Source organism: Pseudomonas sp. 14P_8.1_Bac3 (assembly GCF_025466085.1).
Taxonomy (GTDB): domain Bacteria; phylum Pseudomonadota; class Gammaproteobacteria; order Pseudomonadales; family Pseudomonadaceae; genus Aquipseudomonas.
The window spans coordinates 1-94,758 of record NZ_JANLOD010000052.1; the positions used below are offsets into that span (position 1 = coordinate 1).

The 94,758-nt window shown below is 61.8% G+C and carries 70 protein-coding genes; 35 read left to right on the forward strand and 35 right to left on the reverse strand.

Going from position 1 to position 94,758, the window contains the following annotated elements; all coding sequences use genetic code 11:
- Window positions 1-158: 158 nt before the first annotated feature.
- The 6 genes from NTD84_RS16895 to NTD84_RS16920 all read left to right on the forward strand — a co-directional run bounded on the left by NTD84_RS16895 (window position 159) and on the right by NTD84_RS16920 (window position 2,868).
- Window positions 159-452, forward strand: coding sequence for a DUF5629 family protein (locus NTD84_RS16895; RefSeq protein ID WP_262167581.1), 294 nt, complete (start codon window positions 159-161; stop codon window positions 450-452).
- A complete protein-coding gene (locus NTD84_RS16900; RefSeq protein ID WP_262167715.1) occupies window positions 445-1,614 on the forward strand; it encodes a lactonase family protein in 1,170 nt (389 codons plus the stop codon). The genes NTD84_RS16895 and NTD84_RS16900 overlap by 8 nt, the downstream gene beginning before the upstream one ends.
- A gap of 155 nt (window positions 1,615-1,769) precedes the next feature.
- A complete protein-coding gene (locus NTD84_RS16905; protein ID WP_262167583.1) occupies window positions 1,770-1,949 on the forward strand; it encodes a hypothetical protein in 180 nt (59 codons plus the stop codon).
- Between the two features lie 211 nt (window positions 1,950-2,160).
- Window positions 2,161-2,286: a hypothetical protein gene (locus tag NTD84_RS16910; RefSeq protein ID WP_262167585.1), complete on the forward strand. Its 126-nt coding sequence runs from the start codon at window positions 2,161-2,163 to the stop codon at window positions 2,284-2,286.
- 115 nt (window positions 2,287-2,401) lie between these two features.
- On the forward strand, window positions 2,402-2,614 hold the full coding sequence (locus NTD84_RS16915; protein WP_262167587.1) for a hypothetical protein: 213 nt from the start codon (window positions 2,402-2,404) through the stop codon (window positions 2,612-2,614).
- Complete coding sequence (locus tag NTD84_RS16920) at window positions 2,611-2,868, forward strand: hypothetical protein (RefSeq protein WP_262167716.1); 258 nt, start codon at window positions 2,611-2,613, stop codon at window positions 2,866-2,868. The genes NTD84_RS16915 and NTD84_RS16920 overlap by 4 nt, the downstream gene beginning before the upstream one ends.
- Window positions 2,869-2,881: 13 nt before the next feature.
- Here the strand turns inward: NTD84_RS16920 and NTD84_RS16925 are convergent, their stop codons facing one another.
- The 10 genes from NTD84_RS16925 to NTD84_RS16970 form a co-directional block, all read right to left on the reverse strand.
- Window positions 2,882-3,478, reverse strand: coding sequence for a glutathione S-transferase (locus NTD84_RS16925; RefSeq protein WP_262167589.1), 597 nt, complete (start codon window positions 3,476-3,478; stop codon window positions 2,882-2,884).
- Complete coding sequence (locus NTD84_RS16930) at window positions 3,475-7,116, reverse strand: AAA family ATPase (protein ID WP_262167591.1); 3,642 nt, start codon at window positions 7,114-7,116, stop codon at window positions 3,475-3,477. The genes NTD84_RS16925 and NTD84_RS16930 overlap by 4 nt, the downstream gene beginning before the upstream one ends.
- The gene (locus NTD84_RS16935; RefSeq protein ID WP_262167593.1) at window positions 7,113-8,357 is read right to left on the reverse strand and encodes an exonuclease SbcCD subunit D C-terminal domain-containing protein; all 1,245 of its coding nucleotides are present in this window, start codon (window positions 8,355-8,357) and stop codon (window positions 7,113-7,115) included. The genes NTD84_RS16930 and NTD84_RS16935 overlap by 4 nt, the downstream gene beginning before the upstream one ends.
- 240 nt (window positions 8,358-8,597) lie before the next feature.
- Window positions 8,598-10,238 carry a BatD family protein gene (locus tag NTD84_RS16940; RefSeq protein WP_262167595.1) on the reverse strand — a complete coding sequence of 547 codons (1,641 nt, stop codon included), beginning with the start codon at window positions 10,236-10,238 and terminating at the stop codon, window positions 8,598-8,600.
- Complete coding sequence (locus NTD84_RS16945) at window positions 10,235-11,971, reverse strand: tetratricopeptide repeat protein (protein ID WP_262167597.1); 1,737 nt, start codon at window positions 11,969-11,971, stop codon at window positions 10,235-10,237. Before NTD84_RS16945 ends, NTD84_RS16940 begins: the two co-directional genes overlap by 4 nt.
- Window positions 11,968-13,047 carry a vWA domain-containing protein gene (locus NTD84_RS16950; protein ID WP_262167600.1) on the reverse strand — a complete coding sequence of 360 codons (1,080 nt, stop codon included), beginning with the start codon at window positions 13,045-13,047 and terminating at the stop codon, window positions 11,968-11,970. The genes NTD84_RS16945 and NTD84_RS16950 overlap by 4 nt, the downstream gene beginning before the upstream one ends.
- Window positions 13,040-13,534 carry a DUF4381 domain-containing protein gene (locus NTD84_RS16955; protein WP_262167602.1) on the reverse strand — a complete coding sequence of 165 codons (495 nt, stop codon included), beginning with the start codon at window positions 13,532-13,534 and terminating at the stop codon, window positions 13,040-13,042. Before NTD84_RS16955 ends, NTD84_RS16950 begins: the two co-directional genes overlap by 8 nt.
- The gene (locus NTD84_RS16960; protein WP_262167604.1) at window positions 13,531-14,475 is read right to left on the reverse strand and encodes a DUF58 domain-containing protein; all 945 of its coding nucleotides are present in this window, start codon (window positions 14,473-14,475) and stop codon (window positions 13,531-13,533) included. Before NTD84_RS16960 ends, NTD84_RS16955 begins: the two co-directional genes overlap by 4 nt.
- Before the next feature lie 5 nt (window positions 14,476-14,480).
- The gene (locus tag NTD84_RS16965; protein ID WP_003218556.1) at window positions 14,481-15,440 is read right to left on the reverse strand and encodes an AAA family ATPase; all 960 of its coding nucleotides are present in this window, start codon (window positions 15,438-15,440) and stop codon (window positions 14,481-14,483) included.
- Between the two features lie 286 nt (window positions 15,441-15,726).
- Window positions 15,727-16,080 carry a hypothetical protein gene (locus NTD84_RS16970; protein WP_262167606.1) on the reverse strand — a complete coding sequence of 118 codons (354 nt, stop codon included), beginning with the start codon at window positions 16,078-16,080 and terminating at the stop codon, window positions 15,727-15,729.
- 517 nt (window positions 16,081-16,597) lie between these two features.
- On the opposite strand from NTD84_RS16970, the gene NTD84_RS16975 reads away from it, so the two are divergent.
- Window positions 16,598-21,502 carry an NAD-glutamate dehydrogenase gene (locus tag NTD84_RS16975; RefSeq protein ID WP_262167608.1) on the forward strand — a complete coding sequence of 1,635 codons (4,905 nt, stop codon included), beginning with the start codon at window positions 16,598-16,600 and terminating at the stop codon, window positions 21,500-21,502.
- A gap of 99 nt (window positions 21,503-21,601) precedes the next feature.
- Here the strand turns inward: NTD84_RS16975 and NTD84_RS16980 are convergent, their stop codons facing one another.
- The 4 genes from NTD84_RS16980 to NTD84_RS16995 form a co-directional block, all read right to left on the reverse strand.
- Window positions 21,602-22,312, reverse strand: coding sequence for an ATPase (locus NTD84_RS16980; protein ID WP_262167610.1), 711 nt, complete (start codon window positions 22,310-22,312; stop codon window positions 21,602-21,604).
- A 226-nt stretch (window positions 22,313-22,538) separates the two neighbouring features.
- On the reverse strand, window positions 22,539-22,949 hold the full coding sequence (locus NTD84_RS16985; protein WP_262167612.1) for a cupin domain-containing protein: 411 nt from the start codon (window positions 22,947-22,949) through the stop codon (window positions 22,539-22,541).
- Between the two features lie 213 nt (window positions 22,950-23,162).
- Window positions 23,163-23,456, reverse strand: a complete 294-nt coding sequence (locus tag NTD84_RS16990) for a putative quinol monooxygenase (RefSeq protein WP_262167614.1) — start codon at window positions 23,454-23,456, stop codon at window positions 23,163-23,165.
- Between the two features lie 122 nt (window positions 23,457-23,578).
- On the reverse strand, window positions 23,579-25,012 hold the full coding sequence (locus NTD84_RS16995; protein ID WP_262167616.1) for a PLP-dependent aminotransferase family protein: 1,434 nt from the start codon (window positions 25,010-25,012) through the stop codon (window positions 23,579-23,581).
- 205 nt (window positions 25,013-25,217) lie between these two features.
- Between NTD84_RS16995 and NTD84_RS17000 the strand changes: the two genes are divergently transcribed.
- Window positions 25,218-25,658, forward strand: a complete 441-nt coding sequence (locus NTD84_RS17000; RefSeq protein ID WP_262167618.1) for a carboxymuconolactone decarboxylase family protein — start codon at window positions 25,218-25,220, stop codon at window positions 25,656-25,658.
- Window positions 25,659-25,672: 14 nt separating this feature from the next.
- Here the strand turns inward: NTD84_RS17000 and NTD84_RS17005 are convergent, their stop codons facing one another.
- Window positions 25,673-26,020: a hypothetical protein gene (locus tag NTD84_RS17005; protein ID WP_410017365.1), complete on the reverse strand. Its 348-nt coding sequence runs from the start codon at window positions 26,018-26,020 to the stop codon at window positions 25,673-25,675.
- A 224-nt stretch (window positions 26,021-26,244) separates the two neighbouring features.
- Here NTD84_RS17005 and NTD84_RS17010 point away from each other — a divergent pair, with 224 nt between their 5' ends.
- The 14 genes from NTD84_RS17010 to NTD84_RS17075 all read left to right on the forward strand — a co-directional run bounded on the left by NTD84_RS17010 (window position 26,245) and on the right by NTD84_RS17075 (window position 51,762).
- Window positions 26,245-26,895, forward strand: coding sequence for an STN domain-containing protein (locus tag NTD84_RS17010; protein WP_262167718.1), 651 nt, complete (start codon window positions 26,245-26,247; stop codon window positions 26,893-26,895).
- Complete coding sequence (locus tag NTD84_RS17015; RefSeq protein WP_262167621.1) at window positions 26,892-27,440, forward strand: RNA polymerase sigma factor; 549 nt, start codon at window positions 26,892-26,894, stop codon at window positions 27,438-27,440. The genes NTD84_RS17010 and NTD84_RS17015 overlap by 4 nt, the downstream gene beginning before the upstream one ends.
- 34 nt (window positions 27,441-27,474) lie before the next feature.
- Window positions 27,475-28,416, forward strand: coding sequence for a FecR family protein (locus NTD84_RS17020; protein ID WP_262167623.1), 942 nt, complete (start codon window positions 27,475-27,477; stop codon window positions 28,414-28,416).
- Between the two features lie 349 nt (window positions 28,417-28,765).
- A complete protein-coding gene (locus NTD84_RS17025) occupies window positions 28,766-41,245 on the forward strand; it encodes a filamentous haemagglutinin family protein (protein WP_262167625.1) in 12,480 nt (4,159 codons plus the stop codon).
- A gap of 324 nt (window positions 41,246-41,569) precedes the next feature.
- Window positions 41,570-43,147 carry a ShlB/FhaC/HecB family hemolysin secretion/activation protein gene (locus tag NTD84_RS17030; RefSeq protein WP_262167627.1) on the forward strand — a complete coding sequence of 526 codons (1,578 nt, stop codon included), beginning with the start codon at window positions 41,570-41,572 and terminating at the stop codon, window positions 43,145-43,147.
- Between the two features lie 20 nt (window positions 43,148-43,167).
- Complete coding sequence (locus NTD84_RS17035; RefSeq protein ID WP_262167629.1) at window positions 43,168-44,985, forward strand: DUF2341 domain-containing protein; 1,818 nt, start codon at window positions 43,168-43,170, stop codon at window positions 44,983-44,985.
- Between the two features lie 11 nt (window positions 44,986-44,996).
- Entirely contained in the window at window positions 44,997-45,422 is a 426-nt protein-coding gene (locus NTD84_RS17040) for an ExbD/TolR family protein (protein WP_262167631.1), read from the forward strand.
- A 2-nt stretch (window positions 45,423-45,424) separates the two neighbouring features.
- Entirely contained in the window at window positions 45,425-46,129 is a 705-nt protein-coding gene (locus NTD84_RS17045; RefSeq protein ID WP_262167633.1) for an energy transducer TonB, read from the forward strand.
- Between the two features lie 39 nt (window positions 46,130-46,168).
- The gene (locus NTD84_RS17050) at window positions 46,169-47,875 is read left to right on the forward strand and encodes a putative porin (protein ID WP_262167635.1); all 1,707 of its coding nucleotides are present in this window, start codon (window positions 46,169-46,171) and stop codon (window positions 47,873-47,875) included.
- Between the two features lie 15 nt (window positions 47,876-47,890).
- A complete protein-coding gene (locus tag NTD84_RS17055; protein ID WP_262167636.1) occupies window positions 47,891-48,523 on the forward strand; it encodes a DNA repair protein in 633 nt (210 codons plus the stop codon).
- 20 nt (window positions 48,524-48,543) lie between these two features.
- Window positions 48,544-49,023, forward strand: a complete 480-nt coding sequence (locus NTD84_RS17060) for a YbjN domain-containing protein (protein WP_262167638.1) — start codon at window positions 48,544-48,546, stop codon at window positions 49,021-49,023.
- On the forward strand, window positions 49,020-49,994 hold the full coding sequence (locus NTD84_RS17065; protein WP_262167640.1) for a peptidylprolyl isomerase: 975 nt from the start codon (window positions 49,020-49,022) through the stop codon (window positions 49,992-49,994). Before NTD84_RS17060 ends, NTD84_RS17065 begins: the two co-directional genes overlap by 4 nt.
- Before the next feature lie 51 nt (window positions 49,995-50,045).
- On the forward strand, window positions 50,046-51,026 hold the full coding sequence (locus NTD84_RS17070) for a LysR family transcriptional regulator (RefSeq protein ID WP_262167644.1): 981 nt from the start codon (window positions 50,046-50,048) through the stop codon (window positions 51,024-51,026).
- A gap of 241 nt (window positions 51,027-51,267) precedes the next feature.
- On the forward strand, window positions 51,268-51,762 hold the full coding sequence (locus NTD84_RS17075; RefSeq protein WP_262167646.1) for a hypothetical protein: 495 nt from the start codon (window positions 51,268-51,270) through the stop codon (window positions 51,760-51,762).
- 199 nt (window positions 51,763-51,961) lie between these two features.
- Here the strand turns inward: NTD84_RS17075 and NTD84_RS17080 are convergent, their stop codons facing one another.
- On the reverse strand, window positions 51,962-54,328 hold the full coding sequence (locus NTD84_RS17080; RefSeq protein ID WP_262167647.1) for a tetratricopeptide repeat protein: 2,367 nt from the start codon (window positions 54,326-54,328) through the stop codon (window positions 51,962-51,964).
- Window positions 54,329-54,542: 214 nt separating this feature from the next.
- Between NTD84_RS17080 and NTD84_RS17085 the strand changes: the two genes are divergently transcribed.
- Window positions 54,543-55,214: a DUF3313 domain-containing protein gene (locus tag NTD84_RS17085; RefSeq protein ID WP_262167649.1), complete on the forward strand. Its 672-nt coding sequence runs from the start codon at window positions 54,543-54,545 to the stop codon at window positions 55,212-55,214.
- 133 nt (window positions 55,215-55,347) lie between these two features.
- Here the strand turns inward: NTD84_RS17085 and NTD84_RS17090 are convergent, their stop codons facing one another.
- The 14 genes from NTD84_RS17090 to NTD84_RS17155 all read right to left on the reverse strand — a co-directional run bounded on the left by NTD84_RS17090 (window position 55,348) and on the right by NTD84_RS17155 (window position 72,932).
- A complete protein-coding gene (locus tag NTD84_RS17090; protein WP_262167651.1) occupies window positions 55,348-57,864 on the reverse strand; it encodes a fused MFS/spermidine synthase in 2,517 nt (838 codons plus the stop codon).
- Between the two features lie 200 nt (window positions 57,865-58,064).
- Complete coding sequence (locus tag NTD84_RS17095) at window positions 58,065-59,654, reverse strand: arylsulfatase (protein ID WP_262167653.1); 1,590 nt, start codon at window positions 59,652-59,654, stop codon at window positions 58,065-58,067.
- 76 nt (window positions 59,655-59,730) lie between these two features.
- Window positions 59,731-60,753, reverse strand: a complete 1,023-nt coding sequence (locus NTD84_RS17100) for an HAD family hydrolase (protein ID WP_262167654.1) — start codon at window positions 60,751-60,753, stop codon at window positions 59,731-59,733.
- A complete protein-coding gene (locus NTD84_RS17105; protein WP_262167655.1) occupies window positions 60,750-62,177 on the reverse strand; it encodes a hypothetical protein in 1,428 nt (475 codons plus the stop codon). Before NTD84_RS17105 ends, NTD84_RS17100 begins: the two co-directional genes overlap by 4 nt.
- A complete protein-coding gene (locus NTD84_RS17110; RefSeq protein WP_262167656.1) occupies window positions 62,174-63,754 on the reverse strand; it encodes a VWA domain-containing protein in 1,581 nt (526 codons plus the stop codon). The genes NTD84_RS17105 and NTD84_RS17110 overlap by 4 nt, the downstream gene beginning before the upstream one ends.
- A gap of 1 nt (window position 63,755) precedes the next feature.
- Window positions 63,756-64,748, reverse strand: a complete 993-nt coding sequence (locus tag NTD84_RS17115; protein WP_262167657.1) for a vWA domain-containing protein — start codon at window positions 64,746-64,748, stop codon at window positions 63,756-63,758.
- Entirely contained in the window at window positions 64,735-65,316 is a 582-nt protein-coding gene (locus tag NTD84_RS17120) for a DUF4381 domain-containing protein (protein WP_262167660.1), read from the reverse strand. The genes NTD84_RS17115 and NTD84_RS17120 overlap by 14 nt, the downstream gene beginning before the upstream one ends.
- Entirely contained in the window at window positions 65,313-66,239 is a 927-nt protein-coding gene (locus NTD84_RS17125) for a DUF58 domain-containing protein (protein ID WP_262167661.1), read from the reverse strand. The genes NTD84_RS17120 and NTD84_RS17125 overlap by 4 nt, the downstream gene beginning before the upstream one ends.
- Window positions 66,236-67,216: an AAA family ATPase gene (locus NTD84_RS17130; RefSeq protein WP_262167663.1), complete on the reverse strand. Its 981-nt coding sequence runs from the start codon at window positions 67,214-67,216 to the stop codon at window positions 66,236-66,238. Before NTD84_RS17130 ends, NTD84_RS17125 begins: the two co-directional genes overlap by 4 nt.
- Before the next feature lie 13 nt (window positions 67,217-67,229).
- Window positions 67,230-68,270 carry a hypothetical protein gene (locus NTD84_RS17135; protein ID WP_262167665.1) on the reverse strand — a complete coding sequence of 347 codons (1,041 nt, stop codon included), beginning with the start codon at window positions 68,268-68,270 and terminating at the stop codon, window positions 67,230-67,232.
- A 13-nt stretch (window positions 68,271-68,283) separates the two neighbouring features.
- A complete protein-coding gene (locus NTD84_RS17140) occupies window positions 68,284-69,237 on the reverse strand; it encodes a transporter (RefSeq protein WP_262167668.1) in 954 nt (317 codons plus the stop codon).
- A gap of 12 nt (window positions 69,238-69,249) precedes the next feature.
- Window positions 69,250-70,653, reverse strand: coding sequence for a DUF1254 domain-containing protein (locus tag NTD84_RS17145; RefSeq protein ID WP_262167670.1), 1,404 nt, complete (start codon window positions 70,651-70,653; stop codon window positions 69,250-69,252).
- A gap of 26 nt (window positions 70,654-70,679) precedes the next feature.
- A complete protein-coding gene (locus tag NTD84_RS17150) occupies window positions 70,680-72,131 on the reverse strand; it encodes a DUF1254 domain-containing protein (protein ID WP_262167672.1) in 1,452 nt (483 codons plus the stop codon).
- Between the two features lie 9 nt (window positions 72,132-72,140).
- Complete coding sequence (locus tag NTD84_RS17155; protein ID WP_262167674.1) at window positions 72,141-72,932, reverse strand: hypothetical protein; 792 nt, start codon at window positions 72,930-72,932, stop codon at window positions 72,141-72,143.
- 681 nt (window positions 72,933-73,613) lie between these two features.
- On the opposite strand from NTD84_RS17155, the gene NTD84_RS17165 reads away from it, so the two are divergent.
- Together NTD84_RS17165 and NTD84_RS17170 are read left to right on the forward strand one after the other, a co-directional pair.
- Window positions 73,614-73,889, forward strand: coding sequence for a bacteriocin immunity protein (locus NTD84_RS17165; RefSeq protein ID WP_262167677.1), 276 nt, complete (start codon window positions 73,614-73,616; stop codon window positions 73,887-73,889).
- Window positions 73,890-73,982: 93 nt separating this feature from the next.
- Entirely contained in the window at window positions 73,983-74,207 is a 225-nt protein-coding gene (locus NTD84_RS17170; RefSeq protein ID WP_262167680.1) for an S-type pyocin domain-containing protein, read from the forward strand.
- Window positions 74,208-74,278: 71 nt separating this feature from the next.
- On the opposite strand, the gene NTD84_RS17175 is transcribed toward NTD84_RS17170, so the two are convergent.
- Complete coding sequence (locus NTD84_RS17175) at window positions 74,279-74,698, reverse strand: YciI family protein (RefSeq protein ID WP_262167682.1); 420 nt, start codon at window positions 74,696-74,698, stop codon at window positions 74,279-74,281.
- 204 nt (window positions 74,699-74,902) lie between these two features.
- Here NTD84_RS17175 and tpx point away from each other — a divergent pair, with 204 nt between their 5' ends.
- From tpx to NTD84_RS17210, 7 genes are all read left to right on the forward strand, one after another.
- A complete protein-coding gene (gene tpx, locus NTD84_RS17180) occupies window positions 74,903-75,403 on the forward strand; it encodes a thiol peroxidase (RefSeq protein ID WP_262167685.1) in 501 nt (166 codons plus the stop codon).
- Between the two features lie 176 nt (window positions 75,404-75,579).
- Window positions 75,580-76,896 (forward strand): MdtA/MuxA family multidrug efflux RND transporter periplasmic adaptor subunit, encoded by a 1,317-nt coding sequence (locus NTD84_RS17185; protein WP_262167687.1) that lies wholly within the window; start codon window positions 75,580-75,582, stop codon window positions 76,894-76,896.
- Complete coding sequence (locus tag NTD84_RS17190) at window positions 76,893-79,997, forward strand: MdtB/MuxB family multidrug efflux RND transporter permease subunit (protein WP_262167690.1); 3,105 nt, start codon at window positions 76,893-76,895, stop codon at window positions 79,995-79,997. The genes NTD84_RS17185 and NTD84_RS17190 overlap by 4 nt, the downstream gene beginning before the upstream one ends.
- A complete protein-coding gene (locus NTD84_RS17195; RefSeq protein ID WP_262167692.1) occupies window positions 79,994-83,101 on the forward strand; it encodes an efflux RND transporter permease subunit in 3,108 nt (1,035 codons plus the stop codon). Before NTD84_RS17190 ends, NTD84_RS17195 begins: the two co-directional genes overlap by 4 nt.
- Window positions 83,098-84,573, forward strand: coding sequence for an efflux transporter outer membrane subunit (locus NTD84_RS17200; RefSeq protein ID WP_262167695.1), 1,476 nt, complete (start codon window positions 83,098-83,100; stop codon window positions 84,571-84,573). The genes NTD84_RS17195 and NTD84_RS17200 overlap by 4 nt, the downstream gene beginning before the upstream one ends.
- A 169-nt stretch (window positions 84,574-84,742) precedes the next feature.
- Window positions 84,743-86,824, forward strand: coding sequence for a putative bifunctional diguanylate cyclase/phosphodiesterase (locus tag NTD84_RS17205; protein ID WP_262167698.1), 2,082 nt, complete (start codon window positions 84,743-84,745; stop codon window positions 86,822-86,824).
- Window positions 86,825-86,922: 98 nt separating this feature from the next.
- Complete coding sequence (locus tag NTD84_RS17210) at window positions 86,923-87,669, forward strand: SDR family oxidoreductase (RefSeq protein ID WP_262167701.1); 747 nt, start codon at window positions 86,923-86,925, stop codon at window positions 87,667-87,669.
- A 113-nt stretch (window positions 87,670-87,782) separates the two neighbouring features.
- On the opposite strand, the gene mapR is transcribed toward NTD84_RS17210, so the two are convergent.
- The 3 genes from mapR to NTD84_RS17225 form a co-directional block, all read right to left on the reverse strand.
- On the reverse strand, window positions 87,783-89,192 hold the full coding sequence (gene mapR, locus NTD84_RS17215) for a GntR family transcriptional regulator MpaR (RefSeq protein ID WP_262167702.1): 1,410 nt from the start codon (window positions 89,190-89,192) through the stop codon (window positions 87,783-87,785).
- A gap of 75 nt (window positions 89,193-89,267) precedes the next feature.
- Window positions 89,268-90,683 carry a cytochrome c oxidase accessory protein CcoG gene (gene ccoG / locus NTD84_RS17220; RefSeq protein ID WP_262167703.1) on the reverse strand — a complete coding sequence of 472 codons (1,416 nt, stop codon included), beginning with the start codon at window positions 90,681-90,683 and terminating at the stop codon, window positions 89,268-89,270.
- Window positions 90,684-90,878: 195 nt separating this feature from the next.
- On the reverse strand, window positions 90,879-91,112 hold the full coding sequence (locus tag NTD84_RS17225) for a DUF3203 family protein (RefSeq protein WP_262167705.1): 234 nt from the start codon (window positions 91,110-91,112) through the stop codon (window positions 90,879-90,881).
- A 122-nt stretch (window positions 91,113-91,234) separates the two neighbouring features.
- On the opposite strand from NTD84_RS17225, the gene NTD84_RS17230 reads away from it, so the two are divergent.
- Window positions 91,235-91,738 carry an MgtC/SapB family protein gene (locus tag NTD84_RS17230; protein ID WP_262167707.1) on the forward strand — a complete coding sequence of 168 codons (504 nt, stop codon included), beginning with the start codon at window positions 91,235-91,237 and terminating at the stop codon, window positions 91,736-91,738.
- A gap of 8 nt (window positions 91,739-91,746) precedes the next feature.
- Complete coding sequence (locus NTD84_RS17235) at window positions 91,747-91,932, forward strand: hypothetical protein (protein WP_262167709.1); 186 nt, start codon at window positions 91,747-91,749, stop codon at window positions 91,930-91,932.
- A 454-nt stretch (window positions 91,933-92,386) separates the two neighbouring features.
- On the opposite strand, the gene NTD84_RS17240 is transcribed toward NTD84_RS17235, so the two are convergent.
- On the reverse strand, window positions 92,387-92,554 hold the full coding sequence (locus NTD84_RS17240; RefSeq protein ID WP_262167711.1) for a hypothetical protein: 168 nt from the start codon (window positions 92,552-92,554) through the stop codon (window positions 92,387-92,389).
- Between the two features lie 218 nt (window positions 92,555-92,772).
- Here NTD84_RS17240 and NTD84_RS17245 point away from each other — a divergent pair.
- Window positions 92,773-94,758, forward strand: a 1,986-nt coding sequence (locus NTD84_RS17245) for an alpha-1,4-glucan--maltose-1-phosphate maltosyltransferase (RefSeq protein WP_262167713.1), incomplete at its 3' end; no start/stop codon positions are given.

Sequence of the window (94,758 nt, forward strand, 5' to 3'; positions counted from 1 at the left end):
CCCCCCCCCCCCCCCCGCCCCCCCCCCCCCCCCCCCCCCCCCCCCCCCCCCCCCCGCTCCCACATTTGTTTTGTGGTGTTAGCGGGTTTTGTGCCTGGCACAGGGCCGCCCCCACATTGAGCTATCATTGCGTCTTTCCCCTTCAAAGATTGCCTGCCATGACTGCCGTAACCGATACCTTGCTCAACGCCCTCGAACACGCCGATATGCTGGAAATCGACGGGCTGCACGCCTTCGATTTTTCCCTCGATGAAGACGACCACCTGCATATCGAATGCATGGACGGCCGGGCGCTCAAGCGTTGGACGTTCAGCATGGCGCAGATCGAAGCGGCGACGTTTGATCCCACCCTGCAAAGCTGGTTGATCACCGGTGAGTCCGGCGAGCACCGGTTGGTGTGTCTGGACGCCATTGGTGGCGACAATGAGGAAGACGAGCATGTGGATGCGTAATTTCTGGCCACTGTTGATGGCCGGCAGCGTCGGCGCCATGGGCGTTCAGGCGGCACCCGCCGATCACTACCCGTTGCTGGTAGGGTCGTACACCGCGGGTCAGAGCCAGGGGATTTATCGCCTGGACTTCGACAGCGCCAGCGGGCAGATCGACGCCAAACCGCTGCAAGTGGTCAAGAGCGAAAACCCGTCCTGGCTGACCCTGTCCAAGGATCAGCGCCTGCTGTTCGTGGTCAACGAAAACGGCCCCGGACAGAAAGATCCGGTCGGTCGCGTCAGCAGCTATGCAATCGATCCCAAGACCCATGAACTGCGCCTGATCAATCAAGTGCAAAGCCTGGGCAACGAGCCGACCCATTCGAGCCTGAGCGCCGATGCCAGCCACCTGTTCGTCAGCAATTACTCGGTGGTTGAAGACCCGGGCGGCACCCTGGCAGTGCTGCCGGTGGGCGCCGATGGCAAGCTGAAAAACGTGGTGCAGATGAGCAGCCATCCGGCGAGCCGGGTCAATCCCGAGCGGCAGATGTCGGCGCATGTGCATTCGACAGTGTCCTCGCCGGATGGCCGGTTCGTGTTCTCCAACGACCTGGGGGCGGACAGGGTCTTTGTCTATCGCTTCGATCCGAAGGCCAATCCGGATTTGCCGCTGGTGCCCGCCGATCCGGCGTTTGTCCAGTTACCCGCCGGCAGCGGGCCGCGGCATTTGCTGTTCAGTGCCGATGGCAAGCATGCCTGGTTGACCATGGAAATGAGTGCGCAGGTCGCGGTATTCGATTACCAGAATGGCAAGCTTGAGCAGACGCAAATGGTCGATCTCGCCGCCGGGCAGCCGACGTCGGACAAGGCGGGGGCCGCGTTGCATGCGTCGGCCGATGGCAAGTTCCTCTACGTCAGCAACCGCGGCACCGCCAATCAGTTGCTGGTGTTTGCCATCGATCCGGCCACCGGCCACCTCAAGGAACTGCAACGCCGCTCCGTGGAAGGCGATCATCCGCGGGAGTTCAGCCTCGACCCGAGTGGCAGGTTCCTGTTGATCGCCAACCAGAAGAGCAATCAGATTGTCGTGGTCGAACGCGATGCCAAGAGCGGCCTGCTGGGTAAAACCGTGCAGAAATTGCCGATGGATGCGCCGAGTGATCTGAAATTCCTGGTGCGTCAATAGGCCGCAGGCCCCGGTTGATGGGGCCTGCAACCTTCTATTAATGATGGTGATAACTGCTACTGCTACAAAAGATTTCAAGGTGCCAACCTCGAAGGTTAAGTTTGCTCCACGGCCCAACCGGGCATGCAAGCCAACTGACTTCGAGGAATACCGCCATGAACTTCAATCTTTTCTCAGTAATCGCTGCTTCCGCCATTTCCGCCACCGTTGCTCTGCCCGCCAGCGCCAGTGTTGAAATCAGCGACAAGAAAACCAGCACCCAGAGCTACACCCAGAAATACCTGCAACAAAGCGCCAATTTCTACGCCGCGCTGGATCACAAAACCCAAGCCTGAACGCTGAGCCCTGCACCCTTTATGCAGGAGCGAAGTCACTTGAGTGGATCGGGCTGAATGGCCTCGAGAAAACCTGAGTGATGTCGCTCCTGCATAACGCGTTTACGACAGCATCATCTTGCCATCACCTCCGTGCTTGATATCACTTGGCCATACGTTTAGATTTGACGCCGATTGATTGACTCCGTCCCTGATAAAAAGGATCGACAACATGGCGATGCGTCTGGCTGTGGTACTGCTGTTCCTCTATTCGACTCCTATTCTATCCGCCGCAACGCCCGTCCCAGGCGAGCCTGACGCTGCCCGTGAACGCCTGATGAGTTTTATCGAAGGCTGAAATAGACTGGCTTAATGATCAACGAAGCTGATGCGTACTATGGATAACACTGAGTGGTTATCACGGCTTTTTTGATCGATCCTGTGGGCACTGAAACATGCCCACGGAGAACACCATGGCCAGCGCAATTCTTACTTCTGCCAAACGCGGCGCCTACCTGGCCATCGGTCTTTATGTCGTGCTGGTGTCGGTCGTCAGCCTTTCGGCGCAATCGCAACACACCCTCGAACCGCCCATTCAAGTGGCACACCCTGGCATCCAGTTTGAGCACCGCGCGCAACAGGCGCGGGTCGATCAGGCTGACCTCGCAGGAGTGGGCGGAGCCTGAATCGTCGCAAATTTTTGGTCATCGCCTTCCTGGCCTTCATCACCAATGGATTTTCCTTGCTGGGGATCGGGCAAGGCTCGATAGGCGGGGTGGCCCGAGCCCTCGAAGCCAATCAAAACATCGCCCACAACATCGAGACCGCCAAGGCCATGGGCCTGTTGGCCGGCAATCCGCCGCTCAAGTCCGAGAGCGGATTTTTCGGACCGTTCCAACTCGATTGCTCGGTGATCGGGATGTGTGAAGTCCTGGCCTGAGACACCGGCCCGGTTATTTTTTCATGATCGAGGTGAACAGGTCGGACTCTAAAAAGCGCTGTAGCCACCCCTGCAACCGCACATAAGGCGTCTGCGCGAACCACTCGCGGTCAACATGGGCAAACTGGCGTATGAACGGCATCAATGCCACGTCGGCGAGGCTCGGATGGTTGCCCAGCAGATAGTCGCGCTCGGCCAGCAACTCATCGAGCTTGCGCAAAAACACTTCGCCCTCCGAGCGATAAGCCTCCATCGGTTGTTCGGGGTAACGCTCGGCGTACTTGTAGCGATTCAAATGCACCTTGAACACCTGGTCGTTCTCTTCGATCAGCGCAGCGATGTGCGCTTGCCCGACGGGATCATCCTTGAGCAACCAGTCCTGCGGATCGTTCTGCGCCAGCGCCCAGCGCATGATCGCCTGGCTTTCGTCGATCACCCGAGCGTCGACGCTCAGCACCGGCACCGTGCCTTTGCTCGACAGCGCGAGCATTTCGGCAGGCTTGGCTTTCAGGCTGACTTCGACAATGTTCAGCTCCACTCCTGAATAGCGCAGGGCCATGCGCGCCCGCATGGCGTATGGGCAGCGGCGGAAGGAATACAGCGTAATCATTTCACCTCCAGGGTACTCAGGCCGTTGCCCTGGCGGTGGACCTGGATCTGCACCGGGATCCGTTCATGCATTTCCTGCACGTGGGAGATCACCGCGACCTTGCGGCCCTGGGCCTGCAAGCCGTCGAGGGCATCCATGGCCAGCTGCAGGGATTCCGGATCGAGGCTACCGAAACCTTCGTCGATGAACAGCGATTCGATCTTCAACGTGCTCGAAGCCATCGACGCCAGGCCCAAGGCCAGCGCCAGCGACACGAGGAAGGTTTCGCCGCCGGATAACGAATGCACCGAACGCAGTTCGTCGCCCATCTCGGTGTCCATCACCAGTAGACCGAGCATGCTGCCGCCGCGTTTCAAGCGATAGCGTCGCACCAGTTGGCGCAACTGCACGTTGGCGTGATGAACCAGCAGGTCGAGGTTGTAGGCCTGGGCGATCTTGCGGAAGGTGTCGCCGGTGGCGGAGCCGATCAGCGCATTCAGACGCGCCCAGCGCTGGTATTCGGCGTACGCCTCGGCAATCTGTTGCGCCAGGGCCTGATTGGCGTTTTGTCGACGCTGATCTTCGGCCTGTTCGGCCCGCAGTTCAGCGCAGCGGTGTTCGCTGGCGGCCAACTGGTGTTGCAGGTCGGTCAGCGCGGTGGCCAATTGCTCGCTGTCGAGATTGCCGTTGTGCTGCGCCTGGTGAGTGGCCAGCCGCTTATCGCGTTCCTGCACCAGCACCTTGGCCTGCTCGATGGCTTTCTCGTTGTGCTGCAAGCGCTGGCGTAATTCGCTGACCTGCTGGTCGTCAACACTCAGCAGTTGTTCAAGGCCACCGTCATCCAGTTCCGGATGCAAGGCGCGCCATTCAACGATCTTCGCACTCAGTTCGCGTTCTTCGGCTTCCAGGGCGGCCAGCCGTTCCTGCTGCGCGTTGAGTTCCGCCGCCAGTTGCACCAGGCGCGTGCGCACCGATTGCAGCTCCTGATTGGCCGTTGTCTCGGCATTGCGAGCCTGTTCGACGGCTTGATCCAGTTGCTGCTGCCAGTGTTCGGCGCTGCTGTGGGCGCCGAGCAAATGCGTCAGTTGTTGCTGGCAAGCCTGCTGCTGCTCGGCGAGGGCGTTGAATTGCTGCTGCGCCGCTTCCAGTTGCTGGAGGCGGGTCAGTTGCCGATCCTGTTCTTTCTCCAGCGTCTGCTGGCGTTGCTGCTGCTCGCTGAGTTCGTCGCGCTGCTGATCGAGTTGTTGCAGGCGCTGGGCGATCTGCTGGTCGAGCTGCATGAAGGTAGCGGCCGGTTCGTTGCGCAAAGCCGCCAGCGTGTCAGCCGGGAGCAGGCTGCTGAACGCGGTCAGCTCTTCGTCCAGGCGCTGGCGATCCGTGCTTAGCTCGCGCTGCTGGTTCGTCAGATGCTGGGCGGCCTGCTGGTTCGCGGTCTCGGCGTTGCGCAGTTGCTGCTGCAGGCGCGCGGCGTCCTGTTGCAGGGTGAGCAGGGCGGTTTGCCGCTGTTCGTCCTGGCTGATGCTCTGGTTCAGCTGGCTGTTTTGCTGGGCCAGCCAGGTATCACGCTTGGCTGCGTCCTGATTGAATAGCTGCGCCGACAACGGGTGCGCTTCGAGGCTCGGTGCCAGGCTTTGTTGCTGCGCAGCCAGTTGCTCCTGCTGTTGCAGCAATTCCTTTTGCTGGGCAATCACGCCACCGACTTCGGTGCGCAGGTCAGTGAGTTTTTCCTTGAGCGCATCCACTGCTTTCTGCGCGTTGGCCTGTTCGCTTTCATCGTGGCGACCGAGACTCTGCAACAGCGCTTCCGGCTGATGATACGGATGGTCCGGGCTGCCGCAGACCGGACAGGGCTGATCATCCTGCAATTGCTCGCGCAGTTCTTCGACGCTGGCGCTGCGGGCCAGACGCTGCCGCTCGAGCAATTCGCGGGTGACCGTCAGGGTTTGCTCGGCGACGGTCAATTCATTTTTGGTTTTCACCCCGTCCTGGGTCAGACGGTCGCGTTGCTGCTGAGCAACGGTCTGGCGCTGTTGAAGTTCGGCGATGCGCTTGTCCAGCTCCTGCTGGCTGGCCCACAGTCGCGTCAATTCTTCAAAGGCCCGCAGTTGCTTGCGGTTGTCCTGCAGCAGGGTGCCAAGCAACTGAATCTGTTCCGCTACCGCTTCGGGCTCGGCGCCGGCTTCCTTGTAGAGCACTTCCAGGTGTTGTTTCTGCGCGGCCCACGCTTCGGCGGCACGGCTGGCGTTTTGTTCAAGAGCGGTCAGCTCGGCCTGGCCTTTGTTCAGGCGGTTGCCGATCAGCATCAGTTGCTGCAAGCGATCGCGGTAGGCGTTCCAGGCATCGCTCAGGGGTGCCAGGTACGTGCTTTGCTCAAGCTCGACGGCGATCCGCTGCAGACGTTCGGCCACGCGTTGCTGCTGATCGAGCAAACCTTGAAGGGTGTTTTGCCCGTCGGTGCACGCCCGTTCCGCTTGCTCTCTAGTTTCGGCACTGAGGCCGGTGTCTTTGCTCAGGCGGGCGAGGGTGCTTTGTGCCTCAAAGGCCTGGCGCAGCAGTGGCGCACTTGACGTGTATTGGGTCTGAGCCTCGACCAACGCGGTTTGAGCGGCGCTCAGGCTCTGTTCGAGTTGCGCCTGGCGCGCCTGTAGATCCTGTTGTTGCTGAGTGTGCTGCTGAATCTGCGTCGCCAGCGGGGTGAGCCGGGCGGTGAGTTCGGTCTGGCGGGCGAATTGGTGCCGTTGCGGCGCCAGTTGCTCCAGGCGCGTCAGCTTCAGGCGCTCGCCGCTCAGGTGCTCCCAGTCCTGCCGGGCGCTGGTCAGTTGTTCAGTGGCGCTGAGCTGCTCGTCCTGCAATTGGCGCAGCTCTTTCAGCCAGGTGTGTTGCAGCTCCAGCTGTTTGAGCTGCGCCTGCTGAGTCTTGAGCTGTTGCTGCGCTGCGTTGAAGCGTTCATCCAGTTCGGCACGCGCATCCGGCGGCAGTGGGGTGACGCCGGTAGCCTGATCCTGCAACAGCCGGTGGGCTTCGCGGGCGTCTTTGGTCTTGTCGAAGGCGCGACGACCGAGGCGCGTGTAGAGCGCGGTGTCGGTAAGTTTTTCCAGCAGCTCGCTGCGCTCGTTGTCGTTGGCCTTGAGGAAGGCACTGAACTCACTTTGCGCCAGCAGTACGGCGCGGGTGAATTGCTCGAAATTCAGGCCGAGGACGGCTTCGAGCTGGGTCTTGAATTCGGATTTCTGACTGGCGAGCAGTTGGTCCAGATCAATGTCGCGCAAGCTCTGACGGCTGGCTTGCAGCTTGCCGCCGGCCTTTTCCCGGGCGCGGTTGGCTTCCCAGCGCGCGCGGTAGCGGCGGCCATCGATGCCAACGAAATCGACTTCGGCATAACCTTCGCCAGTTCCGCGGCGCAGCAGGGTGCGAGGGTCGCCGGTGCTGATCTCGCCGTCGGCGTCCGGCGCTTTGGCCGACACTTGCGCATTGCTGAGCCGGGGCACGGCACCGAACAGCGCCAGGCACAACGCATCGAGCAAGGTGCTTTTACCGGCGCCGGTGGGCCCGGTAATGGCGAACAGGCCGGCGCTGGCCAGCGGTTCGGCGGTGAAGTCGATTTCAAACGGCCCGGCCAGCGAGGCAAGGTTCTTGAGGCGGATCGCGAGAATTTTCATGGCTGTTCGCTCTCCATCTGCACGTCTTGCAACAGCTCGGCAAAGTCTTTCAGCGTTTGCTCATCGACCTCGCTGCCGTAGTTGTCCTGCCAGGCACGGCTGAACAACTCCTGAGGCGTGAGCTGGTCGAGTTCGACCAACGTGCTGCCGTCATCGACGCCGTCTCGGCTGCCGTTGCCGGCGTATTCCGCCGCGATGCGCACCAGGCGCACGGCTTTGCCTTGCAGCGTGGTTTCGACCTGCTGGCGCAGGTCAGGTTGCGGCTCGTCGAGGCGCACCCGGACTTCCAGCCACGGCTGACGCTGGATATCGTCCAGCAGATCGATGTTCGGCAGGTCGGTCAATTGCAGCAGGATGTCGGCCAGAGGGGCAGGGCCGATGCGTTGCAGGTTGACGGCGCGGGGAATCAGTTTCGGTTTGACGCTGACCAGGGTTTCGCCGTCGAGCGTGACGTCGAGGACCTGGTGTTGATAGCCGATCTCGGAAAACGACAACGGAATCGGCGAGCCGCAGTAGCGAATGCGTTCTTCGCCGTTGACCTTTTGTGGTTTGTGCAGATGACCGAGGGCGACGTAGCTGATGCTCGGGCCGAACAGGCTGGCGGGCAGTGCTTCGGCGTTGCCGATGATCAGGCTGCGTTCGGAATCTTCCGAGACCGAGCCACCGGCCATGTGCGCATGACTGATGGCAATCAGCGCCTGGCCCTTCTTGCGCTTGGCGTTGGCGGCTTCGATCAGCCATTCGTGAACCTGGCCGATACCACGAAGGTAGTTGTCACCCAGGTGTGCGCCGGTGACTTCGGCTGGGCGCAGGAACGGCAGCGCCAGGCACCAGGCGACGGTTTTGCCCTTGGCGTCCGGCAACGGCAACAGCAGGCGCTCGGCGTCGAGTTGGCCGTCGTCGAGCCACAGCACGCGACCGAGGGCGTGAGTGCGCAAGCGGCGCATCAGCGGCGCGGGCAGTTCGATGCGTGAACCGGAATCGTGGTTGCCGGCGATCATCACGATGGTCAGCTTCGGTTGTTGCTCATGGGCGCTGACGATGAAGTCGTACAGGCGTTCCTGGGATTTTACCGGCGGATTGACTGTGTCGAAGATATCGCCGGCGATCAGCAGTGCATCAGGCTGGTCCAGCTTCAGCTGGCGCAACAGCCATTCAAGAAAACAGGCGTGCTCGAAATCGCGGTCCTGGCCGTGCAGGTTCTGCCCAAGGTGCCAGTCGGAGGTGTGAAACAGACGCAAGGCGAACTCCGTAGGAAATAAGGTAATGGCCGCGAGGAAATTGACAGCGGCGAAAGGAGAGAGAGTTTACGGGTAAAGCGGCGACGGTACATACGCGAACGCTGCAAATCCTTGCGCCACCCGGAACATTGTTGGGCCGGGCTTGCTCGCGAATGCGGTGGGTCAGTCGCTGGTGATGGTGGCTGGTAGGGCCTCATCGCGAGCAGGCTCGCTCCCACAGTGGGTGTGGGAGCGGGCGTGTCACTTTGGGTACAACGGCGGCAGGCCGCTGTCGCCCACCGGGTCCTGGACCCGCTCGGCGATCGGGATGGCCTTGATCGCGCGCCACAGCTCTTCGCCTTGCCAGTGCTGGCCGGTTTCGCTGTAGAGCGCACCGTTCAGACCATCCAGTGCGTCGGACAGTGGCACGAACCGTGCGGCCATGTCGGCCAGGGTTTCCGGTTGTTGCCGCGCCCAGGCATCGAGGGCCTGGCGGGTGGCTTGGGGATCGTTGGCCTGGCAGGCGCGCTTGAGGTCGTCGAGCACGGTGCGCGGGCTCGGGCCGGTCTGCGTGGCACGCAGGATCGCCGGTTGCCAGCGGGCACGCCACCAGAGGCCGAAGCCGAGCAGGGTGGTGCAGGCCAGGACCAGGGTACTGAGCTTCCACCACCAGAGTGCTTCGTTGTCGGCAGCAGAAACAACCGGCGGCGTGCTGGCCGGAGCATCGACCATCAAACCAGGATTATTCGCCACCTGCAGGGTCCGGGCCGGCAGGCTGCTGTGCTCCAGATGGTCCTCGAAGGTATTCCACCAGACCACCTCCACCGCGGGTAACTCGACCTCACCACTGCGAACCGGCACGAGCGCCTCGCGGTCCTCGCGGCTACCGATCAGGCCTCGCTCGCTGTTCTGATTGACCAGCACCGGCTGATCCGGGTAACGCCGCAAGCCGTTGATCTCGGTGGCCGGCAACGGCGGCAATTGTGAACTGGCCAGGCCTTCGGCCTTCAGCGTCAAGTTGCGGGTCAGCGAATCGCCCACCTGCGCGTGATCCGGCTCCGGGTTCCAGCTCTCGCTCAAGCTCAGGCTCCGGGCCGGCAGCCAAGGCACATCGGCCGGGTAGGTGGCGGGTTTTGCCTTGACCGTCAGCGGCAGTTCGGCCGAGCTGACGCGCATCAGTTTGCCGGATTTTGGTACCTGGGATTCGGCGTCCTGGGCTGGCTGGGCGTCCACCAGCGTGGCGCTGAAGATCTGCGCCGGAATGGTCAACTGGCCGCTATGTTGCGGATAGATCGCGTAGCGCAGTTCGATCACGCCGTGGCGCAGGCCGTTGATGTCTTTTTCGTAGGTGCGGGATTCACCCAGCTGCTCGATGCGCGCGTCGGGAATCTGCAGCGGGGTCAGGCTGCTGTCGTCATACAGCGAGACGGAATGGTAGATGCGCAGGGTCAGGATCGCCTGGGCCTGCACGTAGACGCTGTTCTGATCAAGGCTGGCCTCAATGAACACCGGGGCCCGTTTGTGAGTGCTGTCCTGGGTTTCGCTTTCCACCACTTGCAACGTGATCGGCTGGCTCTGCACATCACCCAGTTGCAACGGCGGAATCACCACGCTGCCGTTCTGGCGCGGCAACAGGGTGATGATCCAGCGAGTGGTGGCGCCTTTGTCGCCATTAAGGGTCGTCAACTGGTTGACCTGACGGGTGCCGCGCACCTCGAACAGCGGCTCCAGCGCCGTCAGGTCGGGCTTGCCGAACTGCGTCACGTCGTTGGATTCCAGGGTCAGCTCGACCGTCTCGCCAGAGTTCAGGCGACTGCGGTCAACGCTGGCGACCAGCTCCGCAGCCTGGGCCTGTACAGTCCAGATAAGCATGGCAAGCAAGAAAGCGGTGAAGCGGGTCATCGAGTGTTTTCCTGATCCTGATGTTGCTGCTGTTCGTACCAGAATTTGCGCCGGAGCAATTCGCCCGGATCATCCGGGATCTTGCGCAGCCATTGCTCCAGGGCCTGGCGCTGTTCGCCATCGATGGCGTCGTTGGCCGGGCGCAAGGGTGGGGTGGTGCTTTGTTCGTCGCCCAACTCGCTGCCGGGCACCTCATTGGTGCCAGGCAGCGGCGGCGTTGTGCCGGGTTCTTCCGCGTCCGGCGTGGTCACCTGCGCGTCGGCGGTCGGTTCGCCACTGTTCGACGGCTGGGTGGCTGCGCCGGGCGGTGGCTCCTGCGGGGTAGCGGTTTCGTCGCCTTCGGTTTTCTCCGGCTCCACTGGCGTCGGCGTGTTTTTCTGCTTGAGCAGATTTTCCACCAGGGCCTTGTTGGTCAACGCCGGACGTAGATCCGGCTGACGTTCCAGCGCCTGTTCGTAGGCATCCAGCGCGGCATCCAGCTCACCGCTCTTGGCCAGGGCATTGCCACGATTGTAGTGGGCCCGGGCGTCATTGCCCTTGGCGAACCGCTGGGCGGCGCCACTGTAATCGCCGGCTTCATAGAGGGCCACGCCTTGCCACTGCGGATCCTCAAAATGTTGTGCCGCCTCCGCTGGACGTTTCTTCTTCAGCAGGTGCAACCCTTGCTGGTCGGGGCGCAACCACAAGTCGTTGAAGTCGAAGGCGTAGCTCGGTTGCGGCAGCAAAAACAGCAGCGGCAGGCAGAACAACCAGCCGCGACGACCGGCGCAGGCCGCCAGCAACAACAACGGCAACAGGAGCCAGTAACCTTGATCGGCCCAGGTATCGAGCCGCAGGGTCTGGCCGTCGTTGCGCAGATGGCGAGGACCGTCGAGCAGCCCGAGGGCGCGGAGGTCGGCATCATCCAGGCGCGCGTGACGATAGCGCCCGTCGAGGCCGTTGACGAAGGCTTTCAGGCTCGGTTCGTCCAGGTGCGGCACCAGAATCGCACCCTGATCATCCTTGAGGAAACTGCCGTCTTCCTGAGTGATTGGTGCGCCTTCCGCGGTGCCGATACCGAGCATCAGAAATTGCGTCGACTTGCCGTCCAGCGCCTGCAGAATGCCTTCGCGCTCCAGATCGGTCAGTGCCGAGCCGATCAACAGGATCCGGCCGTCACCCAGCGCCCCCTGACTCAGCAACGCCAGCGCCTTGGTCACCGCCAGATCGGCGCGATGTCCGGCCTGCGGCATCAGCGACGGCTTGAGCGCATCCAGCAGGTTGCGACTGGTGGCGAGGTCGTCCGACAGCGGCACCAGCGTGTGCGCGCTGCCGGCGTAGACCACGATGGCGGTTTGCGCGTCGCTGCGATTTTGCAGCAGATCGAACAGCTTGCGTCGGGCCTGTTCCAGCCGGTTCGGCGTGACGTCGGTGGCGAGCATTTCCGGGGTCAGTTCCAGAATCACCACCAGCGGATCGGCCGGTTTCTGGCTGGCTTGTTCGACGCGCTCCCAGCTCGGCCCCAGCAGGGCCAGGATCGTCAGCACCCACGCCACGCCGAGCGCCACCCACGGCAATTTGCTGTCGCGACCGTTGCCACCGCTGAGCAACGCGGCGTGGAAGGCCGGCGGCAGAATCATTTGCCAGCGTCCGGCGCGTTTCTGCCGGTGCCAGAGTTGCCAGAGCAACCAGCCGAGCAGCGGCAACAGCAACAGCCACCAAGGACGGAACCAGTACGGCCACAGCGCACTCATCGGCGCCTCCGCAGGCGGAGGCGTTTCAGCCGTTGGCGCCAGTCAGGCAGCGGCGTCTGCAAGAACAGATCCTTGGTGAACAGCCGCTGCAGCGGGTTATCCGGCCAGCGCTCGCGTACCACCAGCAACATGCTCAACAGCAGCGCCATCGCCAGTGGCCAGTGATACAACGCCTGGGCCGGGCGGGCCTGGGTCGGTTGTTGCGTTACCGGTTCCAGCTGATCGAGGGTTTCTTTGATCGCTTGCAATTCCTTACCGTCGCGAGCGCGGAAATATTGACCGCCGGTGGCGTCGGCGATGGCTTTCAGCGCAGGCTCGTCGAGATCGAGGCTCGGATTGACGCCGAGAAATCCCGCGGTGCCGGATTGCTCCGGGTCAGCGCCGATGCCGATCGGGTAGATTTTCACCCCTTCCTTGGCCGCCAGACGCGCTGCGGTCAACGGGTCGATTTCGCCGCCGTTATTGGCGCCGTCGGTGACCAGAATCAGCACACGGCTTTGCGCTGGCCGCATGCGCAGACGCTTGAGCGCAAGGCCGATGGCGTCGCCGATCGCCGTGTTCTTGCCGGCGATGCCGATCCGCGCTTCGTCGAGCCAGATACGCACGGTGCGCCGGTCGAATGTCAGCGGCGCTTGCAGGTAAGCCTTGCTGCCGAACAGAATCAGGCCGACCCGGTCGCCTTCGCGGCTCTCGAGAAAATCCCCGAGCAAATGTTGCACCAGCGTCAGGCGGCTGACCTCATCGTCCCGCCACTGCATGTCGGGGAAATCCATCGAGCCGGACACGTCCACCGCCACCAGCAAATCACGGCCACTGGCGGCAATTGGCAGTGGTTCGCCGAGCCACTGCGGGCGTGCCGCGGCGATCAGCAGACACAGCCACAGCAGCATGAACGGCGCTTGCTGGCGCCAGGCCGGAAGATTGGCCCTGGCGCGGCGACGAGCCAGGCCTTCAAGGTCGCTGAGAAAGCTGACCTTGAGCGCTGGTTCGCCGCTGTCGGCCACGGGCAATAGGACGCGCATCAACCAGGGCAGCGGCAGCAGGGCGAAGATCCACGGCCAGGCGAACTCAAACATGTTTGCGAATCCACGTGTCGACGGCTTGGGTCAGGCCGGCGATGGCCTTGTCGTCGAGCTTGCATTCGGGTTTGTAGGCGCCTTCGACCAGCACCATCCAGCGCGTCAGGCCGGCAGCCGGGCAGCGGTTATCGAGAAACGCCAGCCATTTGCGCCCGTTGAGGGTGTGGCTCTGGCTGTAGGGATAATGATTGCGGCACAGGCGTTTGAGCAGGCCGTTGAGTTGCTGCAGCCAGGCGCCGGCGGGTGCGCCGTCGTAGGGTTTGGGCATGAGTGCCAGTTCGGCGAGTGCCGCGAGGCGCACCGGGTCAAGGGGCTGTTCGGCGCGGACGACCGGACGCTTGTTCGGCATGAAGCGCCGGGCTTTCCACAGGCCAAAGCCGATCACCGGCAGCAACAAGAGCAACAGCCACCATCCCGGAGCTGGCGGCCAGAAGCCTATCGGCGGCGGGGAAATCAGCGGTTGCAACTGATCCAGGCTGTTCATCGACCTTTCCCCGGTTTCTCTGGGTTCAGGTACTCGCGCAGTTGCTCGACCATTTCGCTCTGGGTGCTCAGCGGCATCAGCAACACCCGCAGCTTCTGCGCCAGCAGTTCCCAACGGGCGATCCGTGTTTCAGCCTGGGCGCGGTAGGTCTGGCGCAAATCGAAATTCAAGGTGTCGAGTTCCAGCTGCGCGCCCCGTTCGGCGAAGCGCAACAGCCCGGCGGCGGGCAGGGCGTGGTCCAGTGGGTCGGACACGGGTAACAGCAGCAGGTCGCAATGTCGCGACAGCAGGCTCAATTGTTGTTCGGAGCCTTCGGTCAGCGCGCGCTCATCGCAGATCACGATCACCAGGCTGCCGGGGCGTAGCACTTCACGGGCGCGGCGCAGGGCAAGGTTGAGGGCGTCGCGGTTCTGTTCGTTTTCAGTGTGCAGCGATTGGTTGACCCGCACCAGGCGGTTCAGCAGTTGCAGCAGGCTTTGCTTGCTGCGCCGGGGCTTGATCTCGTAGTGCTCGCTGTCGCCGAACACCAGCCCGCCGACCCGGTCGTTGTGCCCCAGTGCGGCCCAGCCGATCAGGCTCGCCGCCTGAGCGGCGAGCACCGACTTGAACATCAGCCCGGAGCCAAAAAACAGCCGACGACTCTGCTCGACCATGATGAAAATCGGTCGCTCGCGCTCTTCGTGGAACAGCTTGGTGTGCGGCTCCTGCGTGCGGGCGGTGACGCGCCAGTCGATGGTGCGCACGTCGTCGCCGGCCTGATAGACCCGCACCTGATCGAAATCCACACCGCGACCACGCAGCTTGGAATGGTGCAGGCCGATCAGCGGACTGCGCTGGCTCGGCGTGGAAAACAGCTGCACTTCGCGCACGCGATGACGCATCTCGATCAGCTCGGCGAGGCTGACGCGGATGCCCGGTTCGGGTGGCAGGATGGCGTTCATCGGGGTCAAGCGACAGCTACGACGTCGAGAATCCGCTGGACCACCCGGTCCTGGTCGATGCCAGCGGCTTCGGCTTCAAAAGAAAGAATGATGCGGTGGCGCAACACGTCGAACAGCACGGCCTGAATGTCTTCCGGGCTGACAAAGTCGCGACCGGCCAGCCAGGCGTGGGCCCGGGCACAGCGGTCGAGGGCAATCGAACCGCGCGGGCTGGCGCCGTAGGCGATCCATTCGGCCATCTCCGGGTCGAACTTGGCCGGCGTGCGCGTGGCCATGACCAGTTGCACCAGGTATTCCTCCACGGCGTCGGCCATGTACAGGCCAAGGATTTCCTTGCGGGCGGCGAAGATCGCCTGCTGGCTGACCCGGCGTTCCGGTTTGGTTTCGCCGTTGAGGGCTTCGCCGCGGGCCTGCTGCAGGATGCGGCGTTCGACAGCTGCGTCCGGAAAACCGATTTTCACGTGCATCAGGAACCGGTCGAGCTGGGCTTCAGGCAGCGGATAGGTGCCTTCCTGCTCGATCGGGTTTTGCGTGGCCATCACCAGGAACAGCGGCGACAGCTCATACGTGCTGCGTCCGACACTGACCTGGCGCTCGGCCATGGCTTCGAGCAACGCCGATTGCACCTTGGCCGGGGCGCGGTTGATTTCGTCGGCGAGCACCAGGTTATGGAAAATCGGGCCTTGCTGGAACACGAAACTGCCGGTTTCCGGGCGATAGATTTCCGTTCCGGTGATGTCGGCAGGCAACAGGTCGGGGGTGAACTGGATACGATGGAACTGGGCTTCGATGCCTTCGGCGAGTTCTTTGATGGCCTTGGTCTTGGCCAAGCCTGGCGCGCCCTCGACCAGCATGTGGCCGTCGGCAAGCAAAGCGATGAGCAAGCGCTCGATGAGTTTTTCCTGGCCGAGAATCTGCGTTGAAAGAAAGGTTCGCAGCGCGAGCAGCGCTTCACGATGTTCCATCGATGACTGTTCCTGGAAAGGGTGACCGAAGACGTTCGTATAACGCCAGGGCTGGGGGCGTTACTTTAATCCATCGCGGGGGGCGGCGACTAACGGCATTTTGTGCAAAGTGCGGGAAATGATTGGGGAAATTGTCAGAAGTGTGCAGGCAGGGAGAGAGGGGGCCGCTCTGTGGCCTCTTCGCGTGCAGGCTCGCTCCCACAGGGTCCGGGTCGTACAGCACGTCTATGTACACCGCGGACCCTGTGGGAGCGGGCTTGCCCGCGAAGAGGCCCGCCAATTCAATTTAAAGCTCGCTGACGTAAGTCCCGGTCCCCTTGAGAATGTTCTGCAACGTTTGCTCAACCTCCGCCAGATCACTCGCATCCGTGCCGTGAATAATTTCCAGCGAATCATCACCATCCAGCGCATCCGCATCCGCCGCGGCGATTTCGATCAGCAGGCGGGTAGGGCTGAGGGTGACTTTCACGCCATCGAGGGTTGAAGGCTCGCCATCGAGGGTGATTTCCAGCTCGTCCTCGTCCGGATAGCGACTCATCAGGAACATTTCACCCTGATCGCTGTGGCAGGCGAGCATGGCCATGTTGTCTTCTTCCTCGTCACACGGATTGACGATCAAGAGGGAGGTGGTCATTTGCATGGGGAATTCCTGGCTCGGCGAGCGTTGTGGACGCGACAAAGGGCAATTCTGCCAGCCCCCGGGAATTTCTGCTCGGCTGACTGTCAGAGAACGTGTCGTGAACATCCAGTATGTTGCCGGTCATTTCTGGCACGGACGTGCCGTCAATCCGGGTATAAAGTCCCCAATTTCCCGCCCGACTGCTAGTGTTATCCGATGCCCCGGCATCCAGCTGCATACCGATGACCGAATATGTCGCAGCACCGCAAGCACGGGCCTTGCCGCACTGGGTAAGCTGCGCATCGAATGGATACCTGTAAAGACCTGCTTGTAAAGATAGTGTGCAATTGATCGCACGGAGGTTTTTGCAGATGCCCATTCACGGAAGGTGAATGTGACCTGAGTGTCTCGTCCAGCTTCACCCACCTGTCACCCTGTTTCCTCTGCCCGAGAATCAGGAACAGGGTGACGGATCGCCCCGTGAGGGGTTTTGCACGCGACGCTTCCATCAATAACAAGCCCAAGCGGAGTACCACAGATGGCGTTCTTCACCGCAGCCAGCAAAGCCGACTTCCAGCACCAACTGCAAGCGGCACTGGCGCAGCACATCAGTGAACAGGCACTGCCACAAGTGGCGCTGTTCGCTGAACAATTCTTCGGCATCATTTCTCTGGACGAACTGACTCAACGTCGGTTGTCCGACCTCGCTGGCTGTACCCTTTCTGCGTGGCGCCTGCTTGAGCGCTTCGATCACGCGCAACCGCAAGTGCGCGTCTACAACCCCGATTACGAACGCCACGGCTGGCAGTCGACGCACACTGCGGTCGAAGTGCTGCACCACGACCTGCCATTCCTGGTGGACTCGGTGCGTACCGAGCTGAACCGTCGCGGCTACAGCATTCATACCCTGCAAACCACCGTGCTGAGCGTGCGTCGCGGCAGCAAGGGTGAATTGCTGGAAATTCTGCCGAAAGGCACCCAGGGCGAAGGGATCCTGCATGAATCCTTGATGTACCTGGAAATCGACCGCTGCGCCAACGCCGCCGAACTGAACGTGCTGAGCAAAGAGCTGGAGCAGGTTCTCGCGGAAGTCCGCGTTGCGGTCGCCGATTTCGAGCCGATGAAAGCCAAGGTCCAGGAACTCCTGACCGGCCTGGACAACAGCCGGTTCCAGGTTGACCCGGAAGAAAAAGCTGAAATCAAAAGCTTCCTGGAGTGGCTGGTGGGCAACCACTTCACGTTCCTGGGCTACGAAGAATTCGTGGTGCGCGATGAGGCCGACGGCGGCCACATCGTCTACGACCAGGATTCGTTCCTCGGCCTGACCAAACTGCTGCGCACCGGCCTGACCTACGACGACCTGCGCATCGAAGACTACGCGGTGAACTACCTGCGCGAACCGACCCTGCTGTCGTTCGCCAAGGCTGCGCACCCAAGCCGTGTGCACCGTCCGGCGTACCCGGATTATGTGTCGATCCGTGAGATCGATGTCGACGGCAACGTGATCAAGGAATGCCGTTTCATGGGCCTGTACACCTCGTCGGTGTACGGCGAGAGCGTGCGGGTCATTCCGTACATCCGCCGCAAGGTCGAGGAAATCGAGCGCCGTTCCGGCTTCCAGGCCAAGGCTCACCTGGGCAAGGAACTGGCGCAGGTGGTCGAAGTGCTGCCGCGTGACGATCTGTTCCAGACGCCGGTCGACGAACTGTTCAATACCGTGATGTCGATCGTGCAGATCCAGGAACGCAACAAGATCCGCGTGTTCCTGCGCAAAGACCCGTACGGCCGTTTCTGCTACTGCCTGGCTTACGTGCCGCGTGACATCTACTCCACCGAAGTGCGCCAGAAAATCCAACAAGTGCTGATGGATCGCCTGAAAGCCTCGGACTGCGAATTCTGGACCTTCTTCTCCGAATCCGTGCTGGCTCGCGTGCAACTGATCCTGCGCGTCGATCCGAAGAACCGTCTGGACATCGATCCGGTTCTGCTGGAAAAAGAAGTGGTTCAAGCCTGCCGCAGCTGGCAGGACGACTACGCCAGCCTGGTGGTCGAGAGCTTCGGCGAAGCCCACGGCACCAATGTGCTGGCCGACTTCCCGAAAGGCTTCCCGGCCGGCTACCGCGAGCGTTTCGCCGCGCATTCGGCCGTGGTCGACATGCAGCACCTGCTGAGCCTTAACGAAAAAAATCCGCTGGTGATGAGTTTCTATCAGCCTTTGGGTCAGGTCTCCGGTCAACGCGAGCTGCACTGCAAGCTGTATCACGCCGATACTCCGCTGGCCCTGTCCGACGTCTTGCCGATTCTGGAAAACCTCGGCCTGCGTGTGCTGGGTGAATTCCCGTATCGCCTGCGCCACACCAATGGCCGCGAGTTCTGGATTCATGACTTTGCGTTCACCGCTGCCGAAGGCCTGGACCTCGACATCCAGCAACTCAACGACACCCTGCAGGACGCGTTCGTCCACATCGTGCGTGGCGATGCCGAGAACGATGCGTTCAACCGCCTGGTGCTGACCGCCGGCCTGCCATGGCGCGACGTGGCACTGCTGCGTGCCTATGCCCGTTACATGAAACAGATTCGTCTGGGCTTCGACCTGGGCTACATCGCCAGCACCCTGAACAACCACACCGACATCGCTCGCGAGCTGACCCGGTTGTTCAAGACCCGCTTCTACCTGGCGCGAAAGCTGGCCAGCGATGATCTGGAAGACAAGCAGCAACGTCTGGAACAAGCCATCGTCACCGCACTGGACGACGTCCAGGTGCTCAACGAAGACCGCATCCTGCGTCGCTACCTGGACCTGATCAAAGCCACGCTGCGCACCAACTTCTACCAGGCCGATGCGCAGGGTCATAACAAGTCCTACTTCAGCTTCAAGTTCAATCCGCACCTGATTCCTGAGCTGCCGAAGCCGGTACCGAAATTCGAAATCTTCGTCTACTCGCCGCGTGTTGAAGGTGTGCACCTGCGCTTCGGCAACGTCGCTCGTGGTGGCCTGCGCTGGTCCGACCGTGAAGAAGACTACCGCACCGAAGTCCTGGGCCTGGTAAAAGCCCAGCAAGTGAAGAACTCGGTCATCGTGCCAGTGGGCGCGAAGGGCGGCTTCCTGCCGCGTCGCCTGCCATTGGGCGGCGGTCGGGACGAGATCGCGGCTGAGGGCATCGCCTGCTACCGCATCTTCATTTCGGGCCTGTTGGACATCACCGACAACCTGAAGGACGGCGCGCTGGTTCCGCCGGCCAACGTCGTGCGTCATGACGACGATGACCCGTACCTGGTGGTGGCGGCGGACAAGGGCACTGCGACCTTCTCCGACATCGCTAACGGCATCGCCATCGACTACGGCTTCTGGCTCGGTGACGCCTTTGCATCGGGCGGCTCTGCCGGTTACGACCACAAGAAAATGGGCATCACCGCCAAGGGCGCGTGGGTTGGCGTACAACGCCACTTCCGCGAACGCGGCATCAATGTCCAGGAAGACAGCATCACTGTGGTCGGTGTCGGCGACATGGCCGGTGACGTGTTCGGTAACGGTTTGTTGATGTCTGACAAGCTGCAACTGGTCGCTGCGTTCAACCACCTGCACATCTTCATCGATCCAAACCCTGAGCCGGCGAACAGCTTCGCCGAGCGTCAGCGCCTGTTCGACCTGCCGCGTTCGGCCTGGTCGGATTACGACACCAGCATCATGTCCGAAGGCGGCGGGATCTTCTCCCGTAGCGCGAAAAGCATCGCGATTTCCCCGCAGATGAAAGAGCGCTTCGACATTCAGGCCGACAAGCTGACCCCGACCGAACTGTTGAATGCCTTGCTCAAGGCACCGGTCGACCTGTTGTGGAACGGCGGCATCGGCACTTACGTCAAGGCCAGCAGCGAAAGCCACGCCGACGTCGGCGACAAGGCCAACGATGCACTGCGCGTGAACGGCAACGAACTGCGCTGCAAGGTCGTGGGCGAGGGCGGTAACCTCGGCATGACCCAACTGGGTCGCGTCGAGTTCGGCCTCAATGGCGGCGGTTCCAACACCGACTTCATCGACAACGCCGGTGGTGTGGACTGTTCCGACCACGAAGTGAACATCAAGATCCTGCTGAACGAAGTGGTTCAGGCCGGTGACATGACCGACAAGCAACGTAACCAGTTGCTGGCGAGCATGACCGACGAAGTCGGCAACCTGGTGCTGGGCAACAACTACAAGCAGACTCAGGCCCTGTCCCTGGCGGCTCGTCGTGCCTACGCGCGGATTGCCGAATACAAACGCCTGATGAACGATCTGGAAGGCCGTGGCAAGCTGGATCGCGCCATCGAGTTCCTGCCATCGGAAGAGGCCATCAACGAGCGCGTCGCGGAAGGCCACGGCCTGACCCGTGCCGAGCTGTCGGTGCTGATTTCCTACAGCAAGATCGACCTCAAGGAGGCGCTGCTCAACTCCCTGGTGCCGGACGACGACTACCTGACCCGCGACATGGAAACCGCTTTCCCGCCGTCGCTGGTGAGCAAGTTCTCCCAAGCGATGCGCCGTCACCGTCTGAAGCGCGAGATCGTCAGCACCCAGATCGCCAACGATCTGGTGAACCACATGGGCATCACCTTCGTGCAACGACTCAAAGAGTCGACCGGCATGAGCCCGGCGAACGTGGCCGGTGCCTACGTGATCGTGCGTGACATCTTCCATCTTCCGCACTGGTTCCGTCAGATCGAAGCCCTGGACTACCAGGTGTCCGCCGACGTGCAACTGGAGCTGATGGATGAGCTGATGCGCCTGGGCCGTCGCGCCACGCGCTGGTTCCTGCGTGCCCGCCGCAACGAGCAGAACGCTGCCCGTGACGTCGCGCACTTCGGTCCGCATCTGAAGGAGCTGGGTCTCAAGCTCGACGAACTGCTGAGTGGCGAAATCCACGAAAACTGGCAGGCGCGCTACGAGGCGTACGTCGAAGCCGGCGTGCCAGAGTTGCTCGCACGCATGGTGGCTGGCACTTCGCACCTGTACACGCTGTTGCCGATCATCGAGGCTTCCGACGTGACCGGCCAGAACCCTGCGGACGTCGCGAAGGCTTACTTCGCCGTCGGCAGCGCGCTGGACATCACCTGGTACCTGCAACAGATCAGCGCACTGCCGGTTGAAAACAACTGGCAAGCGCTGGCCCGTGAAGCGTTCCGTGATGACGTCGACTGGCAGCAACGCGCGATCACCATCTCGGTCCTGCAACAGGGCGATGGCACTCAGGACGTGGAAACGCGTCTGGCGCTGTGGATGGAAGAGCACGCCAGCATGATCGAACGCTGGCGCGCGATGCTGGTGGAAATCCGTGCCGCCAGCGGTACGGACTACGCCATGTACGCGGTGGCCAATCGTGAGCTGCTGGACTTGGCGTTGAGCGGGCAGGCAGTCGTGCCTGCCGCTGTCGCTGCCACCAGCGCGGAGCTGGAACCCGCGGCCTGATCTGCCGTTGAATGAAAAAACCGCCTGGAGACAGGCGGTTTTTTTTGCCTCGGATCTGGTGGTGCCAGGTCGGGCCTTATCGCGAGCAAGCCGTCAGTCTTAATACAACTTCCGATCCGTTTTACTATCAATCATCGACACTTTATCTGTCGGGCCGGTCAGTAAATTACTGAGCGACTGGTCAAACTTCTGCAGTGCGCGAACTTGAACATTTTGTTGTTCGTTAATCTCCGCCACGATCTCTTCACTGCGTTTATAGTCCGCCCACACCGGGCTCAGCGCTTTGGCATCATGTCCTTTGGCGGTTCCGATGTAATTGAAGTGGGAGTCGTAGAAGTCAGTACTGACATCCGCCTCGACCTCCGAACTGCGCGAGGTGATCAACTGGCTGCGGGTGTCGACGATGGCCACCACGTCCGGTTTCGCGGCCCGCAGGCTTTGCATGTCCGGGTACACCGTCACCGAGCCGAACTGGCGTTGCAGCGATGCCTTGACCCAGTCCACCGCCAGGTCCGGTTTGGACGTGGCGACGTAGGCATCATGTATCGGGTGCACCAGGAGACTCTGACCAAAACCGGTGCCGGCGTTTGCCTGATACTCCTGAAGGTAAGCGCGGTTGGTCTGGGTGTTTCGGCTGTAGACGATGCCCAGCGATACATGTTCGCCACGGGGCACGCGAGTCGCAGCGCTTCGCCCGACCGGCGCGCTGAACTGGCCATCCACTGAAGAGACAGCCGTCGGAGCGGTAGGAACTGAACATCCCGTTAAAACAGCTGATATCGCCAGGGTACTGACAAGCGCAAGTTTCATGGGTGATTCTCCAGTGAAACAACTTCAATCATTAGTTAGTCGCCGAACGTATCGGCCGTGGTATCAGACTAAACCTGTCCACGCTTAATGAAATAACCAATTGCCGCACTTATCAGGTCGCCAATAGTTTTGTTTGCTTTAACCTCGAGCGGTTAATGACGCGCGGAAATAAAAAAGCCCGAACTAGCAATTCGGGCCTGTTTATTTATGGCTAGGCTTTCAGCTATCAGTTTTTCAGGGGGATCAACACTTTCTCGTCCGGGGACAACACCATGAATACCAGAAGTTTGGCGGGCTTGTTCGCACTGGCGTTTTTCGAGACCAAATGTTCCGAGCCCGCGGGTTCGTACCAGTATTCACCGGCCTTGTAGGTTTTCGCCGGCTCGCCTTTAACCTGGGACACGATCGCTCCCGAAATCACGTAGGCCATGGCGGTGCCTTCGTGTTTGTGGGCGATGGAGGACTGACCTGGCTTGTAGTCGACCTCGATCATCATGGCTTTTTTACCCGGCACATTTTTCAGCGCCTCGTCCTGCAGGACCGTGACCTTTTCCGAAGGGTCGTGGGCAAACGCCGAGGCGGAAACGGTCAGGGCGAGGACGGCAAGCGGGGCGGCCAGTAAACGCAAAGCTTTCATGATTTATCACCTGCAATGGTTGGTTGTCAGGGACAACGTTAGTCTGCGGGTGACGGCAATCAAACAGCCAATATTCGGGAAGGTGAGGGGACCAATCAGCCCATGAATCCCGCACAGAACTGTAGAAGCCGGCTTGCTGACGATCCCGTTAACGCGGTGTATCAAGTACAGCGCGGTGAAGGGAGCGCCAGCCAGCCGGCTTCTACAGGGGCATTAGCGGATCGGGAAGCTGTTGAAATCCACGGCGTTTGCCAGTTGATTGTCAATCAGGCCGATAAAGCCTTGTACTTCAGGGCAGTTGAAATGCATTTGCATGGCCGCTTCCGATTGCCAGCGGGCGCTGACGTTCCAGCGGTTGCTGTCCTCGGGGCAGCGGTCAACCATATAGGAGTCACAGCCCGGTAATTCGCGCAGGGTCTCGACAATCTTTTGCAGTTGCTTACCCAGTTCTTCCGAGCGGCCGGCGGCGGCCTGCACCTTTACGGTATTGATCACTTCGTTGGACATTACTCACACTCCTGAATCAGGCCGGACGAATCCTGCTCATTGAGGGATAACGCCTATGCAGCATAGGCCTGCACCCCCGGACCGCCAATAGCCAATCGCCGGATAAAATCCAGACCAATCGCTCAGGCGATCTGCTGCAGAATGTCGCGCAAACGGTCCAGGGCGGTGTCGATGTCCAGGGTTTCGATAGCGCCAAACCCCATGAGAAGCCCGGCCCGCGGCGCTTGCTGGTGAAAGAACGGCTCGATGGAATACAGCCCGACTTCGACCTTTTTCGCCAGTTCGATCAGCAAGGGCATATCGATAGGGACTTTGCACATCAGCGTCATGTGGAAACCGGCGGTGCTCGGGATAGTGTCGAACCAGGGCGACAGGTCGCCCGCGATGCGCGTGAGGATGCGCTCCCGGCGCCCGGCATAGATCGTATGGCAGCGGCGGATGTGCTTGAGCAGGCAGCCTTCGGCGATGAACTTGGCCAGCGCCCATTGGGGCATGGTGGAGGTGTGCAGGTCGGTGAGCTGCTTGGCGCGAATCACCGCTTCGAGGATCGCCGGCGGCAAGACCGCGTAGCCGAGGCGCAATTCCGGCAGCAGGGTTTTCGAAAAGGTCCCGACGTAGGCGACGATTCCGCGCTCATCCATGCTTTGCAGTGAGTCAGTAGGCCGGCCCTCATAGCGGAATTCGCTGTCGTAATCGTCCTCGATGATAATCGCGCCCAGTTCGTAGGCGCGCTCCAGCAAAGCCACCCGACGCGCCTGGCTCATCGGCATGCCCAGCGGAAACTGGTGCGAAGGCGTGACATAAATCAGCCGGGTGCCGAGCGGAATCTGGTCGACCTGGATGCCTTCGGCGTCGACCGGCACGCCGATCACCGTGGCGCCATGGCTGCCGAACAGCAGGCGCGCGGGCGGGTAACCGGGGTCTTCCATGGCGACGATGCTGCCGGGGCGAGTCATCACGCGGGAGATCAGGTCCAGCGCCTGCTGCGCGCCGTTGCACACCACCACGTCTTCGTCCTGACAATTCACCCCGCGGGAAAATGCGATGTGCCGGGCGATCGCATTGCGCAGCGCCGGCAGGCCTTCGGGGAGACTGTAGAAGCCCTTGGACCCGGACATCTGGCGCAACGCGTGGGAGGTGCAGCGCCGCCAATCGTCCTGGGGAAACTGCCCCTTGCTGGTCGCGCCACCGATGAAGTCGTAGCGCAACGAGCCTTCCAGGGTTGGGTGACGCAAAAACACCGGCAGGTTGCGCCAGGACTCGATGACCTCGGCACTCGCCAATTGTGAATGGCTCTGTTTGGGCAGCGCTTTCGCGGCCCGTGCGTTGACATAAGTGCCTTTGCCGATGACGCCGGTCAGAAAGTTTTCATACGTCAGTTGCGCGTAGGTATCGGAAATGGTCTTGCGCGAGATTCCCAACTGTTCGGCCAGCAAACGGCTGGGCGGAAGCTGCGTCCCGGCCGCCAGGCGACCGGATTCGATGGCGCTGCGCAATTGGTTGTACAACTGGCCCGCCAGGTCCTTGCGGCCGTTGATGACAACATGAAGTTCCATACCGACGGGGCTCCCGGGGGCGATTGAGGCGCATGTGCGTCGCGCCAGATTACCCGCAAGTGCCGTTGCGCAGAAGTTGCGCAGCGGAAAAACCGCAGATTGGCCTGCTGCGCGATGGTCCCGCGGTATTTCGCCGAATTGGCTCTGTAACGCCGGTGCATCAACGCCTACCGTAAAACACATCTACCGAGCCCCGAGGCACGTCATGACTTCCCGCCTGGATTACTACAGCGCGTCGCCCAAAGCGATGAAAGCGATGATTGCCATGGAGGCGTTGACCAGCAATCTGAGCATTGAGCCGGCGTTGCTGCACCTGATCAAGATCCGTGCTTCGCAACTCAATGGCTGCGCGTTTTGCACTGACATGCATTCGGTGGACGCCCGACGCCTCGGCGAGAGCGACCGGCGCCTGTATTCGATCGTGGTCTGGCGCGACAGCGGTTTCTTCAATTCCCGTGAACGTGCGGCGCTGGCGTGGACTGAAGCGGTCACTTTGCTCTCTGAAAGTCATGTGCCGGACGACGTCTACGACCAGGCTCGCGCACAGTTCAGTGAAAGCGAAATGGTCGACCTGACCATCGCCGTCACCACGATTAACAGCTGGAATCGCCTGGCGGTGAGTTTTCGCCAGGCTCCCAGCACCTGATCTGGCCGATCCGGCTATTGCCCGATCAACAAGGGTGACGTACCGCTGACGACGGCGGGCCGCTGAGGCTTGACCGAGGTGCCGAAGGTATTCCCCATACGCGTACTGGTGGCGGCGGGAGTCGCCAAGCCGATCTGGTTTGGCGGACGCTTGTTGACCGGCAGGTTGATGCCTTGCCGGTTTTTCTGCGCGGCAGCAGCCCCGGCCGGATTGTTGCCCATCTGCTGGCTCAGGCAGTTGTAGTCCGGCGCCTTGTAGCCACCGACCGAGACTTCGACGCAACCCGTCGGTTCTTCGGCCTGGACCAGCGACAGTCCGGTCATCAGCAGCGCGCCCGCTGCAATGCTCATCAAGTGTTTCATTCAAGGCCTCCTGGCCGACCCGGTTCAGGTCAAGCATGAACCTGAGTCTAGTGCACGACGGTTTAACGTCTCGTGATGGTTTTTTTGCACCGCCCGTCACATCAGATTCATATACAGCTATCAGGATGACGGTTTTCAGGGATACCTCAGCCGTGCAGCGAGGCAGAGCAAGGGACGCGCGTCATTTTCCATCGCATCGAGTTCGCCAGGTTTGCCTGACGTGGCTGCTTGTGTTGATAGCGCCCTGGGTGGTTGCCGGTGCCGTCGATCCGCTGACGCCGCTGGACCTGAACATCCCGGCCCAGGAACTGGCCAGCGCACTGGAACAATTCAGCCGTTCCACGGGGATGGCTGTGCTGGTGGACCGGCAGTTGACCCGCGGTCGGCGTTCGACAGCCGTCAAGGGCCGCTTGAGCGCGACCGATGCGTTGAGCCGTTTGCTCGACGGCAGTGGCCTGATGGCCCGCTATGCCCGGGGGGATGCGTTCACGTTGCAAGCGGCCAAAGTGGCCGAGCTGCCAACCGGTTCGGTGTCGGTGACACAGAGTTCTTCTCTGGCCGGCAACAGCTATGCAACGGCGATTCAAGTGGCGCTCGAACGCAGTTTGTGCCGCTTGCCAGCCATCCGGCCAGGCAGTTTTCGCGCGCTGCTGCAAGTGTGGATCGGTCGTGATGGTGTGGTGCAGCACAGCCGCCTGGTCAGTTCCACGGGCGATGCCGAGCGCGACGCGGCGCTGGTGGAGAGTTTGCGTAACCTGAACATCGAACGCCCGGCGCCAAGTTCGCTCAGCCAGCCGGTCACATTGCTTTTGCTACCGGAGTCATCAGGTAAACGCATGGAATGCTCAAATGGGAAGGGAGTTTCCGGGGGATGAAAGACACCGGGAAAAGTTCGATGGTCACGCTGTTCCTGACCTCGTATGACGACTTCAAGGCGCGTTTGCGTCGACGCCTGGGTTCGGAGGATCTGGCCAGCGACGTCCTGCATGAAACCTATCTGCGGGTCGACCGCATGGAAGAACCGCCGAATATCACTCAACCCAATGCTTATCTGTACCGCATGGCCCTGAACATTGCCGCGGACCGGCGCCAGTCGGACGGCCGATTGCTGACCGGCAGTGAGATAGAGGAATTGTTGCAAGTGTCCGATGAAGCACTCGACCCGGCGCGAGTGGTGGGCGGGCAGAAAGATATCCAGTTGCTGCTCGACGCGCTGTACGAATTACCCGCCCGTCGGCGCAAGATTTTTGTCGCTGCGCGTCTGGAAGAGGCGCCGCACCTGGAAATTTCCCAGCGTTTCGGGATATCGACCCGCATGGTCGAGAAGGAGGTCAAAGCCGCTTTGAGCCATTGTGCCGGCCGCCTGGAAAGAAAAGTGTTTCAGCGGTTCGGTCCCGGGGCGGGAAAACCGTCTCAGTAGAAGAGCCCAGATTAATCCGTGAGTATCCCCGCGCTTGAACATCTTTCGTTTTCCATCGCCTGAATCGACACCTCAGGACCGGCTCACCCTGGAGGCCCGCGACTGGCTGGTACTGCTGACCTCCGGCCGGGCAACCGTGGCTGACGCCCGCGCACTGCGCGAGTGGTGCGCGCAAAGCGCTGAGCACGCCCAAGCCTTCGAGCAGGCCAAGGTGTTGTGGCAGCAATTGGGCCGTGCGCTCGAACAGCCACGGGTGCCACGGCATCTGGGCCGTCGGGCATTCCTCGGGGGCGCCATTGCCGCGTCCGCCGCGTTCTTCCTGATTCGCGGGACTGTGCCCGGCGGTTTCTCAGGCCTCGGGGCGGACTACATCACTGAGGTCGGCGAGCAACGGCGCGTCGATCTGGAGGACGGCGTAAGCCTGGAACTCAATACCCAGACCCGGATCAATCGCCGGGAAAGTGCCGGGGGCACTCGGGATTTGGTACTGCTCAGCGGTGAGGTTGAGGTGCAGACACGGGCCAGTGTCGTATTGAAGATGCAGGCCGGGACCGGTTGGCTCAGCGCCAGCCAGGCCAGGTTCAATCTGCGCAATACCGACCAGAATGTTTGCGTGACTTGCCTGGACGGCGCTCTGCAGGTGGATGTCCTCGGCCGCAGCATTCGCTTGGAGAGTGGCCAGCAACTGACGTATGGCGCCCGCCAGGCTGGCACCCCGCAAGCAGTCGATACGTCGTTGGTCATCGCCTGGCGTCAGCAGATTCTGGTGTTCAAAGACGCGACACTGGCGACGGTGATCGATGAAATCAACCGTTATCGTCCCGGTATGTTGCTGTTGCTCAACAGCGAACTGGGCAAACGCAAGGTCCAGGCGCGGTTCAGCCTGGATCAACTGGCCGGGGTCGCGTTAATGATTCGCGATGCCTATGGCGTCAAATGCACCGAGTTGCCGGGCGGGGTGGTGGTGCTGAGCTAGGACGACGGCCACTCTGAATCACTGCAACGTCCCAGTCATCTGCCGATACACGCCTGCCCGCAGGCCACCCTGTAGGCGCGAGCATGCTCGCGATGGTCGTTAACAATGGCGCGGGCTGCCTGAATGAACGCGGCGCACCGGCGTTCATCGCCAGCAGGCTGGCTCCTACAGGTTTCGGGGTATCTGCGTTTCCAGGGGATTCCGTGAGGAATATTTTTTGGTTACTCCTCCATCATGAAGTTTGTGTGACATCCGTTCGGTCCAGCGCTGCGCCAACTGCCTATGTCGTAACAGCAGGTTTTACTCAACCTGCGGCCTCTTGCGCCATTTGAAAAAGGACCTGGTAGTGATGCTCGTTCGCCAAGCTCGTCGCAAAACCCATTCTCTGTCGGTACGCCGTGACGCTGCGCGTTCGGTTGACCCGGCGCTGTGGTTGCTTAAACCATTGGCCCAGGCGATTGCACTGTGCCTGGTGGCCGGCAGTGCCGAGGCGGCCACGGCGTTCAGTTCGAACTGGTTCGCCGCCAAGGGGGCAGCGCAGCAGGCGGCAGCAGCGCGGCCGGCGAATGGCTTGCCGGGCATGACCCCGCCGCTGGCGCAGCAGCAACGCGCCCGGCAACAACTGGCGCGTTCGGTGCAGACGCTCAATAACACCGTGGCGGCGATTGCCGCGCAACAGGCTGCGCAAGCGGCGGGGCGCGCAGCGGCGTTCGGCACTGTGCAGTTTGTGCCGAATGGCTTGGGCGAGGGCGGTTTGAAGGTCGATACCGGTCTGACCCAAGGGTGGGAGAACGCCAAGGGGCCGCAGCAGACCCAGTCCGGCGGCAAGACCACGGTGAAGATCGAGCAGACCGCCGACAAGGCGATTCTCAACTGGGAAACCTTCAACGTCGGCCGCGACACCACGGTGGAATTCGCCCAGCAATCGAACTGGGCGGTGCTCAACCGCGTCAACGATCCAAACGCGCGGGCCAGTCAGATCCAGGGCCAGATCAAGGGCGACGGCACGGTGATGCTGATCAACCGCAATGGCATCGTGTTCAGTGGCACCAGCCAGGTCAACGTGCGAAACCTGGTGGCGGCGGCGACCGACATCAGCGACGTGCAGTTCCGCGAACGTGGCCTGTACTACGACAGCACCGGCAGCCAGCCAACCTTCACCGACGCCGCCGGCAAGGTGCTGGTGGAGCGCGGCGCACGCATCGCAACCCACACACCGAAGCTGTCCACCGATTCCGGCGGTTACGTCTTGCTGCTGGGCAACGAAGTGGAAAACGCCGGGACGATCAGCACCGCCAAGGGCCAAACCGTACTCGGCGCCGGTGACCGTTTCTACATTCGCAAAGGGTCGGGCACGGAAGGCAACGGGTTCTCCACCACCTTTGGCAGCGAAGTCGTCCCGGGCTTCAAATCCGGCGGTTCGGGCAAGGTCAGCAATACAGGGTTGATCCAGGCCTCGACCGGCGACATCACCCTGACCGGTCATGAGGTGGTGCAAAACGGTGTGTTGCTGGCCAGCACCTCGGTGAACACACGCGGCACCCTTCATTTACTCAACCCCACTTCCGACACCACCGGCAGCGTGACCCTCGGACAAGGCAGTGTCAGCGCGATCATGCTCGACAGCAGTGACCTGACGGCGCTGAACAGCCAACACGACGCGGCCTTGACTGCCGTGACGCTCAACAATCGTATCCGCACCGATCAGTCGCGTATCGACATCGGCAGCGGCGGCACCGTCGAGTTTCAGGACGGTTCGATTACCCTGGCCACGGGCGGCCAGGTGGCGGTCGCGGCAGGGCGTCGCAGCCTGGTGCGCAATGGCGCGTTGATCGATGTGTCCGGAGCACTGGGCGTCAAGGTGGCGATGGAAGCCAACAACATCAAGATCAACGTGCAGGGCAACGAGCAACGCGATTCATCGGTCAATCGCAACGAAGGCAAACTCAACAACAACGACGTGTGGGTCGATGTTCGCGATCTGATTTTCGTCCCCGCCGGCACCAATGGCTACGCCACCGATCGCTGGTACACCGCCGGCGGCCTGCTGGAAGTGGGCGGCTACCTCGGCACCCAGGGCCACACCATCGGCGAATGGATGGCCCAGGGCGGTACGGTGACTTTTACCGGCAATGACGTGGTGACCGAGAAGGGCTCGGTCATCAACCTGTCCGGCGGCACCCTCGATGTGCAGAGCGGTTTCATCCGCCAGAGCTGGCTGCGTGGCGCCGACGGGCGTTTGTATGAAGTGTCCCGGGCGCCGGGGGACATCCTCTACACCGGGCTCTACAAGGGTTATGAAGACAGCAGCGAACGTTGGGGCCAGACCAGCTATTACTTCAACCCGCTGATCGCACCAACGCAGCGCGCCGAATCCGGTTACACCGTGGGCCGCGATGCCGGGCAATTGGTAATCGGCACCAGCAATGCAGTGCTGGACGGCCAACTGGTGAGCGAGGTGTTCCAGGGTGAACGCCAGATCCAGGCGCCTCGCGCCGGCCTCGACGGCTATGCCCAGGCCCAGACCGCACAGGCGCGCCGGGCACAGTTGATCATCGGCAATTACCTGCCCAGTTGGTCAGCCACCGCCAACGGTTTGATCTACACCCATGAAGCGGTGATGGATGAGGTGCAGATCGGCGGTGAGCGTCCCGCCGATGGCGGCGACCAGGACTTGACCGGTGCCGTGCCCGATGCCCGCCAAGGCAAGTTGTTCCTGGACACCGACTGGGTCAATGGTTTTGCCCTCGGGGCGCTGAAGGTCGCGGCCAAGGGCAGCGTCGCAGTCAACGAAGCCGTGACTGTCGCTACCGGTGGTGACATTTCCCTGTTCGGCCAGGATGTGCAGGTCCAGGCCGACCTGACCGCACGCGCCGGCAGCGTGAATCTGGGCAGGGGAACAGCGGCCGCCAGCCTGCCACCGTCGCGGGTGACCGTGGCTGAAGGCGTCCGCCTCGATGCTCGCGGGGTGTGGGCGAACTTGCGTACCGACCTGACCGACGCCAACCGCCTGGCCTACCTCAACGGTGGTCAGGTGTCGATCCGCAGCACCGGCGACATCAACCTGGCCAGCGGCAGCGTCATCGACGTGTCGTCCGGCGGCGCGGTGCTGGCCAACGGCAAGACCCGTGGAGGCAAGGGCGGAGACGTTTCCCTTGAGTCCAGCGCGGACCGCGCCCCGGCGCAGTCGCAATTAATCATGGACGGGGAGGTGCGGGGTTACGGCGTCACCGGCGGAGGCACACTGAAAGTCCAGGCCGGCAAGGTGCTGATCGGTGAATCCGGCGACCCCGTCGCCGACCACAACCTGCATTTGACTGCCAATCTGTTCAACACGGGCTTCTCCGCCTACAACGTCATAGGCCTGAACACCCTGCAAGTGGCAGACAACGCGGTGCTCGACGTGTCGATGCCGGTGTATCGTTTTTCCGATTCGGCCGTGGACCAGCCGGGCGGCGCCGACTCCATGGCAGGCCTGGAGTTGTGGGCGCCGACGCTGTTCCAGGAGAACCCGGCCAAAGGCGTGTTGACTCAGCGCGGCGGCGCGAGCCTGTCATTGCAGGCGGGCAGTAACGACGTCAACCTGATGGACCCTGCGAACAACGCCTTGACCATCGGACAGGGTTCACGCATCAGCGTCGATCCCGGTCAACGCATCAACCTGCGCAGTGCAGGTCAGATCACCATTGACGGTGAACTCAATGCCTGGGGCGGCACCCTCGACATTCGCCAGCAGCAGTTTGGCTTGATCAACGTTGAAACCTCACCGCAGGAGGCCGACCCGACGGCCCATCAACGTTCGATCTGGATCGGCGACCACGCGGTACTGGATGTCGCAGGGCGTGCGACCACGGCGGTGGATACGTTGGGCCGTGTCTACGGCCAGGTGGGCAAGGGTGGCAACATCATCATCGGCGGCGAGATCGACGACAAGAAGGCCACCGCGACCTCGGCGGACGCTTATGTGATCGTCCGCCCGGGTGCACGCCTGGAGGCGTCCGGTGCCGAGGCGCTGCTGGATATTCCGGGGGGCGGACCGACCCGGGTAGCCACCGACGGCGGTCGAATTGCCTTGAGTTCCTACAACGGCCTGTTTATCGAGGGTGGCCTGCATGCCGCTGCCGGCGGGGTTGGCGCCGCCGGGGGGCGCCTGGAGATCGTCCTGGATACGCCGATCTACCGCGATAACCAGGGCGACAACCTGGTGCGGGCGCCGAGGGAGATGATTATCGGCCAGGGTCCGGATGACGATCTGTTGCCCACGGACTTGCGTCCGGGTGAAGCCTCCGCATTGCTGCGCTATGGCCATGCCCGACTGAGCGCCGATGACGTGATGTCTGGCGGCTTCGACAGCCTGAGCCTGCTGAGCAATGGCCTGTTGACGTTCGATGGCGATGTCGACTTGCACATGAACCAGAGTTTAAGCCTGTACGCGGGCTCATTTTCCCTGGCAGAGCGCTCCAGGGAAACGGCGCGCATCAACCTGACCGCGCCTTACGTACGGCTCTCGGGATTAGGTGACTACTATGCCCCCGTGTCCGGGTTGAACCGGCCGAGGGTACTGAACACGCCCACCAGCCGGTTATCCGCCGCGCAGTTCACCGCCACCGCAGACTTGATTGACCTGGGCAACGCGTTCTCATTCGGTAGCGAAGGGCTGATCAAACAGGTCAACGGGTCAAACAGTGCGATCAGTCGCCGCAGTTTCGACCTCGTCACCCTCGACAGCAGTGGCGACATACGCCTGCTCGCCAAGCCCGATTTACAAACAGGCTCCAGGGTATGGACCGCAGGCGACCTGCATTTGCGCGGCGCCCAGATCTATCCCGGCACCCGGGTCTGGTCCGATGTGCGCGTCGGTTACCAGAGCGAATCCAGTATCGATCCGCAACGTACGCTGCGCATCAGCAGTCACGGATCGGCGCCGGCAGCGCCACCGTATTCGGTGTTCGGCCGGCTAAAACTGTACGGCGGGATTATCCAGCAGGGTGGGGTCGTCCGTGCGCCCCTGGGTTTGATCACCTTGGGCAACGACGCCTTTGGCGACACCCGTGCGATTCACTTGTTACCGGGTAGCGTGACGTCGGTCAGTGGCGCGGGGTTGATCATGCCGTATGGCGGCACTACCGATGGCACCGACTACCGGTACAACGGCCAGTCCGTCATCCTGCAAGGGATTGCCAACGAAAACACCGGTGTGGTCCTCAGCGCCCAGCACGTCGATGCGCAAACGGGTTCGCTGATCGACCTGTCTGGCGGCGGTGACTTGCGCGGTGCCGGTTTTGTCTCGGGCCGGGGCGGTTCCACCGATGCACGTTTCAATCCGCTGGTGCGCAACGCGGCCGATGGCACGTTCAGCCTGCCGGGCCTGAGCAGCAACCCCGTGTACGCTATCGTCCCGGGTAACCAGAACCTCTATGCGCCGATGCTGGGCGAAGCCGGCGCCAGTGATCCGCGCATTGGTCAACAGATCACCCTCGGCGGCGGTGTGCCAGGCCTGCCGGCCGGTACTTACACGCTGTTGCCCTCGACCTTTGCCTTGCTGCCCGGTGCCTTCCGCGTAGAAGTCAACGGTCAGGCAACGGCCAGCGCAGACAGTGGCGCATTGAGAATGCGAAACGGCTCATGGACCCGATCGGGGCAGATGTCGATTGCCAACACCGGGCTGCGTGACAGCCTCGCCAGCCAGGTCATCCTGACCTCGGCGGATGTGCTGCGGCGCTATTCCCAGTACAACGAAACCAGCTACAACTCATTTGTCCAGAGCGACGCGGCGCGCCGTGGTGTGCCGCGTGGGCAGACTTCCATGGACGGCAAGTCACTCACGCTGTTGTTGAAGAAAAGTGAGCGCGACGTGGCCCTGGATTTCAACGGCAAGGTCCTGTTCGACGCGGCCAAGGGCGGTGTGCTGGGCACTGCCGTGGTGAAGGGCGCGAGTTCGATTGAAATTCTCGCGGCGGGGGCCTCCGGTACGCAAGGCTTTGACGGAATCTCACTGTATGCCGATGCCCTCAACAACCTCGGGGCCGCACGCCTGACCATTGGCGCGACGCCGTTCGTGCAGTACGACACAGCGGGCAATTTCATTCAGTTCAGAGGCGACACCCGTCGCATTACCTTGCGTGAAGGGGCAACGCTCTCGGCGCCGGAAGTCGTGCTGTGGACTTCCGGCCTTGACGGCGGCATCACCCTGGAAGCGGGCGCGGGCATTAATACCCTGGGTCGCGGTGATGTGCCGTACGACTCCTCGGCGGGCTTCATCTATCAGCCAGGCCGAGCCAGCCTGTTGATGGTGTCGAACGGCTGGACCAACGTGCTGGCGCCAGAGGCGCCAAACGATCGGGAAGGTGCCGGCAGTATTCGCATCGGCACGTGCCCGGCGACAGGTTGCACCCACCCTTCATTGCTGTATTCGAACGGCAGCATCAGCGCGGCCACCGACAACCAGTTTGAACTCGGTGAGTCGGTGCGTTTCGGGACCCGTCACCTGGCCCTGGCTGTCGGCGCAGTAAACGCGGGCAGCGCCGAGGCGCTCGCAGCGGCCGGCGGTCTTTTGCCGGCCGGCCTGACCCTGAACCAGAACGTCCTGGATCGTTTGCTGCGCGGCGACACTCAATTCGGTGCGCCAGCCCTGGAAACCCTTAGCCTGACCACACGTGACTCATTCAATTTCATTGGCAGCGTCACCCTCGATACCCTGGACCCGCAAACTGGCAAGAGTCGCCTGGACAACCTGATCATGGTCACGCCCGCCATCTATGGCCTGGGCGATGCCAACGATGTGGCGACGATCCGCACGGGCAACCTGATCTGGAACGGCGCGACCCAGGCACCCGGCACCGTGGTCAACGGTGGCGCGGGCACCGGCCATGGCACCCTGGACATCCAGGCACAACGCGTCGAGTTCGGCTACGGCCCGAATCCGCAACCCAATGGTCTGGACCAGAACAACCGTCTGGCGCTGGGTTTTGCCAACGTCAACCTGACGGCCAGCGAACGCATCACCGCCAACCACAAGGGCAGCCTCGCGGTTTACGAACAGCAGGGCGCCTACGACCCGGTCAAGGGTTACGCCTACAGCGGCGGCAACCTCAACCTGCGCACGCCGTTGCTCACTGGCGAAGCCGGGTCTGTCAACCTGCTGAAGGCCGGCAATAACCTGACCCTGACATCAGCGGGTGACGACCCTACGGCCGTCGCCGCCAACGCCCTGGGCGCGGAGTTGACCCTCGACGCGCGCAACGTGCTGCTGGACAGCCGCATCGCACTGGCCAGCGGCAAACTGGTGGTCAAGGCCGAAGATGACGTGACACTGACCCGCCACGCTGACCTGGATCTGGCCGGCCGCACGCTGCCGTTCAACGACGTGAATAAATACAGCTGGGGCGGCGACGTGGCGCTGTACAGCAGCAACGGCAACATTCGTCAGGCCGCCGGTTCGCGCATTGACCTGACGGCGGTCAACAACCAGGCCGGTAACCTGAGCGCCGTAGCGCTGGCGACCGGCGCGGGGATGGTCGACCTACAGGGTGAAATACTCGGCGGCAGTAGCGGCTTCTACGACGCCGGTGGCACCTGGGTGCCCTACAAAGCGGGCGGTGTGGACATCCGTGCGCAGCAACTGGGCAGCAGCGCAGACCTGAACGGCGAATTTGCCGCACTCAACCAACGCCTGAACGCCGGGCAGGTGGTCGGCAGCCGCAGCTTCCAGCTCAAGCAAGGCAGCCTGGTGATCGGCGACGAGCTCAAGGCCGGTGATATCAATGTCTCGGTGGATAACGGCAGTCTCACCGTCGTGGGCCTGATCGACGCGAGTGGCGAGCGGGTTGGCAGCATACGCTTGTCGGGCAAAAACGGCCTGACCGTGGCCGGCAGCGCGGTGCTCGATGCCCATGGGCGCAGGCTGCGAGTCGACAGCTACGGCAAGATCATCGACGCACCGAACCGCGCGATGGTCGAACTGAGCTCCGGCGATGGCGTGCTGACGCTGGCCACCGGGGCACGGATCGACCTGCGTCATGGCACCGACGTCGCCATCGGCAATCTGCCGGGGCAACATGACGGTCGCCTGCGCGGCACGCTGGAACTGAACGCACCGCGCATGGGTGCAAGTGACATCGCCATCGACGCCAGCGGTGCGCTGGACATCCAGGGCGCACGTTCAATCGGGCTCAACGCCACGCGCCGCTATACCGACGCCGCCGACGGCACAGACCCGGCGGCCAGCGGGCGTCCGTATCAGATCATCGACCAGGCTTATCTGAATCGCATTCACGTCGACAGCACTGCGTTCATTGACGCCGCCCTGGGCAACGCCGATTTGCTGCAACGCAAACTGGCCGGCCTGAACAACCCAACCTACGCCGACGCATTTCACCTGCGACCCGGCGTGGAAATCGCCAGCAAGACCGCCGATGGCGATCTGGTGGTGCAAGGCGACCTGGACCTGTCCGGCTACCGCTATGCCAGCCTCAACCCGCACACCCGCAAGACCTCGGTGTACGGTTCGGGTGAAGCCGGCAGCCTGTTGATTCGCGCCGGTGGCAACCTGGACATCCACGGCAGCATCAACGACGGTTTCGCTCCGCCACCGGCAACGGTGGACGACAACGGCTGGAAGCTGATACCGGGCATGCTGCCGTTTGGCGGCGATGTGGTCGTCCCCGGCGCGGGGGTGGAACTTGCCGAAGGCACGCAATTCCCGATCGGAGCGGTACTCAATTATGACCTGCCCATCCAGGCGGGCAGCCTGGCCAGTGGCACTGTGTTGCCCACCCAGGGGATTCTGGCCGAGTCGTATACCTTCAGCGCCGGCACCGTATTGGCAGGCGCGGTACATGACGCAGCGGGAAACCTGCTTTACCCCGCAGGCACTTTACTGAACGACAGCCTGACCCTGCCGGCCGGCAGCCGTTTGGGGGCCGGCACCCGGTTAAACCAGATCACTGCATTGCAAGGCCTGCTCTGGCCCAAGGGCGTAGCGTTGCCTGGACGTTACAACCCCGACGATCAGACAACCGTTGGCGTGCGCCTTGCGGGTTCGCTGGGCTTGCTTCGCGGATCGTTGATCCCGTCCATGACCAATGTTGTGTTGGCCGAAGGCACCGACATGATCGAACTGCGCCCGTTGGGTGCTCAACAAGGCCAGAACTGGGCCCTGGCGAGCATGCTGCCGTCCGGCAGCGCCTCATGGTCGATGCGTGTGGTAGCGGGCGCCGACATGGACGCCGCCGACAGCCGGGCGATTAAACCGCTGGGTACGGATGGCAACCTGCGACTCGCCGATACCCATTACGGTATGCAGGTGAAAAACGGTGCACCTCTGGTCTGGACTGTCGGCAACTCGTTTGGCATGCCGGCCTATGAACCGGTGCCGGACGACCTGCTGGCAAAATGCGCGGATGACCCGGCCGCTTGCGCGCCGATCGCGCAGTGGACCTGGGCGCCTGGTAACTGGCTGGGGATGCCGGATTACGAGCCGGTCACCGACGACATGCTGGAATACTGCGTCGCGATCCCGGAACTCTGTGTCGAAAGTAAGCCGGGTAAAGTCGCCAAGGTGCACACCCAGATGTTCAGCGTCCTGCGCACCGGCACCGGTGACCTCGATGTGTTGGCCTCGGGGAGCTTGAGCATGAATTCACTCTTCGGCGTATACACCGCCGGCACGCAATCGGCCGATGTTGATGCCCGTTACAACCAGCTCCGTGGGCGTTTGTCGGATGATGATTCGGTGTTGGGCAGCGCCGGCAAGGATTATGAAAAGTGGGTCGATGGTGGCAGTGACAGTGTCTATCAGGCCTGGTTTCCGCAGATGGGCGGCAACCTGACCATCAGTGCCGGGGGCGATGTGTCGGGCGACGTGGTCGGACGCGCCACGGGGATCAGTCCTGGAACGCGCAAACAGAACGCAAGCGTTGCCGTGGGGAACTGGCTGTGGCGCCAAGGCACTGGCAACGATGAAGTCCCGACCGCGTGGTGGATCAACTTCGGTAGTTATGCCAGCCAGCCGCTGCCTGATTCCGGCGCGGATCCGGCACCGTACCTGGTCGGGTTTACTGGTTTTGGCACGTTGGGCGGCGGCAACCTCAGCCTGCGCGTGGGCGGCGATGGCGGCATGCTCCGGTCGGCGGGGGACGTGCATACCAAGGACCAATACCCGCGAAGCCAGGGCCTTGTCGTGGCGGTGGGCAGCACTGGCCGGGTGGCCGGCGATGGCAGTCTGCAACTGACCGGTGGCGGTGACATGGACATCCGCATCGGTGGCAGGCTCAATCCGTCGCTGCAAGCCAGGGCGGGGGAGTCCGGTCTGGCGCCACCGCATCATGATTTGCAGGGTGCGCTGATCAACCTGCGCGGTGCGGTGCAATTGACGGCGTCTGCAGCCGGTGGCGTCAGGTTGCAGTACGGCTCGTTTGCCGGGAACCAGGACCAGCGCGAAAGTCGCGGCTACGATCCGTTTACCGCCACCACCAGCAGCGCCACGGGCGGCCTGGTGCTGATTCCGGGGGATTCGGCGATGCGCCTCGGCACCCGCGGTGATCTGGTTGTCGGTGGCACAGCAGACGCCGGCCGGGTGGTGTTGCAGAACTCCAGCGCGTTCACGACTCCTGATGGCGTGACGCATGCGGGCGGAGGTTTGACCGGCTTCTCGTTGTGGACCGATCACACGGCCATCGACCTGTTCTCGGCCGGGGGTAACCTTGCACCGAGCACATCGATGGCGGAAACGCTCAACAATTCGATCATTCCTGGCGGCAGCAACGCTTCACCGACGGACAATCGCTTCGTGATGCCCTCGATCCTGCGTGCGGTCGCCGGGCAGGGCTCTATCTACTTCGGCTCATCGGCCGGCTACTTTGGTGGGAACAGCAACTTTCCGGGTGCATCCTACTCAGTGCTGCTGGCACCCTCGAATGCGGGGCAGCTTGAAATGCTGGCCGGTAATTCCATCTACGCGGGCGGCTACGCAATCAATCAGTCGGGTGCGAGCCCGACATCGATTGCCACGCCATTTGCGCCAGCCTTCAATGGCTACCTGGGCGGCCCGTACCCCAAGCTGATCATGACCAATGCCGGGGCGGACGGCGTAGTGGCTGACGCCAACCGACGCTATCCGTTGTTTGCCTTCGGACCTGACAGCTATTCGGGCAGGAGCGGCGTTCAAGCGCCTGCACGGTTTTATGCGTTGACCGGGGATCTGGTGGGCATTCGCAGTGGTGAAACCCTGAGCTTCAGTGATTCGAAACACACATGGTACGAAGCGGCGGGCCCGGTCTGGATGTTGGCCGGCCGCGATATCGTCGCATCGGGTACGGTGGTAGGCCAACCTGCCGTGGTGACTCGGGATGCCTTCGGCACTAGTCGGGATACCATTACGTCCACCGGCAACCTGTTCATCCATAACGATGCACGGGATGTCTCGCGGGTTTCCGCCGGTCGCGACATTCTCTACAGCAGCTTCGACATCGGCGGCCCCGGCACGCTGGAAATCACCGCCGGGCGCAATATTCTGATGGAAGATCGCGGCCGGGTGACCAGCATCGGGCCGGTGATCGCGGGCGATCAACGTCCGGGCGCGAGCCTGGTGCTGCAAGCCGGCGTGGGGGCGCAGGGGGTGGATTATTCACGCTTCATCGCACGTTACCTGGATCCGGAAAACCTCGCCGTCAGTGGCACGCCACTGGCTGCGCAACCGGGCAAGGTGGTCAAGACCTACGGCGAGGAACTGCTGACCTGGCTGACCCTGGGTTACGGGTTCAGTGGCAGCGAGGAGCAGGCGCGTGCGTTCTACGCCACGTTGCCGAGCGTCGAGCAGGCCGTGTTCGCGCGTCAGGTGTACTTCGCTGAACTGCGTGCCGGCGGCCTGGAATACGCTGACCAGGGCGGCCCCCGCCAGGGCAGTTACCTGCGTGGTCGCAACGCGATTGCCGCGTTGTTCCCAACCACCGACGTGGCCGGTAATCCGATCCGTTACGACGGCGACATCACCCTCTACGGTGGTGCGGGAGTCAAGACGCTCTTCGGTGGAGACATCCAGATGCTCACCCCCGGCGGTGGCCAGGTGTTCGGTGTCGAAGGTGCGGCACCGCCGTCGACGTCGGGTGTCGTGACCCAGGGCACCGGTAACATCCAGCTGTATGCCCAGGGCAGCATTTTGCTCGGGCAGAGCCGGATCATGACCACGTTTGGCGGCGGGATTATCGGCTGGTCGGCCGAAGGCGACATCAACGCCGGCCGGGGTTCGAAAACCACAGTGGTGTTCACGCCGCCACGACGTGTCTACGACACTTGGGGCAACGTGACACTGGCGCCGGTCGTGCCAAGCACCGGTGCCGGTATCGCCACGCTCAATCCGATTGCCGAAGTACCACCGGGCGACATCGACCTGATTGCGCCGCTGGGTACGATCGATGCCGGTGAGGCGGGGATTCGGGTGTCGGGCAACATCAACATCATTGCTTTGCGAGTGGTCAACGCGGCGAACATCCAGGTACAGGGCAAGTCGTCGGGGATTCCGGTGACGGCGTCGGTAAATACCGGCGCGATCACGTCCGCGAGTTCGGCGGCGACGTCGGCCACGCAAGCCGCCGAGGACATGTCCCGTCAGCAACAGGCGGCGGCACGCAAAAACCAGGCCTCGGTGTTTAGCGTGCAGGTGCTCAGCTTCGGCAACGAACAACTGGCACCGAACCGCGATGGCGCCAGCCACGCGCCAACCCCGATGTATAACCCCGACAGCCCGGTGCAGGTGATCGGCGCTGGCACGCTGGACGAGCGGGCGCGAGGACAGTTGACGGAAGAGGAGCGGGGCAAGTTGATGTTGTAAGCATTCAGTGAAATAGCAGAGGCGGCCTTCGGGCCGCCTTTTTTCGTTTCAGTAACACTCACAAAACCCCGTAGGAGCGGACTTGTCCGCGATGGTCGTCAACGATGACGTTGGCCGCCTGACACCCAGCGGTGCCCTTGAGTCCATCGCGAGTGTGCTCGCTCCTGCAGGAATCATGGGTCCTTGAATGAAGCTTTCATGACAATAGTTCGGTAGCACTTCGCCAGCCCGGTCATGCCTGTGTGACGTGTTTGGAGGGGGCCGGTATTCGAGTCCTCTGCCGCAGCGCAGACGGTTATCGGTCATTCGAATTCAGGGGGTGATGTGGATCATTTTTGCAAGTCACGGCTGGCGCTGTGTGGCTGGCTGCTGGTGACGGCGGGTGCGCAGCCGGCATTGGCTGAGGAGCCCAAGCCGGTGGACGTCAACGAATACTTCGTGCGCGGCAACACCGTGCTCGACGCCCGCGCCATCGAAGAAGCGGTGTACCCGTTTCTGGGGCCGGACAAACACCTGAAGGACATTGAAGCCGCCCGCGACGCCTTGCAGAAGGCCTATCAGGATCGCGGCTATCAATCGGTGTTCGTCGAGTTGCCCGAGCAGAAAGTCGAGGACGGCATCGTCTACCTGCAGATCAGCGAAACCAAGGTCGGCCGCGTGCGGGTGGTCGGTGCCAGGCATTATTCGCCCGTGGAGATCCGCGAAGAAGTGCCGGCGTTGCAGGAAGGCCAGGTGCCGGACTTCGCCAAGGTGCAGACCGAGCTTGCGCAGATCAACAAAAATCCCGGGCGCCAGGTCATGCCCCTGGTGCGCGAGGGCCAACGTCCCGGCACCATGGACGTGGACCTGCAGGTCGAAGACCAGGACCCGTGGCAAGCCACCCTTGGCCTGAACAACGACTACAGCGCCGACACCGAGAAACTGCGCAGCGTCGCCAGCTTGGGCTACAACAACCTCTGGCAACTGGGCCACAGCGTCTCGTTGACCTTTTTCACGGCGCCCCAGGACACCGAAAACGCCAAGGTCTGGTCGGGCTCCTACAGCGCGCCACTGAGCGAGCGCTGGAGCGTGCAGTTCTCCGGTTATCAGTCCGACAGCAACGTTGCCACCCTCGGCGGCAGCAACGTGTTGGGCAAGGGGCATTCCTATGGCGTGTCGGCGATCTACACGCTGCCGTCCACCGGCAACTGGTCCAATTCGCTGTCGGCGGGCATCGACTTCAAGGACTTCGACGAGCAGCTGAACTTCGGCGGCGACAGCGACAAGGTCCCGCTCAAGTACGCACCGTTCACCTTCGCCTACAACGGCTTTCGCTACACCGAAAGCTCGCAGTTGAGCCTGAGCCTGAGCCTGGTGGCCGGCACCCGCAGCTTCCTGGGTTACGGCAGCGATGACGAAGATTTCGACTACAAGCGTTATCGCGCGAGCCCCAGTTTTGCCGTGCTCAAGGGCGATACCAGTTTCACCTACACCTTCGAGAACGACTGGCAGAGCGCAAGCAAGGCGTCGTTCCAGGTCGCCTCCGGGCCGCTGGTGTCCAACGAGCAATTTTCTGCCGGTGGCGCCACCTCGGTGCGCGGTTACCTGGCGGCCGAGCGCACCGGTGACGACGGCTACCTGTTGAGTCAGGAACTGCGCACGCCGTCACTGGCCAAGTACCTCGGCAGTTATGTCCAGGAGTGGCGCTTCTACGCCTTCGCCGAAGGCGCCCAGTTGTATTTGCGCGACGAGCTTCCCGATCAAGACGCGGATTACGCCGTGGCCAGCGTTGGCCTGGGCACCCGCGCGAGCTTGAGCAAATGGTTATCCGGCAGCCTGGACTGGGGCTATCCGCTGCTCGATGGACCGAACACCTTGAAACAGGATTCGCGTCTGCATTTCAACCTGCAAGCGACGTTCTGACCCTTACGGAGTAATTTTTCATGCAGCGCATATTTCTCGCTTTCCTGATGTGCCTGAGCGTTGTGCTTCCGGCCACTGCCCAGGCGTGGTGGCAGGACGATTGGCACTACCGCAAACAGATGTCGGTGGACACCACGCCTCAGGGCGCGGCCATCAATGAGGCCCTGGGCCGCACCGCGCTGCTGGTGCGCTTGCACACCGGCAACTTCACCTTCGACGGCGTCAAGGAAGACGGCTCGGACCTGCGCTTCGTCGCCGCCGATGACAAGACCGTGCTCAACCACCAGGTCGAAAGCTTCGATGCGCTGATGGGCATGGCACTGGTGTGGGTTGATGTGCCAAGAGTCGAGGGCGGCCAGCGTCAGGACATCTGGATGTACTACGGCAATCCGAAAGCGCCGTCGACCAGCAACGGCCAGTTGACCTTCGAGCCGAACTACACCGCGCTCTACCATTTTGACGGTGCTACCGGCACCCCGGCCAAGGACACCACCGCCTACGGCAACACCGCACAAAGCGCCACCGGCGCGAGCATTGACGGCGTGATCGGTCGTGCCTTGCAGTTCAGCGGCCAGCCGTTGCTGTTGCCGGCCAGCCCGTCGTTGCAGCACAACGCCGGCAGTGCTTTCACCTTCAGCGCCTGGTTGCGTCTGGATCAGGCCAATGGCGAACAATTGGTGCTGGCCCGCCGTGAGGGTACGCAGAATCTGCTGGTCGGTTTGAGCCAGGGCCTGCCGTTCGTGGAAATCGACGGTCAGCGCGCGCTCTCGACCCAGGCGTTGAACCCGGGCCAATGGCAGCACCTGGCGTTGACCGCCGAGGGCAACAAGGTCTCGCTGTACGTCAACGGTCGCGAAACCACGAGCCTGGCGGTGGCCATGCCAGCGTTCAACTCGGTCATGGCGATCGGTGCCGACCTGCCGCTGGCTGCCGATATGCCAGCGAGTGCGTACCAGCCGTTTGCCGGCGCCATCGATGAGCTGCGCCTGTCCAAGGTCGCCCGTCCGGCGGCCCAGTTGCTGGCGGATGCCAACGCCCAGGGCGCCGAGTCAAAGCTGCTGGCGTACGGCGTCGATGAGGAGCAATCAGGTTACGGTTTTGGCAGCCTCGGTTTCCTGCTGAATGCGGTGCCGCTCGACGCCTGGGTGATCATCGCGGTGCTTGTGCTGATGATGTTCCAGTCGTGGTTCATCATGCTGCGCAAGAACCGCATGGTCAGCCGGGTCACCTCCGCCAACGAAGCCTTCCGCGAGCAGTTCGCCAAGGTTGGCACGCGTCTGGAAATGTTCGCCGACGACCAGGACCTTGCCCGTCGCTTGCAGGACTCCTCCCTGTGGCGCCTGTACCTGGTGGCGGTGAAGGAAATTCGCACCCGTCGCGAGCAGGGCGCCGATACCTCGTCGGTGTCGGCGGCCACCATTGAAGCCATCCGCTGCTCGATGGACGGTGTACGCACCCGGGAAAACCAGGCGCTGAGTTCGAAGCTTTCGACCCTGTCCAACGCCATCGCCGGCGGCCCTTACATCGGTCTGCTTGGCACGGTGCTGGGGATCATGGTGGTGTTCCTCGGCACGGCCATGGCCGGCGACGTCAACATCAACGCCATCGCCCCGGGCATGGCCGCCGCCTTGCTGGCCACCGCCATGGGCCTGTTCGTCGCGATTCCGGCGCTGTTTGGCTACAACCGCCTGATCACCCGCAACAAGGAAGTCAGCGCCGACATGCGCGTGTTCGTCGACGAGTTCATCACGCGCCTGGCGGAGATGCACGGCGAAAGCCAGTTCAGTGAGTCGGCGCACCGCCGTGGCAATCACACCAATGCCCACGTACCGGCCTGAGGAGCATTGCCATGGCTAGCGTAAATGCCTCCCACGACGATGACGATGACGCAGCGGTGGACAGCATCAACATCACGCCCCTGGTGGACGTGCTGATGGTGGTGCTGGTGATGTTCATCCTCACCGCCACCGCGCAGGTGTCGGGCATCCAGATCAACCTGCCCAAGGCCAGTGCCTCGGTGTCGCTGTCCGAAGCCAAGACCAAGGCGATCTCGGTCAACGACGGCGGCCAGGTGTTCCTCGATGCCTACCCGGTGACGCTGGCCGAGCTGGAGGATCGCTTGCGTATCGAAAAGGCCCAGAGCCCGGACTTCCCGGTCATCGTGCGCGGCGACGCCATGGTGCAGTACCAGAAAGTCATCGAGGTGCTGGACCTGCTGCGCCGTCTTGAACTGTCCCAGGTCGGTCTGGTGACCGGCAAACCGACACAGGGCTGACCATGACTGCTCAACTTCCGATCAACCCGTCACCCGTGAAGAAGTCACCGATGCGCTTTGTAAAGTGGGGCGCGGGGTTACTGATCGCCGGGCTGGCCGCGTGGCTCCTGTGGCAGTGGGCCAACGACATGAGTGGCATCCGCCGGGAAGCGCCGAAGGTGCCGACCATCATTCCGTTGCCGCCACCGCCACCACCGCCGCCGGAAAACCCCCCGGAGCCGGAGCCCCCCGTGGAAGAAAAAATGGTCGAGCCCGAACCGACACCGGAGCCGGAAGAAGTGAAACCCGTAGAAGAAGCACCGCCGTCACCGGCGGACGACCTGGCCAACCCGATGCAAATGGACGGCGACGCCCAGGCCGGCAGCGATGCCTACAACATCGGCGCGGGCAAGGGCGGCGGCATGGCCGGGGCGGGTGGCGGGCGCCTGGGCAATGGCACCTACAGCCAGTTCCTGGCGTTCACCTTCCAGCGCCTGCTGCGCGAGAACCCGGACGTGCGCAACCTGGCCTTTTCACTGCAGGCCGACGTGTGGCTGAGCAGCGTGGGTGAGATCACCCGCGTCGAGCTGGCCAAGTCCAGCGGCAACGCCGAGGTCGACAGCCTGGTGCTCGCTGCGCTGCGGGGTGCCAAAGCCCTGGCCGAGCGACCACCGGCCTCCATCACGCTACCCGTGCGCCTGTCCCTGCAAGGGCGGCGTCCGGGTTAACCGAACATTTGAAGTTTTGCGATAAGGAGTTGTCTGCAAATGATTTCCAACGTGAATCGCTTATCCCTGGCTGTCGGCATGGTCATTGCCGCCCTGGTCGGTCAGGCCTCGGCAGCGCCTGCGCCCTCGGAAAACGCCACGATCAACCTGATCCGCCTGTTGGTGGAGCAGGGCGTGCTGAAACAGGATAAAGCCGACAAGCTGATCGCCCAGGCCCAGAACGAAGCGGATCAGGCGAAAAAAACCGCCGCTGCCGCACCTGCGGCGGTGGTGGCTACCGGTCCTGCGGCCGCCCCCGGCGATGTGCGGGTGCAATACGTTCCGGCGGCGGTGCGCGACCAGATCCGCGATCAGGTCAAGGCGGAAGTCATGGCCACCGCCAAACAGGAAAACTGGGCCCAACCCAACACCTTCCCGGACTGGGTATCGCGTATCAGCTTCGACGGCGACATGCGCCTGCGGGACGAGTCGCGCTACTACTCGAGCAGCAACAGCAACGAAATCGTCGATTTCGCCAAGCTCAACAACAACGGTCCGTACGACGTAAACCCCAACAGCAGCACATCGCTGCCACCCTTGCTCAATACCCGGGAAGACCGCGAGAACCTGTTTCGGGTACGCGCGCGCCTGGGCATGAAGGCCGAGATCGCGCCCGAGTGGACCGCCGGCGTGCGCATCGCTACCGGCTCGGACAACAACCCGGTGTCGACCACGCAAACCCTGGGTGGCGGCTTCGGCAAGAAAGACATCTGGCTCGACCAGGGTTACGTGACCTGGAAACCGTCCAGCCAGTTGACCGTGACGGGCGGGCGGATCGCCAACCCGTTCTATTCCACCGACATGCTCTATTCCAACGACCTGAACTTCGATGGCGTGGCGGCGATCTTCGACCGCAAGCTCAGTCGCGAGTGGGACCTGTTCGGCACCGTGGGCGCGTTCCCGGTGGATTACACCAACGACAGCAGCACCAGCAACGGTTTCGACAAGGAAGAGAGCGACAACAAATGGCTGTACGGCGCGCAGATCGGCGCCAAATGGGTCATCAACTCCAGCAACCGCCTCAAGGGCGCCTTGGCCTACTACCGCTTTGACGACATCGAAGGCCAGCGCTCCAGCGCGTGTGAACCGTGGGCGGGCGCACCCGGTTGCGACAGTGATGGCACGCGCGCGGCGTTCATGCAGAAGGGCAACACCGTGTTCCTGCTGCGGGACATCACGCCGAACCCGCTCAGCCCGGCCACCACGCCGCAGCCGCAGTTCGTCGGCCTGGCCTCGGAGTTCAACCTGCTGGACCTGAACTTCACCTGGGACGCCGACCTGCCGGAAGACTTCAAACTGCGCAGCCAGGCCAACTACGTGCACAACCTGGGCTACGACGAAGGCGACATGCGCAAACGTTCGGCGGGGCAGATCGTCAACAACCTGGACAACGATGGCGATATCCAGAGTGGCGCCAATGCCTGGATGGTCCAGTTCACCTTGGGTAACGCGCTGGAACTGCGCAAGCAGGGCGACTGGAACCTGTTTGCCGGCTACAAGTACATCCAGCCGGATGCCTTGCCGGACGGCTTCAACGATTCGTCGTTCCATTTGGGCGGGACCAACGCCAAGGGTTATTTCCTCGGCGCCAACTACGGCCTGGCCAAGAACGTCTATGCCACCGGTCGCTGGTTGAGCTCCGAAGCGGTCTATGGCGCGCCCTTCGACATCGATGTCTTGCAGCTTGAAATCAACACGCGCTTCTAAGCGCAGGAGAGCGTCATGAACTTACGAATCCCGGCCCTGTTGGCAGTGGGGCTGATGTTCGCCCACGGGGCGAGCGCCGAGGGCATGGAGGAGCGACTGCGCACGCAACTGCGCAGCACCACCCAGCAACTGCAGGCCTTGCAAAGCCAGCAAGCCCAGGCCAGTGCCGCGCAGGTGGCGGCACAGGCGGAGGCCAAGGCGGCCCAGGCGCAAATCAAGGCATTGACGGTGGAACTGGCCAGGTACAAAGGGGCGGCCGAGCAACTGGCGAGTCAGCAGGACAGCCTGCACAGCCAGGCTCAGGCCCAGATGGCGGCGAGCAACGAGCAGATCGGCAAGTTCAAGAAGGCCTACGAAGATCTGCTGGTGATGGCGCGCGGCAAAGAAACCGAACGTGCGCGGCTGGCGGCGCAATTGGCGGAACGTGACACACAAATGCAGCAATGTTCAGTCAAGAATCAACAGATGTATGGCGTTGCCAAAGAGATCCTCACGGCTTACGAAAAAATCGACGTCGCCGAAGTGATGAAAATCCGCCAGCCGTTCGCCGGCAGCGCCCGGGTCAAGTTCGAGGAGCTGGCTCAGGGCTTTGGCGATGAGTTGTACAAGACCCAATTCGACGCGCCCCAGGCTGCGATCACTCACTGAAAAACAGGGAAGGACTTCACATGACTCAATTGATCGCTCACGTATCGGCACAATCGCTCACCGACCTGCTGCAAGCGGCAGGCTACCGGGTCAACCAGACCGAACATAACGGCATCGTGCAACTGCTCAGCGCCAGCCAGGGCATCGGCTACGCCGTTCGCTTCGGCAACCCGGCCGCCGAGCAGGGCAGCTACGTCGACTTCACGTTCAGTTGCGCGTTGCGGGTCCAGGGCGAATTGCCGGCCGGGCTGGCGGAGCTGTGGAACGCATCTCGCCGTTTTGCCCGGTTATCGGTGCAGGGCGAGTTTCTGGTCATGGAAATGGACGTGGTGGTTGCCGCGGGTGTCAGCGCCGATTACTTGCGAGGCAACCTGGAATTGTGGGACCGGCTGTTGCAGGAGTTCATCACCTATTTGCGTGACTACAGCCAGAACGCCGCGCATTTGCAGGCTGATTCCGAACCCTCTGAAACCGCCGAGCAAGAGGTGGCCGCCCTGTGAAAAAGCGTACGGTAGTGGCCAGCGCGGGCGCGTTGGCTGTGTTGGTGGTGGCCGTCGCGCTGGGTCTGCGACCGGGGAATGACCCGGTCGCTGCGCCGCAACCGGTCAAATCCGTGGCGGCGACCAACGAACCAGCAGTGGCGCGGCTGGGCAATCAATACGTGGCCAGCGACGAACTCAAGGCGCTGCTGGCGACCCTGGCACCGGAGTCTCGTGAACAACTGCGCGGCAATCGCGCCACCCTGGAAAGCTGGATCCGTTCACGCCTGGCCGAGAAAGCCGTGCTCGAACAGGCCGATGCGCAAGGCTGGCGGCAGCGTCCTGAGGTCGAGCAACAAACCCGGGTCGCCACCGAGCAGATCGTGTTTCGCAACTATCTGCAGTCAGTCAGCCAGGTCCCCGCGGATTACCCCAACGCCACCGAATTGCAGCAGGCCTATGAGGCCGGCAAGTCGGAGTGGATGACCCCGGCCTTGTACCGGATCAGTCAGATTTTCCTCGCCGTGAATGAGCCGCAGAACCTTGAGGCGGTGCGCAAACAGGCAGTGGAAGTGGGCCGCAAGGCCCAGGCGGCGCCGGCGGAATTTGCCACGCTGGCCGGTCAGTATTCCCAGGACCGGGCCAGCGCCGAGCGGGGTGGCGATGCTGGCTTGCAGCCCCTGCAGCAGCTAGTGCCTGAGGTGCGCGGTGCCGTGTCGCGGTTGAAAGTAGGTGGGGTGTCCGATCCGGTGCAAAGCCCGGCGGGCTTTCATGTGATCAAACTTACCGAGCTGCAACCAGCGCGGACCGCAACCCTCGACGAACTGCGCGAGCGCCTGACCCAGGCCTTGCGTGCCCAGCGTCAGGAACAGATCGCCAAGGCCTATCTGGACGGCATGCTCAATACCGCAACGCTGAGTATCGACGGGGCTGAACTCAATAAAGTGCTGGAGGAAAAGCGTTACCAGGCTGCCTCCACCGGGTGGAAGTGAGCATCCGTAACACCGTGCCAACCGACAACAAAGATCGACAGGGAGTCATCGATGTCATTTTCAGAGCCGGCAGGACCGCTTGAGATTGCCGATTATCGTTCCATGGGTGGGAAGGACGAATCCTGGCTGGCGCAAGCGACGCGAATCGATGCCCAGGTCGCGCAATATTTTCTGGTGAGTGCGCGCTGTGGCTGTTTCATGCAAGCCGCTCGGAGCCTCAACGTCAAGCCGGTGCTGATGCGCAAGCATCTGGCGCAATTGGAAGAACAACTGCAGCGGTCGCTGTTCAGGTTCAAGGACAGTACATTGACCCTTAGCCGCGACGGACAGCAGCTTCAAGCACAATTGACGGCGCTGGCCCATGATCGCGAGCTGCCAGTGATCGAGAGGCCCCTGATCCGGTTGGCCGTGGCTGAAACAATCCTGCATGACATCCTTGGGCGAGATCTGATTTCGCTGCTGCGACGCAACGCCAGCATGCGTCTGGATATCATCACCCTTGACAGCGAGTTGTCGGTGCAAGCCGTCAGCGCCGATGTCGTGGTCTGGCTGGCCGGCACGGACTCCTGGCTGCCGGGCCCAAGCTTTGCCGCCAGCGAAACCTGGCCGCTGGCGCGGCTCGACTACCTGCCCCACATCGCCAAGCGTTATTCACGCGTCACCTCGCGCCCCGACAGCGTCGAAGACCTCGCGGATTTCCTGTTGGTGCAATGGCAGCATGACCGGCAAATCGAGGGTTTTCAGCCATGGAATGACCTGGTGGAACAGCGTCTGGCCGGGGTCGTGCAGTTGTATTCCTATGAACTGATGCTGGAGATGATCCGCTGCAGTGCCTGCATCGGCCTGTTGCCCGGCTACATCCGCCACTTCGACCGCGGGCTGACCGGTTTACCCAAATTGTTCAACCAGTCGATGCAGCGTCAGGTGTGGATGGCGGTGAATGCGCAGTCCGCGGATGACGGGCAGGTGCAGATGATCGTGGAACTGATCCGCAATACGTTCACTGAGCGGCATGACTGGTTCGAGAGCTGACCGCCGTGCAAATGTGAGAGCAAGCCCGCTCCCACAATTTGGTTATCTCCGACAACATTGGCCGGGAGCAGTTTTCCGCGCATCCGTCGCAGCCACGCCGGCAGTCTGGACAGGGCGCGTCTGCGTCGCCCGTCCAGCGCTGGCTGAATTCAGCGCCGTTCACGCGATTGGTCGTACGCCCGAGGCGCGCATCTGCCATGCTCGACGTCCGTAGCACTGCTTCAATCAAAGGAACACCGCAATGGACGACGTACAGCAATTGGGCGAGATGCTTCGCCACTATGCAGACAGCGAAGCGCATAAAAAACAACTGTTCGAGTCGCAATCGGCCGTGTGGGCGACGCGCATCGGCGAGCTGTTCGATCAGATCCAGCAATGGCTGGCACCGGTCCAGGCACCGAACCTGCTGGAAGTGAGCCGTGAGGCCTATGTCGCCTCGGGTCCGAGCATTCCGCTGGAAACCTCGACGTTCAAGACCGAGAAGCTGGGGATTGTGATCGCCGGCAAACCTGTTGAGTTCGTGCCGGATGTGATGGGCACGGGCGGGCAGATTTCCCTGGCTGTGATGGGCCTGACCGCGGCGCGGTACGGCAGCATTTCGCTGGTGTGCCTGCCGCCGTCAACCTCCTGGCAATGGCGCAAGACCAACGGCCTGAAAGACCCGGACACCTTTGCCTTCGATGCGAACTTCCTCGCGCAGCAGTTGCAGAGCCTGATTCCGCGGGATCGCGGCTGAACCTCTGACTCAACGCAACCCTCTTGTGGGAGCGAGCCTGCTCGCGAAGGGGCCGGCACATCCAGCATCCGTTGCGCCTGATACTGCGCCTTAGCGAGCAGCCTCGCTTCCACAGATGCCGTGTCATTCACTTAATGGTGAAAGGCGGGAATCGGTGGGAGCGGGCTTGCCCGCGAAGAGGCCCGTGGATCTGCCCCAATCACTTCAACGCCGGATCCGCCATGTTCATCTTCTTCCAGCCCTGCAACAGCACCTGGGCCTTGGGCTCCTGTCCGTTCTCCAGGTAGTACTGGATCAACGACAGCCGCGCATTGCGATTGGCCGGTTGGACTTTCAGCAGGCGTTCCAGCTCCGCGCAGGCCTCTTCGACCTTGCCGCTATCATGCAGCGCCACCGCCAGCACGTAACCGTATTGTGGGTTTTGCGGTTCCAGCGTGGCGGCCTTGCGCAGCACCGGCATGGCCTCGGCGGTTTTGCCGGCGCGTATCAGCGCCAGGCCCTGGGTGTGTTGCAACAGCGCCGCATCCGGGTGCGCTTTCAGGCTCTGCGTCAACAGGGCCTGCGCCTCCTGGGCTCGACCACTCGCTTCCAGCCACTGCACCAGTGTCACCAGTGCGGGATGGAAATCCGGATCACGCTTTAGCGCAGTGCGCAGCAAGCCTTCGACTTCAGCGCTGCGACCATTGGCCTGATACAGCATGGCCAGGTTGAGGTTGGCTTCGGCGCGTTCGGCGAGGCTTTTTTGCACCGCTTCGTACTCGGCGATGGCAGCCTCCCAGTTGGCCTGGGCATTGCCCAGACCATTACGGGCGACGCTGAGCAAATCCCGTGCGGCAGCGATGCGCACGGCCTTCACCGGATCATTGAGCAGTGGCGTCAGCAGCGGCGCGCGCTCCGGAGGCGGCAGGAACGCACTGATCGCCCGCACGCCGCTCTCACGGACCTGCGGCGCCGAATGGCTCAAGGCCTGGGTCGCCAGTTTCAACGCCTGGTCGCTCGGGTATTGCGGCAATTCGGCCAGCAACGTCGCGCGCTGGATCGCCGGCAGGTCGCTGCGCTGCAATTGCTCATACAAGGCTGGCGCCGCGCCGGGCTGACCGTTGCGGATCAGCCACAGGCTTTCGTCGTAGCGCGGCGACTGGGCGGTGGCGGTGCTGTTCCACAGCTTGAACTGCTCGGTGATGTTGTCGCCGGCCTTGCCCTGGTGACAGCTCAGGCAGGCGTCCGGCGTGCCGAGCTTTTGCGCTCGCTCGGGGTTGGGAATGCTGAAGCTGTGGTCGTGGCGGAAGTCGTTGCCCATGTAGAACTTGCCAGGCATGTGGCAATCCACGCATTGCGAACCGGGTTGGCCCATGGTGTGGCGGGTGTGTTCGATGGAGTCGTAGTTCTTCGCTTGCAGACCCTTGCCATCGACGCCCGCCACTGCGGTTTTGCCGGCGGTGTTGTGGCATTGCAGGCACACGCCATTGCCCGGCGCCTTGAGCTCGGTGCTATGCGGATTGTGGCAATTGCTGCAACGAACGCCCTTGTCGAACATCTTGCTCTGGGCAAAGGAGCCGTGTTCGAACACTTCATCCTTGATCTTGCCGTCCAGCGCGTACAACTCGCGGGTCAGGGTGCTCGGCAGGTAGTCATCCATCAGCCGTTTGCCGACGGTGAAGCCATCGCCCAGCGGTGCGCGACGGGCGTGACAGCGGGCGCAGGTTTCGATCTCGACCGTGGCGTCCTTGTCCTTGAGGTCGACGGCAAAACCGGCATGGATCAGGTCACCTTTTTTCGCGGTCCACTCCAAGTGACTGGACGCGGGACCGTGGCACGCCTGGCAACCCACGCCGAGGCTGTTCCAGTGGCTGTCGAAGGTGTTTTTCGCCGCGTCGAAGTTGCGTTTGTAGCCGGTGGTGTGGCACTCGACGCACATGAAATTGGCGTTCTGGCTCGGCTTGCTCCAGTGCAGCGGATTCTTGAAGTTCACGCCCTGGCCCGGATAGAGGTGAAACCAGCGATGCCTCTCGGTATCCCAGGCCACGCCCAACGCTTGCAAGCGACCTTCGCCGACCTCGATCAGATATTGCTGCAACGGCGCGATGCCAAAGGTGTAGGCCACCTTGAAGTCGGCATTCTTGCCATCGATGCCCGGCGTATTGACCCAGAATTCATCGTTTTTGCGCGAGAACCGCGTGGTTTCGTTTTCCGCCTTGAAGGTGACGTTGTTGAAATCGCCGAGCATCGTTTCGGCGGTGGCTTCCTGCATCGCCAATTGATGATGCGAGCCTTGCCAGTCCTTGACCTGTGCGCTGTGGCAGCCCTGGCACTGTTGCTCGTCGACCATCTGCGCCGGTGCGACGGCTGCTGCGGCTGCCACGGCTTGCGGTTTGCTCGGGGTGGCCACCGGGGGAGCGGGCGGCGCATAGGTCAGCGGCGCCGGTTGACTGCTGAACAGAAACCAGCCGATGCCGACGATGGCCAGGAGCAACACGCCGATGAGCGCAGGAAACAGGTAGCGAGAGACCGAGGTCGATGGCGAATCGGGAGTTGGTTGAGCCACTTTATTTTTATGTTTCGGCATTGCGACTTCCATGGTCCGGGTGCTTTTGCCGTCAGGCGCGCCTTCAGGCTCGGTGCAGCTTTGCCGGCTGGCCGGCATCTGTCAAATGACCGTTTTGATCCTCAGCGTGGCGTTGGATGAATATTCGGTTTTTTCCGAACAAAAGGCGCGGCATTGGCTATACCTGTTACACCCGTTTTCAAACCGCTGTCGACCGACTTACAGGAGTTACCGCATGAAGTTTGCATTAATGATGAGCACGCTGTGCATTGCCTCGATCGGCGTGGTGGGTTGCGCCAGCAAGACCGTCGAACCTGACCAGTATTCCGGGTTTCTCAAGGATTACAGCCAACTCAAGGAAGCCAAGTCACCGTCAGGCGCGGTGGTGATGCGCTGGGTCGATCCGAAGCTCGATGTCAGCAAATACACCAGCGTGTACGTGGAGCCGACCCAGCTCTATCCCAAGCCGCAACCGACCGTGAAAATCCCCCAATCCACTCTGAACGGGATCACCGGTTACTACGATCAGGCACTCAAGCGTGAGATCGGTAAATCCCTGCCGCTGGCTTCTGGCCCCGGCCCTGGCGTGATCGTGGTGCGTGCGGCGATCACAGCCGTCAGCAGCAAGACCGAGGGTTTGAAACCTTATGAAGTGATTCCGATTGCCTTGGTAGCGGCGGCGGTGAGTACCGCCAGCGGCATTCGCGATCAGGAGACTGACCTGGCTACCGAAGCGGTATTCCTCGATGGCGGCAACAACCATGTGCTGGCGCAGGTAGTGCGCAAGGGGACCGGCAAGCCACTGGAAAACGATTCGCAAGTGATGAAGGCTGATGATGTGAAAAGCGTGATCGACGGTTGGGCTTCGGATATGCATCAGTCGTATTTGAAACTGAAATCCAAATGATGCGTTGCGGCTGATGGCCTCTTCGCGAGCAAGCCCGCTCCCACAGTGGATCTGCAGTGCACACAAAAACGTGTACGGCAGCGATCACTGTGGGAGCGGGCTTGCTCGCGAATACGGACTGCCGGGCGCCGGATCAATCCCCGACAAACCACCGATAATACGGATTCCCGCCATCCCCGCGCATCACCTCACGAATATCCCTGGCCCATGCATCACGGTCGCCGTCATAGGCATGCAGGCTCGCCCGATAGAACTGCATCAGGCGCTGCTGGTGGGTGTTCATCCGTTCGACAAAGCCTGCATCGGCATTTACCAGCAGCGGTGGCTGACGTAGATCGAGCAGCGCCGGCAGGACGCGACTGATCTCCTTGGCACGTACCCACGGTGCATATTCGATACGCGGTTGATCGTCAGTTACCGGCGGCGCGTCGGCGGCGAAACGCTCGAGCCCGGCGCGATCGGTGACCCACGTCGCCAGTAACGCTGCCGCCGAGCCGATGCCCACGTCCTGCAAAGTGCTGCGAACGCTGTCCTGCTGGAAGCGCTGGCTGATTTTCGCCGCGTCCAGCTCAATCGGCTGCAGCGAGCCCACCAGCAGCATTTCGTGGAACTCGCTGGTCCACAATGTGGCGTACGGGAAGACGTCGAGAAAGCTGCGCACCAGCGAACGCGAGTCGTCGATGTTCTGTGTCGGCAACGGCAGCCACTGGGCCACCAGGCCTTGTTTCTCGAGGCGACTGGCGGCCAGTTGGTAGAAGTCCCGGGAGTAAAGGTTAACCACCCCGGCGGCGGAGGGCGGTGGCGGTTCGAGGGTGATCAGATCGTAGCGTTGCGGGTTGCGCAGCAGTTCCTGGCGTCCGTCGCGCAGACGCACATCGACGCCGGGATCAGCGGCTGCATTGAAGTTGCCTTTGAACAACGGCGCGGCTTTGACCACCGAAGGCAGCAATTCGGCCACCACCCGATGTTCCAGGCCCGGATAGCGGGTCAGGGCGCCTGCGGTGATGCCGGTGCCGAAACCGATCACCAGCGTTGAGCGCGGCTCGCCGTTATGGATCAGCAGCGGCAACAGCGCCTGAATGCGCATGTAGCGCAGGGACGGCATGGCGTCGCCGGTGTTCGACACACCCTGGATATACAAGCGCTGGAACGTCTTCTCGCCCTTGCCTTGGGTGACCACGGCCACGGTGCCGCCGCGGCCTTCTTCGTAGAACGCCAACGTCGCGTTGCGAGCGCCGGGCAGCAGGCCGGCGAGCTTGTTCACCGGAGTCAACACCGCCACCGCCACAGACAGCAGACCGATCGCCACAACCGCCTGACGCCGGCCTTTCTTCACGTGGTGACCCTTGCGCACAGCAAAGTAGCCGATCCCGGCGGCGACCACTGCCAACAGCCCCAAGGTTCGCACCAGCCCTAACAATGGAATCAGCACAAACCCGCAGAGCATCACCCCGATAATCCCGCCGAGGGTGTTGAACGCGACCACGGCGCCGACATCCTGACCGACGTGCTCTCGTCCAACGCTAAGGCGCAAGGCCAGGGGGAACGCCGCACCGAGCAGTAAGGTCGGCACGAACACGATGCTCATGGCCGCGACGGCAAATCGGGCACTCATGCCCAGCAATTCACTCGCGCCCAACGACAGGACCCAGGCTTCGGCCAGGCTTTGCCCGAGCACCAGCCAGCGGCCGAGCAGGGCGATTTCCAGTAATGCGACCAACCCGGCACCGGCGATCAGCAAACCGAACACGCCCCACGGATCACGAATCCGCTCCACGCGACGGGCCAGCAGGATGCTGCCGAGAAACAACCCGGTGAGGTAGGTCGCCAGCACCACGGCAAACGCGTAGGTGCGGGTACTCATGAATTGCACGATGGATTGCGACCAGACCACTTCGTAACCCAGGGCTACGCCACCGGCGATCGAATACAGCCACAAGGCGAGACGGTGCGGCGCCTTGGCGGACGGGTGCTTTGCCGCCGCGACGATCGGCGCCGAACGCTGGCGTTGAAACCACAGGGCACCGACGGCGGCCAGCAGGTTGAGCATCGCTGCGGCCAACGCACTGCCGCGCACGCCCAGGGTGGCAATCAGCACGAACGCCGCGAGCAGGGTGCCGGCGATGGCCCCTGCGGTGTTCGCCGCATAGAGTTGGCCACCCGCCTTGCCCAGTTGCTGCGGATCGGCGGCCAACGAGCGAACCAGCACTGGCAAGGTGCCGCCCATCAGCAATGCCGGGACGCCCACCAGCGCGAAGGGCAACAGCCAGGCCACCACGCCGATCTGTTGCTCCAGCCAGGCAAACGGGCTGGCGGCGAGGCTCAGGGCGAAGGTCGCGCCGACACCCAGCACGGCCACCGCCACTTCCAGTCCCGCATAAAGCAGCGCCGGTTGCTGCACGCGATCGGCCCAGCGTCCGAACAACAAGCCTCCCAAAGCCAGGCCGGCAAAAAAAGCGCTGATGCCGGTGGTGATCGCGTACACCTCGACGCCGACCACCAACGACAGTTGCTTGATCCACAGCACCTGATACACCAGCGCCGCGGCACCGGAGACGAACAGCAGCAAGGCCGGGATCAACAACGCCGGTGACGTTGCGGTTTGTGGAGCAGGTATAGCCGACGACTTGCTGGCGACACGTGAGGACATAAGTCTGTTGCCTTGACCAAAAAATTAGAAATGACCACAAGCCCCTGTAGGAGCCAGCTTGCTGGCGATCGAGGTTTGCCAGTCGATAAATCAGTGACCTGACCCACCGCCATCGCCAGCAAGCCGGCTCCTACAGAGGGTACGTAACACGTGGGAAACAGGGCCGCTCGCCGGTGAGGGCGAGCGGCGGTCTCGCGGTCTTACTGTGCAGCGGGTGCCGCTTTCATTTTTTCGGCGATTTTGGCATCTACCGCAGCACGGATCTGGTCGATGCTGAAGCTGGCCGGTTTCTGACTTGGCGGATATTCGATGAAGGTTTGCAGGAACTCTGCCGATTTGGTTACCGCGACACCGGCGAGGTAAACGTTCTTGGTATTCCAGTCGTAGAACTGATCCGAAACCACGTCGGCCCGTTCGTACGGATCCATCCTCAGGTTGAGGATTTTCGGCACCCGCAGGCACACGAACGGTTCGCTCCACACCCTGAAACCACCCGGCTGGCGCTGTTCGCAGAACACCACTTTCCAATTGTCGAAGCGCATCGACACCAGCACGCCGTCGTCGTTGAAGTAGTAGAACTCCTTGCGCTCGCCTTTAGGTTGTTGGCCGGTCAGGTAAGGCAGCTGGTTATAGCCGTCCAGGTGCACCTTGAAGTTGGTGCCACCGGATGTCGGCGCCCAGCCTTTGAGCAGCTTGTCTTTCACGTCGGCATCGCCTGCAGCGGCGAGCAGCGTCGGGAACCAGTCCATGCCCGAGAACAGCTCGTTGGACACTTCACCGGCCTTGATCTTGCCCGGCCAGCGCACGATCGCCGGCACGCGATACGCGCCTTCCCAGTTGGAGTTCTTCTCGTTGCGGAACGGCGTGGTCGCCGCGTCCGGCCAGGAGAACTGGTTCGGGCCGTTGTCGGTGGTGTAGACGACGATGGTGTTGTCGGCGATTTTCAGGTCGTCGAGCGTCTTGAGCAGTTTGCCGACGTCAGCATCATGCTCCAGCATCCCGTCCGCATACTCGTTACCGGGCATGCCGCTCTGGCCCTTCATCGAATCGCGCACGTGGGTGAACAGGTGCATGCGTGTGGTGTTCATCCAGACGAAGAACGGTTTGTCCGCCTTGGCCTGTTTCTCGATGAACGCTTGCGCCGCGGCGGTGGTTTCGTCGTCGATGGTTTCCATGCGTTTGGTGGTCAGCGCGCCGGTGTCCTCGATCTTGCCGTCGGCGAAGCTGTGGATCACGCCACGCGGGGTGTTGGCCTTGGTGAAAGCCTGGTCGTCCTTGGGCCAGTACGGACGCTCGGGCTCTTCCTCGGCATTGAGGTGATAGAGGTTGCCGAAGAACTCGTCGAAGCCATGGTTGGTCGGCAGGTATTCATCGCGGTCGCCGAGGTGGTTCTTGCCGAACTGGCCTGTCGCGTAGCCCTGCGACTTCAGCGCCTGGGCGATGGTGATGTCACGTTTTTGCAAGCCCACCGGCGCGCCCGGTATGCCGACTTTCGACAGGCCGGTGCGCAATGGCGTCTGGCCGGTGATGAAGGAGGAACGTCCTGCGGTGCAGCTGTTCTCCGCGTAATAGTCGGTGAACATCATGCCTTCCTTGGCAATCCGGTCGATGTTGGGAGTCTTGTACCCGACCACGCCCATGGAATAAGCGCTGATGTTGGTCTGGCCGATGTCATCGCCGAAGATCACGAGAATATTGGGTTTTTCGGCGGCCCCGGCAGTCGCCGAAATCGCCATGACCGAAACCGCCACCAGGGCGAGTTTCGGTAGCCACTTGCGTATGCGAGTCATCTGACTTGCTCCTTTTAAGCGGGTGTCGCGTGGTGCGACAAACGTTGATTTGCTGTCCTGCGTAACGCGCTGTTGCTTATTGCACTTGCTCGGGTGTGGCGGCGTCGAACGGATAGATCCGGCGCCACTCGGACGCCATGTCCACGACAGTCCAGCCACGGCTGTTGGCTTCGTCCAGGGCCTTGTCCAGACGACCGATATCGGACTTGCGGTCATAGGCCCACTCGCGTTTGGCGTCGGTGTGATGCACCAGCCCCATGAAGCGCTTGCCCGGCCCGGCGGCGGTCCATTGCAGCATTTGCAGGTCACCGTCAGAGTTGCCAAAGGCGAGGATCGGCCGACGCCCGATCACTGCATCGATGCTTTCCGGTTTGCCCGGGCCGTCGTCGTTATGCGCGAGTTTTGGCGTGCGCACGATCGAAGCCTTGCCGTCCTTGAACTGGAACGCCGTGACGAAGGTGGTGCCGATCACCTGTTCCGGAGGGATGCCGTAGACCTTCTCGGCAAACGCGCGCATGAACGCGGTGTCGCCGCCCGAGACGATGTAGGTCTTGAAGTCCTGGCTGCGCAGGTAATCGAGCATTTCCAGCATCGGCTGGAAGATCATTTCGGTGTACGGCCTGCCGGTCTTCGGGTGTTTGGCCTGGCTCAGCCAGGTCTTGGCGTAGTCGTCGAAGGCGTCGGTGGTCATGCCCGTGTGGGTGGCACCAAAGATTTTCAGGATGCCATCCATGCCGCTGGCGGCCAGCGCCTGGTGATCGTTTTCCAACACGGCCTTGAACGGCTGGGTGGTTTTCCATTCCGGGTGCTGCGGGGCGTTGCGCTTGACTTCGTCGAGGGCAAACAGCAACTCGAAGTACATCGGCTGCTCGCTCCACAACGTGCCGTCGTTATCGAACACGGCGATGCGGTCAGCGGGTTTGACGAAATCTTTGCTGGATTGATCAGTGACCGTCTGCACGAATTCGATGATGTGCTTTTTCGCCGGCCCATCGTTCCACGAGGCCAGGGGTTCGTTAGCCTGCGCCAGCAGCGGCAAGGCCAGGGCGAAAAGCAGGGTCAGGCCGAAGCGGTGACTGAACGATAGCGGGTTCGTCATGGGAAATCCTTCTCGTGGACGGGGTTCAAGGGTCGCAGTGCTGAACGGGGTGCGGTGTTGTGACGAACGGCCTGACTATGCAGCGTAGCCAAGGATTGCCGAAGTTGACGCAACGCCTGATCTTCGGTCGGTTCGCGGCCGTAACAGGCGCGTAACAGCCCTTGCAGGCGCGGGCTGAGATCGCTCAGTTTCAGGCCCAGGCGGCTGCGTCTGAGCCACAGGTACAGGGCGCTGAGTTGCGCAGGTCTTGCCTCGATTTGTTGCGGAATCTGCCGCCAGGCGTAGTCGGCGGATTGCAGGTACGCGGTTTGCCGGGTTCGGCGTCGGGCCTGCACGGCAAGGTATGCGCGATGCACGAAAGGCTTCGCCACGCCGATGGCTAACCCTGCAAGCCCCAACAGCGCCACCCAAAGCAACCAATGTTCCGACAGATGTACGCGGCCTTGCTGGCCGAGTTGCTTCAGGTCTTCGGTGACGGAGAACACCGGCTTGTATGCGCTGTTGGCTACGGCGTCGAACGTCACTGCCGGGACCTGGGCGGTGCGCGCCTGTTGCGTACTGACATCCCACCATTTCAGTTCGATCGCCGGCAAGGTGTAGCGACCTTCGGTGTCGATCCGGTAGGTCACGGCGTCGATGCGTTGCCCGCCGGTGAAATGCCCTCGGCCATCATCGAGGGTGGTGATTTGCGGTGCTTGCGGATAACGGCTCAGTCCCGCGACCTCCGCAAGCGGCGGTACGGGCAGCGCCATGGCCATGGCGTTGTCGGCCTGCAGGGTCAGTTGCCGGGTGAGGCTGTCGCCCACCTTCAGTGGCGTCGCTGAACGGCTGACGGTTTGGCTGAAGCGCAGCCCCTGGGCCACCAGCACAGCCTCTCCGGGTTTGAAACCGGGCGGTTGCGTGGCGCTGAAGTGCAGCGGCTGGCTCTGCGCACTCAGCGGTGTGTTGGCCTGGCCGGGGGTGGCCTGCACCGTCAGGGCCGGAATGTCGAAGCCACGGGCCAGATTCGGCGTGATGCGGTAGCTGTAGCGCATGCCGTTGAAGGACTTGCCGTCGAGCGTCTGGTTAATGTGCTCGGCGTGACCGTCGGGCGGCAACACCAGGGCGCCTGGGAGTTTCAGGTCGGGCAGGGTGGGGGCGTCGGTGAACCAGGTGTCGGTGAGGACGTCGAGTTGCAGTTCGAGGATGCCGCCGACCCTGACGGATTCTGCGGGTTGCAGGGTGGCCTGTACTCGCAGGTCGGGTTCGGCGGCCAGTGTGGCTGTGGTGATCAGGCAGCAGAGCAGGGCCCAGAGTATTTTGCTGGCTGGGCTGGCCTCTTCGCGGGCAAGCCCGCTCCCACATGGGGGATGTGTGCGCCGCCAATCCCCTGTGGGAGCGGGCTTGCTCGCGAAGGTCGCCACTCGCGCTATCAGACGGATCATGGCTTCATGCCCGTCTGATCCTGCAAGCTGAACTTCTGCTTGAGGAACTTCGCTGGCGATGTCGTCAGGTTCTGCAACCACAACGCATCCGACGCCGCCTGTTCGGTCGCCACCGTCTTGCTCTGGCCCTTGCCCGGTGCCTTGTCCATTTTGATTTCGTCGGGCTTGACCTCCGGGGCGTTCTGTTCGGCGCTGTCGGTGTCTTTCTGCAAGGCGATCGCCAGCGCCAGGTTGGCGGTGGCCTCCGGGAACTGCGGCTGCAACTTCAGCGCCTGGGTGTACGCCGCGATGGCCTGATCGAACTTGAAGCGCCGCACATAAATGTTGCCCAGATAGAAATACGCCTGGGGCGTTTCCAACCGCGCGAAACTCGCCAGCGCCAGGTCGAAATCCGCGGCGTTGTAAGCGGCGATGCCTTTCCAGTACGGGTCGCTGAAGAGGGCGGCGGCCTGCGGAAAATGCTCATGCTCGAAGGCCCAGCGACCTTGCTGGTCGGGGGTGAAAAAAGCATCGGTCAAGGCATTGGCTTCAGCGTTGGTCGGTTGCCAGCCGATCCCCAGCGCCAACAACACAGCGGGCGTCCAGTTCAGGCTCCAACCTTTGCGCACACTGAAGAACGCGATCAGCAACAGCGGCCAGGACAACCAGTAACCGGCGTCTTTCCAGTGCAACTCGCGCTGCTCGTCACTGGCGGCCTGAAAATGCTGTTGGGCGTGCAGTTCAACCCAATCCAGATCGTCGTCATTCAGTGTGAGGCTGCCGAGCGGCGCATCCACGGCGGAAGCCAGTTGCTTGAGCGCGGCCTGATCGAAACTGCCGAGCGCAGGGCGGCCGTTACTGTCGGTGCGTGGCTGGCCACTGGCGTCTCGGACGATGCCGCCGTCCTCGTTGCCCACGGCGAGGATCAGCACTTGCAGCGCGCTGTCATTCAATTGCTTGCGCAGGCCGCCGAGCTGCGCGGTGTCGGCCCCATCGGTGATCAACAGCAAGGTGCCCGGGTTTTTTTCAGCGGTCAGCAGGCGCTTGGCTTCGTCGATCACCGCGCTGACGTTCTTCCCCGGCTTACCGATCAGATCAGTGCTCAGGGCCTGGATGAAGGTGTCGAGCAACGCCGGGTCGTCGGTCGGCGGCAACACCAGGTGCGCGCTGCCCGCGTAGGCGATCAGCGCGTTGTGGGCCCCGGCGCGACGCTGGATCAGCTCGTGCAGCTTGTGTTTGGCCGCTTCCAGGCGACTCGGTGGTACGTCGCTGGCGTCCATCGACGGCGACAGGTCGATGGCAATGATCAGCGGCGCGCGATTCTCTAGGAAGTCCGGGCGGTCTTGTTCCCAGGTCGGCCCCGCCGCGGCGATAGCCCCCAGGATCAGCACTGCACACACCAGATGCACCGGCCGCAAGCGCTGCTGATCCTGAGGCGTAATCAGCAAGTGCGGCAGCAAGTGCTCGGCGATGTTGCTGCGCAAGCGCCGCTGCACATCCCGGCTGCGCCGCCAGAGCCACGGCAGCGCGGCACCGAGCGGCAGCAGCAACAGCCAGAGCGGGCGCAGGAAATGCAGGTCGCTGAGGTTGATTTCCATCTCAGGCCTCCTGCCGCTGACGCGTGAGTGTCAGGTGTGGGCGGAGCAAGGCACCGACGTGGTAGAGCGCGAGCAAGGCGATGGCTGCGCCCAATGGCCACCAGAACAGGTCCCGTTTTGGCTGGTGGCTGAGGGTTTTCACTTGGTGCGGGGTCAGTTTGTCGAGGGTGCTGTAGACCTGATCCAGTGCCGTGCGGTCTTCGGCGCGGAAGAACTTGCCGCCGGTGGTCTGGGCGATCTGCTGCAAGCCTTGCAGGTTGACCTTGGCTTCACCCTCGGCGGTCGGGTCGCCGATGCCGATGGTGTGAATCACCACGCCTTTGGCGGCGGCCATGGACGCCGCGTGATCCGGGGTGATGGCGCTGCTGGTGTCGTTGCCGTCGGTGAGCAGGATCAGCACTTTTTCCTGTTCATGGGCCTGATCCAGCAACTTCAGGCTCAGGCCGATCGCGTCGCCGATGGCCGTGTTGGGTCCGGCCATGCCGATGCCGGTGTCGTCGAGCAACAGCGACAGGCTGGCGTGATCCAGTGTCAGCGGTGCCTGCGGATAGGCGCCACTGCCGAACACGATCAGGCCCAAACGATCGTCCTTACGCTTGTCGATGAAGCCGTGAACCACTGCCTTGACCGCAGCCAGACGGTTGATTTTCTGGCCGTTGGCGTCGGTGAAATCGGTGGTTTCCATCGACTGGGAAATGTCGATGGCCAGCATCAGGTCGCGCACCGGTTGCTGGCGCTCGATGGGCTTTTCCACGTACACCGGACGTGCCGCCGCCAGCAGAACCAGGGCCCACACCAGCACATTCAGCAGCAACTGCCAGCGGTTGCTGCGTGTGCCGGCGGCGCTCGGCGCCTGGCCGACGGCGCGGCTCATCGCGCTGAAGAACGGCACGCGCACGGCGCTGCGGGCTTCGCGGTAATCAGGCAGGTAGCGATAACCCAGCCAAGGCAACGGCAGCAGGAGTAACAGCCAGGGGTAATCAAGCTGCCACATGATGATGCTCCACCCAGTGTTTGCAGGTGTCGAACAGCTGTTGGCGTTGATCGGTGGGTATGGCGCGCAGGGTGGCGTCGGGGGCGTAGGCGAGTCGGGCCAGTTGCTGGCTGAAGTCCGCTGGCAATGGGTGCCTGCTGTGACGTTCCAGAAACGTTTGCCAATCCTCTCTTCCTAACGCTGCTGGCCCCTGTAGGAGCCAGCTTGCTGGCGATGGCGGTGGTTCAGTCAACTGACTCTTCGATTGGAAGGCCGCCAGCGCCGGCAAGCCAGCTCTTACAGGTTTTGTATTCCATGCGGAGAGGGCGGTGCGTTTGAGCAGCTCGGGCAATTCGCGAAGTGCGTTCAAGTCATCGCTGCGCTTCTGCAACTGGGCCAACCGCGCCAACGCTTCCCGCCGATAAGCGTCGAGCCGCCATTGCCGGTAGCGCCGGACAGCGACGAGCAACGCCGTCACCAGCAACAATCCAAGCAACACCCACCAACCCCAGGTCTGCGGCGCATAACTGACCTGCGCGGGCAGGGCGATTTCCTTGAGTTGCTCAATGCTCGGGATAGTCGGATTCATCGCCGACCTCTGCCCAGTTCGGCGCGCAGTTGTTCCTGCGCCTCGGTCGCGGTGCTGAACATCATCAACGGCACCTGGCTGCGGCGAAGCAACGTCGCGACATCCTTGAGCCGACCGCTGAGAAAATCACCCAGGGGTTGGTGAACGCTGCGTTGCTCGACCGCCAGTTCCACCTGTAACTGGCCTTGGGTGACCAGCAGGCGGCCGTTTTTTGGCAGGTTCAGCGCCAACGGGTCATAGACTTGCATGGCAATCACGTCGTTGTGTGCCGCCAGTTGCCGCATCAATTGCAGGGTACGTTCGCCCGCGCCGGCAAAGTCGCTGACGATGCAGATCAGATGATCGTGGCCAGCCACCGCCAGGCAATGCTGCAAAACCTTGTCGAGCTGGTCTTCGCCCTCGGCATCCGGGTTGGCGGCGTTGAGTGCCTGGTTTTGCTGGACGATACGGCTGCACAGCGCTTCGATCCGCTTGCGGCTGCGCAATGGGGCAATCGCGTCGATGCGAGAGTCGTTGAAAACCAGGCCGCCGACCCGATCCCCCGCGCTGAACACCATCCATGCCGCCAGCGCGCCCAATTCGGCGGCCAGGGCGGATTTGAAGCTGCGGCGTGAGCCGAAAAACATCGACATGCGCTGGTCGACGAGGATCAACGCCGGCCGATCACGCTCTTCGGTAAAGGTGCGCACCACCGGTTTGCCGGTGCGCAACGACGCGCGCCAATCGAGGTGACGCAAATCATCTCCCGCTTGATAGCGGCGCAGCTCATCGAAGTTCAGTCCACGACCGCGCAACCGCGAGGCGTGGTTGCCGGCGAGGATGCTGCCTTGCGGCTGGCGCGCGAGAAAACTCAGGTCACGGGCCTTGAACTCCAGCGCCATCAATTGCGCCAGAGAGACGTAGACCAGACCGTCCGCGTTCATGCGGGAATGGCGACTTTATCGAGCAATCGGTCCAGTACCTGGTCCGCCGTCACGCCATCCGCCACCGCGTCATAACTCAGTTGCAAACGATGCCGCAGCACCGGGTGCACCACCGCGCGGACATTGTCTGGCGAGACGAAATCCTGCCCCTGGAACCAGGCATCGGCGCGGGCGCAGCGGTCGAGGCCGATACCGCCCCGAGGGCTGGCGCCAATCGCGATCCAGCGCCCCAAATCAGCGTCGTAGTCGGCCGGGTGGCGCGTGGCGTTGATCAGGTCGATCAGGTAGCGGTCGATGGCCGGGGACACGTGAATCGCGCTGACTTGCCGGCGCGCGGCGAAAATCACGTCCTGCGACAAGGCGAAACCTTGCACCGCTGCGGTCTTGGCTCCCGCTGCCACTTCTTCCTGGCGCAACAGCCGCAGCACCTGGCTCTCGTTTTCCGCGCTCGGGTAATCCAGCAGCACCTTCATCAGGAAACGGTCCATCTGCGCTTCCGGCAGCGGGTACGTGCCTTCCTGTTCGATGGGGTTTTGCGTCGCTACCACGATGAACAACTCCGGCAGCACATGGCTGTTGCCGGCCACGGTGATTTGCCGCTCTTCCATGGCTTCAAGCAACGCCGCCTGAACCTTGGCCGGAGCGCGATTGATTTCGTCGGCCAGGATCAGGTTGCCGAACAGCGGGCCGGGCTGGAACCGGATCTCGTTCCTGCCGTCGATCTGGTGCAGGACCTCGGCGCCGGTGATGTCCGACGGCAGCAGGTCGGGGGTGAACTGGATGCGGCTCATCTTCGCGTCCAGATGCTTGGCCAACGCCTTGACCGTGCGGGTCTTGGCCAGGCCGGGCAGGCTTTCCAGGAGCAAATGACCATTGGCCAGGAGGCCGAGCAGGATCTGCCGGATGACGTGATCCTGGCCCAGCACCGCCTCGGCGATGCTGGCTTGCAGGGCATTAAGGTCGTCGAGTGCGCTCATGGGCAGTCCTGGCTCAAAACATGAAAGTCGGAATGACGGGAATGAATGACAGGCGAAAATTCCAGCGGCTGCTGATCAGGTCGTCCGGATGAATCGCCGAGTACTGGATTTCCCCGGAAATCCGCACCGGCAACTTGCCAAAATTGAAGATCCGGCCGGCGCCGATGCCGATCGGGAAGGTCACCTTGTTGCCACCGTCGGCCTTCCAATTGACCGTGACGTTGGGCGTCATGCCGACCCGCCATTGTTCCGGGCCGGGGATGCTGCGCTGGATGAAGTACTGGACGTTGGTCAGGCTGACGTCCTTGCGTTTGCTGTCGCCGCCCACTGACCACCAATGCTGCGGGAACACGCCAAGGGTCCAGTCTTCGCCGAGGTACGCGGCGACGAAGGCCGGGCCCAGGGAATATTTGCCGGTGCCGAGCACGTCTTCTTCGGCCGTGGGGAACATCGCGGTCGGGCCGAAGCCCCAGACCATCTTGCCGCCCCCGGCGAAGCGAATCGGTTCCTTGGGCGAAAATACGCCGACGTAGGCCAGATCGCCGAAACCGCTGGTGCGGTCAAACGGGTCTTGTACCACCGAGGCGAAGTCGCCGCGGTCGTGCAGCAATTCATTGGGGCCCATGCCGATCAGGTTGCCGGCCTTACGATTGACCGGCGCGCTGACGTAGCTGATCGGCAGACGGTTGATCAGGTTCCAGTCCTCGCCAATGGAAATCGGGAAGGTCGGCATGAAACTGTATTTGCCCAACATGCGCGTGCCGTTGCTGTGCGGCCCCTTGAGCGCGGTGTAGTCGAACTGGTTGAACAGCAGCACCAGATTGCCTACGGGGTTATCCATCAGTTTGGAGATTTGCTCGGTGGACGGCTCGCAACCGGCGGCCACGACTTTTTTCAGGTCGATGTCAAAGTCCTGTTGCAGACGGTGACAGGTCTCGGGATCACCCTTGGTGACGGGCTGCACAGGTGTCCCACCGAGCACCGGCAAGTCAGCGGCACAGGTGATTCCGCTGAACAACACGCTGCATAAGGTCAATCTGGAACCGATGGCCATCCCTGGTCGCTCCTTAGAAAAACGCCAGCGTCAGGTTGATGGCAATACCATTGCCTTCCGGACGGTTCTTGGTGTCGAACTCCGGCACCCAGCGGGCGCTGACGCTGGCCTGAGCGTCGTTGAACTTGCCTGCCCAGCCGATCACCGGCCCGGCACCCACCGAGCGACCGCGAAAGCCACCGAGTGCATCGGCGGTATCGCCTTTGTCGTCCGTGATCTGCTGAACATAACCACCGACAATCCCGGCGCTCCAGCCATTGCCAAAGCCGTGGGTCCATAGCGCATCGAGGGTGAAAATGTTGCCGTTGCGATAATCCGTTGCGTCGTTTTCGGTGTAGAACTCCAGGCCGCTCGACAAGGTAAATTCACCGCCCTTGCCATCCAGATGGGTGAACGCCACGGTGGGCATGAAGGTGTAGGTATTCTGGCCGGGGTTGGCCAGGCGATCATCGTTATAGGCACCGGTCGGCACGTAGATCGGCAGGGAAAACGAGATATGGTTGAGCTGATCGAAGTGATAGCCGGCGGCGATCGGTGTTACCAGCATGTCGGCGAATTGCGTCCCGCTGTCTTCGGTGCCGAGGGTCCGGCCGCGTGGCCCGGTGATACTGATGTTGACGTCGGTGTACTGCACCGGTACGCCGATGGCCGACGCGTAGTTCCAGCGCCCTTTGCCGGTGTCCCAGACGTGGGTGAAGTTGGCCATGGTGTAGGAGACCTTCATGTCCAGATCCGCACCGATTTCACCAACAATTGGCACACCCTTGCCGCCCTTCAGGTCACCGTCGTACCAGATGCTGGTAAAGGACATGACCCAGCCCGGCTCTGGCGGCACGACCCCGGCGTTGGAAAACACCTGTTGCCCGGTGATCGGCCGGCCCACACCGCCCTCGGCGGCGAGTACCGCCGGACTGCCGCCGAGCACGCACAGGGCCAGTAAAGGACGCACAACATAAGGCTTGACCATCACTGACTCCGCTTACGGTTTTTGTGAAGTGACCGGAGTCAGCAACGGCATTTTCCATTCGCCGCTGGTGACTTCCGGTTTGGGCAGGTACAGGCGCAAGACACCGTAGAACGGCCCGTTCGGTGCCGGCAGCCAGTTGCTCTGCAAGTCCTTGGCCGGCGCTTTGCGCTGTACGTAAAGGGTCAGCCCACCGTCAGCGTCGAGCTTGAGGTCGGGCAGCATCCGCGAGTTGATCAGGTAGCGATTCAGCGGGTTGGCGACCAGCAACTTGTTCTTGCCGTCGTACATCGTCAGCGACCAGAACGCGTCGGCCGGGGGCAGGGCGCCTTTGTCGAAATGCAGGGTGTAGTCGTGTTTCGAGGCATCAACCGGCTGGCCGTCCTTGTCGACGAAGTAGCCGATGTAATTCGCCTCTTCCGCGGAGTTGCCGAAGATCCCCATATTGGCGCCGGCGTAGCGGTACAAATAGTTGCCGTTGAGGTGGTCACGGGTGCCGAACAGGTCGCCACTGCTGACCTGATGTGTGTCTACCTTGTCCTTCTTGAACTGAGCGAATTCGGCCTTGGCGTCGGCAATGCCGTCCTCCAGGGCTTTGCGCTGGCTGGCCGGCAGTTCGTTGGGCTTGAAAGGCTTGCCGGCTTCGATACCGATTTTGGCGAAGCGCGCCAGCAGGTCCTTTTCCGCGTCCTGGGCCGGGGCGAACGACAGCATGAAATTCAGGTAGCGGAACATCTCCGGGGTGTCGCTCATGGTCGGCGTCGGTTTCGGCCAGTCGATGGCCGGCGCGGCGGGCGGCGCCTTCTGTTTGATATAGCGACTCAGTGGCTCGACCTTGTAGCCCTTCTGAATTTCCTTGACCTTGCCCAGGTCCTTTTCATCGAACAACTGCGTGCGATACAGCGCATAGGCAATGTTGGTTTCACTGCGCAGCAAACGGTCGATTTCAATCGGCTGCTGCCCCTGCCAGTTCGGCCCGGCAATCATGAAGTGCCCACCGTTGTTGCCGGTGCTGCGGGTGCCCAGGTAGGCAAAGTTCTGCGTGTAGGCATCGATCAGTTGCACCGAGTAGTAACGGTGCTCGTCGATGGGCGGCAGGGTCAGCACCACCGGTTCGGCGCGCAGGTCCAGCCAGACGAAGGAATAGGGTGTGTCGGCGTTGGGCGTGACGAATGCGGTGTCCTTGGCGGTAAAGGCTTTGGCGGTATTGCCGATCTGGTTAAAAGGCGCCTTGAAATTCGGACTCTTCTTGTCGACCGCCTGGGTATAGAGGGTCTTGTACATCTCTACCACGGGATATCCATACAAATAGGCTTCCTTGGCGATGCCCCGGGCTTCTTCTGGCGTGGCGGTGAAATCGGCCCAAACGCTCGTGCTCAGCGAGAGCGAGAGGGCAGTGAGCAGCAAGCGGTTATTCATAAAACTTCCTTATCAATCCCTGGACGTCATTCCACGGCCGTGATGTCGTCGAGTTTCCAGCTCTTGTCAAAGTAGGCTTCGGTCGGCGCATACAAGCGGAAGTAGCTGAACCAGTGTTTGCCCGGCAGGGTTTGTACCCAGTTGTTTTCGAAGCCTTGAGGCGCGGTCGGGCCGAAGTACAGGTCCACCGAGCCGTCGGCGTTTTTCTTCAGGTCCTGGCGGGACGACAGATCGGCTTTGCGTTGCGGGTTGTCGATCAGGCAGCGACTGTCGATGTCATACACCGTCATCGACCAGAACTGCTTGGCCGGGGGATTGGCGCCGACGTGCAGGCGATAGCTTTTGCCGCCGTCGAGCCAGTTACCCTTGGCGTCGGTGTAGGCGCCCAGGTAGGTCTGGCCCAGGCCAGGTGTTTTGGAGACCATGCCCTTGGTATTGGTGACGGCTTCGTAGAACCAGGCGCTGCGCTCCCATAACTGGTCGTAATAGGCCACGCGCTGCGATGGTTCGCTGATGTTCAATACCGTGTCCCACTGGCGGTCTTTCCAATACTGCGAGTCGGGGAAACGCTTGGCGAAGGTGTTGGCCTTGGCGATCAGTTCGCCCACCTGCGCCCCTTGTTCCAGTGCCTTGCGCTGGTTGTCGTTGGGATTGAACGGCTTGTCCTTCTCGATGCCCAGGCTGGCGAGCATGGCCATGTAGAAGCGATCGCGTTCATTGACCGGCTCTTTCTGGATGATCTGGTGCAAACGCTCCCAGTACGCGAGGCCGCGTGGCTGGGTGCCTGACCAGGCTTTGCCGCCGGGGGAAAGCAGCCGGGTTTTATCCGGCGTGGCGCGTTTGGCGTACGGGTACATCTTGAATTGCTCGACCAGCGCCTTGCCTTTCGCCGGGTCTGGGTCGAGGACGCGGAAACCCACCAGCACGTTCATGGTTTCCGATTTGGCCAGGTAGTACTTGCCGGCGTCGGCCGGTGGTTCCGCTCCCGGTGGCAGCACCAGGTACTTGCCGCCCTTGCCTTTGTCCGGGCCGGTCTGGCCCATGTCGATGATCGCCCTCTGCCAGAAATCGCCGACGCCTCCCGCAGTCGGGCCGGGCGGCAGTTCGATCACCAGCGGACCGGTCTCATTGAGGTCGACGAAGCCGAGAATGTAAGGGGTGGTGGCGTTGGCGGTGATCACGCCGAGTTTGTCTTCGTAAGTGTCGAGCACCATCAGGTCGCCGCTTTTGGCGCCGAGCTTGTCACGAAATTCTGCCTGCCACTGGGCGTAGGACACCAGCGGCAACGCCCACAGATAACTCTGGGTAGCCTGCTGGAAATCCAGCTCGGCATACAGTGTCGGAATGGCGTCGTGGGCCGGCAGTTCGCCTTCCATCGAGATCTGGCCGATACGTGTATCGAGCTCCTGCGCCCCGACGCCGCAGCTGACAAACATGCTCATCAGGCTGAAACCGGCTGCGCGAATTGCACCGTGCATAGCGAATCCTTATTTGCCAAACGTGACGTTGATCCCGGCGAACAGCGTGAACTGCGGCAGGCCATCGCCTTTGCGCTCGACGGTCCACTGCGGCTCGATAAAGGCGTTGAGGATATTGGAGCCGGATTTCCACACTTTGCCGCCACCCAAACCGAGGGGGATGTAGTGGGTGTCGTTCTTCAGGTCGAAAGTCCAGGTCCCCGTGGACCGCAAGTACCAGCCTTTATCGAGGTTATGAATGATGAAGGGTTGGAGGGTGGCCGTTTCCACATGCACCCGATCGCTGTCGCCGGCGAAAGAGCTCTGGTATTGCACCAGGGCCCCGAGCAAACCACGGGGCGAAGAATCAATCGCCACCGCCGCCAGCCCTGCTTGCCATTTGCCGGTACCGAGTTCGTCCTTGTCGGCGGTAGGCGCGGTGATCTGCGGACCGATGCCGAGCTGCACGCCATCGGTCTTGAGCAGGAAGATATCGAACAGGTTCAGGTCGCCCAATCCGGTGCTGTACCCCCCGTGCGGGTCGGGGCGGGTGCTCATGGGCACGGTCGCACGCAGCAATTGCGGAACGCCAATGAAGTCATTGGGCGCGATCGGCAGCGTGCCGCGGACCAGCAAGTCGTTGGTGTGGGCGTTGGAGTCGTAAAGTTTCGGGGTGTAGTAGTCCTGCAGGTTCATCCCCGGTGCGAGGTTCAGCGGGTTGTTACTTTTGTTGGCAGTGTCGGCGTTGTCCGCATGGGCACAAACGGCAGACGTTATTGAAGCCGCCAGCAAGAAGGCGTTCGCTCCCGAATGTTTTGACATGATTCCCCGTTTCCTTGGTGGCTCATTGGCATACTCGGCACTTGGCGGCCGTTACTCCGTAATCTCTTTCCTATCAAGCCTGTAGGACACGTCTGTAGAACTTAGCAGCTCATGTGGGGTTCGCCAGTCGAAAGCGTTAACTCGTTGGTATTTCGATCATTTCCTGCGCCGAGGGTGGGCGCGATTCGTTGAAATCGGTATGCGATAACTATGTACCGCACCTGATCCTTTTAACCTCGACAAAATCAGCATCAAGGCGCCGAACAGCACAGAAGGATGGTTGGGGATAGTCCCTGCGGTTGTCCCTTGGCCCATCCCGCCGGCCAGCAGTTGGAAGCCTTTGGTTCCACCGGGCAGCGAGCATATTGGCTCGACGACTTCGCCGATCACGCCCACCGATCCGTTGATTTATCCCGGCAGCCCCGCCGTCCCCGTCCTACCGCCAAACCAGACGTTTCCGGCTGTTGACGAGGGGGAGAGTAGTGCGAGTATTCCCAGGTTTCCGGGGGACATGGAGCTGCCTTCGCCGGATGCGTTGTTTCGTGATCGGCGGGATGATCCAGGTGTCACAGCCGAGGCAGGGCGGGCAGTTTCAGAGGTGTGGTTGGGTGAAGCTGCGCGTGGAGATGGGGGCGCCTGTTTCATTACAGATTGCCTATACAGCTGCACAAGGAAGGAATCATGATCTTTAAAGAGAAGCTGGAAAACTATACTGAATCGGAGTTTTTATCCTTCTTACAAGGATTTACCGATTATCCCGCGGGGTTGAAGGGAAAAGCGCTGGAGGCATATCTGGACCATCTTCTTTCGCACTTCGAACTCATAACGGAACACCCGGACCGCTCAGATGTCATCTTCTACCCAAAGGAAGGTCAGGAAGACAGCCCCGAAGGCATCTTGAAGACCGTCAAAGAATGGCGTGCAGCCGATAACAAGCCCGGCTTCAAACCGGAATAATCCATCTCGTTGACAACTTGACCGCACGTGCTCAGAACCGGGCAGGTGCCATTGTCCTCGACGGTTTGTAAAAGAGATTCAAGGAAGAACCCAATGGAACTCAAATCAACACTTAGTCAGGAAAGCCATGTTCCGGACGCCCCGGCGCGGTCAAAACGTTTGGGCCATATATATTCGTCACCGGTGCCGGCAATTGAAGTTGTTTCCGGTGATGGGCAAAACGTCGAGCCTGATGACTACATCGTGGTGTTTCCTGCAAGCTCAGGGCTTGATCCGCTTTACGTCGTGCTCAGCAATGAACGTGAATCTTCGGTTTGATCCATCAATCGGGCGATCACGTCCGATGCAGACGTGATCGCACCGCGCTTGCGCCAACCGATCTGGGAAGGTCAGCCTCTCTTTCCAAACGCCCGCTCTTCCTGCTCCCGCAACTCTGGCGTGAGCTCGGCACCAAAATCGTCCAGTTCAAACACCTGGCGGATTTCGATCTCGGATTCGGTGCCCGGCATCGGGTTCGGGCAGCGCTTGACCCAGTCGATGGCTTCATCCTTGGACTTAACCTGCCACAGCCAGAACCCGGCGATCAGCTCCTTGGTTTCGGCGAACGGGCCGTCGATGACCGAGCGCTTGTCGCCGGAAAAGCGCACGCGGGCCCCTTTACTGCTAGGGTGCAGGCCTTCGCCCGCAAGCAGGATCCCGGCCTTGGCCAGCTCTTCGTTGTAGTTGCCCATCGCCGTCAGCAGCTCTTCGCTGGGCATGACGCCGGCCTCGGAATCGGCGCTGGCTTTGATGATGATCATGAAACGCATGGTGGTCTCTCCGCTGGATTGGAATGATTCACTGTATGGTCGATTGGTGATTAGCCAATTCGACATGTTGCGGTGATTTAAATATCACCGCAGGTCTGCGGCGACTGTTCACAATTTGTGTCCGCCCATAGGTCGCCGGAGCGTTTCGTGGTTAACTTCTGCCTCTTCACCCTTTCTACAACAACGTTCAGAAGGACTCCGTTCATGGCTCAAGTCACTCTTAAAGGCAACCCGGTTCAAGTCAACGGCCAATTGCCACAAGCCGGTTCCAAGGCACCAGCCTTTTCCCTGGTTGCCGGCAACCTGTCCGACGTGACCCTGGCGAACTTCGCCGGCAAGCGCAAAGTGCTGAACATCTTCCCAAGCGTTGATACCCCGACCTGCGCAACCTCGGTTCGCAAGTTCAACGCCCAGGCCAACGACGTGGCCAACACCGTAGTGCTGTGCATCTCCGCCGACCTGCCATTCGCCCAGGCCCGTTTCTGCGGCGCCGAAGGTCTGGACAATGTGCAGAACCTGTCGACTCTGCGCGGCGCCGAGTTCATCGAGAACTACGGTGTGGCCATTGCGGACGGCCCACTCAAAGGCCTGACTGCACGCGCTGTCGTGGTTCTGGATGAAAACGACACCGTGCTGCACAGCGAACTGGTCAGTGAAATCGGACAAGAACCGAACTACGAAGCTGCACTTGCCGTTCTGAAATAAGTACGGTTTTACAATGTTAACGGCCTGTCCTTGTTCAGGCCGTTTTCATTTGTTCTTCAGTCTCTTAGATAAATCTCCTGTTACGTAAGCCGAAGGTAAATTGCCGGTAAAGGCGCTTTGCTAATTACTCGCCAGTGCTTATCGTTCAGCCTCCGTAGAAGAAGCCCACGCGCCCAATGGTTGATCATTCAATGCAATCCTCCGCTTCCCGTAGTCCCCGTCGCTGGCTGTTCGGCCTGCTGATCCTGTTGGTCATCGCTGGCCTGTGCTGGAAATTCTGGCCCGGCAGCACCACGCCAAAAGAAGCCGCAGGGCAAAAAGCCGTGACCGGGCACACGGGCAAGTCGGGGGGGATGCGTCCTGGTTTCGGTGGCTCAACCGGGCCGGTTCCGGTACGTGTGGCACCGGCGGTCAAGGGTGACTTCCCGCTGTATTACCGGGCGCTGGGCACGGTAACGGCGCTGAATACAATCAATGTGCGCAGCCGGGTCGGCGGTGAACTGGTCAAGGTATCGTTCGAAGAGGGGCAGATGGTCAAGGCCGGCGACCTTCTGGCGGAAATCGACCCGCGCCCTTACCAGAACGCCTTGCTCCAAGCCGAAGGCACCTTGTTGCAGAACCAGGCGCAACTGAAAAACGCCCAGGTCGATGTCGAGCGTTATCGCGGGCTGTTCAAGGAAGACAGTATCGCCAAGCAGACCCTGGACACCGCCGAAGCGCTGGTGGGCCAGTATCAGGGCACGGTCAAGACCAATCAGGCGGCGGTCAACGACGCCAAGCTCAATCTCGAATTCACCAAGATCCGCGCGCCGATTGCCGGCCGTGTCGGTTTGCGTCAACTCGATGTCGGTAACCTGGTCGCCGCCAATGACACCACCGCGCTGGCGATCATCACCCAGACCCAGCCGATCAGCGTCGCCTTCACCTTGCCGGAGAACAGCCTCGACGTGGTCCTGGCCCGCTATCGCACGGGCGCCAGGCTTCCTGCTGAAGCCTGGGATCGCGGCGACACCAAAATCCAGGCCACCGGCGTATTGCAAAGCCTCGACAACCAGATCGACGTCACCACAGGTACCTTGAAATTCAAGGCACGCTATGAGAACCGCGATCAGGCGCTGTTCCCCAACCAGTTCGTCAACGTGCACCTGCTGGCCGACACCCTGAAAAACGTGGTGCTCGCGCCGTCGGCCGCCATCCAGTTCGGTACCAACGGCACCTTTGTCTATGCGATGGACGGCGACAAGAAGGTCGTGATCCGTCAATTGAAAGTCGGCGCCAGCGATGGTGAAAACACCGTGGTCACCGAAGGCCTGGCCGCCGGCGACCGCGTCGTCCTGGAAGGCACCGACCGCCTGAAGGAAGGCAGCGAAGTGGAAGTGGTCAACGACACCAAGGATGTACCGACCACGCCGACCGGCCACCTGCAGGGCAAATCGGCGGCCGGCACCACTGAACCGGCAACCACCGACAAGGCGAAAAAGGGCGGCGCATGAATCTCTCGCGGCTGTTCATCCTTCGCCCGGTCGCCACGACCCTGAGCATGCTGGCCATCGTTCTGGCCGGCGTGATCGCCTATCGGCTGCTGCCGGTGTCGGCGTTGCCCCAGGTCGACTACCCGACCATTCGCGTAATGACGCTCTATCCCGGCGCGAGTCCGGACGTCATGACCAGCGCCGTGACCGCGCCCCTTGAGCGCCAGTTCGGGCAAATGCCCGGCCTGACCCAGATGGCCTCGACCAGTTCCGGCGGCGCGTCGGTGCTGACCCTGCGTTTCAGCCTCGATATCAACATGGATGTCGCCGAGCAGCAGGTGCAAGCCGCGATCAACGCCGCGACCAACCTGCTGCCCAAGGACCTGCCGGCACCGCCGGTGTACAACAAGGTCAACCCGGCGGACACGCCGGTGCTGACCCTGGCGATTACCTCCAAGACCATGTTATTGCCCAAACTCAATGACCTGGTCGATACGCGCATGGCGCAGAAAATCGCCCAGATCAGCGGCGTCGGCATGGTCAGCATCGCCGGCGGCCAGCGTCAGGCGGTGCGGATCAAGGTCAACCCGGAGGCCCTCGCGGCCAACGGCCTGAACCTGTCGGACGTGCGCACGCTGATTGGCGCCTCGAACGTCAACCAGCCCAAGGGCAACTTCGACGGCCCGACCCGGGTCTCGATGCTCGATGCCAACGATCAGCTGACTTCACCCAAGGATTACGCCAACCTGATCCTGGCCTACGCCAATGGCGCACCGTTGCGCCTCAAGGACGTGGCGGAAATCGTCGACGGCGCCGAAAACGAACGCCTCGCGGCCTGGGCCAATGAAAACCAGGCCGTGCTGCTGAACATTCAGCGTCAACCCGGGGCCAACGTCATCGAGGTGGTCGACCGGATCAAGGCGTTGCTGCCGAGCATCACTGACAACTTGCCAGCGGGCCTGAATGTCACGGTGCTGACCGACCGCACCCAGACCATCCGCGCCTCCGTCACCGACGTGCAGCATGAATTGCTGATCGCCATCGCCTTGGTGGTCATGGTGACGTTCCTGTTTCTGCGTCGCGCCAGTGCGACGATCATTCCGTCGGTGGCCGTGCCGCTGTCGCTGATCGGCACCTTCGGCGTGATGTACCTTGCCGGCTTCTCGGTCAACAACCTGACCCTGATGGCCCTGACCATTGCCACCGGTTTCGTGGTGGACGATGCGATCGTCATGCTGGAGAACATTTCCCGCTACATCGAAGAGGGCGACAGTCCGCTGAACGCGGCACTCAAAGGCGCCAAGCAGATCGGCTTCACGTTGATTTCCCTGACCCTTTCGCTGATTGCGGTGCTGATTCCGCTGCTGTTCATGGCCGACGTAGTAGGGCGCCTGTTCCGCGAGTTTGCCATTACCCTGGCGGTGGCGATCCTGATTTCCCTGGTGGTCTCCCTGACCCTGACGCCGATGATGTGCGCGCGGCTGTTGAAACGTGAGCCCAAGGAAGAAGAACAAGGCCGTTTTTATCGCGCCAGTGGCGCAACAATTGACTGGATGATCGCGGCTTACGGGCGCAAGTTAAAGTGGGTTCTCAAGCATCAACCACTGACGTTGCTAGTGGCCATCGGCACCCTGGCGTTGACTGTGTTCCTCTACATGGTGGTGCCCAAGGGCTTTTTCCCGGTGCAGGACACCGGGGTCATCCAGGGCATCTCCGAGGCGCCGCAGTCGATTTCCTTTGCAGCGATGAGCGAGCGGCAGCAGGAACTGGCCAAAGTCATCCTCGCCGATCCAGCCGTGGAGAGCCTGTCGTCCTACATCGGTGTCGACGGCGACAACTCGACGCTCAACAGCGGTCGGCTACTGATCAACCTCAAATCCCACAGCGCCCGTGACCTGAGTGCGACCGAGGTCATTACCCGCCTGCAACCGGAATTGGACAAGCTGGTTGGGATTCGCCTGTTCATGCAGCCGGTGCAGGATCTCACCATCGAAGACCGGGTCAGTCGCACCCAGTATCAATTCAGCATGTCGTCGCCGGATTCCGACTTGCTCAACCTGTGGAGCGGACGTCTGGTCGAAGCGCTTGCCCAACGGCCGGAACTGACCGATGTCGCCAGTGATTTGCAGGACAAGGGCTTGCAGGTCTATCTGGTGATCGATCGTGATGCCGCCTCGCGGGTCGGTGTCTCGGTGTCGAACATTACCGACGCCCTGTACGACGCCTTTGGTCAACGGCAGATTTCCACGATCTACACCCAGGCCAGCCAGTACCGCGTGGTGCTGCAATCGCAGTCCGGCGAAAAAATCGGCCCGGACGCGCTGAACCAGATTCACGTCAAGACCACCGATGGCGGGCAGGTGCGCCTGTCCAGCCTGGCGCACATCGAGGAACGCCAGGCGCAACTGGCGATCACCCACATCGGCCAGTTCCCGGCGGTGATGATGTCCTTCAACCTCGCGCCGGGCGTGGCGCTGGGGCATGCGGTCGATATCATCGAACAGGTGCAGAAAGACATCGGCATGCCGATCGGCGTGCAGACCCAGTTCCAGGGCGCGGCCGAAGCGTTCCAGGCATCGTTGTCGAGCACCTTGCTGCTGATTCTGGCGGCGGTGGTGACCATGTACATCGTGCTCGGCGTGCTCTATGAGAGCTACATCCACCCGATCACCATTCTTTCGACCTTGCCATCCGCGGCAGTCGGCGCCTTGCTGGCGCTGCTGTTGAGCGGCAACGACCTGGGAATGATCGCGATCATCGGCATCATTCTGTTGATCGGCATCGTAAAAAAGAACGCGATCATGATGATCGACTTCGCCCTCGATGCCGAGCGCAATCAGGGCGTAGACCCGGAAACGGCGATCTATCAGGCGGCACTCCTGCGTTTCCGGCCAATCCTGATGACCACGCTGGCGGCGTTGTTTGGTGCGGTGCCGTTGATGCTGGCGACCGGATCCGGCGCTGAGTTGCGTCAGCCGTTGGGACTGGTGATGGTCGGCGGCTTGCTGGTGAGCCAGGTGCTGACGCTGTTCACCACACCGGTGATTTACTTGTACTTCGACCGTCTTGGCCGGCGCTGGGGCCATAAATCCGAGTCGGTGGAAGTGGTCGAGCAGCCATGAACCTCTCCGGACCTTTCATCAAGCGCCCGGTCGCGACTATGTTGCTGAGCCTGGCGATCATGCTGCTGGGCGGTGTGAGCTTCGGCCTGCTGCCGGTGTCGCCGCTGCCGCAAATGGACTTTCCGGTGATCGTGGTCCAGGCCAGTTTGCCCGGGGCCAGTCCGGAGGTGATGGCCTCGACCGTGGCCACGCCGCTCGAACGTTCCTTCGGCGCCATCGCCGGGGTCAACACCATGAGCAGCCGTTCGAGTCAGGGATCGACCCGGGTGATTTTGCAGTTCGACCTCGACCGCGACATCAACGGCGCGGCGCGGGAAGTGCAAGCGGCGATCAACGCCTCGCGTAACCTGCTGCCGAGCGGGATGCGCAGCATGCCCACCTACAAAAAGGTCAACCCCTCTCAGGCGCCGATCATGGTGCTGTCGCTGACCTCGGACGTGCTGGAAAAGGGTCAACTCTACGACCTGGCCTCGACGATCCTGTCCCAGAGCCTGTCCCAGGTGCAGGGCGTGGGTGAGGTGCAGATCGGCGGCAGCTCGTTGCCGGCAGTGCGTATCGAACTCGAACCGCAGGCGCTGAACCAGTACGGCGTGGCGCTGGACGACGTGCGCAACACCATCGCCAACGCCAACGTGCGTCGGCCCAAGGGCTCGGTCGAGGACGGTCAGCGGTTGTGGCAGGTCCAGGCCAACGATCAGTTGGAAAAAGCCAAGGACTACGAGTCGTTGATCATCCACTACGCGGACGGCGCGGCCCTGCGCCTGAAGGACGTGGCCAAGGTCAGCGACGGCGTCGAGGACCGTTACAACAGCGGCTTCTTCAATGATGACGCGGCGGTTTTGCTGGTGATCAACCGTCAGGCCGGCGCCAACATCATCGAGACGGTCAATGAAATCAAGGCGCAGCTCCCGGCCTTGCAAGCGGTGCTGCCGGCCAGCGTCAAGCTGAACCTGGCCATGGACCGCTCTCCGGTGATCAAGGCGACGCTGCACGAAGCGGAAATGACTCTGCTGATCGCGGTGGCGCTGGTGATTCTGGTGGTTTTCCTGTTTCTCGGTAACTTCCGCGCCTCGCTGATCCCGACCCTGGCGGTGCCGGTGTCGCTGGTCGGCACCTTTGCGGTGATGTACCTGTACGGGTTTTCCCTGAACAACCTGTCACTGATGGCACTGATTCTGGCCACCGGGCTGGTGGTGGACGATGCCATCGTGGTGCTGGAGAACATTTCCCGGCACATCGACGAAGGCGTACCGCCGATGAAGGCCGCGTACCTCGGCGCCCAGGAGGTTGGCTTCACGCTGCTGTCGATGAACGTCTCGCTGGTGGCCGTATTCCTGTCGATCCTGTTCATGGGCGGGATCATCGAAAGTCTGTTCCGTGAGTTTTCCATCACCCTGGCGGCGTCCATCGTGGTCTCGCTGGTGGTTTCGCTGACCCTCACGCCCATGCTCTGCGCGCGCTGGCTCAAGCCGCATACACCGGGTCAGGAAAACCGTCTGCAACGCGCAAGTCGTCGGGCCAACGACTGGATGGTCGGCAAATACGCCACCAGCCTCGACTGGGTCCTGCGTCATCGTCGCCTGACTCTACTTAGTTTGATCGTCACAGTCGGCGTTAACATTGCGCTGTATGTAGTTGTTCCTAAAACCTTTATGCCGCAGCAGGACACCGGCCAGCTCATCGGCTTCGTGCGCGGTGACGACGGTCTGTCGTTCAGCGTGATGCAACCGAAAATGGAAACTTTCCGCCGCGCCGTCCTCAAGGACGATGCGGTGGAGAGCGTCGCTGGCTTTATCGGTGGCACCAACGGTACCAATAATGCCTTCATGCTGGTGCGCCTGAAGCCGATCAAGGATCGGGGTGTTTCCGCGCAAAAAGTCATCGAGCGCTTGCGCAAGGAAATGCCCAAGGTTGCCGGTGCCCAACTGATGCTGATGGCGGACCAGGACCTGCAATTTGGCGGTGGGCGAGAGCAGACCACGTCGCAGTATTCCTACATCCTGCAAAGCGCCGACCTGGGCGAGTTGCGCGTGTGGTATCCGAAAGTGGTGGCGGCCCTCAAGGCGTTGCCGGAGCTGACCGCGATTGACGCCCGTGAAGGTCGTGGCGCGCAGCAGGTGACGTTGATCGTCGACCGCGATCAGGCCAAGCGCCTGGGCGTCGACATGGACATGGTCACCGCGGTGCTGAACAACGCCTACAGTCAGCGGCAGATTTCGACGATCTACGACAGCCTCAACCAGTATCAGGTGGTGATGGAGGTCAATCCGAAATACGCCCAGGATCCGATTACCCTCAAGCAGGTGCAGGTGATCACCGCCGATGGCGCACGGATCCCGCTGTCGACCATTGCCCATTACGAAAACAGCCTGGAAGACGATCGCGTCAGCCACGAGGGCCAGTTCGCGTCCGAGAGCATTTCCTTCGACATGGCCGAAGGCGTGACGGTGGAGCAGGGCACGGCGGCCATCGAGCGGGCGATTGCCCGGCTCGGCATGCCAGAGGACGTGATCGTGAAAATGGCCGGCACCGCCGACGCCTTTGCCGCGACCCAGAAAAGCCAGCCGTTCATGATCCTCGGCGCGCTGGTGGCGGTGTATCTGGTGCTTGGCGTGCTGTATGAAAGCTACATTCATCCGCTGACCATTCTCTCGACCTTGCCCTCGGCCGGGGTCGGCGCGTTGCTGTCGATCTATGCGCTGGGCGGTGAGTTCAGCCTGATCTCGCTGCTGGGGCTGTTCCTGCTGATCGGGGTGGTGAAGAAAAATGCCATTCTGATGATCGACCTCGCGTTACAGCTCGAACGGCATCAGGGCCTTGGGCCGTTGGAGTCGATTCGCAGCGCCTGCCTGCAGCGTCTGCGGCCGATTCTGATGACCACGCTGGCGGCGATCCTCGGGGCCTTGCCGTTGCTGCTGAGTCGGGCCGAAGGTGCGGAAATGCGCCAGCCGCTGGGCCTGACCATCATCGGCGGGCTGATCTTCAGCCAGGTGCTGACCCTTTACACCACCCCGGTGGTTTACCTCTATCTCGACAAACTGCGCCATCGCTTCAACCGCTGGCGTGGGGTGCGTACCGATGCTGCTCTGGAAACTCCGCTATGACTGACCGTTCGCTTATCAACCTGTCCGCACCGCTGATCACGGCACGGGGCTCGCGTTTGTTGAGCCTGTCACTGTGCGTGGCGCTGCTCAGCGCCTGCGCCATCGGCCCGGATTACCAGCGCCCGGCCGCCGCCACGCCGGTGCAGTACAAGGAAGCGACCGGTTGGCGCCAGGCCAATCCCAGCGATTCCCTGGCCCGTGGCGCCTGGTGGGAGCTGTACGGCGACCCGCAACTCAACGGCCTGATCGAGAAACTCAACAGCGCCAACCAGACCGTCGCTCAATCCGAAGCCCAATACCGTCAGGCCCAGGCGTTGGTGCGGAGTGCGCGCGGCGCGTTTTTCCCGACCGTGGACCTGACCGTCGGGAAAAACCGTTCCAGCCAGGGCACCGGCAGCAGCAGTTCGAGCCTGAGCAGCTCCTCCAGCGGTATTCGCGATACTTACACCGCCCAGGCTGGGGTCAGTTGGGAAGCCGATGTCTGGGGCAAATTACGCCGTGGGCTGGAAGCCGACACCGCCAACGCCGAGGCGAGCTTTGCCGATCTGGCGGCGATGCGCTTGAGCCAGCAGTCGGAGCTGGTGCAGAACTACCTGCAATTACGCGTGATCGATGAGCAGAAGCGTCTGCTGCAGGCGACGGTCGAAGCCTATCAGCGCTCGCTGAAAATGACCGAGAACCAATACCGCGCCGGCGTTTCCGGTAAGGATGCGGTGGCTCAGGCACAAACCCAGCTCAAAAGCACCGAAGCCGACATGGTGGACCTGATCTGGCAGCGCGCCCAGTTCGAGAACGCCATCGCCGTGCTGATCGGCCTGACGCCCGCCGAATTCAGCCTCGCGGAAACGAGCAATATTCCGGTGTTGCCTGACGTGCCGTTGAACCTGCCGTCGCAGTTGCTGGAACGTCGTCCGGACATTGCTTCCGCCGAACGCTCGGTGATGGCGGCTAACGCCAACATCGGCGTGGCCAAGGCAGCTTATTACCCGGACCTGACCCTGAGCCTGAACGGCGGTTACAGTAGTAGCACGTCGTCCAACTGGTTCAGTGTGCCTAACCGTTTCTGGTCGGTCGGCCCGCAACTGGCGATGACCCTGTTCGACGGCGGTCAGCGCTCGGCGGAGGTCGACCGCAGCGAAGCGGCCTACGACGAAACCGTGGCCAAGTACCGCCAGACGGTGCTCGACGGGTTCCGCGAGGTGGAGAACTACCTGGTCCAGCTCAAGGTCCTGGAAAACGAATCCGGAGTGCGGCAACAGGCGCTCGATGCCGCGCGCGAGTCACTGCGCCTGACGCAGAATCAGTACAAGGCCGGGTTGATTGCCTACCTGGACGTAGTCGTGGTCCAGGCCACGGCGCTGAACAACGAACGCAGCATGCTGGACCTGTTGCAAAGTCGTTTGATTGCCAGCGTGCAGCTGATCGCGGCGTTGGGTGGCGGTTGGGACGGGCAGCTGGAACTCAACAACTGAGGCGCCCGAAAGCTCCCACAGGATGCGCGCCGGACGATCAAACAAGCGTTTCATCGGCTTGCTGGCCCTTTGCTAATTTTGTCAGTGCGTTCTTTTGCGCAATCAGTACAATCGCCCGATTTGCCCTCCGAGAACGGAAGCGATACGGCGGGTAGTCTTGAGAAGTCCCATGCTCATCGGTAGCTATTCCCCTACGCTGGTTTTCATCTCGCTCTTCGTGGCGATTCTCGCCTCTTATACGGCGCTCGACATGACCGGGCGCATCGCCACGGCCAGGGGCCGGGCGGTGCATTTATGGACGGCGGGGGGCGCGTTTGCGATGGGCATTGGCGTGTGGTCGATGCATTTCATCGGCATGCTCGCGTTCGACCTGCCCATCGACCTCGGCTACGACGTTACGCTGACGGCGCTGTCACTGCTGATCGCAGTCCTGTCCTGCGGCTTCGCCCTGTGGCTGGTCAGCCAGCCACGCTTGCTGGCCTGGCAATTGGGGTTCGGCGCACTGGTGATGGGGGCCGGTATCAGCGCCATGCATTACACCGGCATGGCGGCGATGCGCATGCAACCCGGCATCGATTACGATCCGACGCTGTTCAGCGCGTCCTTGCTGATCGCCGTCGGCGCGTCGGGCGCAGCGTTGTGGATCGCTTTTCGCCTGCGCCAGAACACGCCTTACGTCAGCCTGATTCGCGGCGGTGCGGCAGTGATCATGGGCATCGCCATCGTCGGCATGCACTACACCGCGATGGCCGCCGCGCGCTTTCCCGAGGGCAGTTTCTGCGGTGCCGCCGTCAGCGGCTTGAACGGCAAGGGCCTGGACAGCCTGGTATTGATCACCACGTTGGCGGTGCTGAGCATCGCCTTGCTCACCTCGATTCTCGATGCGCGCCTGGAAGCGCGCACTGCTGATCTCGCCAAGTCCCTGACCGAGGCCAACCGCGAACTCACCCAGCTGGCTCTGCACGACACGCTGACGGGGCTGCCGAATCGCGTATTGCTCGCCGACCGGATCGATCAGGCCATGTCCCGGGTTCGGGAAGAGGGCGGCTGTTTTGCCTTGATGTTCATCGATCTGGACGGTTTCAAACCGGTCAATGATGCGTTCGGGCATTACATGGGGGATCTGTTGCTGCGTGAGGTTGCGCAGCGGCTACGCGAGGATTTGCGCAGCCAGGACACTCTGGCGAGGATTGGCGGCGATGAGTTCGTGTTGCTGGTGCAACTGGCCGACGAAAATGACGCGCTGAATCTGGCGGCCCGCCAAGTCAGCTTGATCGCACGTTCGTTCCGCGTCGTTGAACATGACTTGCAGATATCCGCCAGTGTCGGCATCGCGCTTTATCCGGGCAACGGCCAGACCGCCGATGAATTGCTGATGAACGCCGACGCGGCGATGTATCACGCCAAGGGCGCAGGCAAGAACGGCTACAGCTTCTTTGATGCGTCGATGAACAGCAACGCCCGCAAGCAACTGCAATTGCTCCAGGACCTGCGCAATGCGCTGGACCAGAAAGAATTCAGCCTCTATTACCAGCCAAAATTCGACGCCAGCAATGGCCGCCCGGTCGGCGCCGAGGCGTTGTTGCGCTGGGAGCATCCGACCCAGGGCATGCTGTTGCCGGACCGGTTCATCGATCTGGCGGAGAAAACCGGGCTGATCATCCCCATCGGCGAGTGGGTACTCAACGAGGCCTGCCGGCAGATGCGCGAATGGTACGTGCTCGGCTACACCGACTGGCGTATCGCGGTGAACCTGTCGGCCTTGCAGTTCTGTCATGCCGGCCTGGTGCAGAGCGTCGCCAAAGCCTTGGCCACGCACCACCTGCCGGCCAACAGCCTGACCCTGGAAATCACCGAAACCACCGCCATGAGCGATGCGGACGCGAGCATGACGGTGCTCAAGGAGCTGTCGGAGATGGGTGTCGACCTGTCCATCGATGACTTTGGCACCGGCTATTCAAGCTTGATGTACCTCAAGCGCTTGCCAGCCAACGAGCTGAAAATTGACCGCGGGTTTGTGCGCGACCTGGAACGTGACAGCGACGACGCCGCCATCGTTTCGGCAATCGTCGCCCTGGGCCAGGCGCTGGGACTGCGGATCGTCGCCGAGGGCGTGGAAACCGATGTGCAGCAGGACTTCCTGACCCAACTCGGTTGCGACTCGCTGCAAGGCTATCTGCTGGGGCACCCACTGCCGGCGGAGCGGTTCATGGTGGACATTCTCCGGGCGGAACAACTGGCATCCGTTTAAAGCCAACGCAAAACGTGTCGCCATGCCCCATGTAAAAAAACGTCGATGGCGGTTATTCTTGGCCCCGACTGTTTACGCTTGAACGGGGAAACGCTCGAATGGACAAAGTCATCGTCATCACCGGCGGCAGCCGCGGCATCGGTGCCGCCACCGCATTGTTGGCCGCCGGCCAAGGCTATCGGATCTGCATCAACTATCAGTCCGACGAGGAGGCGGCGCACAGCGTGCTGGAGCAACTGCGCGTCCTCGGTGCCCAGGCCATCGCGGTACGTGCCGATGTCAGCATCGAAGACGAAGTGATCGCGCTGTTCAACCGGGTGGATGCCGAGTTGGGCCGGGTGACCGCGCTGGTCAACAACGCCGGCACCGTGGGCCACAAGTCCCGGGTCGACGAAATGTCCGAGTTCCGCATTCTCAAAACCCTCAAGACCAACGTCCTGGCGCCGATCCTCTGCGCCAAGCATGCGATCCTGCGCATGTCGCCCAAGCATGGCGGGCAGGGTGGCAGCATCGTCAACGTGTCCTCGGTCGCGTCGCGCCTGGGCTCGCCGAATGAGTACGTGGATTACGCCGCGTCCAAAGGCGCGCTGGACTCGTTCACTGTCGGTTTGTCCAAGGAAGTGGCGGGCGAGGGCATCCGGGTCAACGCGGTGCGCCCTGGCTTCATCTACACCGATTTTCACGCGCTGAGCGGCGATCCGGATCGGGTCAGCAAGCTGGAGTCGGCGATTCCGATGGCGCGTGGTGGCCGGCCGGATGAAGTGGCAGAGGCGATTGTGTGGTTGTTGTCGGATAAGGCGTCGTATGCGACGGGGACTTTTGTTGATCTGGGGGGCGGGCGTTAGTTTTCTGGATGTGCTTTGTCGGGTCTGGCCTCTTCGCGAGCAAGCCCGCTCCCGCAGTTCCCTGTGAGAGCGGGCTTGCCCGCGAAGGGGCTAGAACGGGCAACATCACCCCGTCAGAACGACCGCACAATCCGCCCCAACGTCTCCATCGCCTTCTCCGAAGCCTCATTCCAGGGGCTTCCATAATTCAACCGGATACAATTCCTGAACCGCTGCGTCGGCGAAAAAATCGGCCCCGGCGCGATGCTGATGCCTTGCGCCAACGCCATTTGAAACAACTTCAACGAATCCATCTGCGCCGGCAGTTCCAGCCATAAAAAGTAGCCACCGGCGGGCTGGCTGACGCGGGTTTGTGCGGGGAAATAGCGCGCAATCGCGGCCAGCATCGCACTTTGTTGTTCCTCCAACGCATAACGCAGTTTGCGCAAATGACGATCATAGCCACCGTGCTGCAGGTAATCGGCAATGGCCACCTGAGCCGGCATTGATGCGCACAGCGAGGTCATCAATTTCAACCGCTCGATCTTCTGCGCATAACGACCGGCCGCGACCCAGCCAATCCGATAACCGGGCGCGAGGCTCTTGGCGAAGGATCCGCAATGCATCACCAGACCCTCGGTATCGAAAGCCTTGGCCGGCTTCGGCGCTTGCTGGCCGTAATACAGTTCGGCGTAGACATCATCCTCGATCAGCGGCACCTGATGGCTGCGCAACAATTCCACCAATTCCTGCTTCTTTGCCTCGGGCATGGTGGCGCCCATTGGGTTCTGGAAGCTGGTCATGCACCAACAGGCCTTGATCGGATGGCGCTCCAGTGTCTGCGCAAGCACGCCGAGATCGATGCCGTCACGCGGGTGCACCGGGATTTCCACGGCCTTGAGCTTCAGTCGCTCGAGGATCTGCAGGCAGGCGTAGAACGCCGGCGCTTCGATGGCCACTAGATCGCCGGGTTCGGTGACGGCTTGCAGGCACAGGTTCAGGGCTTCCAGCGCGCCATTGGTGATCAGCAGTTCTTCCATCGGCAGCATCAGGCCACCGACCATGTAGCGCAGGGCGATTTGCCGACGCAGCTGCGGGTTGCCCGGCGACATGTCCGTGACGACCATGCGCGGGTCCATGTCCCGGGTAGCGCTGGCCAGCGACCGTGACAAGCGTTGCAATGGAAACAGGGTCGGGCTGGGGAACGCCGAGCCGAAGGGGATCGTGTGCGGGTCCTTGATCGAGTCGAGGACCGAGAACACCAGTTCGCTGACGTCGACTTCGGTGGATTCGTTGACCTGGCTGCTGATCACCGGTTCGGAAAACGGGCTCGGCGCATGGGTGTTGACGAAATAACCGGAACGCGGCCTTGCGCGGATCAGGCCACGACGCTCCAGCAAGTAATACGCCTGGAATACGGTGGACGGGCTGACGCCGTAGGTCTGGCTGGCGTAGCGCACAGACGGCACGCGTTGACCAGGGCCGAGAACGCCTGAGCGGATCAGTTCAGCGATGTCATCGGCGAATTTTTCGTAGCGTTTCATCTAAAGCCCGGTCGGTGTCGTTCAGGAATATCGGAGGAGGCTTGCCCGCGAATGGCAGCACCGCAGTCTAAGGGATCAACGGTTCATCGGCGCAACAAAGCGGCTTTTCGCAACGCTGTAAATCTCAGGCTCATCGCTGTCGACGATCTTGAAGCTGATGGTCTGGGAGCTGCTGCTCGGCCGTTCGGTGGTCATCGCCACCGACACCGGCACGTCGACAATCTCGCCGGCAGCCAGGCTCAACTCGGTCTTGCCTTGCAGCTGGAAGCCGTCATCGTCGACCAGCGCCAGGTGATAGTCCTGGCGTTGCTGGGTTTTGTTGATGACCTTGAGGCTGTAGATATTTTCGATCTGCCCCAGGCTGTTCTCGCGGAACAGGCCGCGGTCCTTGCTGACGTCCAGCGACACCATCGGCCGTTCCACCAGCGCCACGGCGAGTGCGCCGATCATGATCAGCAGCACGGCGGTGTAGCCGATCAGGCGTGGGCGCAGCAAACGGGTCTTGCCACCTTGCAACTGATGCTCCGAGGTGTAGCTGATCAGGCCTCGGGCGTAGCCCATTTTGTCCATGATCGAATCGCAGGCGTCGATGCAAGCAGCGCAGCCGATGCACTCCATTTGCAGGCCATCGCGAATGTCGATGCCGGTCGGGCAGACCTGTACACAGAGCTGGCAATCGATGCAATCACCCAAACCCACCTCGGCAGGTTTCACGTCACGTCTGCGCGGCCCCCGGTTTTCGCCACGGGCGACGTCGTAGGAGATGGTCAGGGTGTCCTTGTCGAACATCACACTCTGGAACCGTGCATACGGACACATGTGCATGCACACCGCTTCACGCAACCAACCCGCGTTGATGTACGTGGCGCCGGTGAAGAACAACACCCAGAACAGGCTCACGCCGCCCATCTGCAACGTCAGCAGCTCTTCGGCCAGCGGCCGGATCGGCGTGAAATAGCCGACGAAGGTCAGGCCGGTCAGCAAACTGATCGCCAGCCATAAAGTGTGCTTGGCCGAGCGGCGCATCAGTTTGTTCAGGCCCCACGGCGCGGCCTGTAGCTTGATCCGCTGGTTGCGTTCGCCTTCGGTGATCTTCTCGCACCACATGAAGATCCAGGTCCAGGAACTCTGTGGGCAGGTGTAGCCGCACCATACGCGCCCGGCGAAGACGGTGATTGCGAACAGACCGAACGCGGCGATGATCAGCAGCGCCGACAGCAGGATGAAATCCTGCGGCCAGAACGTCGCGCCGAAGATGTGGAATTTGCTTTCGGAAAGGTCCCACAGCACCGCCTGGCGACCGCCCCAGTTCAACCAGACCGTGCCGAAGAACAGCAGGAACAGACATCCTGCGCCGCTCATGCGCAAGGTGCGGAACAGGCCGGTGAAACTGCGGGTGTGGATCAGGTTGTCGCTGGATTTGGCCTTCATCTTGTTTGGACGCGAAGGCTCGAATGTTTCTACGGTTCGGACGGGGATTTGTTCGCTCATGGTCTTTCGCTCATCAGCCTCCATCAGGCCGGGTCACTATGAGCGTCGATCTGTTTGCATAACAGACTCAGGTATTGCAATAAAAAGCGGATCAGATGAGCGCGGAGCCGCGGCCTGCGACAACTTGAAGCACCCGCCAAAAAACGCCGCGGGCACCTATCCCAGGCGTCCGCGGGCTGCGTTGATCAGCGTCAGTCAAATCACCGAATCACTGTCGGTGGCTTTCAAATGCTTACGACCATCCACCGCGCCTGCTACGGTCAATGCGTCGGCTTCTGCTTCGGTGATGTAGATCCGTTGGCCGTTGATCTCTACCGCCGACATCGCCTTGTCGCTGTCGGTGATGATGGTCACATCGGGACAAAGTCGGATCTCTTCGCCATTTTCGGTGGTGAAAAAGCAGGTCTGGTTTTCGATGCGCACGGTCATGGAGGTGTCCTTTTTTCTGCGGGGTTCTACAGCCTTAGGGCACAACCGACGGCCATCGTTCTGTGCAACTGATTAGTGGTCAGCGCGGTCCATGCTCTATCGATCAATAACAAGGAATGCACATGGACGCCTGGTGGCATGAAGTCTGGGTCACGCTACAAGCCGAGTTCGCCGACATTGGCGATGCCGCACAATTGACACGCATTACCGTCAGATTGCTGATTGCTGCGATTCTGGGCGGAATCCTGGGCTTCGAGCGCGAACACAAAGGCAAGGCCGCCGGCGTTCGCACCCACATGCTCGTTGCGCTGGGGGCCGCATTGTTTGTCCTTGTGCCACAGATGTCCGGCTCCCAGGCCGACGCCATGAGCCGGGTGGTGCAAGGTGTCATTGCCGGCATCGGCTTCCTCGGCGCCGGGACCATCCTGAAAAACCAGGAAGGCGACGAAGGCCATGTCAAAGGCCTGACCACGGCGGCGGGATTGTGGATGACCGCGGCAATTGGTGTTTCCGCCGGGTTGGGGCGCGAAGCGACGGCAGTGTTCAGCACGCTGCTGGCGTTAGGAATTTTCAGTGTGATGCCCAGAATCGTGAAGATGCTGGATAAGGACAAAGAGCCCCTGTAGGAGCGAGCTTGCTCGCGAAGAACGTGAACGATGACGCGATCAGCCTGATACGCCGCGGCGCTTTCAGGTTCATCGCGAGCTCGCTCCTACAGGGATCGTGGTGGATCGGGCTGACAGCATTCGTCTCCCTGGCGCTGGCCAGTGGCACTTTCTGGGGTCTTTCCCTTCAACAGTTCGTGCTGCATGAACTGTGAATCCTGGTGAATAGCAGGCCTTTCAAGGTCGTGATGGAGTGAGCTTTTATCGCAACTCTCTGACGATTCACGTTCGCTTTGAAAGAACAGAAGCTCGTAATTGAATAGTTTCACGTTGAGGCCAGCCATCGTTCAGTGAGCCACGGTAGAGCGCGTTTCGTTGCGCGCTCAGGTTTGCGGAGTTGCTGACACTGAAAAATATCGATGACATGGCGGCTGTGCTCTTTGCTGTAGGGACTGGGCTATATAAGAGCAGGCGAAGGGGCGTGGTAAAGCGCTGAATCGGAGGGGAATGTCATTACAGGACCGGGACTACAAGGTTGTGGGAAATCTCGTGTAGGAGCGAGATGGCTCGTGAAGGCCTTGAACGGTCGCGAGCCTGATAGGCCGCGGCGCTTTCGAGTTCATCGCGAGCAAGCTCGCTCCTACAAAAAATGGGGCAATAGAACGGTCATCATTCCGGCGCAACAATCACCGGTGGCATTGTTTCCGGCGGATCTTCCCGCGGTGGCGGTGTGGTGCCTGGCGGTTCCTGCTCGGGCACCGGTTCCGGCTCGGTCGGCGGAATGGTCGGGTTGTCGATGTTCGGATCGGGCGTTTCGGCCGGAATTGGAATGGTCATCGTTGAAGCCTCCTTGTGGCACATGGCGTAAGTCGTGCTTAAGTTGGTTGACCACCGCGCAGAGGGATTGATTCCCACAGACACTCAGGTAAATCCACGTGAACTTTTATCCGGGCGCGCCGCTCGGAACCTAAGTGAGTTCATTCCGGGGCCGACGGCTTCGCGCGAATGATGACCGTGCACAAGAGCGTCCATGGGGCGTACAGGAGAGATGCTCGATGACTGCTGAAAAGCCGACAGAACTGAATTACAACCCTCATATGCCGCTGTCGCAGGCTCTGTTGCTGCCGCGCATTGCGATTGAAAACACCATGCCGACCCTCGATGGCGGGCAGTTCGCCGTCAAAGCCGTGGCGGGCCAGGACGTGGTGGTCACCAGCAAAGTCTTCGCTGACGGGCACGACAAGCTGGCGGTGCATGTGCGCTGGCGCACCGAGGGTGACGAGACCTGGCAAAGCACGACCATGACCGATCTCGGCAATAATGGCTGGCAGGGGCAATTCCGTGTGCGCTCCCAGGGCCGCTATGTGTTTTGCATCGAGGCCTGGATCGATCAGTTCGCCAGCTTCTGTTACGAGCTGGAGAAAAAGCATGCGGCGCGCGTTCCGGTCAGTCTTGAATTGCAGGAAGGCCGAACCCTGGTCCAGCAAGCCGCCGAGCGTACCGAAGGGCAACTCAGCGAAGCCCTTGCGGCGTTGCACCATGAGTTGGCGGGTCTGCTTGAAATCGAGCAGGTCGCGCTGTTTCTGCACCAGCGTAGCGCCGACCTGATGGCGCAGGCCGATCACCGTGCCTATTTGAGCTTCAGCCCTGAATACCCGCTGGACGTCGAGCGTGAACTGGCGCAATTCGCCAGTTGGTATGAATTGTTTCCGCGTTCGATCACCGATGATCCGGCCCGCCACGGCACTTTCAACGATGTGCATTCACGGCTGCCGATGATCCAGGACATGGGTTTCGACGTGCTGTACTTCCCGCCGATCCACCCGATCGGGCGCAGCTACCGCAAAGGCCCGAACAATTCCCTTACCGCCGGGCCCAACGATCCGGGCAGCCCGTACGCCATCGGCAGTGAAGAGGGCGGGCACGAGGCGATTCACCCGGAACTCGGCACTCGCGAGGACTTCCGTCGATTGGTGGCAGCCGCGGCCGACCACGGTCTGGAAATCGCTCTCGATTTCGCCATCCAGTGCTCGCAGGATCACCCATGGCTCAAGCAGCATCCCGGCTGGTTCAACTGGCGCCCGGACGGCACAATCAAATACGCCGAGAACCCGCCGAAGAAATACCAGGACATCGTCAACGTCGACTTCTACGCCGCCGACGCGATCCCCAGCCTCTGGGTTGAGCTGCGCGACATCGTGGTGGGTTGGGTCGAGGAGGGCGTGAAGATCTTCCGCGTCGACAATCCACACACCAAACCGTTGCCGTTCTGGCAGTGGCTGATTGCCGATGTGCGGGCGTTGTACCCGGAAGTGATTTTCCTCGCCGAAGCCTTCACCACGCCGGCGATGATGGCGCGCCTGGGCAAGGTGGGTTACTCCCAGAGCTACACCTACTTCACCTGGCGCAACACCAAGTACGAACTCTCGACCTATTTTTCCGAACTCAACGACTCGCCGTGGCGCGAATGCTATCGCCCGAACTTCTTCGTCAATACGCCGGACATCAACCCGGCGTTTCTGCATGAATCCGGGCGCGCCGGCTTCCTGATTCGCGCGGCGTTGGCGACCATGGGTTCCGGGCTGTGGGGCATGTACTCCGGCTTTGAGCTGTGTGAAGCGGCGCCCGTACCGGGGAAAGAGGAATACCTCGACTCCGAGAAGTATGAGATCCGCCCGCGGGACTTCAACGCGCCGGGCAACATCATCGCCGAGATCGCCCAGCTCAACCGCATCCGCCGGCAAAACCCGGCGTTGCACACGCATTTGGGCCTGAAGCTCTACAACGCCTGGAACGACAACATCCTGTATTTCGGCAAACGCAGCGCGGACGGCAGCAATTTCATTCTGGTCGCGGTCAGCCTCGATCCGCATAACGTGCAGGAGGCGAATTTCGAATTGCCGCTGTGGGAAATGGGCTTGCCGGACGACGCCAGTACCCAGGGCGAAGACTTGATGAGCGGGCATCGCTGGACGTGGCATGGCAAGTATCAGTTCATGCGGATCGATCCGGCGCATCAGCCGTTCGGGATTTGGCGCATC

What these genes read in the sequence shown, in the direction of transcription:
- NTD84_RS17050 (WP_262167635.1), top strand. Translation starts at nt 46,169, where the DNA reads ATGATTTCCAACGTGAATCGCTTATCCCTGGCTGTCGGCATGGTCATT.
- NTD84_RS16900 (WP_262167715.1), top strand. Translation starts at nt 445, where the DNA reads ATGCGTAATTTCTGGCCACTGTTGATGGCCGGCAGCGTCGGCGCCATG.
- NTD84_RS17155 (WP_262167674.1), bottom strand. Translation starts at nt 72,932, where the DNA reads ATGTCAAAACATTCGGGAGCGAACGCCTTCTTGCTGGCGGCTTCAATA.
- NTD84_RS17035 (WP_262167629.1), top strand. Translation starts at nt 43,168, where the DNA reads ATGCAGCGCATATTTCTCGCTTTCCTGATGTGCCTGAGCGTTGTGCTT.
- NTD84_RS17040 (WP_262167631.1), top strand. Translation starts at nt 44,997, where the DNA reads ATGGCTAGCGTAAATGCCTCCCACGACGATGACGATGACGCAGCGGTG.
- NTD84_RS17185 (WP_262167687.1), top strand. Translation starts at nt 75,580, where the DNA reads ATGGTTGATCATTCAATGCAATCCTCCGCTTCCCGTAGTCCCCGTCGC.
- NTD84_RS16970 (WP_262167606.1), bottom strand. Translation starts at nt 16,080, where the DNA reads ATGCAAATGACCACCTCCCTCTTGATCGTCAATCCGTGTGACGAGGAA.
- NTD84_RS16950 (WP_262167600.1), bottom strand. Translation starts at nt 13,047, where the DNA reads ATGTTTGAGTTCGCCTGGCCGTGGATCTTCGCCCTGCTGCCGCTGCCC.
- NTD84_RS17080 (WP_262167647.1), bottom strand. Translation starts at nt 54,328, where the DNA reads ATGCCGAAACATAAAAATAAAGTGGCTCAACCAACTCCCGATTCGCCA.
- NTD84_RS17175 (WP_262167682.1), bottom strand. Translation starts at nt 74,698, where the DNA reads ATGCGTTTCATGATCATCATCAAAGCCAGCGCCGATTCCGAGGCCGGC.
- NTD84_RS17190 (WP_262167690.1), top strand. Translation starts at nt 76,893, where the DNA reads ATGAATCTCTCGCGGCTGTTCATCCTTCGCCCGGTCGCCACGACCCTG.
- NTD84_RS16925 (WP_262167589.1), bottom strand. Translation starts at nt 3,478, where the DNA reads ATGATTACGCTGTATTCCTTCCGCCGCTGCCCATACGCCATGCGGGCG.
- NTD84_RS17130 (WP_262167663.1), bottom strand. Translation starts at nt 67,216, where the DNA reads ATGAGCGCACTCGACGACCTTAATGCCCTGCAAGCCAGCATCGCCGAG.
- NTD84_RS16985 (WP_262167612.1), bottom strand. Translation starts at nt 22,949, where the DNA reads ATGAAAGCTTTGCGTTTACTGGCCGCCCCGCTTGCCGTCCTCGCCCTG.
- NTD84_RS16965 (WP_003218556.1), bottom strand. Translation starts at nt 15,440, where the DNA reads ATGGAACATCGTGAAGCGCTGCTCGCGCTGCGAACCTTTCTTTCAACG.
- NTD84_RS17060 (WP_262167638.1), top strand. Translation starts at nt 48,544, where the DNA reads ATGACTCAATTGATCGCTCACGTATCGGCACAATCGCTCACCGACCTG.
- NTD84_RS17225 (WP_262167705.1), bottom strand. Translation starts at nt 91,112, where the DNA reads ATGACCGTGCGCATCGAAAACCAGACCTGCTTTTTCACCACCGAAAAT.
- NTD84_RS17055 (WP_262167636.1), top strand. Translation starts at nt 47,891, where the DNA reads ATGAACTTACGAATCCCGGCCCTGTTGGCAGTGGGGCTGATGTTCGCC.
- NTD84_RS17075 (WP_262167646.1), top strand. Translation starts at nt 51,268, where the DNA reads ATGGACGACGTACAGCAATTGGGCGAGATGCTTCGCCACTATGCAGAC.
- ccoG (WP_262167703.1), bottom strand. Translation starts at nt 90,683, where the DNA reads ATGAGCGAACAAATCCCCGTCCGAACCGTAGAAACATTCGAGCCTTCG.
- NTD84_RS17200 (WP_262167695.1), top strand. Translation starts at nt 83,098, where the DNA reads ATGACTGACCGTTCGCTTATCAACCTGTCCGCACCGCTGATCACGGCA.
- NTD84_RS17100 (WP_262167654.1), bottom strand. Translation starts at nt 60,753, where the DNA reads ATGACGAACCCGCTATCGTTCAGTCACCGCTTCGGCCTGACCCTGCTT.
- NTD84_RS17210 (WP_262167701.1), top strand. Translation starts at nt 86,923, where the DNA reads ATGGACAAAGTCATCGTCATCACCGGCGGCAGCCGCGGCATCGGTGCC.
- NTD84_RS17240 (WP_262167711.1), bottom strand. Translation starts at nt 92,554, where the DNA reads ATGACCATTCCAATTCCGGCCGAAACGCCCGATCCGAACATCGACAAC.
- NTD84_RS17165 (WP_262167677.1), top strand. Translation starts at nt 73,614, where the DNA reads ATGATCTTTAAAGAGAAGCTGGAAAACTATACTGAATCGGAGTTTTTA.
- NTD84_RS17230 (WP_262167707.1), top strand. Translation starts at nt 91,235, where the DNA reads ATGGACGCCTGGTGGCATGAAGTCTGGGTCACGCTACAAGCCGAGTTC.
- NTD84_RS16975 (WP_262167608.1), top strand. Translation starts at nt 16,598, where the DNA reads ATGGCGTTCTTCACCGCAGCCAGCAAAGCCGACTTCCAGCACCAACTG.
- NTD84_RS16980 (WP_262167610.1), bottom strand. Translation starts at nt 22,312, where the DNA reads ATGAAACTTGCGCTTGTCAGTACCCTGGCGATATCAGCTGTTTTAACG.
- NTD84_RS17170 (WP_262167680.1), top strand. Translation starts at nt 73,983, where the DNA reads ATGGAACTCAAATCAACACTTAGTCAGGAAAGCCATGTTCCGGACGCC.
- NTD84_RS16905 (WP_262167583.1), top strand. Translation starts at nt 1,770, where the DNA reads ATGAACTTCAATCTTTTCTCAGTAATCGCTGCTTCCGCCATTTCCGCC.
- NTD84_RS16930 (WP_262167591.1), bottom strand. Translation starts at nt 7,116, where the DNA reads ATGAAAATTCTCGCGATCCGCCTCAAGAACCTTGCCTCGCTGGCCGGG.
- NTD84_RS17205 (WP_262167698.1), top strand. Translation starts at nt 84,743, where the DNA reads ATGCTCATCGGTAGCTATTCCCCTACGCTGGTTTTCATCTCGCTCTTC.
- NTD84_RS17150 (WP_262167672.1), bottom strand. Translation starts at nt 72,131, where the DNA reads ATGCACGGTGCAATTCGCGCAGCCGGTTTCAGCCTGATGAGCATGTTT.
- NTD84_RS16995 (WP_262167616.1), bottom strand. Translation starts at nt 25,012, where the DNA reads ATGGAACTTCATGTTGTCATCAACGGCCGCAAGGACCTGGCGGGCCAG.
- NTD84_RS17135 (WP_262167665.1), bottom strand. Translation starts at nt 68,270, where the DNA reads ATGGCCATCGGTTCCAGATTGACCTTATGCAGCGTGTTGTTCAGCGGA.
- NTD84_RS17000 (WP_262167618.1), top strand. Translation starts at nt 25,218, where the DNA reads ATGACTTCCCGCCTGGATTACTACAGCGCGTCGCCCAAAGCGATGAAA.
- NTD84_RS17045 (WP_262167633.1), top strand. Translation starts at nt 45,425, where the DNA reads ATGACTGCTCAACTTCCGATCAACCCGTCACCCGTGAAGAAGTCACCG.
- NTD84_RS17110 (WP_262167656.1), bottom strand. Translation starts at nt 63,754, where the DNA reads ATGGAAATCAACCTCAGCGACCTGCATTTCCTGCGCCCGCTCTGGCTG.
- NTD84_RS16960 (WP_262167604.1), bottom strand. Translation starts at nt 14,475, where the DNA reads ATGAACGCCATCCTGCCACCCGAACCGGGCATCCGCGTCAGCCTCGCC.
- tpx (WP_262167685.1), top strand. Translation starts at nt 74,903, where the DNA reads ATGGCTCAAGTCACTCTTAAAGGCAACCCGGTTCAAGTCAACGGCCAA.
- NTD84_RS17015 (WP_262167621.1), top strand. Translation starts at nt 26,892, where the DNA reads ATGAAAGACACCGGGAAAAGTTCGATGGTCACGCTGTTCCTGACCTCG.
- NTD84_RS17195 (WP_262167692.1), top strand. Translation starts at nt 79,994, where the DNA reads ATGAACCTCTCCGGACCTTTCATCAAGCGCCCGGTCGCGACTATGTTG.
- NTD84_RS17090 (WP_262167651.1), bottom strand. Translation starts at nt 57,864, where the DNA reads ATGTCCTCACGTGTCGCCAGCAAGTCGTCGGCTATACCTGCTCCACAA.
- mapR (WP_262167702.1), bottom strand. Translation starts at nt 89,192, where the DNA reads ATGAAACGCTACGAAAAATTCGCCGATGACATCGCTGAACTGATCCGC.
- NTD84_RS17140 (WP_262167668.1), bottom strand. Translation starts at nt 69,237, where the DNA reads ATGGTCAAGCCTTATGTTGTGCGTCCTTTACTGGCCCTGTGCGTGCTC.
- NTD84_RS16915 (WP_262167587.1), top strand. Translation starts at nt 2,402, where the DNA reads ATGGCCAGCGCAATTCTTACTTCTGCCAAACGCGGCGCCTACCTGGCC.
- NTD84_RS16940 (WP_262167595.1), bottom strand. Translation starts at nt 10,238, where the DNA reads ATGACCCGCTTCACCGCTTTCTTGCTTGCCATGCTTATCTGGACTGTA.
- NTD84_RS17105 (WP_262167655.1), bottom strand. Translation starts at nt 62,177, where the DNA reads ATGATCCGTCTGATAGCGCGAGTGGCGACCTTCGCGAGCAAGCCCGCT.
- NTD84_RS17145 (WP_262167670.1), bottom strand. Translation starts at nt 70,653, where the DNA reads ATGAATAACCGCTTGCTGCTCACTGCCCTCTCGCTCTCGCTGAGCACG.
- NTD84_RS16910 (WP_262167585.1), top strand. Translation starts at nt 2,161, where the DNA reads ATGGCGATGCGTCTGGCTGTGGTACTGCTGTTCCTCTATTCGACTCCT.
- NTD84_RS16945 (WP_262167597.1), bottom strand. Translation starts at nt 11,971, where the DNA reads ATGAGTGCGCTGTGGCCGTACTGGTTCCGTCCTTGGTGGCTGTTGCTG.
- NTD84_RS17005 (WP_410017365.1), bottom strand. Translation starts at nt 26,020, where the DNA reads ATGAAACACTTGATGAGCATTGCAGCGGGCGCGCTGCTGATGACCGGA.
- NTD84_RS16990 (WP_262167614.1), bottom strand. Translation starts at nt 23,456, where the DNA reads ATGTCCAACGAAGTGATCAATACCGTAAAGGTGCAGGCCGCCGCCGGC.
- NTD84_RS17115 (WP_262167657.1), bottom strand. Translation starts at nt 64,748, where the DNA reads ATGTGGCAGCTTGATTACCCCTGGCTGTTACTCCTGCTGCCGTTGCCT.
- NTD84_RS17125 (WP_262167661.1), bottom strand. Translation starts at nt 66,239, where the DNA reads ATGAACGCGGACGGTCTGGTCTACGTCTCTCTGGCGCAATTGATGGCG.
- NTD84_RS17070 (WP_262167644.1), top strand. Translation starts at nt 50,046, where the DNA reads ATGTCATTTTCAGAGCCGGCAGGACCGCTTGAGATTGCCGATTATCGT.
- NTD84_RS17095 (WP_262167653.1), bottom strand. Translation starts at nt 59,654, where the DNA reads ATGACTCGCATACGCAAGTGGCTACCGAAACTCGCCCTGGTGGCGGTT.
- NTD84_RS17025 (WP_262167625.1), top strand. Translation starts at nt 28,766, where the DNA reads ATGCTCGTTCGCCAAGCTCGTCGCAAAACCCATTCTCTGTCGGTACGC.
- NTD84_RS17085 (WP_262167649.1), top strand. Translation starts at nt 54,543, where the DNA reads ATGAAGTTTGCATTAATGATGAGCACGCTGTGCATTGCCTCGATCGGC.
- NTD84_RS17120 (WP_262167660.1), bottom strand. Translation starts at nt 65,316, where the DNA reads ATGAATCCGACTATCCCGAGCATTGAGCAACTCAAGGAAATCGCCCTG.
- NTD84_RS16895 (WP_262167581.1), top strand. Translation starts at nt 159, where the DNA reads ATGACTGCCGTAACCGATACCTTGCTCAACGCCCTCGAACACGCCGAT.
- NTD84_RS16955 (WP_262167602.1), bottom strand. Translation starts at nt 13,534, where the DNA reads ATGAACAGCCTGGATCAGTTGCAACCGCTGATTTCCCCGCCGCCGATA.